The sequence below is a fragment of the Enterobacter sp. 296B2 genome (assembly GCF_034106185.1).
Lineage (GTDB): Bacteria > Pseudomonadota > Gammaproteobacteria > Enterobacterales > Enterobacteriaceae > Enterobacter > Enterobacter cloacae_N.
Map to the genome: position 1 here is coordinate 1 of NZ_JAWNCA010000009.1, position 113,658 is coordinate 113,658.

108 protein-coding genes, 2 tRNA genes, 1 other RNA gene and 1 pseudogene (1 of these 112 only partly in view) are annotated in these 113,658 nt (G+C 55.6%); 59 read left to right on the forward strand and 53 right to left on the reverse strand.

The window, feature by feature from the left end; translation table 11 throughout:
• Positions 1-130 precede the first annotated feature (130 nt).
• A complete protein-coding gene (gene fumA, locus URZ40_RS08785) occupies positions 131-1,777 on the reverse strand; it encodes a class I fumarate hydratase FumA (protein WP_061715401.1) in 1,647 nt (548 codons plus the stop codon).
• 199 nt (positions 1,778-1,976) lie between these two features.
• Between fumA and manA the strand changes: the two genes are divergently transcribed.
• The gene (manA, locus tag URZ40_RS08790; RefSeq protein ID WP_316378994.1) at positions 1,977-3,152 is read left to right on the forward strand and encodes a mannose-6-phosphate isomerase; all 1,176 of its coding nucleotides are present in this window, start codon (positions 1,977-1,979) and stop codon (positions 3,150-3,152) included.
• A 99-nt stretch (positions 3,153-3,251) separates the two neighbouring features.
• Positions 3,252-4,793 (forward strand): YdgA family protein, encoded by a 1,542-nt coding sequence (locus URZ40_RS08795; protein ID WP_320720361.1) that lies wholly within the window; start codon positions 3,252-3,254, stop codon positions 4,791-4,793.
• Positions 4,794-4,832: 39 nt separating this feature from the next.
• Here URZ40_RS08795 and URZ40_RS08800 read toward each other — a convergent pair whose 3' ends face one another.
• Positions 4,833-5,687 (reverse strand): alpha/beta fold hydrolase, encoded by an 855-nt coding sequence (locus tag URZ40_RS08800; protein WP_116340336.1) that lies wholly within the window; start codon positions 5,685-5,687, stop codon positions 4,833-4,835.
• 15 nt (positions 5,688-5,702) lie between these two features.
• Entirely contained in the window at positions 5,703-6,683 is a 981-nt protein-coding gene (locus tag URZ40_RS08805) for an MBL fold metallo-hydrolase (RefSeq protein ID WP_320720363.1), read from the reverse strand.
• Between the two features lie 106 nt (positions 6,684-6,789).
• Between URZ40_RS08805 and URZ40_RS08810 the strand changes: the two genes are divergently transcribed.
• Positions 6,790-7,686, forward strand: coding sequence for a LysR family transcriptional regulator (locus URZ40_RS08810; RefSeq protein ID WP_316378991.1), 897 nt, complete (start codon positions 6,790-6,792; stop codon positions 7,684-7,686).
• A gap of 1 nt (position 7,687) precedes the next feature.
• On the opposite strand, the gene URZ40_RS08815 is transcribed toward URZ40_RS08810, so the two are convergent.
• Positions 7,688-8,716 carry a Mal regulon transcriptional regulator MalI gene (locus URZ40_RS08815; RefSeq protein WP_116340342.1) on the reverse strand — a complete coding sequence of 343 codons (1,029 nt, stop codon included), beginning with the start codon at positions 8,714-8,716 and terminating at the stop codon, positions 7,688-7,690.
• Between the two features lie 177 nt (positions 8,717-8,893).
• On the opposite strand from URZ40_RS08815, the gene malX reads away from it, so the two are divergent.
• The 3 genes from malX (at position 8,894) to add (ending at position 12,805) form a co-directional block, all read left to right on the forward strand.
• Entirely contained in the window at positions 8,894-10,486 is a 1,593-nt protein-coding gene (gene malX, locus URZ40_RS08820) for a maltose/glucose-specific PTS transporter subunit IIBC (RefSeq protein ID WP_116340344.1), read from the forward strand.
• Between the two features lie 48 nt (positions 10,487-10,534).
• Complete coding sequence (locus tag URZ40_RS08825; protein ID WP_320720367.1) at positions 10,535-11,707, forward strand: MalY/PatB family protein; 1,173 nt, start codon at positions 10,535-10,537, stop codon at positions 11,705-11,707.
• 96 nt (positions 11,708-11,803) lie between these two features.
• Entirely contained in the window at positions 11,804-12,805 is a 1,002-nt protein-coding gene (add, locus tag URZ40_RS08830; protein WP_116340349.1) for an adenosine deaminase, read from the forward strand.
• A gap of 42 nt (positions 12,806-12,847) precedes the next feature.
• On the opposite strand, the gene URZ40_RS08835 is transcribed toward add, so the two are convergent.
• Positions 12,848-13,888 carry an oxidoreductase gene (locus URZ40_RS08835; RefSeq protein ID WP_316378988.1) on the reverse strand — a complete coding sequence of 347 codons (1,041 nt, stop codon included), beginning with the start codon at positions 13,886-13,888 and terminating at the stop codon, positions 12,848-12,850.
• A gap of 241 nt (positions 13,889-14,129) precedes the next feature.
• Between URZ40_RS08835 and blr the strand changes: the two genes are divergently transcribed.
• From blr to gstA, 12 genes are all read left to right on the forward strand, one after another.
• Positions 14,130-14,255, forward strand: coding sequence for a division septum protein Blr (gene blr, locus URZ40_RS08840; RefSeq protein ID WP_168733269.1), 126 nt, complete (start codon positions 14,130-14,132; stop codon positions 14,253-14,255).
• 233 nt (positions 14,256-14,488) lie between these two features.
• Positions 14,489-14,704 carry a transcription modulator YdgT gene (gene ydgT / locus URZ40_RS08845; protein ID WP_013096896.1) on the forward strand — a complete coding sequence of 72 codons (216 nt, stop codon included), beginning with the start codon at positions 14,489-14,491 and terminating at the stop codon, positions 14,702-14,704.
• Between the two features lie 86 nt (positions 14,705-14,790).
• Positions 14,791-15,231: a DUF2569 domain-containing protein gene (locus URZ40_RS08850; protein WP_320720369.1), complete on the forward strand. Its 441-nt coding sequence runs from the start codon at positions 14,791-14,793 to the stop codon at positions 15,229-15,231.
• Positions 15,232-15,307: 76 nt separating this feature from the next.
• On the forward strand, positions 15,308-15,889 hold the full coding sequence (gene rsxA, locus URZ40_RS08855; protein WP_014883581.1) for an electron transport complex subunit RsxA: 582 nt from the start codon (positions 15,308-15,310) through the stop codon (positions 15,887-15,889).
• On the forward strand, positions 15,889-16,467 hold the full coding sequence (gene rsxB, locus URZ40_RS08860; RefSeq protein ID WP_028012918.1) for an electron transport complex subunit RsxB: 579 nt from the start codon (positions 15,889-15,891) through the stop codon (positions 16,465-16,467). The genes rsxA and rsxB overlap by 1 nt, the downstream gene beginning before the upstream one ends.
• Positions 16,460-18,481 carry an electron transport complex subunit RsxC gene (gene rsxC / locus URZ40_RS08865; protein WP_320720370.1) on the forward strand — a complete coding sequence of 674 codons (2,022 nt, stop codon included), beginning with the start codon at positions 16,460-16,462 and terminating at the stop codon, positions 18,479-18,481. Before rsxB ends, rsxC begins: the two co-directional genes overlap by 8 nt.
• Positions 18,482-19,534, forward strand: a complete 1,053-nt coding sequence (gene rsxD, locus URZ40_RS08870) for an electron transport complex subunit RsxD (protein ID WP_320720372.1) — start codon at positions 18,482-18,484, stop codon at positions 19,532-19,534. It abuts the gene before it with no gap.
• A 10-nt stretch (positions 19,535-19,544) separates the two neighbouring features.
• Positions 19,545-20,171, forward strand: a complete 627-nt coding sequence (rsxG, locus tag URZ40_RS08875; RefSeq protein ID WP_116340359.1) for an electron transport complex subunit RsxG — start codon at positions 19,545-19,547, stop codon at positions 20,169-20,171.
• Entirely contained in the window at positions 20,168-20,854 is a 687-nt protein-coding gene (locus tag URZ40_RS08880) for an electron transport complex subunit E (protein ID WP_163329042.1), read from the forward strand. The genes rsxG and URZ40_RS08880 overlap by 4 nt, the downstream gene beginning before the upstream one ends.
• Complete coding sequence (gene nth, locus URZ40_RS08885) at positions 20,851-21,486, forward strand: endonuclease III (RefSeq protein WP_008500570.1); 636 nt, start codon at positions 20,851-20,853, stop codon at positions 21,484-21,486. Before URZ40_RS08880 ends, nth begins: the two co-directional genes overlap by 4 nt.
• Before the next feature lie 601 nt (positions 21,487-22,087).
• Positions 22,088-23,596 carry a dipeptide/tripeptide permease DtpA gene (gene dtpA / locus URZ40_RS08890; protein WP_320720373.1) on the forward strand — a complete coding sequence of 503 codons (1,509 nt, stop codon included), beginning with the start codon at positions 22,088-22,090 and terminating at the stop codon, positions 23,594-23,596.
• Positions 23,597-23,701: 105 nt separating this feature from the next.
• Positions 23,702-24,307 carry a glutathione transferase GstA gene (gene gstA / locus URZ40_RS08895; protein WP_320720374.1) on the forward strand — a complete coding sequence of 202 codons (606 nt, stop codon included), beginning with the start codon at positions 23,702-23,704 and terminating at the stop codon, positions 24,305-24,307.
• A 77-nt stretch (positions 24,308-24,384) separates the two neighbouring features.
• On the opposite strand, the gene pdxY is transcribed toward gstA, so the two are convergent.
• The 5 genes from pdxY to anmK form a co-directional block, all read right to left on the reverse strand.
• Positions 24,385-25,245 (reverse strand): pyridoxal kinase PdxY, encoded by an 861-nt coding sequence (gene pdxY, locus URZ40_RS08900; protein ID WP_116340367.1) that lies wholly within the window; start codon positions 25,243-25,245, stop codon positions 24,385-24,387.
• 66 nt (positions 25,246-25,311) lie between these two features.
• A complete protein-coding gene (gene tyrS / locus URZ40_RS08905) occupies positions 25,312-26,586 on the reverse strand; it encodes a tyrosine--tRNA ligase (protein ID WP_023311370.1) in 1,275 nt (424 codons plus the stop codon).
• A 125-nt stretch (positions 26,587-26,711) separates the two neighbouring features.
• The gene (gene pdxH, locus URZ40_RS08910) at positions 26,712-27,368 is read right to left on the reverse strand and encodes a pyridoxamine 5'-phosphate oxidase (protein WP_028012909.1); all 657 of its coding nucleotides are present in this window, start codon (positions 27,366-27,368) and stop codon (positions 26,712-26,714) included.
• A 57-nt stretch (positions 27,369-27,425) separates the two neighbouring features.
• A complete protein-coding gene (gene mliC / locus URZ40_RS08915) occupies positions 27,426-27,749 on the reverse strand; it encodes a C-type lysozyme inhibitor (RefSeq protein ID WP_116340370.1) in 324 nt (107 codons plus the stop codon).
• A gap of 93 nt (positions 27,750-27,842) precedes the next feature.
• Positions 27,843-28,967 (reverse strand): anhydro-N-acetylmuramic acid kinase, encoded by a 1,125-nt coding sequence (gene anmK, locus URZ40_RS08920; RefSeq protein WP_192981520.1) that lies wholly within the window; start codon positions 28,965-28,967, stop codon positions 27,843-27,845.
• A 255-nt stretch (positions 28,968-29,222) separates the two neighbouring features.
• On the opposite strand from anmK, the gene slyB reads away from it, so the two are divergent.
• Positions 29,223-29,690, forward strand: coding sequence for an outer membrane lipoprotein SlyB (slyB, locus tag URZ40_RS08925; RefSeq protein WP_028012906.1), 468 nt, complete (start codon positions 29,223-29,225; stop codon positions 29,688-29,690).
• A 199-nt stretch (positions 29,691-29,889) separates the two neighbouring features.
• On the forward strand, positions 29,890-31,251 hold the full coding sequence (locus tag URZ40_RS08930) for a GGDEF domain-containing protein (protein ID WP_316378984.1): 1,362 nt from the start codon (positions 29,890-29,892) through the stop codon (positions 31,249-31,251).
• 35 nt (positions 31,252-31,286) lie between these two features.
• On the opposite strand, the gene slyA is transcribed toward URZ40_RS08930, so the two are convergent.
• Positions 31,287-31,727 carry a transcriptional regulator SlyA gene (slyA, locus tag URZ40_RS08935; RefSeq protein WP_021241135.1) on the reverse strand — a complete coding sequence of 147 codons (441 nt, stop codon included), beginning with the start codon at positions 31,725-31,727 and terminating at the stop codon, positions 31,287-31,289.
• 186 nt (positions 31,728-31,913) lie between these two features.
• Between slyA and URZ40_RS08940 the strand changes: the two genes are divergently transcribed.
• The 3 genes from URZ40_RS08940 to URZ40_RS08950 are packed head-to-tail and all read left to right on the forward strand — an operon-like array spanning position 31,914 to position 35,046.
• Positions 31,914-32,150 carry a DUF1656 domain-containing protein gene (locus URZ40_RS08940; protein ID WP_039266199.1) on the forward strand — a complete coding sequence of 79 codons (237 nt, stop codon included), beginning with the start codon at positions 31,914-31,916 and terminating at the stop codon, positions 32,148-32,150.
• A gap of 2 nt (positions 32,151-32,152) precedes the next feature.
• Positions 32,153-33,013 carry an HlyD family secretion protein gene (locus URZ40_RS08945; RefSeq protein WP_316378983.1) on the forward strand — a complete coding sequence of 287 codons (861 nt, stop codon included), beginning with the start codon at positions 32,153-32,155 and terminating at the stop codon, positions 33,011-33,013.
• A complete protein-coding gene (locus URZ40_RS08950) occupies positions 33,013-35,046 on the forward strand; it encodes an FUSC family protein (protein WP_316378982.1) in 2,034 nt (677 codons plus the stop codon). Before URZ40_RS08945 ends, URZ40_RS08950 begins: the two co-directional genes overlap by 1 nt.
• On the opposite strand, the gene sodC is transcribed toward URZ40_RS08950, so the two are convergent.
• From sodC to URZ40_RS08965, 3 genes are all read right to left on the reverse strand, one after another.
• Entirely contained in the window at positions 35,025-35,543 is a 519-nt protein-coding gene (sodC, locus tag URZ40_RS08955) for a superoxide dismutase [Cu-Zn] SodC (protein ID WP_316378981.1), read from the reverse strand. The two genes, URZ40_RS08950 and sodC, sit on opposite strands and share 22 nt — an antisense overlap.
• 81 nt (positions 35,544-35,624) lie before the next feature.
• Positions 35,625-36,521, reverse strand: a complete 897-nt coding sequence (locus URZ40_RS08960) for an aldo/keto reductase family oxidoreductase (protein ID WP_116340382.1) — start codon at positions 36,519-36,521, stop codon at positions 35,625-35,627.
• 48 nt (positions 36,522-36,569) lie between these two features.
• Complete coding sequence (locus URZ40_RS08965; protein ID WP_116340384.1) at positions 36,570-36,809, reverse strand: DUF1289 domain-containing protein; 240 nt, start codon at positions 36,807-36,809, stop codon at positions 36,570-36,572.
• Between the two features lie 149 nt (positions 36,810-36,958).
• Between URZ40_RS08965 and eptA the strand changes: the two genes are divergently transcribed.
• From eptA to rnt, 5 genes are all read left to right on the forward strand, one after another.
• The gene (gene eptA, locus URZ40_RS08970; RefSeq protein WP_163329032.1) at positions 36,959-38,584 is read left to right on the forward strand and encodes a phosphoethanolamine transferase EptA; all 1,626 of its coding nucleotides are present in this window, start codon (positions 36,959-36,961) and stop codon (positions 38,582-38,584) included.
• A 41-nt stretch (positions 38,585-38,625) separates the two neighbouring features.
• The gene (locus URZ40_RS08975) at positions 38,626-39,225 is read left to right on the forward strand and encodes a TetR/AcrR family transcriptional regulator (RefSeq protein WP_163329030.1); all 600 of its coding nucleotides are present in this window, start codon (positions 38,626-38,628) and stop codon (positions 39,223-39,225) included.
• A 53-nt stretch (positions 39,226-39,278) separates the two neighbouring features.
• On the forward strand, positions 39,279-40,376 hold the full coding sequence (locus tag URZ40_RS08980) for an alkene reductase (RefSeq protein ID WP_116340390.1): 1,098 nt from the start codon (positions 39,279-39,281) through the stop codon (positions 40,374-40,376).
• Between the two features lie 100 nt (positions 40,377-40,476).
• Positions 40,477-40,884 (forward strand): lactoylglutathione lyase, encoded by a 408-nt coding sequence (gene gloA, locus URZ40_RS08985; protein WP_166710886.1) that lies wholly within the window; start codon positions 40,477-40,479, stop codon positions 40,882-40,884.
• A gap of 94 nt (positions 40,885-40,978) precedes the next feature.
• Complete coding sequence (rnt, locus tag URZ40_RS08990) at positions 40,979-41,629, forward strand: ribonuclease T (RefSeq protein ID WP_061098432.1); 651 nt, start codon at positions 40,979-40,981, stop codon at positions 41,627-41,629.
• A 44-nt stretch (positions 41,630-41,673) separates the two neighbouring features.
• Here the strand turns inward: rnt and grxD are convergent, their stop codons facing one another.
• Positions 41,674-42,021 carry a monothiol glutaredoxin 4 gene (gene grxD / locus URZ40_RS08995; RefSeq protein WP_003832760.1) on the reverse strand — a complete coding sequence of 116 codons (348 nt, stop codon included), beginning with the start codon at positions 42,019-42,021 and terminating at the stop codon, positions 41,674-41,676.
• Between the two features lie 338 nt (positions 42,022-42,359).
• Here grxD and URZ40_RS09000 point away from each other — a divergent pair, with 338 nt between their 5' ends.
• On the forward strand, positions 42,360-43,133 hold the full coding sequence (locus tag URZ40_RS09000) for a C40 family peptidase (RefSeq protein WP_116340392.1): 774 nt from the start codon (positions 42,360-42,362) through the stop codon (positions 43,131-43,133).
• A 122-nt stretch (positions 43,134-43,255) separates the two neighbouring features.
• Positions 43,256-43,837, forward strand: a complete 582-nt coding sequence (gene sodB, locus URZ40_RS09005) for a superoxide dismutase [Fe] (protein WP_116340394.1) — start codon at positions 43,256-43,258, stop codon at positions 43,835-43,837.
• A gap of 36 nt (positions 43,838-43,873) precedes the next feature.
• On the opposite strand, the gene URZ40_RS09010 is transcribed toward sodB, so the two are convergent.
• Complete coding sequence (locus tag URZ40_RS09010) at positions 43,874-45,040, reverse strand: MFS transporter (RefSeq protein WP_320720382.1); 1,167 nt, start codon at positions 45,038-45,040, stop codon at positions 43,874-43,876.
• Positions 45,041-45,203: 163 nt separating this feature from the next.
• On the reverse strand, positions 45,204-45,293 hold the full coding sequence (locus URZ40_RS09015; RefSeq protein WP_008500596.1) for a YnhF family membrane protein: 90 nt from the start codon (positions 45,291-45,293) through the stop codon (positions 45,204-45,206).
• A gap of 297 nt (positions 45,294-45,590) precedes the next feature.
• On the opposite strand from URZ40_RS09015, the gene purR reads away from it, so the two are divergent.
• On the forward strand, positions 45,591-46,616 hold the full coding sequence (gene purR, locus URZ40_RS09020; protein ID WP_008500597.1) for an HTH-type transcriptional repressor PurR: 1,026 nt from the start codon (positions 45,591-45,593) through the stop codon (positions 46,614-46,616).
• Positions 46,617-46,633: 17 nt separating this feature from the next.
• Here purR and punR read toward each other — a convergent pair whose 3' ends face one another.
• Positions 46,634-47,545 carry a DNA-binding transcriptional activator PunR gene (punR, locus tag URZ40_RS09025; RefSeq protein WP_192981534.1) on the reverse strand — a complete coding sequence of 304 codons (912 nt, stop codon included), beginning with the start codon at positions 47,543-47,545 and terminating at the stop codon, positions 46,634-46,636.
• Positions 47,546-47,659: 114 nt separating this feature from the next.
• On the opposite strand from punR, the gene punC reads away from it, so the two are divergent.
• Together punC and cfa are read left to right on the forward strand one after the other, a co-directional pair.
• On the forward strand, positions 47,660-48,850 hold the full coding sequence (punC, locus tag URZ40_RS09030) for a purine nucleoside transporter PunC (RefSeq protein WP_166710880.1): 1,191 nt from the start codon (positions 47,660-47,662) through the stop codon (positions 48,848-48,850).
• Between the two features lie 298 nt (positions 48,851-49,148).
• Positions 49,149-50,297, forward strand: a complete 1,149-nt coding sequence (cfa, locus tag URZ40_RS09035) for a cyclopropane fatty acyl phospholipid synthase (RefSeq protein ID WP_116340402.1) — start codon at positions 49,149-49,151, stop codon at positions 50,295-50,297.
• 31 nt (positions 50,298-50,328) lie between these two features.
• On the opposite strand, the gene URZ40_RS09040 is transcribed toward cfa, so the two are convergent.
• Positions 50,329-50,970, reverse strand: coding sequence for a riboflavin synthase (locus URZ40_RS09040; RefSeq protein WP_028012887.1), 642 nt, complete (start codon positions 50,968-50,970; stop codon positions 50,329-50,331).
• Between the two features lie 225 nt (positions 50,971-51,195).
• Here URZ40_RS09040 and mdtK point away from each other — a divergent pair, with 225 nt between their 5' ends.
• From mdtK to URZ40_RS09060, 4 genes are all read left to right on the forward strand, one after another.
• On the forward strand, positions 51,196-52,569 hold the full coding sequence (gene mdtK, locus URZ40_RS09045) for an MdtK family multidrug efflux MATE transporter (RefSeq protein WP_316378978.1): 1,374 nt from the start codon (positions 51,196-51,198) through the stop codon (positions 52,567-52,569).
• Between the two features lie 153 nt (positions 52,570-52,722).
• Positions 52,723-52,799, forward strand: a tRNA-Val gene (locus URZ40_RS09050).
• A gap of 4 nt (positions 52,800-52,803) precedes the next feature.
• A tRNA-Val gene (locus URZ40_RS09055) sits at positions 52,804-52,880 on the forward strand.
• A gap of 117 nt (positions 52,881-52,997) precedes the next feature.
• Entirely contained in the window at positions 52,998-54,593 is a 1,596-nt protein-coding gene (locus tag URZ40_RS09060) for an FAD-NAD(P)-binding protein (RefSeq protein WP_320720383.1), read from the forward strand.
• On the opposite strand, the pseudogene URZ40_RS09065 reads toward URZ40_RS09060, so the two are convergent.
• The 4 genes and pseudogenes from URZ40_RS09065 to URZ40_RS09080 all read right to left on the reverse strand — a co-directional run.
• Positions 54,573-54,704, reverse strand: a pseudogene (locus tag URZ40_RS09065) (hypothetical protein); the annotation flags it as partial. The gene URZ40_RS09060 and the pseudogene URZ40_RS09065 overlap by 21 nt on opposite strands.
• Before the next feature lie 178 nt (positions 54,705-54,882).
• Complete coding sequence (locus URZ40_RS09070) at positions 54,883-57,360, reverse strand: glycosyl hydrolase family 18 protein (RefSeq protein WP_320720384.1); 2,478 nt, start codon at positions 57,358-57,360, stop codon at positions 54,883-54,885.
• A 549-nt stretch (positions 57,361-57,909) separates the two neighbouring features.
• A complete protein-coding gene (locus URZ40_RS09075) occupies positions 57,910-58,545 on the reverse strand; it encodes a carbonic anhydrase (protein ID WP_316378975.1) in 636 nt (211 codons plus the stop codon).
• 72 nt (positions 58,546-58,617) lie between these two features.
• Positions 58,618-59,400: an MBL fold metallo-hydrolase gene (locus tag URZ40_RS09080; RefSeq protein ID WP_316378974.1), complete on the reverse strand. Its 783-nt coding sequence runs from the start codon at positions 59,398-59,400 to the stop codon at positions 58,618-58,620.
• A gap of 125 nt (positions 59,401-59,525) precedes the next feature.
• Here URZ40_RS09080 and URZ40_RS09085 point away from each other — a divergent pair, with 125 nt between their 5' ends.
• Positions 59,526-59,666 carry a hypothetical protein gene (locus URZ40_RS09085; protein ID WP_061098445.1) on the forward strand — a complete coding sequence of 47 codons (141 nt, stop codon included), beginning with the start codon at positions 59,526-59,528 and terminating at the stop codon, positions 59,664-59,666.
• Between the two features lie 35 nt (positions 59,667-59,701).
• Here the strand turns inward: URZ40_RS09085 and URZ40_RS09090 are convergent, their stop codons facing one another.
• From URZ40_RS09090 to URZ40_RS09110, 5 genes are all read right to left on the reverse strand, one after another.
• Complete coding sequence (locus URZ40_RS09090; RefSeq protein WP_320720387.1) at positions 59,702-60,181, reverse strand: heme-binding protein; 480 nt, start codon at positions 60,179-60,181, stop codon at positions 59,702-59,704.
• A 90-nt stretch (positions 60,182-60,271) separates the two neighbouring features.
• Positions 60,272-60,883 (reverse strand): response regulator transcription factor, encoded by a 612-nt coding sequence (locus URZ40_RS09095; RefSeq protein ID WP_163329016.1) that lies wholly within the window; start codon positions 60,881-60,883, stop codon positions 60,272-60,274.
• A complete protein-coding gene (locus URZ40_RS09100) occupies positions 60,876-62,186 on the reverse strand; it encodes an ATP-binding protein (RefSeq protein WP_320720390.1) in 1,311 nt (436 codons plus the stop codon). The genes URZ40_RS09095 and URZ40_RS09100 overlap by 8 nt, the downstream gene beginning before the upstream one ends.
• Positions 62,187-62,277: 91 nt before the next feature.
• On the reverse strand, positions 62,278-63,684 hold the full coding sequence (locus URZ40_RS09105; protein WP_320720391.1) for a DUF1996 domain-containing protein: 1,407 nt from the start codon (positions 63,682-63,684) through the stop codon (positions 62,278-62,280).
• Positions 63,685-63,828: 144 nt separating this feature from the next.
• Positions 63,829-63,996, reverse strand: a complete 168-nt coding sequence (locus URZ40_RS09110; RefSeq protein WP_013096943.1) for a hypothetical protein — start codon at positions 63,994-63,996, stop codon at positions 63,829-63,831.
• A 245-nt stretch (positions 63,997-64,241) separates the two neighbouring features.
• On the opposite strand from URZ40_RS09110, the gene URZ40_RS09115 reads away from it, so the two are divergent.
• Genes URZ40_RS09115 through URZ40_RS09130 form a run of 4 tightly spaced genes read left to right on the forward strand, consistent with a single transcriptional unit; the run spans position 64,242 to position 67,305 of the window.
• Entirely contained in the window at positions 64,242-65,072 is an 831-nt protein-coding gene (locus URZ40_RS09115) for an ABC transporter substrate-binding protein (protein WP_320720444.1), read from the forward strand.
• A gap of 1 nt (position 65,073) precedes the next feature.
• Positions 65,074-65,889, forward strand: a complete 816-nt coding sequence (locus tag URZ40_RS09120) for an amino acid ABC transporter ATP-binding protein (protein ID WP_320720392.1) — start codon at positions 65,074-65,076, stop codon at positions 65,887-65,889.
• Complete coding sequence (locus tag URZ40_RS09125; RefSeq protein WP_116340425.1) at positions 65,889-66,635, forward strand: amino acid ABC transporter permease; 747 nt, start codon at positions 65,889-65,891, stop codon at positions 66,633-66,635. Before URZ40_RS09120 ends, URZ40_RS09125 begins: the two co-directional genes overlap by 1 nt.
• Entirely contained in the window at positions 66,619-67,305 is a 687-nt protein-coding gene (locus URZ40_RS09130; RefSeq protein WP_320720395.1) for an amino acid ABC transporter permease, read from the forward strand. Before URZ40_RS09125 ends, URZ40_RS09130 begins: the two co-directional genes overlap by 17 nt.
• Here URZ40_RS09130 and fumD read toward each other — a convergent pair.
• The 4 genes from fumD to URZ40_RS09150 form a co-directional block, all read right to left on the reverse strand.
• Positions 67,286-67,495 carry a fumarate hydratase FumD gene (gene fumD / locus URZ40_RS09135; protein ID WP_008500615.1) on the reverse strand — a complete coding sequence of 70 codons (210 nt, stop codon included), beginning with the start codon at positions 67,493-67,495 and terminating at the stop codon, positions 67,286-67,288. The genes URZ40_RS09130 and fumD overlap by 20 nt on opposite strands.
• A 110-nt stretch (positions 67,496-67,605) precedes the next feature.
• Positions 67,606-68,418, reverse strand: coding sequence for a MetQ/NlpA family ABC transporter substrate-binding protein (locus tag URZ40_RS09140; protein WP_028012875.1), 813 nt, complete (start codon positions 68,416-68,418; stop codon positions 67,606-67,608).
• Positions 68,419-68,566: 148 nt separating this feature from the next.
• Entirely contained in the window at positions 68,567-69,235 is a 669-nt protein-coding gene (locus tag URZ40_RS09145; RefSeq protein ID WP_028017271.1) for a methionine ABC transporter permease, read from the reverse strand.
• Positions 69,228-70,250, reverse strand: a complete 1,023-nt coding sequence (locus URZ40_RS09150) for an ATP-binding cassette domain-containing protein (RefSeq protein WP_316378968.1) — start codon at positions 70,248-70,250, stop codon at positions 69,228-69,230. Before URZ40_RS09150 ends, URZ40_RS09145 begins: the two co-directional genes overlap by 8 nt.
• 400 nt (positions 70,251-70,650) lie before the next feature.
• On the opposite strand from URZ40_RS09150, the gene URZ40_RS09155 reads away from it, so the two are divergent.
• The 4 genes from URZ40_RS09155 (at position 70,651) to lpp (ending at position 75,514) form a co-directional block, all read left to right on the forward strand.
• Positions 70,651-72,021 (forward strand): cystathionine beta-synthase, encoded by a 1,371-nt coding sequence (locus URZ40_RS09155; protein ID WP_320720398.1) that lies wholly within the window; start codon positions 70,651-70,653, stop codon positions 72,019-72,021.
• Between the two features lie 11 nt (positions 72,022-72,032).
• Entirely contained in the window at positions 72,033-73,178 is a 1,146-nt protein-coding gene (locus tag URZ40_RS09160) for a PLP-dependent aspartate aminotransferase family protein (RefSeq protein ID WP_163329000.1), read from the forward strand.
• A gap of 377 nt (positions 73,179-73,555) precedes the next feature.
• Entirely contained in the window at positions 73,556-74,968 is a 1,413-nt protein-coding gene (gene pykF / locus URZ40_RS09165) for a pyruvate kinase PykF (RefSeq protein WP_045284943.1), read from the forward strand.
• A 309-nt stretch (positions 74,969-75,277) separates the two neighbouring features.
• The gene (lpp, locus tag URZ40_RS09170; protein ID WP_001082307.1) at positions 75,278-75,514 is read left to right on the forward strand and encodes a murein lipoprotein Lpp; all 237 of its coding nucleotides are present in this window, start codon (positions 75,278-75,280) and stop codon (positions 75,512-75,514) included.
• Between the two features lie 60 nt (positions 75,515-75,574).
• Here lpp and URZ40_RS09175 read toward each other — a convergent pair whose 3' ends face one another.
• From URZ40_RS09175 to URZ40_RS09215, 9 genes are all read right to left on the reverse strand, one after another.
• Entirely contained in the window at positions 75,575-76,588 is a 1,014-nt protein-coding gene (locus URZ40_RS09175; protein ID WP_320720402.1) for a L,D-transpeptidase family protein, read from the reverse strand.
• A 97-nt stretch (positions 76,589-76,685) separates the two neighbouring features.
• Entirely contained in the window at positions 76,686-77,102 is a 417-nt protein-coding gene (gene sufE, locus URZ40_RS09180) for a cysteine desulfuration protein SufE (protein WP_163328994.1), read from the reverse strand.
• A gap of 14 nt (positions 77,103-77,116) precedes the next feature.
• Positions 77,117-78,337 (reverse strand): cysteine desulfurase SufS, encoded by a 1,221-nt coding sequence (gene sufS / locus URZ40_RS09185; protein WP_163328992.1) that lies wholly within the window; start codon positions 78,335-78,337, stop codon positions 77,117-77,119.
• On the reverse strand, positions 78,334-79,605 hold the full coding sequence (sufD, locus tag URZ40_RS09190) for a Fe-S cluster assembly protein SufD (protein ID WP_320720404.1): 1,272 nt from the start codon (positions 79,603-79,605) through the stop codon (positions 78,334-78,336). The genes sufS and sufD overlap by 4 nt, the downstream gene beginning before the upstream one ends.
• The gene (gene sufC, locus URZ40_RS09195; RefSeq protein WP_116340441.1) at positions 79,580-80,326 is read right to left on the reverse strand and encodes a Fe-S cluster assembly ATPase SufC; all 747 of its coding nucleotides are present in this window, start codon (positions 80,324-80,326) and stop codon (positions 79,580-79,582) included. Before sufC ends, sufD begins: the two co-directional genes overlap by 26 nt.
• A gap of 9 nt (positions 80,327-80,335) precedes the next feature.
• A complete protein-coding gene (gene sufB / locus URZ40_RS09200) occupies positions 80,336-81,826 on the reverse strand; it encodes a Fe-S cluster assembly protein SufB (protein WP_032657798.1) in 1,491 nt (496 codons plus the stop codon).
• Between the two features lie 8 nt (positions 81,827-81,834).
• Positions 81,835-82,203, reverse strand: coding sequence for a Fe-S cluster assembly scaffold SufA (gene sufA / locus URZ40_RS09205; RefSeq protein WP_320720406.1), 369 nt, complete (start codon positions 82,201-82,203; stop codon positions 81,835-81,837).
• A gap of 310 nt (positions 82,204-82,513) precedes the next feature.
• Positions 82,514-83,245 (reverse strand): MerR family transcriptional regulator, encoded by a 732-nt coding sequence (locus URZ40_RS09210; protein ID WP_192981576.1) that lies wholly within the window; start codon positions 83,243-83,245, stop codon positions 82,514-82,516.
• A gap of 188 nt (positions 83,246-83,433) precedes the next feature.
• Positions 83,434-84,654: a diguanylate phosphodiesterase gene (locus tag URZ40_RS09215; RefSeq protein ID WP_320720408.1), complete on the reverse strand. Its 1,221-nt coding sequence runs from the start codon at positions 84,652-84,654 to the stop codon at positions 83,434-83,436.
• A gap of 338 nt (positions 84,655-84,992) precedes the next feature.
• Between URZ40_RS09215 and ycgZ the strand changes: the two genes are divergently transcribed.
• The 4 genes from ycgZ to fdhF all read left to right on the forward strand — a co-directional run bounded on the left by ycgZ (position 84,993) and on the right by fdhF (position 88,200).
• On the forward strand, positions 84,993-85,232 hold the full coding sequence (gene ycgZ, locus URZ40_RS09220; RefSeq protein ID WP_163328985.1) for a regulatory protein YcgZ: 240 nt from the start codon (positions 84,993-84,995) through the stop codon (positions 85,230-85,232).
• Positions 85,233-85,236: 4 nt separating this feature from the next.
• Complete coding sequence (locus URZ40_RS09225; protein WP_116340451.1) at positions 85,237-85,557, forward strand: hypothetical protein; 321 nt, start codon at positions 85,237-85,239, stop codon at positions 85,555-85,557.
• 29 nt (positions 85,558-85,586) lie between these two features.
• A complete protein-coding gene (locus URZ40_RS09230; protein ID WP_116340453.1) occupies positions 85,587-85,865 on the forward strand; it encodes a biofilm development regulator YmgB/AriR family protein in 279 nt (92 codons plus the stop codon).
• A 184-nt stretch (positions 85,866-86,049) separates the two neighbouring features.
• A complete protein-coding gene (gene fdhF, locus URZ40_RS09235) occupies positions 86,050-88,200 on the forward strand; it encodes a formate dehydrogenase subunit alpha (protein WP_320720412.1) in 2,151 nt (716 codons plus the stop codon).
• Positions 88,201-88,271: 71 nt separating this feature from the next.
• Here fdhF and URZ40_RS09240 read toward each other — a convergent pair whose 3' ends face one another.
• The 6 genes from URZ40_RS09240 to URZ40_RS09265 form a co-directional block, all read right to left on the reverse strand.
• On the reverse strand, positions 88,272-88,907 hold the full coding sequence (locus tag URZ40_RS09240; protein ID WP_316378963.1) for a LuxR C-terminal-related transcriptional regulator: 636 nt from the start codon (positions 88,905-88,907) through the stop codon (positions 88,272-88,274).
• Positions 88,908-88,955: 48 nt separating this feature from the next.
• Positions 88,956-89,468 carry a fimbrial protein gene (locus URZ40_RS09245; protein ID WP_320720413.1) on the reverse strand — a complete coding sequence of 171 codons (513 nt, stop codon included), beginning with the start codon at positions 89,466-89,468 and terminating at the stop codon, positions 88,956-88,958.
• An 11-nt stretch (positions 89,469-89,479) separates the two neighbouring features.
• The gene (locus URZ40_RS09250) at positions 89,480-90,442 is read right to left on the reverse strand and encodes a fimbrial protein (protein ID WP_320720414.1); all 963 of its coding nucleotides are present in this window, start codon (positions 90,440-90,442) and stop codon (positions 89,480-89,482) included.
• A gap of 9 nt (positions 90,443-90,451) precedes the next feature.
• The gene (locus tag URZ40_RS09255) at positions 90,452-92,977 is read right to left on the reverse strand and encodes a fimbria/pilus outer membrane usher protein (RefSeq protein WP_320720445.1); all 2,526 of its coding nucleotides are present in this window, start codon (positions 92,975-92,977) and stop codon (positions 90,452-90,454) included.
• A 51-nt stretch (positions 92,978-93,028) separates the two neighbouring features.
• Positions 93,029-93,706: a molecular chaperone gene (locus URZ40_RS09260; protein ID WP_316378960.1), complete on the reverse strand. Its 678-nt coding sequence runs from the start codon at positions 93,704-93,706 to the stop codon at positions 93,029-93,031.
• A gap of 61 nt (positions 93,707-93,767) precedes the next feature.
• Entirely contained in the window at positions 93,768-94,298 is a 531-nt protein-coding gene (locus URZ40_RS09265; protein WP_163328973.1) for a fimbrial protein, read from the reverse strand.
• A gap of 406 nt (positions 94,299-94,704) precedes the next feature.
• Between URZ40_RS09265 and URZ40_RS09270 the strand changes: the two genes are divergently transcribed.
• Positions 94,705-95,364, forward strand: a complete 660-nt coding sequence (locus tag URZ40_RS09270) for a helix-turn-helix domain-containing protein (RefSeq protein WP_116340465.1) — start codon at positions 94,705-94,707, stop codon at positions 95,362-95,364.
• A gap of 69 nt (positions 95,365-95,433) precedes the next feature.
• Complete coding sequence (locus URZ40_RS09275; protein ID WP_316378959.1) at positions 95,434-96,063, forward strand: helix-turn-helix domain-containing protein; 630 nt, start codon at positions 95,434-95,436, stop codon at positions 96,061-96,063.
• Between the two features lie 50 nt (positions 96,064-96,113).
• Here the strand turns inward: URZ40_RS09275 and URZ40_RS09280 are convergent, their stop codons facing one another.
• From URZ40_RS09280 to URZ40_RS09290, 3 genes are all read right to left on the reverse strand, one after another.
• Positions 96,114-96,308 (reverse strand): YdiH family protein, encoded by a 195-nt coding sequence (locus URZ40_RS09280; RefSeq protein ID WP_003857766.1) that lies wholly within the window; start codon positions 96,306-96,308, stop codon positions 96,114-96,116.
• 85 nt (positions 96,309-96,393) lie between these two features.
• Positions 96,394-96,804 (reverse strand): 1,4-dihydroxy-2-naphthoyl-CoA hydrolase, encoded by a 411-nt coding sequence (gene menI / locus URZ40_RS09285; RefSeq protein WP_028012841.1) that lies wholly within the window; start codon positions 96,802-96,804, stop codon positions 96,394-96,396.
• Complete coding sequence (locus URZ40_RS09290; RefSeq protein ID WP_166710851.1) at positions 96,801-99,857, reverse strand: FAD-binding and (Fe-S)-binding domain-containing protein; 3,057 nt, start codon at positions 99,855-99,857, stop codon at positions 96,801-96,803. The genes menI and URZ40_RS09290 overlap by 4 nt, the downstream gene beginning before the upstream one ends.
• Positions 99,858-100,055: 198 nt before the next feature.
• On the opposite strand from URZ40_RS09290, the gene ydiK reads away from it, so the two are divergent.
• Together ydiK and rprA are read left to right on the forward strand one after the other, a co-directional pair.
• Positions 100,056-101,171: an AI-2E family transporter YdiK gene (gene ydiK, locus URZ40_RS09295; RefSeq protein WP_116340471.1), complete on the forward strand. Its 1,116-nt coding sequence runs from the start codon at positions 100,056-100,058 to the stop codon at positions 101,169-101,171.
• 209 nt (positions 101,172-101,380) lie between these two features.
• An RNA gene (gene rprA, locus URZ40_RS09300) (antisense sRNA RprA) lies at positions 101,381-101,488 on the forward strand.
• 5 nt (positions 101,489-101,493) lie between these two features.
• On the opposite strand, the gene URZ40_RS09305 is transcribed toward rprA, so the two are convergent.
• The 3 genes from URZ40_RS09305 to ppsA form a co-directional block, all read right to left on the reverse strand.
• Positions 101,494-103,869, reverse strand: a complete 2,376-nt coding sequence (locus URZ40_RS09305) for a glycoside hydrolase family 3 N-terminal domain-containing protein (RefSeq protein ID WP_320720417.1) — start codon at positions 103,867-103,869, stop codon at positions 101,494-101,496.
• A gap of 3 nt (positions 103,870-103,872) precedes the next feature.
• A complete protein-coding gene (locus tag URZ40_RS09310; RefSeq protein ID WP_320720418.1) occupies positions 103,873-105,273 on the reverse strand; it encodes an MFS transporter in 1,401 nt (466 codons plus the stop codon).
• Positions 105,274-105,507: 234 nt separating this feature from the next.
• Positions 105,508-107,886, reverse strand: a complete 2,379-nt coding sequence (gene ppsA / locus URZ40_RS09315) for a phosphoenolpyruvate synthase (RefSeq protein ID WP_023311316.1) — start codon at positions 107,884-107,886, stop codon at positions 105,508-105,510.
• A gap of 335 nt (positions 107,887-108,221) precedes the next feature.
• On the opposite strand from ppsA, the gene ppsR reads away from it, so the two are divergent.
• From ppsR to chuS, 5 genes are all read left to right on the forward strand, one after another.
• Positions 108,222-109,055: a posphoenolpyruvate synthetase regulatory kinase/phosphorylase PpsR gene (gene ppsR, locus URZ40_RS09320; RefSeq protein WP_014883510.1), complete on the forward strand. Its 834-nt coding sequence runs from the start codon at positions 108,222-108,224 to the stop codon at positions 109,053-109,055.
• 152 nt (positions 109,056-109,207) lie between these two features.
• Positions 109,208-110,254, forward strand: coding sequence for a 3-deoxy-7-phosphoheptulonate synthase AroH (aroH, locus tag URZ40_RS09325; RefSeq protein ID WP_166710847.1), 1,047 nt, complete (start codon positions 109,208-109,210; stop codon positions 110,252-110,254).
• 184 nt (positions 110,255-110,438) lie between these two features.
• Positions 110,439-110,627 (forward strand): hemin uptake protein HemP, encoded by a 189-nt coding sequence (gene hemP / locus URZ40_RS09330; protein WP_166712687.1) that lies wholly within the window; start codon positions 110,439-110,441, stop codon positions 110,625-110,627.
• Between the two features lie 72 nt (positions 110,628-110,699).
• Positions 110,700-112,682, forward strand: a complete 1,983-nt coding sequence (locus URZ40_RS09335) for a TonB-dependent hemoglobin/transferrin/lactoferrin family receptor (protein ID WP_320720420.1) — start codon at positions 110,700-110,702, stop codon at positions 112,680-112,682.
• Between the two features lie 35 nt (positions 112,683-112,717).
• A protein-coding gene (gene chuS / locus URZ40_RS09340) for a hematinate-forming heme oxygenase ChuS (RefSeq protein WP_320720421.1) crosses the window boundary here: on the forward strand, positions 112,718-113,658 show its 5' portion. 88 nt of this gene lie beyond the right edge of the window; only the first 941 of its 1,029 coding nucleotides appear in the window; the start codon lies at positions 112,718-112,720; its stop codon lies off the right edge, out of view.

Sequence of the window (113,658 nt, forward strand, 5' to 3'; positions counted from 1 at the left end):
TAAAAAAAACATGTGTTCTGCCACCATTTTTTCTGTTTATTTTTTTTTTTATTTGTTCCACCTTTTTGGGGGTGTGGGGGGTTTTTTTGGGGGGGGGGGGGCGGGGGCCCCCCCCCGACAATTTACAGAATTACTTCACGCACGCCGAACACTGGGAGGACTGGATCTGCTTGAAGAAGTCGTTACCTTTGTCATCCACGAGGATAAACGCCGGGAAGTCTTCTACTTCGATTTTCCAGATCGCTTCCATACCCAGCTCAGGGTACTCCACACACTCCAGGCTCTTGATGCTGCCCTGGGCCAGTACCGCCGCCGGGCCGCCGATGCTGCCGAGGTAGAAGCCGCCGTGCTTGTGGCAGGCGTCCGTCACCTGCTGGCTGCGGTTGCCTTTCGCCAGCATGATCATGCTGCCGCCGTTGGCCTGCAGCTGGTCAACGTACGAGTCCATACGCCCTGCCGTGGTCGGGCCTAACGAGCCAGAGGCGTAGCCTTCAGGCGTTTTCGCCGGGCCCGCGTAGTAGATCGGGTGATCTTTAATGTACTGCGGCAGCCCTTCACCGTTGTCCAGACGCTCTTTGAGCTTCGCGTGCGCGATGTCGCGGCCCACGATAATCGTGCCGTTCAGGGAGAGGCGGGTCGAGACCGGGTACTGCGAAAGCTGCGCCAGAATCTCTTTCATCGGACGGTTCAGGTCAACGCGAACCGCTTCACCCTCACCCGCTTTACGCAGCTCTTCCGGGATGTATTTGCCCGGGTTGTTTTCCAGTTTTTCGATCCACACGCCTTCGCGGTTGATCTTGGCCTTGATGTTGCGATCTGCAGAACAGGAGACGCCCATCCCGACCGGACAGGATGCGCCGTGACGCGGCAAACGGATCACGCGTACGTCGTGGGCAAAGTATTTGCCGCCAAACTGCGCGCCGAGGCCCAGATTACGCGCCTCTTCCAGCAGCTCCTGCTCAAGCTGCACGTCGCGGAATGCCTGGCCGTGCTCGTTACCTTCGGTAGGCAGGCCGTCATAGTATTTGGTTGAGGCCAGCTTGACGGTTTTCAGCGTGCTTTCCGCCGAGGTACCGCCGATCACGAAGGCAATATGGTACGGCGGGCACGCCGCGGTGCCGAGGGTGCGCATCTTCTCAACCAGGTAGTTCTTCAGCTTGCCCGGGGTGAGCAGCGCTTTGGTTTCCTGGTAGAGATAGGTTTTGTTGGCTGAGCCGCCGCCTTTGGCGATACAGAGAAATTTGTACTCGTCACCGTCGACGCTGTAGAGATCGATCTGCGCGGGCAGGTTGGTGCCGGTGTTGACCTCTTTGTACATATCCAGCGCCGCGTTTTGCGAATAGCGCAGGTTGTCTTCGGTGTAGGTGTTGTAGACGCCATGCGCCAGCGCCGCTTCATCACCGCCGCCGGTCCAGACGCGCTGGCCTTTTTTACCGACGATGATCGCCGTGCCGGTGTCCTGGCAGGTTGGCAGAATGCCTTTCGCCGCGATGTCTGAGTTACGAAGGAACTGCAGGGCAACGTATTTATCGTTCTCGCTGGCCTGCGGGTCGCTCAGGATATCGGCAACCTGCTGCTGGTGCGCAGGACGGAGCATAAACGAGGCGTCGTGGAAAGCATGCTGCGCCAGCAGCGTCAGCGCCTGCGGATCCACCTTGAGGATCTCTTGTCCTTCAAACTCAGAGACGGAGACGTGATCGCGGGTTAACAGGTAATACTCGGTCTGATCCTTGCTGAGGGGGAAAGGATCCTGATAATGGAAGGGTTTATTCGACATTGTTCTCTCACTTACTGCTTCGGTCTGTTTATTCAGGGCAGATGTTCCGCTGCCCGGCTTAAAAGCGAGTCAGCTTATCCTACACAATTTTTTAACAAAAACTGAGACTAGTACGACTTTTTACATCCACAGGTTACTTCCACGTGGTTTATTGCTTTAATACCCGGAGTTAATTCCACATTTGAATCAGGGCTTGATAATGCAAAAACTCATTAACTCAGTGCAAAACTACGCCTGGGGAAGTAAAACTGCGTTAACGGATCTCTACGGTATCGCGAACCCGAACAACCTGCCGATGGCGGAACTGTGGATGGGGGCGCACCCGAAGAGCAGCTCAAAAATTGAAGACGCCAGCGGCCAGGTTCGCAGCCTGCGTGACGTGATTGATGCCGATAAAGCCGCGCTGCTGGGCGACAAGGTGGCTCAACGCTTCGGCGAATTGCCGTTCCTGTTTAAGGTGCTGTGCGCCGACCAGCCGCTCTCGATCCAGGTTCACCCGAACAAGAAAGCCTCTGAAATTGGCTTCGCGAAAGAGAACGCGGCGGGTATCCCGTTAGACGCCGCAGAGCGTAACTACAAAGATCCTAACCACAAGCCGGAGCTGGTGTTTGCGCTGACCCCGTTCCTGGCGATGAACGCGTTCCGCGAGTTTTCAGAGATTATCTCCCTGCTGCAGCCGGTCGCGGGTGCCAACAAGGCTATCGCCCACTTCCTCGAAAACCCGAACGCAGACGCGCTGAGCCAGCTGTTCGCCAGCCTGCTGAATATGCAGGGTGAAGAGAAATCTCACGCGCTGGCGGTGCTGAAAGCGGCCCTGGACAGCCAGCAGGGTGAGCCGTGGGAGACCATCCGCTTGATTTCCGAATTCTACCCGGACGACAGCGGCCTGTTCTCCCCTCTGCTGCTGAACGTGGTGAAGCTGAACCCGGGCGAAGCGATGTTCCTGTTCGCCGAAACCCCGCACGCCTATCTGCAGGGCGTGGCACTGGAGGTGATGGCCAACTCCGACAACGTGCTGCGCGCGGGTCTGACGCCGAAATACATCGACATCCCTGAGCTGGTTGCCAACGTGAAGTTTGTGGCGAAGCCTGCCGCGGAGCTGCTGACTCAGCCGGTGAAAAACGGCGCAGAGCTGGACTTCCCGATTCCGGTTGAGGATTTTGCGTTTTCTCTGCACGACCTGAGCCAGGCCGAAACCGCCATTGCGCAGGAGAGCGCGGCGATCCTGTTCTGCGTGGAGGGCGAAGCGACGCTGCATAAAGGCGAACAGCGTCTGGTGCTTAAGCCCGGTGAGTCAGCATTCGTTGCAGCCAATGAGTCTCCGGTTAGCGTAAGCGGCGCCGGTCGCCTGGCGCGCGTTTTTAATAAGCTTTAAGCACTTACTGAATTTTTTAACAACTCTTGCTAAGCTAGTTGCAGGCTTAATATCTCCGGGCGGTTTTTACCGCCTGGTTTCATTTTAGGGATAGTCGCAATGAAAAAATCGGTCGTAGCGGTTGGAGTGATTGTAGCGTTAGGCGTGGTCTGGACGGGTGCCTCCTGGTTTACCGGGAAACAGCTGGAAAGCCGTCTGGCTGAGATGGTGGCGCAGGCTAACGGAGAAATTAAGCGCAGCGCGCCGGAGGCGGGTCTGGAGCTGAGCTATCAGAACTATCAGCGCGGCGTGTTTACCAGCCGTATGCAGCTGATGGTGAAGCCGGTGGCCGGTGCGGCAAACGGCTGGCTGAAGCCGGGCCAGAGCGTGGTGCTGGATGAAGTGGTAAGCCACGGTCCGCTGCCGCTGGCGCAGCTGAAGTCGTTTAACCTGATCCCGTCCATGGCGTCCGTTCATACCGTGCTGGTGAATAACGACGTCACTAAACCGCTGTTTGACCTGGCAAAGAATGAGTCACCTTTCGACATTAATACCCGTATTAGCTACTCCGGTGATACCAGCTCTGATATCGCGCTGAAAGCGCTGAACTACGAGAAAGAGAACGAGAAAGTCGCCTTCAGCGGCGGTCATTTCAAACTTGATGCAGATCGGGATGGCAACGTCTTCTCCATGACGGGTGAAGCGGAAAGTGGCCTGGTCAACGCCGTGAACGAATATAATCAGAAGGTTCAGCTCACCTTCAACAACCTGAAAGCCGACGGCAACAGCCGTATGACCGACTTTAAAGAGCGTATCGGCGACCAGAAGCTCTCCGTTGATAAGATTGCTATCGCAATTGAAGGGAAAGAGATGGCCGTGCTGGAAGGCATGGACGTTAACGGTAAATCCGACGTATCTAAAGACGGTAAGAGCATCAACACCCAGCTGGATTACACCCTGAAGAGCCTGAAAGTGCAGAATCAGGATCTGGGCACCGGCAAGCTGTCGCTGAAGATCGGCAATATCGACGGTCAGGCGTGGCACGAGTTTAGCCAGAAATACAGCAAAGAGAGCCAGGCGCTGCTGACCGACGCCGCGCTGCAGCAGAACCCTGAGGTGTACCAGCAGCAGGCGATGGCGGTGCTGTTCAATAACCTGCCGATCCTGCTGAAAGGCGAGCCGGTGGTCACCGTTGCGCCGCTGAGCTGGAAAAACAGCAAAGGCGAAACCAGCTTTAACCTGTCGCTGTTCCTGAAAGATCCTGCAGCCGCAACGGGTGAACCGCAGACGCTGGCGCAGGAAGTGGATCGTAGCGTGAAGTCGCTCGACAGCAAGCTAACCATCCCGATGGATATGGCGACCGAGTTTATGACCCAGATTGCGAAGCTGGAAGGCTACGGCGATGAAGATGCCGGCAAGCTGGCGAACCAGCAGGTGAAAGGTCTGGCGGCTATGGGCCAGATGTTCCGCATCACGAAGGTGGATAACAACACGATTTCTACCAGCCTGCAGTACGCCAACGGCCAGGTCACGCTCAATGGCGACAAAATGCCACTGGAAGAGTTTGTCGGCATGTTTGGTATGCCGACGCTGGGGATGCCGGAACCGGCTGAACCGGCTGAACCGGCAGCGCCAGCCGACCCGGCGGCACCGCAGCAGTAAACAACAAAACCCCTCGCATGAGGGGTTTTTTTATTACCGTTATCCCTTCCATCCCTGCAGGAAATCCAACAGCAGTGCGTTAACTTTCTCAGGCTGTTCCTCCTGAGGCAGATGGCCGCACTCGTCGATACCGTACGCCCGGAGGTTATCCGCCATTTCAGCCCAGACGCTTTGCATATCGAAGAGCTTGCCGACCGCATGAAAATCATTGCCCCACAGCGACATTACCGGACACGCGATTTTCACGTCAGCGTCGGCAAGATCCTGCGCCACATCTTCTGCGTTGGCGCGATAGTCAGCCATCGCGCCTCGCACAGCTCCGGGCGCCTGATACGCCCGAACATAGGTGTCAAACGCCTCGCCGCTGATGGTTGACGGATCGTAGGTCCAGTCCGAGAAAAAGTGGCGCAGCCAGATATTTTCTCGACCCGCAATCAGCGCTTCCGGGAGATCGGGCACGAGATGGAACAGGAAGAACCAGTATGCGCGGGCGATGGACGCATTCAAATCGCGCGCCACAATGCGCGTTGGCACGTTATCCATCACCACCAGACGATCCACCAGCTCAGGGTAATCTTTTGCGAACCGCGTCGCGACGCGCGCGCCGCGATCGTGCCCCACCAGCACCACCTTCTGTAAATCCAGCGCACGCATCAGTTCCCGTATGTCCCGCGCCATGTTCCGTTTATCATAGCCAGAAGCCGGTTTATCCGTTTCGCCATATCCTCGTAAATCCGGCGCGATTACGCGGTAGTGCCGGGACAAGACCGGTATCTGGTAGCGCCAGGCATAGTTTGTTTCAGGAAAACCGTGCAGGAGAATAACCGGCGCGCCTTCACCCTCTTCAACCACAAACTGGCGGATGCCGTTTGCCGTTACGGTGTAACTTTTCATGGTCGTAACCTCACTTTATTTCAGCAGAGGCACGTTGGCCGCACGTTGATAAGGACCGTAATTTACAGGGTTCCAGCTATATCCCTGCTGCCAGGCGGTGATATGCCCAATACCGGGGAAAGGCAGATGCGCTGCAGCCATCCACTCACCGTCTTTCGCCAGCGCGTTAAACTCCTGCGCCCGGGACGAGATGGCTTTTTTCGAATCGACATCAAAGCGAATAGATACTTCAGGATGCGGGAACTGGACGGCAGGCGCATGGATCAGATCCCCAATGAAGTTAATAGCCGTTCCCTGGGACGCAAAGCGATAAACGGTACTGCCAGGCGTATGACCAACGGCATAGGCCGTCTGGGCTTCCGGGATAGGCGAAGCTGGCGGAACGAAGGTTTTAAGGTGTCCTGACGCTTTATACTCAGATAACGCTTTTCGGGCGATAGCGAAATACTCCTTCGCATTAGCCGGAGCGCTCGCTTCTTTTGCCGGATCGAGCCAGTAATCGGCCTCCCCCTGCGGTACGTAGACGGTCGCATTGGGGAACAACGCTTTACCGTCCGCGTCGCTCAGGCCACAAACATGATCAAGATGAAGATGCGTCAGGAAAATGGTATCAACCTGCTCAGGGCGATAGCCTGATGCTTTCATATTGTTGACCAGCTGGCCGGCCGTTTGCGGCACGCAGTGTCCCGCTCCGCTGTCAATCATGACCAGATGTTTCCCGGTATTAACCAGGAAAGCGTTAAACGCGGTCGGCATGCGTTCAGCATCAATTTTATTCTGATCCAGCAGCTTACGAACCTTGTCGCCTGAAAGCCCGTGTAGTAATGACGGCGAAAGGTCATTATAGCCGTCGAACAGCGCCGTGACCTCGTATTCCCCTACCGCCAGACGATAATAGCCGGGGACCTGCTGTTTCACCTGCGCAGGTGCATCAGCCCAGGCGGCACTTACCAGGAACAGGCTGCTGAATGCCAGAACCGTTTTCAACTTTTTCATCTTCACTCCAGATTCATGTTTTCAGGATGTGAAGAGACTATGGCAGCACAACGATAAATACTGTAGATATGTACTTTGATAAGGCAGCGTAACGAAAAACGATATAATGAAGCTTGAAGACGTTGAAGTGTTTGTAGAAGCCATTAAGGCAGGTAGCCTGGCGGGCGCCGCGCGTCGGCTCTCAATGAGCGCCATGGCGGCGTCACGGTCTCTTAATAATCTTGAGGCTGAGCTGGGCGTCAGGCTGGTGCATCGCACCACGCGCTCCCTCTCACCCACGAGCGATGGGGAGGTTTTTTTGCCTCATGCACAGGCGTTGCTGGAAGATAAAAATAACGCGCTTGCCGATCTGTTTCCCGATGGTACGCACCTGTCCGGACGCCTTCGCATTACCGCCTCAGCGGCGTTTGGGCGCAAGATCGTCGCGCCAATGCTGCCGCTGTTTATGCAGCAACATCCGGCCCTGCAGGTTGACCTGCTGGCAACCGATGATCAGATTGATATTGTCGGGAAAGGCATAGACGTGGCGTTACGCATTGCCCCGCTGCGCGATAACCGGTTGGTTGCACACCGCATCTGTGATAATCCCCGCGAGCTTTGCGCCAGCGCGGAGTATCTGGCTGCGTACGGTTCACCGAAATTACTTAACGATCTGGCTGGACATAGCTGCCTGACCACCTCAGATACGACACACTGGTCATTTGAAAAGGGTGAACAGCGCTACAAGCAAAAGGTGTCAGGCCGATTCTCGGCTAACTCGATTGAGGCAATTTTCGAGGCTTGCCAGGGGGGACTCGGCATCGCAAATTTATCTCGCTGGTACGTAGAGCCTGCAATTACAGAGGGTAAACTCGTGCGGATCGTCCTTGAAGATGCTCAGCCGGAATCGCTGGCCATTTGGGCTGTTTACCCGACTTCTCGCCTGATCCCAGCAAAAGTGCGAAAATTTATAGAGGCACTGGAGACACAGCTGACGCTCAACCCGCTTACGCGGCAGAGCTGATTTACTTCACCGTCACCAGCCGCGCCGCCACAATCTGGTGCCCGGCCTGGACATCCGTATTGTCGATGCGCTGCATGATCCTGTCCGCCAGGGTATAGCCCATCTCCCGCGCTGGGGTCGTGGCCCAGACGATCGGCAGATCGTCCAGCGCGTTTTCACCGACGTCGGCGAACGCCCCCAGCGCCACCTGGTGGCCAAAGAAGGTTTCAACGCCCCCTTCACCGCTCTGACGCCCGGCGCGGATCAGGCCAAACCACGCCCCCATGGCAATTACATCGTTGTAGCAAATCACGGCACTGATCGTCGGGCTGCTTCGCAGCAGTGCCCCAATCGCTTCCGCCGCTTTCTTCTGGCTGGATTCGCACTCCACGACCCATTCACTGTGGAACGGCAGGCCGTATTTAATCAGCGTCGCGCAGTAGCCGCCGACCCGTTCGGCGCGCGTCAGGGACGAGCTTTTGCCGCCCAGCCAAGCAATGCGCTGATGGCCGCGACGAATAAGATGCTCGGTCAGCATTTGCGCAGCCTGCATGTTATCCGGGCGCAGCGTATCGGCTTCATCAAGGTAGCTGGCGCGTGAAGCAAACACCAGCGGCACGCCTTTTTCAGCGGCACGCTCGCACAGCTCGCTGCCCACGCCCGACGCCCCGGCGACGATCACCCCGTCCACTCCCTGATTCAGCAGCATATCGAGCCGGGAGAGAAGCTGCCCGGCCTCGCGCCCGCCGTGCAGCAGAAAGACCATCCGCCCCTGCGCTTCAAGCGCTTCGGTTAAGCCGGCGGTCAGCTCCGCATAGAACGGTGACGTCAGGTCACGGACAATCAGGCCAATCACCCCGCTTTGCCCGCCGCGCAGCGCCGACGCCTGGCGGTTTCGCACAAAGCCCAACTGCTCAACCGCCTCGTTCACCCGCTGACCGGTCGCGGGAGAGATGCGCCCTTTTCCGCTCAGTACCAGAGAAACGGTGCTGACGGAAACCCCCGCCGCCAGCGCGACATCGTTGATGGTGACTTTTTTCGCTACAGCCATGTGTTGGCGTGACTCCCTGAAATGAGATCGGTAAAACGTTTTATCAATACGTTATCTTTATACTACCAGCCAAAGCCTGAGAATGTGATTCAGCGCGCACTAAACTTTGATAAAACGTTTTATCTTCTCGCAGCATTGAAGCAGATAAACTGATTTTAACAATAAAGGAGTCGTTTTATGACGGCGAAAGCGGCACAAAAAATATCGCTGTGGGAGTTTTTCCAGCAACTGGGTAAAACCTTTATGCTCCCCGTGGCACTCCTCTCATTCTGCGGGATCATGCTCGGGATCGGCAGTTCGCTAAGCAGTAAAGACGTCATCACGCTGATCCCGTTCCTCGGTACCCCTGTGCTGCAGGCGATCTTTATCTGGATGAGTAAGGTCGGCTCCTTCGCGTTTAGCTTCCTGCCCGTGATGTTCTGCATCGCCATCCCGCTGGGCCTGGCCCGCGAGAACAAAGGCGTCGCGGCGTTTGCCGGGTTTGTGGGTTACGCCGTGATGAACCTGGCGGTTAACTTCTGGCTGACCGCGAAAGGCATTCTGCCGACCACCGACGCTGCCGTGCTGAAGGCTAACAACATCCAGAGCGTGATTGGTATCCAGTCTATTGATACCGGGATCCTCGGGGCGGTAATCGCGGGGGTCATTATCTGGATGCTGCACGAGCGCTTCCACAATATCCGCCTGCCGGATGCCCTGGCCTTCTTCGGCGGTACCCGCTTCGTGCCGATTGTCACTCTGGTGGTCATGGGTCTGTTCGGCCTGATCATTCCACTGATCTGGCCGGTCTTTGCGATGGGCATCAACGGCATTGGCCGCATCATCAACGGCGCGGGCGATTTTGGTCCGATGATCTTTGGCACCGGCGAACGTCTGCTGCTGCCGTTTGGCCTGCAGCATATCCTGGTGGCCCTGATTCGCTTCACCGAAGCGGGCGGCACCATGGAAGTGTGCGGTCACGACGTGAGCGGTGCGCTGACCATCTTCCAGGCGCAGCTGAGCTGCCCGACCACCCACGGCTTCTCCGAAAGCGCCACCCGCTTCCTGTCTCAGGGCAAAATGCCGGCCTTCCTCGGCGGCCTGCCGGGTGCCGCGCTGGCGATGTACCACTGTGCGCGCCCGGAAAACCGTCATAAAATTAAAGGGCTGCTGATTTCCGGCGTGATTGCCTGCGTCGTCGGCGGCACCACCGAGCCTATCGAATTCCTGTTCCTGTTTGTTGCGCCGGTGCTGTATCTCATTCACGCGCTGCTGACCGGTCTGGGCTTCACCGTGATGGCGGTGCTGGGCGTGACCATTGGCAACACCGACGGCAACGTCATCGACTTCGTGGTGTTCGGGATCCTGCACGGTCTGTCCACCAAGTGGTATCTGGTGCCGGTCGTGGCGGCTATCTGGTTCGCGGTATACTACGGTATCTTCCGCTTCGCCATCACCCGCTTTAACCTGAAAACGCCGGGCCGCGATACCGATACGGCCACCAGCGTTGAACAGGCGGTTACCGGTACCGTGGGCAAATCCGGGTATAACACCCCAGCCATTCTGGCGGCGCTGGGCGGTGCGGATAACATCACCTCACTGGACAACTGCATTACCCGCCTGCGCCTGTCGGTGGCGGATATGGCAAAAGTGGATACCAACGCCCTGAAGGCCAACCGGGCCATCGGCGTGGTACAATTAAACCAGCACAATTTGCAGGTAGTTATCGGCCCGCAGGTTCAGTCAGTGAAGGATGAGCTGGCCACCCTGATGCGAACAGTAGAAGCCTGATGCCTCAACCCCCTCTCATGAGGGGGTTTTACTTTAAGGATTTACGTCATGTTTGATTTTTCTACCGTCGTGGATCGACACGGCACCTGGTGTACGCAGTGGGACTACGTCGCCGACCGCTTTGGCGCGGCAGATCTGCTGCCCTTCACCATCTCAGATATGGATTTCGCCACCGCCCCCTGCATAACCGACGCGCTGCATCAGCGCATTAACCACGGCGTGCTGGGCTACAGCCGCTGGAAGAACGACGAGTTTCTCGCCTCCGTCGCGCACTGGTTCCGACAGCGCTTCAACAGCCCGATTGATACGGAAACCGTCGTTTATGGACCTTCCGTCATCTACATGGTGTCAGAGCTGATTCGCCTCTGGTCAAAGCCCGGTGACGGCGTGGTGGTTCACACCCCGGCGTACGATGCGTTTTTTAAGGCCATTGAGGGCAATGCGCGCCTTGTGGTGCCCGTTGAGATGGAGAAACAGGCGGCAGGCTGGCAGGGCAATATGGCGGCGCTTGAAGCGGCGCTGGCGAAATCGGAAAACAAAATTTTGCTACTGTGCAGCCCGCAAAACCCAACCGGAAAAGTATGGACGCGTGAAGAATTGACCCATATGGCGGAGCTTTGCGCACGCTATGACGTGGCGGTTATCAGCGATGAAATTCATATGGACATGGTGTGGGGCGCGCATCGCCACACCCCGTGGAACGCGGTGGCGCGCGGCAAATGGGCGCTTCTCACCTCCGGCTCGAAAAGCTTTAATATTCCGGCGCTGACGGGGGCATACGGCCTGATTGGCGATGAAGAGAGCCGCGACGGCTATCTCAGCGCGCTAAAAGGCCGGGATGGACTCTCTTCTCCTTCCGTACTGGCGCTGACGGCCCATATTGCCGCCTACCAGCAGGGAGAGCCGTGGCTGGATGCCTTACGGCGTTATCTGGAGGAGAATCTGCTGTACGTCGCGCAGGAAGTAAACAGTGCTTTTCCGAAACTGAACTGGCAGCCGCCGGAAGCAACCTATCTGGCCTGGATCGACCTGCGCCCGCTGAACATTGACGACAGAGCGCTGCAAAAAGTACTGATCGAGCAGCAAAAAGTCGCCATCATGCCGGGATACACGTACGGAAACGAAGGTAACGGCTTCGTGCGGCTGAACGCCGGCTGTCCGCGCAGCAAGCTGGAACAAGGGGTTCAGCGCCTCATCGCCGGGATCAACACGCTGCTGTAATTTGTTTGCGCAACGGAATTTTCCCTTGCGCAAATAGCTTTTTACCCCGTTTTGTTTTTATAATATGGCGCACTTTAACCAGAAAAGAGTGCGACCATGATTGATACACGCCTGCCTTTAACTGATATTCATCGTCACCTTGACGGTAACATTCGTGCCCAAACCATCCTCGATCTTGGCCGCCAGTTCAATTTAACGCTTCCTGCGCAGACGCTTGAGTCGCTGATCCCTCACGTACAGGTGACCTCCAATGAACCGGATCTGGTCAGCTTCCTGAGCAAGCTCGACTGGGGCGTGAAGATGCTGGCCTCGCTGGATGCCTGTCGCCGCGTGGCGTTTGAGAACATTGAAGATGCGGCACGTAACGGCCTGCATTACGTCGAGCTGCGCTTCTCGCCGGGCTACATGGCGATGACCCACAGCCTGCCCGTTGCAGGCGTGGTGGAAGCCGTCATTGAAGGCGTCCGCGAAGGGTGTAAAACCTTCGACGTTCAGGCCCGTCTGATCGGTATTATGAGCCGTACGTTCGGTGAAGCCGCCTGCCTGCAGGAGCTGGAAGCGCTGCTGGCCCATCGCGATGCCATCACCGCCGTCGACCTCGCCGGTGACGAGCTGGGCTTCCCCGGCAGCCTGTTCCTCTCCCACTTCAACCGCGCGCGCGATGCCGGCTGGCACATTACCGTGCATGCGGGGGAAGCAGCGGGTCCGGAAAGCATCTGGCAGGCCATCCGCGAGCTGGGCGCCGAGCGTATCGGCCACGGCGTGAAGGCGGTAGAAGATCGCGCCCTGATGGATTTCCTGGCGGAGCAGCGTATCGGGATTGAATCATGCCTGACGTCCAACATTCAGACCAGCACCGTGGCAACGCTGGCGCAGCATCCGCTGAAAACGTTCCTTGAGCACGGCGTGCTGGCCTCGCTGAACACGGACGATCCGGCGGTCCAGGGCGTGGATATCATCCACGAGTACAACATTGCGGCACCGCAGGCAGGTCTGAGCCGCGAGCAGATCCGTCAGGCGCAGGTTAATGGGCTGGAAATAGCCTTCCTGACACCAGCAGAGAAGCAGGCGCTGCGAGATAAAGTGGCGCGCGGTTAACGCGCTGCCGGGTAGCGCTGGCGCTTACCCGGCTTACAAAAATTATGCCAGACAAAGCGTTGCGCGATGTTTGGCTGATTCAATCCCCAGCTCAATCAGTTCCATAATCTGAATCGCCTGGCTGGCCGGAACCGGGTTTTCCCCCGTTCCGTTCAGCGCATCGCGGATGGCTGCATAATAAGCCGGATAGTTACCCGGTATCGTCAGTAGCGTTTCTTCGACCCGTTCCTCACCTTCTGCCCGCGTCACGACGCCGTCACGCATATCATAGCCCCAGTCTTCCTGCGGCAGACGTTCACCGTTTTTAAGCCGGTCTTCCTGCGGATCGAGGCCGAACTTCACGTAGCTCCCGCGCGTGCCGTGAATGATATATCGGGCAGATTCCGCAGCCGCGACCATCGTGCCGTGCAGCACAACCCGGCGCTGCGGGTAACTGAGCACCGCGTGGAAGTAATCGGTTGTCTGTGCCCCGGGCCTGAGCTGGGCCAGATCGACCGTCATGCTCACCGGCAGACCAAACAGATTAACGGCCTGGTCCAGCAGATGCGGGGCTAAATCGTACCAGATGCCGCTGCCCGGACCGGCCTGCTCGCGCCAGCGGTTTCTTACCTGCGGTCGAAAGCGGTCAAAGTGCGATTCAAAAAAAACGATCTCCCCTAACGTACCCTCACCGAGAAGCGTTTTTACTGTCAGAAAATCGCTGTCCCAGCGGCGGTTATGGAAAACGGACAGCACCCTTCCCAGGCTTTTTGCCAGCGCCTCCAGCTCACGCGCCTGTGACAACGTCACGGTGAAGGGTTTATCAACAATGACGTGCTTTCCCGCTTCCAGCGCGGCTTTCGCCAGCGGGAAGTGCGTGTCGTTAGGCGTGGGGATAACAATTAAATCGATATTCGGATCGTTGAAGAGATGTTTTGGCTCAGAGACAACCGGCACAGAGGGCCAGTCAGCGTGGACTTTAGCAGCGTCGCTGCTGGATACCGCAGCCAGCGCCATCCCCGGCGTCCCGGCTATCAGAGGCGCATGAAACGTTTTGCTCGCGTACCCGTAGCCTATAAGCCCGACGCGGATGTTATCACTCATCGTGTTGTCCTCTTTTTGCGTTTCTTATTTCATACTGGCCTGTCTGGCATTGCCCTCATTAATAATGAGCCATGGCGCTTAAAATAGCAGGCTGTAGCGGTTATTTTTGTTACATAGTATTAACCTTCTGATTTTGTTTAAGGGAATCGTTCCCAAAGCGCTTGCCGTCAGAGAAACAGCGCTGTAACATTTGCGCCCTGTATTTATGGATAAATTACAACAGCAAATCATGGCATCAATTATTAATCGAATCATTGAATTAGCGGGATGGATTGTTCTTGGGGTTTCGGTCATTTTGCTCGGCGTAGCCAGCCATATTGATAACTACCAGCCGCCGGAGCCTGCTGCCGTCACCCATCCTAAGTAACCGGTTGCTGCGATAAAGAGTGACATAATATGTCAGTTTCATATTGCCAGCCCTGGTGAACGCGGTTAACCTTCTCTTCCAGGCATCGCCTTCGGTGCCTGAATTTCAGCAAAGAAAACTCCTAATTTCGTCGCGTTACCTGAGTGGGCTGTTTACGTCTTTATTAATCCGTTTATTATTCGACCGAATTACCTTAACTGGTATTACTCACTTTTATATGGAAACTTATTAATATGACAGTTCAGGACTATTTATTAAAATTTCGCAAGATCAATTCGCTTGAGAGCCTGGAAAAACTGTTTGACCATCTGAACTACACCCTGTCGGATAATCAGGACATTATCAATATGTATCGCGCCGCTGACCACCGCCGTGCGGAGCTGGTCTCCGGCGGACGCTTGTTCAACGTCGGCGAGGTGCCGAAGTCCGTATGGCGCTACGTTTTATAAGAAAGTAGCCATCCGCGCGAAATGTTATATACTCTCCGCCCTGCAAACTGGCTGTACAACATTTCGCGCAGATAATGGGAGAGTTCATGACCGCAACGCCTGGAGAACGCATCGGAGGCTGGTTAATCGCCCCACTGGCATGGCTGCTGGTTGCCTTATTAAGCGCATCGCTTGCGCTGCTGCTTTATACCACCGCATTGATTACCCCTCACGCCATCCAGACCCTGATGTCGCAAAGCGTGCTGAATATAGCTATGTGGTTTGTGTCGTTCGTTTTCGCGATTGGGATGTGGTACTACACCCTGTGGCTGACCATCGCCTTCTTTAAGCGCCGCAAGAGCGTGCCTAAGCACTATATTATCTGGCTGCTCATTTCGGTTCTGCTGGCGGTTAAAGCGTTTGCTTTCTCGCCCGTGCCTGACGCGCTTGCTGTCCGCCAGCTGCTTTTCCCGTTACTGGCTGCGGCGCTGCTGGTGCCCTATTTCAAGCGTTCAACGCGTGTGAAAAACACCTTCGTGAACCCGTAATAACCTTACAGATAACCTGTTGTCGCCTGACCCGGTTTGTCCGATAATAGGCGGCTTTTTTATTTCAGGCTAAATAATGACCGATTACTTACTGCTCTTTGTCGGCACCGTGCTGGTTAACAACTTCGTTCTGGTGAAGTTCCTTGGCCTGTGTCCGTTTATGGGCGTGTCCAAGAAGCTGGAAACGGCGATGGGCATGGGGCTGGCGACGACCTTTGTCATGACGATGGCGTCTATCTGCGCGTGGTTGATTGACACCTGGATCCTTATCCCGCTGGGGTTAATCTATCTCCGTACGCTGGCATTTATTCTGGTCATTGCGGTTGTGGTGCAATTTACTGAAATGGTGGTGCGTAAAACCAGCCCGGCGCTCTATCGCCTGCTGGGTATCTTCCTGCCGTTGATCACCACCAACTGCGCGGTACTCGGCGTGGCGCTGCTGAACATCAACCTTGGGCATAACTTTATGCAGTCGGCGCTGTACGGTTTTTCCGCCGCCGTCGGTTTCTCCTTTGTTATGGTTCTGTTCGCGTCGATTCGCGAACGTCTGGCGGCAGCGGACATCCCTGCGCCATTTCGCGGTAATGCCATTGCGCTGGTCACCGCGGGTTTAATGTCTCTGGCCTTTATGGGCTTTAGTGGTCTGGTGAAGTTGTAATGAATGCTATCTGGATTGCCATCGCCTCTATCAGCGTCCTGGGGTTGGTATTTGGCCTTATCCTGGGCTACGCCTCCCGCCGTTTCGCGGTAGAGGACGATCCTGTTGTTGAAAAAATTGATGAGCTTTTGCCGCAAAGTCAGTGCGGGCAGTGCGGCTACCCGGGCTGCCGCCCTTACGCTGAAGCGGTAGGGATTCAGGGTGAAAAAATTAACCGCTGTGCCCCCGGCGGCGAAGCGGTAATGCTGAAAATTGCCGCCCTGCTTAACGTAGATCCGCAGCCCGTAGATGGCGATGCGGAGGTGCAGGAGCCGGTTCGCGCCCTCGCCGTGATCGACGAAGCAAACTGCATCGGCTGCACCAAATGTATTCAGGCCTGTCCGGTTGACGCCATTGTCGGCGCGACCCGCGCCATGCACACCGTTGTGGCGGATCTGTGCACCGGCTGTAACCTCTGCGTGGCCCCCTGCCCGACGCAATGTATTGAGCTGCGCCCGGTTGAAACAACTACCGAAAGCTGGAAGTGGGATCTTCAAACCATTCCGGTTCGCAATATTCCTGTGGAACAACATGCTTAAGTTATTTTCTGCTTTCAGAAAAGAGAAGATTTGGGACTTTGACGGCGGGATCCATCCGCCGGAGATGAAAACCCAGTCCAACGGCACGCCGCTGCGTCAAATTCCGCTGGCGACCCGTTTCGTCATGCCGCTCAAGCAGCATATTGGCGCTGAAGGCGAGCTGTGCGTGAAAGAAGGCGATACGGTCCTGCGCGGTCAGCCGCTAACCTTTGGCCGTGGACGTATGCTGCCGATTCACGCCCCAACATCCGGTAAAGTGGTGGCGATTGCCCCTCATACGGTGGCGCACCCGTCCGCGCTGTCGGAGCTGAGCGTGATTATTGAAGCCGACGGCGAAGATCGCTGGATTGACCGTGACGGCTGGAGCGACTACCGCAGCCAGAGCCGCGAAGCGCTTATCGAGCGTATTCATCAGTACGGCGTCGCGGGGCTCGGCGGCGCGGGCTTCCCGACCGGCGTCAAGCTGCGCGGCGGCGGCGATAACATTCAGACGCTGATTATTAACGCCGCCGAGTGCGAGCCGTATATCACCGCTGACGATCGTCTGATGCAGGATTGCGCCGCCCAGGTGGTGGAAGGCATCCGCATCCTCGCGCACATCTTACAGCCGCGAGAAGTGTTGATTGGTATTGAAGACAATAAACCGCAGGCTATCTCGATGCTGCGCGCCGTGCTGGCCGGTAGCCATGATATCGCACTGCGCGTCATTCCGACCAAGTACCCTTCTGGCGGCGCAAAACAGCTGACGCAAATCCTCACCGGAAAGCAGGTGCCGCACGGCGGACGCTCGTCGGATATCGGCGTACTGATGCAAAACGTCGGAACCGCTTACGCCGTGAAGCGCGCGGTGATTGACGGCGAGCCGTTGACCGAACGCGTGGTGACGCTGACCGGAGAGTCGGTCTCTCGTCCGGGCAACGTCTGGGCACGTCTTGGTACGCCGGTGCGCCACCTGCTGGAACAGGCTGAATTTTGCCCGGCCAGCGACCAGATGGTGATCATGGGCGGCCCGCTGATGGGCTTTACCCTGCCGTGGCTCGATGTCCCGGTAGTGAAAATCACCAACTGTCTGCTCGCCCCTTCCCCGACTGAGATGGGCGAAGAACAGGAAGAGAAAGGCTGCATCCGCTGCAGCGCCTGTGCCGATGCCTGCCCGGCGGATCTGCTCCCGCAGCAGCTGTACTGGTACAGCAAAGGCCAGCTGCACGATGAAGCCAAAGCCCATAACCTGGCCGACTGTATCGAATGCGGCGCCTGCGCCTGGGTCTGTCCAAGCAACATTCCGCTGGTGCAGTACTTCCGCCAGGAGAAGGCCGAGATTTATGCCATCTCCATGGAAGAAAAACGCGCCGCGGAAGCCAGGGCTCGCTTCGAAGCGCGCCAGGCGCGTCTCGAACGTGAGAAGATGGCTCGTCAGGAGCGACATAAGCAGGCCGCCGTTCAGCCTGCCGAAAAAGATCAGTATGCGATTAACGCCGCCCTGGCGCGCGTTCGCGAGAAAAAAGCCAATGCCGCCCAGACGCTGGTGATCCAGGCCGGTGAAAAACCGGATAACAGCGAAGCGATTGCCGCCCGCGAAGCACGTAAGGCTGCGGCCCGCGCCCGCCAGGCGGAAAAAGCGCAAACGGCACAGCCGGAAGCTGAAGTCGATCCACGCAAAGCTGCCGTTGAAGCGGCCATTGCCCGCGCCAAAGCCCGCAAGGCCGGGGAGCAGCAGGTAGTGGTTGAACAGGAAGCGGTCGATCCGCGTAAAGCCGCCGTTGAAGCCGCAATTGCCCGCGCCAAAGCGCGCAAAGCGGCGCAGCAGGCGCCTGCCGCAGAACCCGAAGCACCGGTCGACCCGCGTAAAGCCGCCGTTGAAGCCGCGATTGCTCGCGCCAAAGCGCGTAAAGCGGCACAGCAGGAAGAGCAGCCGCAGGCCGCAAACGACGACCCGCGCAAGGCCGCCGTCGCGGCCGCGATCGCGCGCGTTCAGGCGAAGAAAGCCGCACAGCAAGCCGTAAACGAGGATTAAATGGTTTTCAGAATCGCAAGTTCCCCTTACACCCACAACCAGCGTCAGACCTCGCGCATCATGATGCTGGTCTGCCTGGCCGCGCTGCCGGGCATTGCCGTTCAGTGCTGGTTTTTCGGCTGGGGAACCCTGTTCCAGATAGCCCTGGGCTGTTCCAGCGCCATAGCAGCAGAGGCTCTCGTGCTGAAGCTGCGCAAGATGGCCGTTTCACGCATCCTGGCCGACAACTCCGCGCTGCTGACCGGCCTGCTGCTGGCCATCAGTATTCCGCCGTTTGCCCCGTGGTGGATGGTGATACTTGGTACCGTGTTTGCCGTAATTATTGCTAAACAGCTGTATGGCGGGCTGGGCCATAACCCGTTTAATCCGGCGATGATTGGCTACGTGGTGCTGCTGATCTCTTTCCCGGTGCAGATGACCAGCTGGCTTCCTCCGCACGAGATTGCGGCCACGGTTCCGGGCTTTATGGATGCCCTGCACGTGATCTTTACCGGCCATACGGCGCTGGGGGCTGATATGAACGCGCTGCGTATGGGCGTGGACGGCATCAGCCAGGCGACGCCTCTCGATACCTTCAAAACGTCCCTGCATGCCGGGCACAGCGTTGAGCAGACCATGAAATCCGCGATCTACAGCGGCATGCTGGCGGGCGCGGGCTGGCAGTGGGTCAACCTGGCGTATCTGCTGGGCGGCCTGTTCCTGCTGCAGCAAAAAGCCATTCGCTGGCATATTCCGGTGAGCTTCCTCGTGACGCTGGCGTTCTGCGCCACGCTGGGCTGGCTCTTCTCTCCTGAATTACTGGCCAGCCCGCAGATGCATTTGCTTTCCGGTGCGACCATGCTGGGTGCCTTCTTTATCCTGACGGATCCGGTTACGGCATCTACGACTAACCGCGGCCGTCTGATCTTCGGCGCGCTGGCCGGGCTGCTGGTGTGGCTTATTCGCAGCTTTGGCGGATACCCGGACGGCGTGGCGTTTGCCGTGCTGCTTGCCAACATTACCGTTCCGCTCATCGACTATTACACGCGCCCCCGCGTGTACGGCCATCGCTAAGGGTTTCGCCATGCTAAAAACGATGCAAAAACACGGCGTTACGCTGGCAGTCTTCGCCGCGGTCCTGACCGGGCTGACGGCACTGGTCAATGCGCTGACCAAAACGACCATTGAAGAACAGGCGCTGAAGCAGCAAAAGGCGCTGTTCGATCAGGTGATCCCATCCGATTTCTACGATAATGACCTGCAAAAAAGCTGCTTTGTGGTAGACGCGACGCAGCTTGGAAAAGGCACGCACCGTGTCTTTATCGCCCGCAAAGGAGATAAACCCGTAGGCGCAGTGATGGAAGCGACGGCGCCCGATGGCTATTCTGGCTCCATTCAACTGCTTGTCGGCAGCGATTTCACCGGAACCATACTGGGCACCCGCGTGACGGAACACCATGAAACGCCGGGCCTGGGCGATAAAATTGAAACCCGGCTGAGCGACTGGATTTTGCACTTTGCCGGTAAAGTAATCCATGGCGAAGGTGACACCGCGTTTGCGGTGAAGAAAGACGGCGGTGAGTTTGACCAGTTCACCGGCGCAACCATCACGCCGCGCGCCGTGGTGAACGCCGTAAAACGAGCCGGGCTATATGCTGAAACGCTGCCCGCGCAAATCAACAATCTTCCGGCCTGTGGGGAGTCATCATGAGCCAGGTTAAAGAGGTTATTGTCCAGGGGCTGTGGAAGAACAACTCCGCGCTGGTACAGCTTCTGGGACTCTGTCCGCTGCTGGCGGTGACATCTACCGCTACCAACGCGCTCGGGCTGGGCCTGGCGACCACGCTGGTGCTGACCCTGACCAACTTCTCTATTTCTGTTTTGCGCCGCTGGACGCCGTCGGAGATCCGTATTCCGATTTACGTGATGATCATTGCGTCGGTGGTGAGCGTCGTGCAGATGCTTATCAACGCTTACGCGTTTGGCCTGTACCAGTCGCTCGGGATTTTTATTCCGCTTATCGTGACCAACTGCATCGTCGTTGGCCGCGCTGAGGCTTTCGCGGTAAAAAACAACCCGGCCATTTCCGCTCTGGATGGGTTTTCCATCGGCATGGGCGCGACTGCCGCCATGTTCGTCCTCGGGTCCATGCGTGAAATTCTCGGCAACGGGACGCTCTTCGACGGTGCAGATGCCCTGCTGGGCGGCTGGGCCAAGGTGCTGCGCATAGAAGTGTTCCACACCGACACGCCATTCCTGCTGGCGATGCTACCGCCTGGCGCGTTCATTGGCCTTGGCATGATGCTGGCGGTAAAATACCTGATTGATGAAAAACGTAAGCGCCGCGCGGCAGAGCGCAGCGTTCTGGAAGGGACACCCGAGAAGGCTTCATGAATAAAGAAAAGCGCATTGCGATCCTGACTCGTCTGCGGGACGAGAACCCGCACCCGACGACGGAGCTGAATTTTACCTCCCCGTTTGAGCTGCTGATCGCGGTGCTGCTCTCTGCGCAGGCGACCGATGTGAGCGTCAACAAAGCCACTGCCCTGCTCTATCCGGTCGCCAATACGCCAAAAGCGATGCTGGAGCTGGGCGTGGAGGGCGTTAAGTCTTATATCAAAACCATCGGCCTGTTTAACAGCAAGGCGGAGAACGTTATTAAGACCTGCCGGATCCTGCTGGAACAGCACGGAGGCGAGGTGCCGGAAGACCGCGCGGCTTTGGAGGCATTACCGGGGGTGGGACGTAAAACCGCGAACGTTGTACTCAATACCGCGTTTGGCTGGCCGACGATAGCCGTTGATACCCATATATTCCGCGTCTCAAACCGGACCAACTTCGCCCCAGGGAAAAATGTCGAGCAGGTAGAAGAGAAGCTGTTAAAAGTGGTCCCTGCCGAATTCAAGGTTGACTGCCATCACTGGCTGATTTTGCACGGTCGTTATACCTGCATAGCCCGAAAGCCGCGCTGCGGCTCCTGTATTATTGAAGATCTCTGCGAATATAAAGAAAAAGTGTATCCCTGACTTTTATCCGCAATCACAATCCCATACCAGGAGAGGGCCTTTCAGAAATCCTTCTCCTGACCATAAATCATCCGCCTTCTTTATCCTCCAGCCTGTCACTTCTTCGGCGCTATAACGCTCAAACAGGTTAATAGTTTTTTCATAGCCAAAAATTTCTATACATCTGTGATCGCGATCACTCTGATAACGTCATGTTGATTTTTTGTAGTCAAAGTCATCGCAAACCCTTTGCCGGGCAAGATATAACTGTGCTTACCCGGAAGATAAGACCAGCTATTTTTCAGAATATGGGCTATATCACTGCAACAGACGGCAAATAGCAGAACATATCGCCAAAAGCCCATCACACAGGGTGTATACCAGTCGAAAAAACTACCTTTAGTTATCGTATAAAATTTAACGCTGAATAACATTTGCAGAAACCGACGATTATACCGCTCCAGATATATGTAACAGAGTATTACAAACGTATTGCCAGACGGGTCAGGATAGTGAACATTACCCGCCGTTTCTCCTCCCAATATAACTATAAGGCGGATGGGCTACGGCCATCACGCTATGAACACCCCCGTTAATATGGGATGTAAAAAAAGAGGTATATGTGTCGACTGCAAACAATAAACCAACAGATGAAAGCGTGAGTCTGAACGCTTTTAAACAACCGAAAGCGTTTTATCTCATCTTCTCTATCGAGTTATGGGAGCGTTTTGGTTACTACGGCCTGCAAGGGATCATGGCGGTTTACCTGGTTAAACAACTGGGTATGTCCGAAGCCGATTCCATCACGCTGTTCTCCTCCTTCAGTGCCCTCGTCTACGGTCTGGTTGCCATCGGCGGCTGGCTGGGTGATAAAGTTCTTGGTACTAAGCGCGTCATTATGCTGGGCGCTATTGTTCTGGCTATTGGCTATGGTCTGGTTGCATGGTCTGGACATGATGCGGCTGTGGTCTATATGGGCATGGCAACCATCGCCGTGGGTAACGGTCTGTTCAAAGCGAACCCGTCTTCCCTGCTCTCAACCTGCTACAGCAAAGATGACCCACGTCTGGACGGTGCATTTACCATGTACTACATGTCCATCAACATTGGTTCCTTCTTCTCCATGCTGGCAACCCCATGGCTGGCCGCGAAATTTGGCTGGAGCGTGGCGTTTGCGCTGAGCTTCGTGGGTATGCTGATCACCGTGGTGAACTTCCTGTTCTGCCGCAGCTGGGTAAAAGACTACGGTTCAAAACCTGACTTCGAGCCAGTACACATGGGTAAACTGCTGGCGACTATCGTGGGCGTTGTCGTCCTGGCGGCGATCGCCACCTGGCTGCTGCACAACCAGGGTATCGCTCGTGCCGTTCTGGGCGTGGTTGCGCTGGGTATCGTGGTCATCTTCGCGAAAGAAGCGTTCGCTATGCAGGGTGCTGCGCGCCGTAAGATGATTGTGGCGTTCATTCTGATGCTGGAAGCGATTATCTTCTTCGTGCTGTACAGCCAGATGCCAACCTCTCTGAACTTCTTCGCGATTCGTAACGTGGAGCACTCCATCCTGGGCATCGCGTTCGAGCCGGAGCAGTTCCAGGCGCTGAACCCGTTCTGGATCATGATTGGTTCCCCGATTCTGGCCGCAATCTATAACAAGATGGGCGACCGTCTGCCAATGCCGCACAAGTTCGCGGTGGGTATGGTGCTCTGTTCTGGCGCGTTCCTGGTGCTGCCGCTGGGGACTAAATTTGCGTCCGACGCAGGTATCGTGTCCGTGAACTGGCTGATCCTGAGCTACGCGCTGCAGTCTATTGGTGAACTGATGATCTCCGGTCTGGGTCTGGCGATGGTTGCGCAGCTGGTGCCTCAGCGTCTGATGGGCTTCATCATGGGTAGCTGGTTCCTGACCACTGCCGGTGCGGCGATCATCGCAGGTAAGATTGCGAACCTGATGGCTGTGCCAGAAAACGTGACCGATCCACTGCTCTCCCTGAACGTCTACGGTACCGTGTTCATGCAGATTGGTATCGCTACGGCGGTTATCGCGGCGCTGATGCTGCTGACCGCGCCGAAACTGAATCGAATGACTCAGGACGACGACAAGACGGCTGAAGCGGCCAAAACCGCTACCGCGTAATATCTGAGAGAAACGACTGAACAGAAGCCGCTAAGAGATTAGCGGCTTTTTTTTTGTCCCTTCGCGCACTAACATAGCTGAAACCTCAGCAAAAAGGAGTTACCGATGAAACTGTTCTACAAACCGGGCGCGTGCTCTCTTGCTTCCCATATCACCCTGCGCGAGAGCGGCAAAGATTTCACGCTGGATGGCGTTGATCTGATGAAAAAGCGCCTGGAAAACGGGGATGACTTTTTTGCGATTAATCCAAAAGGGCAGGTTCCGGCCCTGCTGCTGGATGACGGTACTCTGCTGACCGAAGGCGTGGCGATTATGCAATTCCTGGCGGACAACGTACCGGATCGCCAGCTCCTTGCCCCTACCGGCAGCGTCGCACGTTATAAGACGCTGGAGTGGTTAAACTATATCGCCACCGAGCTGCACAAAGGCTTTACCCCCCTGTTCCGCCCGGAAACGCCGGAAGAGTACAAGCCAACCGTGCGAGCCCTGCTGGAGAAAAAGCTGCAGTTTGTGAATGAAGCGCTGAAAGACGATCAGTGGATTTGTGGTTCACGTTTCACCATTGCCGACGCGTACCTGTTTACCGTACTGCGCTGGGCGCGTGCGGTTAAGCTGAACCTGGAGGGGTTGGACCACATCGCATCGTATATGGCGCGCGTGGCGGAGCGTCCAGCGGTGGCTGCGGCGCTAAAAGCGGAAGGTCTTAACTAATATCGCCCGGCGGCGCTGCGCTTGCACGGGCCTACGGGTTAAGTAGGCCAGGTAAGCGCAGCGCCAACCGGCATCGTTTAAAGCTGCGTTGCGCTGAAATAATGCTCCGGCTTAGCGATTCGATCCTGTGCCGCGACCACCTGCAGTTCATATTCCTGCATATCTTTCGTCGCAATCATAATTTCATACACCGCTGCCGTAACGTGCTCCAGCGCGTCTCTCACCGTTGCGCCCTGCAACAGTTTCACCAGCAGCAGCCCGCTGGTCACATCCCCCACTCCTACCGGCTGACGCGTGCCGAAATCCACCAGCGGGCGGCTGATATGCCATGCGTCATCTTTCGTCACCAGCAGCATCTCAAAACGCTCCTGGGTCAGTCCTGCGCGGGCGAGATGTTTTACCAGCACAATTTCAGGCCCCTGGGCTATCAGCTCGCGAGACGCGCGTACCGCCTCTTCTACGCTATTAACCGAATGCTCGCAGAGGATCTCCAGCTCAATCAGGTTGGGCGCAATGATATCGCTGGCGGGCAACGCATGACGAACGTGAAACTCCGCTACGCCAGGCGCCACGATGCAGCCTTTCTCCGGGTGTCCCATGACGGGGTCGCAGAAGTATTTTGCCGCCGGGTTTGCCGCTTTAACCTGACGCACGATACCGAGGATATGTTCCCCCTGCTCCGCTGAGCCGAGGTAGCCGCTCAGCACGGCGTCACAGCGTTTGAGCTGGTCGATATCGGCAATACCCTGCACAACCTCGGTGAGGTGTGAAGGCGGCATCACGCAGCCGGTCCATTTGCCGTATTGCGTATGGTTAGAGAACTGCACGGTATTAAGGGGCCAGACGTTGGCACCGAGGCGGCGCATCGGGAACTCCGCTGCGCTATTGCCAGCATGTCCAAATACAACGTGGGACTGAATGGCGAGGATGTTCTTCATCTTTTACTTACCAAACCCGAAAAAAACAAAAAGGGCGTGGTTTCCCACGCCCCTGAAGACTTTTAATTATTTCCAGCAGACCAGACAGTAGTTTTTCTTACCGCGGCGCAGCAGCGTGTAGCGGCCATACAGACGATCGCCGTCAACGAAGGTGTATTCCGGGTCAGCCTGCTTTTCACCGTTGATGGTGATAGCGTTGGACGCGATGGTTTTACGCGCCTGACCGCGGGAAGGCTGGAGCTCAGAGTCCACCAGCGCCTGCATCAGGTCAGCCCCTTTTTCCATTTCGACCATCGGCACACCGTCCTGCGCCAGCTGCTCGAAGTCCGCTTCGCTCAGATCGCTCAGGGTACCGTTGAACAGGCTTGCAGTAATGCGTTTTGCCGCGGCCAGACCTTCTTCACCGTGAACCAGTTTGGTCACTTCATCCGCCAGCACGTACTGGGCACGCGGTGCTTTACCGCTGTTCTTATCTTCCTCTTCCAGCGCGTTGATCTCTGCAATGTCCATGAAGGTGAAGAACTTCAGGAAGCGGTAAACATCGGCGTCCGCCGTGTTGATCCAGAACTGGTAGAATTTGTACGGACTGGTTTTCTTCGGATCCAGCCACACCGCGCCGCCTTCGGTTTTACCGAATTTGGTGCCGTCCGCTTTGGTAATCAATGGAACGGTCAGGCCAAACACCTGGTTCTGATGCAGACGACGGGTCAGGTCGATACCGGAGGTGATGTTCCCCCACTGGTCAGAACCGCCGATCTGCAGAGAAACGCCGTGCAGCTTGTTCAGGCAGGCAAAGTCATAGCCCTGCAGCAGGTTGTAGGAGAACTCGGTAAAGGAGATACCCTGATCGTCACGGTTCAGACGCTGCTTCACGGCTTCTTTATTAATCATCTGGTTAACAGAGAAGTGCTTGCCGATGTCTCGCAGGAAGGTCAGCACGTTCATGCTGCCAAACCAGTCGTAGTTGTTGGCGGCAATGGCAGAGTTATCACCACAGTTGAAGTCGAGGAACGGTGCAACCTGCTTGCGGATCTTATCCACCCACTCCTGCACGGTATCTTCGGTGTTCAGCTTACGCTCCGCGGCTTTAAAGCTTGGGTCACCAATCAGACCGGTCGCGCCGCCCACCAGGGCAACAGGCTTATGGCCCGCCATCTGGAAGCGTTTCAGGCATAACAATGGAACAAGATGCCCCAAATGCAAGCTGTCAGCGGTGGGATCGAAGCCGCAATAGAGCGCGATCGGGCCTTGCGCCAGTCGCTCTGCTAACGCTTCCTCGTCCGTCACCTGGGCCACGAGGCCCCGCTCTTGCAATTGTTTAATCAAGTTACTGCTTGCCATCAAATTCTCCATGTATAAACGACTGCACCTTTGCCGGTACACGACTTTTCGCCTGATGCGAAAGGACAATAGAATAAAGCGCAAGCGCGGTGTGCGCTAGCGCTTAAATCAACAAATTTCGGGGATTACGGTGCCAGTCTGTCGATTTTCCAGCCGCCATTCTCGCGCTGGTATAAAAAGCGGTCGTGCAGGCGATGCTCACCGCCCTGCCAGAACTCCATCTGCTCAATCGGAATGCGGAAGCCGCCCCAGAAGCTTGGCAGGGGAATTTCCCCCTGCTGGAACTTCTGTTTCAGCTCCAGGAACTTACTTTCCAGCACGCCGCGGGCAGAGATCCGGCTGGACTGTTTTGACACCCAGGCGCCAATCTGGCTGTCGCGTGGACGGCTGTGGAAATACTTCACCACCTCCAGCGTCGAAAGACGTTCCGCCTTGCCGGTGACCATCACCTGACGTTCCAGCATGTGCCAGGGGAACAGCAGGCTGATGCGGGGATTATTTTCCAGATGGTGCGCCTTGCGGCTACCCAGGTTGGTATAGAACACCAGCCCTTTCTCGTCGTAATGCTTGAGCAAGACGATGCGCTGATACGGTTGACCGTTTTCATCTACCGTCGCGACGACCATGGCCGTTGGGTCAGCCAGCTTCGCATCGCAGGCCTGTTTCAGCCAGCGTTCAAAGAGCACGAGGGGTTCAGCGGGAAGATCCTGGCGGCGCAGGCCGCCTTTGGTGTATTCACGGCGCAGATGCGCAATTTGCTGCAGTTCATCGTTATCTGACATGGCGTTAGCTGATCTTGAGATTGGGTGGCGCTATTGTGCGCCGCCCCTGTAAAAATCTCAACGCTTCGGATTTTCAAGCTGGCAGTTGTTCAGCACAATGCGGTCGCGTTTGTAGACCGTAGCGCTGTCGCCTTTTGACCAGAACACATAGATACCGTCAGAATAACGTGCCCCGGAGGCCGAGATCCCCTGTTTAAGGGTCAGCAGCTTATTGTCGTAAACGAAGCTGGCTTCCTGACGTGGGTTATTCAACTTCACGGTCAGCGGTTTTTCATCGCAGCGATACTCCAGCGTATCGGTCTGCATGCGCTCAAGGAACTGGTTATAGACGCTGCACCCTGACAGCAATAAAGGCGCGACAATAAGAAGAACTTTTTTCATGGGCGTATTCCGTAGACTTTCCTGGTCCTGGAGGGCATGACCGCCCTCCTGTTTTACTCCATTCTAACGACGAGACGACGCGCTGAATTTCAGTTAACTCTGATTATGACGCGGATTTGCCGGGAAAATCGCCCCGAGGACACTGGCCTCGCGCGCGCCGGTTACCGACGGCAAATTGCCCGGTAGCCCGGCGATGGTGCGCCAGGCAAGCCAGGCGAAAGCCAGCGCTTCCATATCATCACCGCTGATGCCGGCCTCGTCCGTCGTCGTCACTTCTGTACCCGGCAGCAGCCCGGCAAGGCGTGCCATCACCAACGGGTTTCGGCTTCCGCCGCCGCACACCAGCAGGCGTTCGCAGCCGCCGCTGAGCAGCACTTGCTCAGAGATAGACACGGCCGTTAATTCGGCAAGCGTCGCCTGAATATCCTGCGGGGCCAGTGCCGGGAACAGCGCCAGCTGGCGCTCAAGCCAGCCAAAGTTGAAGTATTCACGCCCCGTGCTTTTCGGCGCCGGCAAGGCAAAATATGGGTCGCTGAGCATAGACTGCAGCAGCGGGAGGATCACTTTACCCTCGCTCGCCCACTCGGCGTTTTTATCATACGGTTGACCGCACTGCCGCCAGATCCAGGCATCCATTAGCATATTCCCGGGGCCGGTATCGTAGCCGCGAACGGGCTGCCCCGGAATAAGCATCGAGAGGTTAGCAATCCCGCCAATGTTGAGCACCATGCGACGCTCTGAAGGATGCGCCAACAGCGCCTGATGGAAAGCAGGCACCAGCGGTGCGCCCTGCCCGCCAAGGGCAATATCGCGACGACGGAAATCCCCGACGACCGTCACGCCCGTCTTTGCCACTATCTGGTTGTTATCGCCGATTTGCAACGTATGCGGCGCCTCGCCAACCGGCTCATGCCAGACGGTTTGTCCATGGCACCCGATGGCGACCACATCCTGAGGTCGAAGATGTTCTTTTTGCATTAACGCCTGCACCGCATCCGCAAACAGCGCCCCCAGGCGAACATCAAGTTGACCAAGCTGGGAGAGAGTCAGCTGCTGCCCCTGACAGATACTCAGAATATCCTCTTTCAGCGAAATGGGGATTGGCCAGGTCAGGCTCGCCTGCTGTGCTACCATATGTTCGTCAATGGCGGCCAGAACGACATCTACCCCATCCAGACTGGTGCCCGACATCACACCAATGTAGCGACCCGATTTCATGCGCTTTCCTTACGTTGCGTGGGCTAAGGATATCCACTCAACCATAAACGACGCTGCTTTGCCATCCGACGATAATATTTTTTAACAATGTCATGCCGGTAACGCGAGCGGATCCTGTTTATGTCTCGTTAAGTCAAATTCAAGTACAATTTTCTTATTGTTAGTGCAAAGATATGAACTATGGCCCTTTATGCCATATAATTTAGCCATAACGGATGCCTCCAAATGGGCGTTTTTGGTGAACAGGAGATTCAAATGATTGTACGTGTACTGGGCGTTTCGCTGATTGGTTTAACCCTGGCTGGCTGTGTGAACGACAGCTCACTGTCTGGCGACGTTTACAGCGCTTCTGAAGCTAAACAGGTTCAGAGCGTGACTTACGGTACCGTTGTTAACGCCCGTCCTGTACAAATTCAGGGTGGTGATGAAAACAACGTCATGGGCGCAATCGGTGGTGCTGTTCTGGGTGGTTTCCTGGGTAACACCGTTGGCGGTGGCACAGGCCGCTCTTTGGCAACCGCAGCGGGCGCCGTTGCCGGTGGCGTGGCAGGCCAGGGCGTCCAGGGTGCGATGAACAAAACGCAGGGCGTAGAGCTGGAAATTCGTAAAGACGACGGCAGCACCATTATGGTTGTTCAGAAACAGGGCAATACCCGCTTCTCAGCAGGTCAGCGCGTTGTGCTGGCAAGCAACGGAAGCCAGGTTACCGTGTCCCCACGTTAATTAAAAATGGATGTGGCCGTCGGGCCACATCCATTTACAATATATATCACTTGAACGAATATATTTACAAAATCCATTCACCCCACCAATAATTAACCTCACCGTATATTGTTTCTGCGCAAAGTATTTATTGCATTAATTGATTAGACTCTTCGCAATTACCTCTTCATAAATTATTTTTCATTTTGTAAAAATTTATATGCTTGCGAATAGTCTTTGTCTAAAAGGTCGTTATATCTCGTTCTGTTTCGGGTGCCTTGTCGTTATCGGAATACTACAAGCCCTCTTTTCAAAACTGGTTGAATGGGTACCATCCTTCTCGCCTCTTGTGTTCCCTACGCTCACCATTTTTTTACTCGTGTTTCACCTGTTTATTGCCTGTTTTATGGCTATGAAATACTGGTGCGATAAGAGGCGGCTCTATCTGATTGCGATCGCCTTTGCCTTTGCCGGTTCGGCACTGCTGATGGTCGGAACGCTGTCCAGCTTTCCAGCGTGGCTTGACCTCTATCAGTTTAACGTCGTTAACTACAACGATGCGATGATCTACTATATGTTCCGCCATCTCTTAATGGCTGTGCTGATGATCGCTTCGGCATTACTCTATCCCACTCGGAATCAGTCCTTTTCCCGTGCGGCCCATATCGCCATCGTCAGCGGTATATTTCTGTTTACCGCCTGCGGCGTACTGTTAGCCTGGATATATTCCAGCCATTCTGCGTTTTTATCCATCGACCTGGTTGATAATGAAACGCGGCAGTTTATGGTTCTGTGGAGCCACTGCATCAATATTTCATTAATTGTTCTCTGGGTTGTAACATTAGCAAGCCTGATGTTTATTACGCGGGTGCGTAATCTGTTCTGGGTGGGCGGTAATTTTCTGTGCGTGTGCTATATCGTTACGCTCGTAATGCTGTTAGTGGGCGGACATGCTGAAGATATATCGTGGTATCGCGCCCGGCTATTTGAAACCGTCGCTACGCTGATGATTATTTTTGTTCTGCTTTACGACGTTTTCATGCTGTACCGTGATTCCCATTTAAAATATCAGCAGTCGTATCAGAATTCGATTCGCGATCCGCTCACGCGCCTTTATAACCGCAGCTATTTTTATGAATCGTTAAACCAGGCGCTGGAGATCGCCAAATCCAGCCGGCCCGTTTCGGTTATCGTCAGCGATCTCGATCGCTTCAAGCGCATCAACGATAACTATGGTCACCTTCAGGGAGACAAAGTCCTGCAGTTTGTCGCCAATCTGCTGATGGATTCCGTGCGCCCGCAGGACATCGCGGCGCGAATCGGTGGCGAAGAATTTGTCCTGATGCTGGCAAACACCTCCTCTGAGGCAGCATGTCAGGTGGCGGAACGTATACGGTTAAAGCTAAGCAGCTTTGATAAAGCCAGCAGCGGGGGACAGTTACCGGAGCCGATTACCATCAGCATGGGGGTATTCACGGCAACCTCATCATCGATAACCGCTGAAACGTGCGTGGAAAGTGCCGACAAGGCGATGTATGAAGCGAAAGAGACCGGCCGTAATCGGGTGGTCGTCTTTAAGTAATTAAAAGGCCTTGCTGCTGCAAGGCCTGGTGTTTGTCAGTCGCGAGACTGCAGCTCATGGATGTTTTGCTCAAGGCGTGCAATCAGGCTGATGAGCATTTCCAGCTCCGCCGGTGAAACCCCTGAAAGGATTTCACCGCGCGTTTTGGTAATTACGGCTTCCATTTCAGTGATGATAGGAGCCGCTTTCTCGGTCAGCTTAATCCGTTTGGCGCGACGATCGCTGGCGCAGGTTTGTCGGGAGATCAGTCCCTTCTCTTCCAGCTGGTCAAGCGTGCGCACCAGCGACGGTTGCTCAATGCCTATCGCTTTAGCCAGTTGAATTTGCGACTGGTCCGGCGGCAGCTGATGAATGTTGTGCAACGTGACCCAATGCGTCTGTGTCAGTTCCAGAGGTTTCAGGCGATGGTCAATCAGAGCACGCCAGACGCGTACCAACCTTGCCAGATCAGAACCTAATGGCGATTCCAATTTCATCTCCTTATAATTAGCTTGCTAAGTTATTATACTGATTTTAGAATAGTGTGCAGCATTTGTATTGGCAAAACAAATGCAATACTTCATTCATCTAACTCAAAAGTATGACTTACACTGAATCGTGATGCTTCTTCATACTCAGACAAGCCAACGCGGCATTCTGTTCACTGCAAAGGATCTCTGCTCGTGACCTTTTTTCATCGCTCAGAGGGTTTACCCCTCCAGGACCTGATCTTCGGTGCGTCAGTCTACTTTCCCCCTCTGTTTAAAGCCGTGCTGGTGGGCTTTATTCTTTGGCTCATCGCGCATCGCCTGCTTCGCGACTGGATGTACTCCGGCGAAATCTGGCATCCCATGCTGATGGATCTCTCCCTGTTTGCCCTCTCCGTGTGCCTGGGCCTTGCTGTTTTGATCGTGTGGTGAATATGCCTCTGAAAACGCTGAAGTACTTTTCCACCCTGTTTGTGCTGGTCCTCGCCCTGGTCGCTGGCTGGTGGTTGTGGAATTTCTATATGCAGTCCCCCTGGACCCGTGACGGTAAAATTCGCGCTGAGCAGGTCAGCATCACCCCGCAGGTGTCAGGAAGCATTACGTCGCTGCTGATTAAGGATAACCAGTACGTTAAAAAGGGAGATGTGTTATTCCGCATCGACGACACCCCGTACCATATTGCGATTTTGAACGCCCAGGCACAGCTGGCGAAAGCCCAGTCCGATCTGGCAAAGGCCAACAACGAGGCCAACCGCCGCCGTCATCTGTCGAAAAACTACATCTCTGCGGAAGATTTGGATACCGCCAACATCAACGTTAAGGCGATGCAGGCGAGCGTTAACGCGGCAGAGGCGACGCTGAAGCAAGCGCAGTGGGAGCTGACTCAAACCGTGATTACCGCCCCCGTCGACGGATGGGTGACCAACCTCTCCGCCCGCGTGGGGAATTATGCCACCACCGGCCAGCCGATTTTTGCCCTCGTCGACAGCCACTCCTTCTACGTAGTGGGCTATTTCGAAGAGACCAAGCTTCGGCACATCCGTGAAGGCGCACCCGCCGCCATAACGCTTTACAGCGGCTCGCAGAAGTTACGGGGTCACGTATCCAGCATTGGCCGCGCCATTTACGATCAAAGCGTTGAAACCGATTCCGGGCTGGTGCCGGACATCAAACCGAATGTACCGTGGGTGCGCCTGGCTCAACGCGTGCCTGTGCGCGTGGAGTTTGATCATTTACCCGGGGACATCACGCTGGTATCCGGCACCACCTGCACTGTCTCCATCGGAACCCGTTAATGAAGCTGCAGGCGCTCTCCTGGCAAAACACGCCGTGGATGAAAGCGACGCGTCCCCAGTGGCGCTACGCGCTGCGTAACGGCATAGCCATGTGCCTGGCGCTGACCGTCGCCTATTACCTGAACCTGGACGAACCCTACTGGGCGATGACCTCCGCGGCGGTGGTGAGTTTCCCGACCGTTGGCGGAGTGATCAGCAAAAGCCTTGGCCGTATCGCAGGCAGCCTGCTGGGTGCCACCGCGGCGTTAATTATCGCGGGCCACACGCTGAACGATCCGTGGTTGTTCCTGCTGAGCATGGCGGCATGGCTGGGATGCTGTACATGGGCCTGCGCCCATTTCACCAATAACGTCGCCTACGCTTTTCAGCTGGCGGGCTATACGGCCGCCATTATCGCCTTCCCGGTCGTCAACGTGCTCGACACTACCGAGCTGTGGGATATCGCTCAGGCGCGCGTCTGCGAAGTGATTGTCGGGATCCTCTGCGGCGGATTTATGATGATGGTCCTGCCCAGCACCTCCGACGGGACCGCGCTTATCACAGCGCTGAAAACCATGCATACCCGGCTGCTGGAACACGCGAGCCTGCTGTGGCAACCGGATACCAGCGATGACATCCGCCTCGCGCATGAAAAGGTTATCGGGCAGATCCTGACCATGAATCTGTTGCGGATTCAGGCTTTCTGGAGCCATTACCGTTTTCGCCGTCAGAACACCCTGCTTAACTATTTGCTGCACCAGCAGCTGCGCATGACCAGCGCCATCTCCAGCCTGCGCCGGATGCTGCTCAACTGGCCAACGCCGCCGGAAAACACGCGCGCCGTGATCGAAACGCTGCTCGCGGCGCTTGCCCGGCCGGATGCAGATATCTACACAGTTGCGAAGATCATTGCCCCGCTCGCCCCGGTGGATGAATATGATTACCGCCATCGCGCCTTCTGGCAGCGTCTGAATTATTTTTGCCGTCTATACCTGCGCAGCAGCCGCTGGATTAAGGCGGTAGAGAATGCCCCCCCGGTCACGGAGTTCACCGTTCCCGGCAGCCCGGCTCTCGCGCGGCACACCGATTATCTGGAAGCGCTGTGGAGCGGTTTTCGCACCTTCTGCGCGCTGATGCTGGTGGGGGCATGGAGCATCACCACGCAGTGGGAGTCCGGTTCGGCGGCCCTGACGCTGGCCGCCATCAGCTGCGTGCTATACTCCGTCGCGGCCTCGCCGTTTAACTCCCTTACGCTGCTGCTGCGAACGCTGGTGTTGCTGTCACTGTTCAGTTTTGTGGTGAAGTTTGGCCTGATGGTGCAGATAAGCGATCTCTGGCAGTTTCTGCTGTTCCTGTTTCCGCTGTTAACCACCATGCAGCTACTTAAGCTGCAAATGCCGAAACTGGCGGGCCTCTGGGGACAGCTGATTGTCTTTATGGGCTCGTTTATCTCCGTGACGAATCCGCCGGTTTACGATTACGCCGACTTTCTCAATGACAACCTGGCGAAAATACTGGGCGTGGGGCTGGCGTGGCTGGCCTTCGCGGTGTTGCGTCCCGGCTCTGACGCGCGCAAAAGCCGCAGGCATATTCGGGAGTTGCGCAGAGGGTTTGTCGACCAGCTCAGCCGCAAACCGCATCTGCGTGAAAGCGAGTATGAATCGCTGGTGTATCACCACGTCAGCCAGTTAAATAACAGCCAGGACGCGCTGTCCCGCCGCTGGCTGCTGCGCTGGGGCGTGGTGCTGTTGAACTGTTCACATGTAGTCTGGCAGCTTCGCGCGTGGGAAACGCGTTCCGATCCGCTGTCGCAGGTGCGTGACGTTTGCATTTCCCTGCTGCGCGATGTCATGAGCGAGCGCGGGGTTCAGCAGCGTCCGCTGGAGGCCACGCTTGCTGAACTGCAGCGCATCTGCGATACCCTTGCACGGCATCACCTGACCGCAGCCCGCGATTTGGCCTCGATTATCTGGCGCCTGCACTGCTCGCTGTCGCAGCTCGAGCAGGCGCCACCGCCGGGCACGATTGGAGATCAGATTACGCCGCAGGCATAGCGTGCCCCACCGCCGCCAAGCGGTTTAGGCTGATCGGACATGTTATCCCCGCCCACATGGATCATCAGCGCTTTGCCTTTGACCTCATCCAGCTTTTTAAGCCGCGGGGCCACGACCGGATCCGTGGCTTTACCGTCATTGTTTACCACCAGCACCGGCAAGTCGCCCAGGTGCCCCATTCCGTCAGGCCCTTCATGTTTACCTGAATTCTGCGGGTCGAGGTGGCCCCCTGCTGCTTCCGCCGCCGACGGTTTACCCTCTTTCATGGCTGGCTGACAGCTCCCTTTGGCATGAACGTGAAAGCCGTGTTCGCCCGGCGGGAGTGCTTTAAGATCGGGTGCGAATTCCAGCCCTTTATCGGTCTCAGTGATTTTCACCGTCCCGATTGACTGACCCACCCCCTGTGAGGTGACGAGATTCATTTCTACTTCGTCGCTGGCTGCCTGCGCCCCTGCGCAAACAACCAGCGCGACCATTGCCAGAGAAAAACGCTTCATAATGACCTCCGCGGGTTATTTTTTGCCCCTTAAGTGTATACCAGGGGCACAGATTTCACCGGAAAGTCACCTTCTGGCGGTTTATGGCACGTCGTAACCCAGCGCGGCCTTGCGGATGCGGAACCACTGCTGGCGGGTCATCTGCAGCTCTTCGGCGGCCAGAGCGGAACGGACGCGTTCAATTTTTCCGGAGCCAATAATCGGCAGCGGTTTTGACGGGAGACGCAGGATCCAGGCATAAACCACCTGTTCGATACTCTCCGCGTTCAGCTCGCGGGCGATGGTTTCCAGCTCATTGCGCAGCGGTTGGAACGCCTCGTCATTAAACAGGCGTCCACCGCCCAGGCAGGACCAGGCCATCGGGCGAATGCGCAGCTGCTGCAGCTGATCGAGCGTACCGTCCAGCAGCAGCGGCTGGTGTACCGGGGAGATCTCAACCTGGTTAGTGGCCAGGGTAAACGGCAGACGAGACTGAAGCAGCGCAAACTGGGCCGGGGTAAAGTTGGAGACGCCGAAGTGTCGCACTTTCCCGCTCTGATGCAGGCTCAGGAAGGCTTCCGCCACCTCATCGGCATCCATCAGCGGGTCAGGACGGTGAATCAGCAGCAGGTCGATACGATCGGTTGCCAGATTGACCAGAGACTGCTCGGCGCTCTTGATGATATGCGCGCTGTCGGTGATGTAATGACCGAGGGCATGTTCAGGTTTTGCCGTGGTGGCAATCCCACATTTTGTGACGATCTCCATGCGATCGCGCAGCGCCGGAACCAGCTTGAGCGCCTCGCCAAAGGCGGCCTCGCACTGATAGCCTCCGTAAATATCCGCATGATCGACCGTGGTGATGCCTAAATCGAGGTGCTCTTCAATAAAGCTTGCCAGCTGGAGGGGGGACATATTCCAGTCCATCAGGCGCCAGTAGCCCATCACAAAACGGGAGAATTCTGGCCCCTGGGGGGCAAGGGTAATTCGCTGAACCATAACATTTTCCTCAAGGACGTGATGTCATGAGTATACGCAATTACCGCATTAAAACAGTGAAGGTTGCTGGGGTTCTTCGGCCTCGCTGGCTTTGTTTGCGCGGATTTTGCGCAGAAGTCGCTGCCGGCAGAGGCGGAGCACCTCCTGCTTTTGCGTGTCGCTGAAGTTTTGCCAGTTAAAACGCTCGTCACGGGTACGCATGCATCCGCGGCAATAACCGCGCTCATCTACCTGACAAATCCCCCGGCACGGGCTCTGGATGGGGAAAAACTCCAGTTGCTCTGCCACACTCACCTCCGGTTAACCACTCTCACCTACAGTGAAGACGCTAACAGCGCCGCGTGCAAGGGCTTTACCACAGTTTTATGGCATTAAGGTTTCACTAATCTTCACTCTCTATACTCGCCGCATCAATACAATGACAGGTTTTGCGATCGATGTGGTTAAGTAAAAAGTTACAGTGTAACGACATTAAATTCACTCTGGGCTGTGCACTCTTCTTTACGCTGCTAAACGGGCTGTTTATTCAGCGCAGCTGGGCCATTATTGCCCCTGCTCATCTACACGACATTCTCTTTGCCGCGTCCGTACCGGTGGTGCTGTTTTGTGGCTGGGTGATTGTTTTTAGCCTGCTCAATATTCCGTATATCCGCAAGCCACTGCTGATCGTCTTAACCGTCGGATGCGCTGCGGCAACTTATTTTATGTTTACCTACGGCGCGGTCATCGATCAAAACATGATTGTGAACGTGTTCGAAACTAACTCCCAGGAAGCCACCGCCCTGGTGACCCCGCAGATGATTCTGTGGATTGTCATAGCCGGTCTTGTTCCATCCCTGGTGCTGGCGCTGACCCGTATTCGTACCGGAAAATGGTGGTACGCCCTGCTGACGCGCGTTGCTGCGATGCTCGGTGCCCTGCTGGTGATTATTCTAATCGCCGCTGTGTTTTATAAAGATTACGCATCGCTGTTCCGCAATAATAAAAGCATCGTCAAAATGGTCACCCCGGCGAACTACGTCAGCGCCGTGGTGAAATACAGCAAAATGCGCTGGTTTGCCGGCGATCAAACGCTGGTGCGGATTGGCGAAGATGCGCACAAAGGCGCGCTGATTTCGGGTCAGCATAAGAAAACCGTTCTGGTGCTGGTCATCGGCGAAGCGTCGCGCGCGGCGAACTACTCCCTGAATGGCTACGGGCGTGAAACCAACCCCGAACTGAAAAAGCAGGATGTGATCAACTTCCCCCAGGCCTCGTCGTGCGGCACTGAAACCGCCGTATCCGTTCCCTGCATGTTCTCCGGTATGACGCGCAGCAAATACGATGCCGACCTGGCGCACCATCAGGAAGGGCTGCTCGACGTGCTCAAGCATGCGGGTTTCAACCTCCTGTGGCGCGACAACGACGGTGGCTGTAAAGGCGCGTGCGATCGTATTCCCCATACCGACATGACGCAGTGGAAGCTGGATCAGTTCTGCAAAGACCAATCCTGTATTGATGACGTGAACTTCTACCGCCTGGACAACGTGCTGGACGGTCTGAAGCAGGACACGGTGCTGGTTATCCACCTGATGGGCAGCCATGGCCCGGCGTACTATCGCCGTTACCCGGATAACTTCCGTAAATTCACCCCCACCTGCGATACCAATGAGATTCAGGATTGCGATCATCAGGCGCTGATGAACACCTATGACAATACCATTCTGTATACCGACAGCATGGTCAGCAAAACCATTGACGCGCTGAAAGCCCGTCAGGCGAACATGAACACCGCGCTGATTTACCTCTCGGATCACGGGGAATCGCTCGGTGAGAGCGGTATTTATCTGCACGGCACGCCGTACATGCTGGCGCCGGAGCAGCAGACGCACATTCCGTTTATGTTCTGGCTGTCCCCGGACTATGCGAAAAACTTTGGCATCAACGAGCAGTGTTTACGCGACCACGCAGCAAAAAATGCGGTTTCGCAGGACAATTTATTCTCGACGGTGCTGGGCATGATGGACGTTAAATCAAGCGTTTATCAGCAACAGCTGGACATTCTGAACGCGTGTCGCCAGTAACAGAGCTTGCATTAGACCGAACGGTCTATTAGAGTGAATCCATGAGCAGAAATACTGAACACGATACCCGAGAACATCTCCTGGCGACCGGTGAGCGGCTGTGCATGCACCGCGGCTTTACCGGTATGGGGCTGAGCGAGCTATTAAAAACCGCTGAGGTACCGAAAGGGTCGTTCTATCACTACTTCCGGTCCAAAGAGGCCTTTGGCGTGGCGATGCTGGAGCGGCACTATGCTGCCTACCACCAGCGCCTCGCGACCCACTTCGCGACGGGGAAAGGTAACTATCGGGATCGTGTTCTGAACTACTATCAGGAAACGCTGAACCAGTTCTGTCAGCAGGGCATTATCAGCGGATGCCTGACGGTTAAACTCTCTGCCGAAGTGTGCGATCTCTCAGAAGATATGCGCACGGCAATGGATAAAGGCGCCAGCGGCGTTATCGCCCTGCTGGCACAGGCGCTGGCGAAGGGGCGCGAAGAAAATACGCTAGCCTTCCCCGGCGATCCCTTAACGCAGGCTCAGGTGCTCTACTCTCTCTGGTTAGGGGCCAACCTGCAGGCTAAAATTTCTCGCAGTGCCGTGCCGCTCGAAAGCGCGCTGGCGCATGTGAAAAGTACGATTACTGCGCCTGGCGCTTAGCAGGCGTTTTTATTTCCATTATTACTAGTCGACTGGTCTACTCAGGAGTCTTTATGTCAGCTGAAAAATTATTTACCCCTTTAAAAGTGGGTGCCGTCACTGCGCCAAACCGCGTGTTTATGGCTCCGCTTACCCGTCTGCGCAGCATTGAGCCGGGTGACATCCCAACCCCACTGATGGGTGAATACTATCGTCAGCGCGCCAGCTCTGGCCTGATAATCACCGAAGCCACGCAGATTTCTGCTCAGGCCAAGGGATATGCGGGTGCTCCGGGGCTGCACAGCCCGGAGCAGATCGCCGCATGGCAGAAAATCACCGCGGGTGTTCACGCTGAAGAGGGTCGCATTGCGGTCCAGCTGTGGCATACCGGTCGTATCTCCCACAGCAGCATTCAGCCTGGCGGTCAGGCACCGGTTTCAGCCTCTGCCCTGAATGCGAATACCCGTACCTCGCTGCGCGATGAAAACGGCAACGCGATCCGCGTCGATACCTCTACGCCACGCGCGCTTGAGCTGGACGAGATCCCGGGTATCGTGAACGATTTCCGCCAGGCCGTAGCCAACGCCCGTGAAGCCGGTTTTGACCTGATTGAGCTGCACTCCGCGCACGGTTACCTGCTGCACCAGTTCCTGTCACCGTCGTCTAACCATCGCACCGACCAGTACGGCGGTAGTGTCGAAAACCGCGCTCGCCTGGTGCTGGAAGTGGTTGACGCCGTCTGCCAGGAGTGGAGCCCGGACCGTATCGGGATCCGCGTCTCCCCAATCGGTTCTTTCCAGAATGTCGACAACGGTCCGAACGAAGAAGCCGATGCCCTGTACCTGATCGAAGAACTGGCTAAACGTGGCATCGCTTATCTGCACATGTCCGAGCCGGACTGGGCCGGCGGTAAGCCTTACACGGAAGCCTTCCGTCAGAAAGTGCGCGAGCGCTTCCACGGGGTGATCATCGGTGCGGGTGCTTATACCCCAGAGAAAGCCGAAGACCTGATTAATAAAGGGCTGATCGACGCCGTGGCATTTGGCCGCGACTATATTGCCAACCCGGATCTGGTAGCCCGTCTGCAGCAGAAAGCGGCCCTGAACCCGCAGCGTCCTGAGAGCTTCTACGGCGGCGGCGCGGAAGGCTACACCGACTATCCTTCTCTGTAATCTCGCCATTGTTCATTGATAGCGGCGACACTTCGCCGCTATACTAAAACATCGTTTCTGTTCAAAAAAATAGTCTATTCCATTGGTTAATGAGGAAATTATGCGCCTACTTCACACCATGCTGCGCGTTGGCGACCTGCAACGTTCGATCGATTTCTACACTAACGTCCTGGGCATGAAGCTGCTGCGCACCAGCGAAAACCCGGAATACAAATACTCGCTGGCGTTCGTGGGTTACGGCCCGGAAACGGATGAATCGGTCATTGAGCTGACCTACAACTGGGGCGTGGACAGCTATGAGCTGGGTACCGCCTATGGCCATATCGCGCTGGAAGTGGACAACGCGGCCGAAGCGTGCGAACGCATTCGCAAAAATGGCGGTAACGTCACGCGCGAAGCGGGCCCGGTAAAAGGTGGCACCACCGTGATTGCGTTTGTCGAAGATCCGGACGGTTACAAGATCGAGCTGATTGAAGCCAAAGACGCGGGCCGCGGTCTGGGCAACTGATCCCTCAGGGCGCAACATGCGCCCGTAGTTTTACTGCATCCCCCCGCAAAATTTGCCATAATGCGCTCTGCTTTTTCCCTGGTAAGAGACCCTGATGTCCGATAACGCTCAATTTAGCGGTCTGTGCGACCGTTTTCGTGGTTTTTATCCCGTTGTCATTGATGTAGAAACAGCCGGATTTAACGCTAAAACCGATGCGCTGCTTGAAATTGCCGCCATCACGCTGAAGATGGATGAACAGGGCTGGCTTACACCGGACACCACGCTGCATTTCCACGTTGAACCTTTCGAAGGGGCAAACTTACAGCCGGAGGCGCTGGCGTTTAACGGTATCGATCCGCATAACCCGCTGCGCGGTGCAGTCAGCGAATATGATGCGCTGCACGCCATTTTTAAAATGGTGCGTAAAGGCATGAAAGAGAGCAACTGCAGCCGCGCCATCATGGTGGCCCATAACGCCACCTTCGATCACAGCTTTACCATGGCTGCAGCCGAGCGCGCGTCGCTCAAGCGCAACCCTTTCCACCCGTTTGTGACCTTCGACACCGCCGCGCTGAGCGGCCTGGCGCTGGGACAAACGGTGTTATCAAAGGCCTGCATTACGGCGGGTATACCGTTTGACGGCACCCAGGCACACTCCGCCTTATACGACACGGAGCGCACCGCAGAGCTGTTCTGTGAGATCGTCAACCGCTGGAAGCGTCTGGGCGGTTGGCCGCTGCCGATGGGCGACAGTGAAGAATAAAAAAAAGCGACCTTATCAGGTCGCTTTTTTATTAACGCAGAAAATTACTCAGCGTCTGGCTCTTCGGTTTTGTACTTCGCCGCCGTCTCTTTGATCAGCTGCTGCAGTTCGCCGCGCTGGTACATCTCAATCAGGATATCGCAGCCGCCAACCAGTTCGCCGTCAACCCACAGCTGCGGGAAAGTCGGCCAGTTAGCGTATTTTGGCAGCTCTGCGCGGATGTCCGGGTTCTGCAGGATATCAACGTAAGCAAAACGCTCACCACAGGCTGACAGCGCCTGAACCGCTTGCGCGGAAAAGCCGCAGCTTGGCAGCTTCGGAGAACCTTTCATATACAGCAGAATCGGGTTTTCAGCGATCTGGCGCTGGATTTTTTCAATAGTGGTGCTCATGTCTTGCTTCCTTTAACTTCTGTTACGGCAATAGTCTGACATTGTAGCGGGTCAGGCTGGCATCGGAAAATAACATTTTCGTCACGTTTATATATTTTACCGCGACTCTACAAAAGTTGCATTGCAAATGGTGTTTACCCCTGCGACCGTCAGGGTTTTGCTCAGGGAGTGAACAATTGTGCGGCAGAACGATGATTTTTTTTGCACTTGCTAACGAAACAGGTTTTTAGATTGAAAAATGCTATTAACTTCTCGGGTTTTTATGGATTAGAATCGACGGGCTTTGTAAATCACACGCGGGTATTATTGATGACCTGCATATATCAGGGGACTGCCCAGTGGCGCGGATAACTAAAATCTCGATCACGCTCTGTGCTTTACTGTTTACTTCACTCACTTTCACGCCAGCGGCAAACGCCTCTCAGCAGGCGCGGCAATCTGCTGTACAAAAAAGCCATCTGGTAAAAGCCACAGAACGTAAGAAAAAAACCACCACGAAGAACGTCAAGAAAAAAACCACCGCTCAGACTAAACAGACCGCTTCCAGCAAGACGAAAACAAAATCTTCCCGCACTACCCGCACCGCCAAAAATAAAGCTTCGCTGACCGCCGCTAACCTCGTTACAGAAAAATGCATTACCCGTAAAGGGCATAAAGCAAAATGCACGAAGGTGACGAAACTGGCGGATGTGCATAAAGTCCGTGTGCAAAAAGCGCAAAAAACCGCGATGAATAAGCTGATGGGACAGATTGGCAAACCTTATCGTTGGGGCGGCAGCTCGCCGCGCACCGGTTTCGACTGCAGCGGCCTCGTCTATTACGCCTATAAAGATCTGGTTAAATTCCGCATTCCGCGTACCGCCAACGAGATGTATCACCTGCGCGATGCGTCACCGGTTAACCGCGGGGAGCTGGAAAACGGCGATTTGGTCTTCTTCCGTACCCAGGGTCGCGGCACGGCTGACCACGTCGGCGTCTACGTCGGCAACGGGAAATTCATCCAGTCACCGCGCAGCGGCCAGGATATTCAGATCACCTCGCTCAGTGAAGACTACTGGATGCGCCACTACGTCGGCGCGCGTCGCGTGATGACGCCAAAAACCATTCGCTAATCCCTGCCCTGCCACATCCGTGGCAGGGTAAGTTCCTCTTTTGCATACCCTTTCAATTTGCTATCATTTCCCTGTTGTCTGTGTGGTTATTGGCAACGCAAAATACAATAAGGAGAGAAGCAATGTCGTTCGAATTACCTGCACTACCGTATGCAAAAGACGCCCTGGCACCGCATATTTCAGCGGAAACCCTGGAATATCATTACGGCAAACATCACCAGACTTACGTCACCAACCTGAACAACCTGATCAAGGGCACCGATTTCGAAGGCAAAACGCTGGAAGAGATCGTTCGCAGCTCAGAGGGTGGCGTTTTTAACAACGCGGCTCAGGTGTGGAACCACACCTTCTACTGGCACTGCCTGGCACCCAATGCCGGTGGCGAACCTGCCGGTGAGCTGGCGGCCGCCATTAACGCCGCTTTTGGCAGCTTCGCCGAGTTTAAGACGAAGTTTACCGATGCAGCCATCAAGAACTTCGGTTCTGGCTGGACGTGGCTGGTAAAAGAGGCGGATGGCAAACTGGCTATCGTGTCCACGTCTAACGCGGGCACCCCGCTGACCACCAGCGCTACGCCGCTGATGACCGTGGACGTGTGGGAACACGCTTACTACATTGATTACCGCAACGCGCGCCCGAACTACCTGGAACACTTCTGGGCGCTGGTTAACTGGGAATTTGTCGCGAAGAATTTCGCCGCGTAAAAGACACGCAGAAGGGTTCGCCCTTCTGCGTTTTTCTTATTCCGCCGTGCAAACGGCTTCAGGCTGTTTACGGCCGGACATCATTACCAGCAGCAGGCCGAGCGCGGCAATAATGGCCCCCATCACCGGCACAAAACTGTACCCCAGACCACCTGAAATCACGGCGCCTCCGGCGGCTGCGCCCAGCGCATTGCCGAGATTGAACGCCCCGATATTCACGGAAGACGAGAGGCCCGGCGCCTCATGGGCAACACGCATCACGCGCATCTGCAGCGGCGGCACCACGGCAAAGGTTGCGGCCCCCCAGACGACCATCGCAATCGCCGCTCCGAGCTCATTACGCGCCAGCCACGGGATAGCAACCATAATGACAATCAGCAGGGTTAAGAAGCCTTTCAGCGTCCCGCTCACGGAACGGTCAGCAAATTTCCCGCCGAGATAGTTGCCGATCGAGAAGCCGACGCCAATCAGCACCAGCATCGCGGTAACGAAAAGAGGCGTTGCGTGGGTGATATCGTGCAGCACCGGTGAAATATAGGTGTAGAGGGTAAACATCGCCCCTGCCCCCAGCACCGTGGTGAGCAGCGCGGAGAGCACCTGCGGGCGCATCAGCACCGCCAGCTCTTTACGCACTTCCGGACGTTCTCCTGCACTGCCTTTCGGCAGAGAGAAGAACAACGCCACCATCGCGACCACGCCCAGCCCGGCCGTCGCCAGGAAGGACATACGCCAGCCGATCGCTTCCCCCAGCCAGGTTGCCGCCGGCACCCCGCCAATGTTGGCAATCGTCAGCCCCATAAACATGGTCGCTACAGCGCTTGCCTGCTTGTGTTTTGGCACTACGCTTGCGGCCACGACCGAGCCCAGCCCAAAGAACGCGCCGTGGTTCAGGCTGGTCAGAATGCGCGACAGCATCAGGGTAGTGTAGTCCGGCGAAATGGCCGAAAGCACGTTGCCCAGAGTGAAAATCGCCATCAGGAAAATCAGCGCATTGCGGCGCGCCCGGTGAGAAAGCAGAAGCGTCATCAGCGGCGCCCCCACCATCACGCCGATGGCGTAGGCGCTGATTAACATGCCTGCCGCAGGGATCGAGACGTCTACGCCCCGGGCAATAACAGGCAGTAACCCCATCGGGGAGAATTCAGTGGTGCCAATCCCAAAAGCGCCAATCGCCAGGGCCAGCAGGGGAAAATTGATTTTCATGCGTCAACTCCGGATGCCGTGTCATGTGGTGACACAGAACAAAGAAGCGGAAAGCATGACATCAATCACAAAAAATGAGAAGTTAACAAAATGGCAAAAGATTTTTGCCAGAGAAGTAACAATCGCGGCGATGGGGAGGGAGAAGGCTCTCCCTCCGCGTAAATCAGTGCAGTGCAGCCGTCAGACCGGCCGCGACAATCAGAGCCAGCACAACAACGGTGGTGAACAGCGAAAACTTCAGATCGGAACTCATCAATTTTTCTCCTTTTAATCCCCCCACGAAAAGTGAGCTTGCTCATTTTTGCACAGATTCCGTCAAAAATCTTCCTGGATTTATACTGATAACCACTTTACCTCTTCCCCTTTTCATCAAGATAGGCCAAAATTCCACGCTAAATTTATTAGCGTACCGGCCATTGACCCCCTCCTGACGTCCCGTGTCGTTTTCCTGGCGTGCCGCAATCCAAAATTGCGTGATAAGGGTGAGAGAAGGCAAACGTTTACCTTCAAGTTTTTCAGGAGCTTAGGATATGGTCTGGAGTGACATTTAATGGCAACAATTAAAGACGTAGCAAAACGCGCAAACGTTTCCACTACAACCGTATCACATGTAATTAACAAAACCCGCTTCGTGGCGGAAGAGACGCGCAACGCGGTCTGGGCAGCGATCAAAGAGCTGCACTATTCGCCAAGCGCGGTTGCGCGCAGCCTCAAGGTCAATCACACCAAGTCCATTGGATTGCTGGCGACCAGCAGTGAAGCGGCCTATTTTGCCGAGATCATTGAAGCGGTGGAGAAAAACTGCTTCCAGAAAGGCTATACCCTGATTCTCGGCAACGCATGGAACAGCATTGAAAAACAGCGCGCCTACCTGTCGATGATGGCGCAAAAGCGCGTGGATGGCCTGCTGGTAATGTGTTCCGAGTACCCGGAATCCGTGCTGTCGATGCTGGAAGAGTATCGCCATATTCCGATGGTGGTGATGGACTGGGGCGAAGCGCGCGCGGATTTCACCGATTCGGTTATCGATAACGCCTTTGAGGGCGGCTATATGGCCGGCCGTTATCTGATTGAGCGCGGCCATCGCGAGATTGGCGTGATCCCGGGTCCGCTGGAGCGCAACACCGGCGCGGGCCGTCTGGCCGGCTTTATGAAAGCGATGGAAGAAGCGCTGATTACCGTGCCGGAAAACTGGATCGTGCAGGGCGACTTTGAGCCGGAATCAGGCTACCGCGCGATGCAGCAGATCGTCTCCCAGCCGCACCGCCCGACCGCCGTCTTCTGCGGGGGTGATATCATGGCGATGGGCGCCCTCTGTGCGGCCGATGAGCTGGGTCTGCGCGTCCCGCAGGACATCTCCGTGATCGGGTATGACAACGTGCGCAACGCGCGCTTCTTCACGCCAGCGTTGACCACCATTCACCAGCCGAAAGATTCGCTGGGTGAAACCGCCTTCAATATGCTGCTGGACAGGATCGTCAACAAACGTGAAGAGTCGCAGTCCATTGAAGTTCACCCTCGCCTTATTGAACGCCGTTCCGTTGCGGATGGCCCGTTCCGCGACTACCGTCGTTAATCTCATTGCGGAGCCAGTCAGGCTGGCTCCCTCAGCCACTCCCGGTTAAGCGTTTCGCTGTCCCCCAGATAATCCAGAAGCCAGGCCATCGCCGGCGAAACATCATTTTGTTGCCAGGTGAGGCAGCAGGCCGCATCCGGGAACGGATTCTCCAGGGCCAGCTCAACCCACTCACCGGTGTCGATTCGCGGTCTCGCAAAATGAACGGGTACCATCGCGACGCAGAGCCCGGCGCTGAGGCACGTCGCCGACGATTCCCAGTCAGGGGCCACCACCCGCCGCTGGTTGTCCAAAAGCCAGGTGATACGCTTGGGCAGCGAGCGGGAGGTATCCTCCAGCACCAGCGACGGCCAGCCGCGCAGCGTATCATCGCTCAGCGGCCCTTCCATCTTCGCCAGCGGATGATCGCTTGCCACCACGCATTTCCAGCTCAGCATCCCCATATCACGAAAGGCGTAACGCCCCCCGACCGGGATCGCCTGCGTGGCCCCAATGGCCATCTCTGCCCTGCCGTCCGCCAGCGCATCCCAGACGCCGTTGAACACCTCCTGCGAAACCCGCAGTTCGACGTCGGAAAAATGACGGTAGAAATCGACAATCATCTGCCGGGTGCGCTCGGGCTTAACGATGTTATCCACCGCAATGGAAAGGTGTCCCCGCCAGCCGTTCGCGATCTGCTGGCACTGTTCGCGGGTGATCTGCATTTTTTTGATAACAGAACGCCCTTCCTTCAAAAACCACGCGCCTGCAGGCGTTAATTCCACATCACGATGCCGCCGTTCAAACAGCGGTACCGCCAGCCACTCCTCAAGCTGACGTACTGTATAGCTGATAGCCGAAGGGACGCGGTGTAGCTCCTGCGCCGCCCCGCTAAAGCTGCCGTTACGCGCGACAGCATCGACCACTTCAAGAGAATAATCTGACCACATTTTCTGCCTGCAAAAAATTTGAATGCACCCGCCAAATATTAGCGTTTCACAAGCGGCTTTGCACTCCCTACACTCAGCGCCAACGTATACCTGCCTCCTCAGGAGAATAAAACAGTGCAACCCAGGAAAGGTTTTTTAGTCTGGCTCGGCGGCTTAAGCGTGCTGGGCTTTTTGGCCACCGATATGTACCTGCCGGCTTTCGCCGCCATGCAGGAAGATTTGCAAACCCCTGCTGCCGCCATCAGCGCCAGCCTGAGCCTGTTCCTTGCCGGTTTTGCCTTCGCGCAGCTGCTCTGGGGACCGCTTTCGGATCGCTTCGGCCGTAAACCGGTACTGCTGCTGGGTCTGGCCATTTTTGCCGTGGGCTGCCTGGGAATGCTATGGGTGCGCGATGCCACCTGGCTGCTGGTACTGCGGTTTGTTCAGGCGGTCGGCGTCTGTGCCGCTGCCGTGACCTGGCAGGCGCTGGTCACCGACTACTACCCGGCAAACCGCACCAACCGCATTTTCGCCACCATTATGCCGCTGGTAGGGCTTTCACCTGCCCTTGCTCCGCTGCTGGGTAGTTGGATCCTCGCGCACTTTGACTGGCAGGCCATCTTTGCCACGCTGTTTGCCATCACGCTGGTGCTGATGCTGCCGGCATTCGCCCTCAAGCCCGCGCATAAAAAAGAGGTGCACGCAGACGCGAAGCCGATCACCTTCACCTCCCTGCTCAGCACCAAAGCGTATCGCGGCAACGTTCTGATCTATGCCGCCTGCTCGGCAAGCTTCTTCGCGTGGCTCACCGGTTCGCCGTTCATTCTGCATGATATGGGCTACAGCCCGGCAGCCATCGGCCTGAGCTATGTTCCACAGACTATCGCGTTCCTGGTGGGCGGGTATGGCTGCCGCGCGGCGCTGCAAAAGTGGGAAGGTCAGCAGATGCTGCCATGGCTGCTGGTGCTGTATGCGCTGAGCGTCATCGGGACCTGGGCCGTTGGCTTTATTCCGGGTGCCGGTCTGGCCGAAATTTTGATTCCATTCTGCGTGATGGCCGTCGCGAACGGGGCGATCTACCCTATCGTGGTGGCGCAGGCGCTGCGTCCGTTCCCGCAGGCGACAGGCCGCGCGGCCGCGCTGCAGAACACCCTGCAACTGGGGCTGTGCTTCCTGGCAAGTCTGGTAGTCTCAGCGCTGATTGCCACGCCGCTACTGACGACAACCAGCGTAATGCTGGCTACCGTTGCGCTGGCCGTCATAGGCTATCGCATGCAGGCTGCCGCGCAGGATGAGAGTACGCAGGTTGAAACCTCGCACGCCTGATCGCACCAGGAACTATGTTAATTTTCAGTGATTAGGTTGCTAAGAATTTTCTATTGAATCACCAAATTTTGAGGCCTATACTAAATTTGGTTCGATTAAATACGATAAATATTAAGTGTTAACGGGAGCCGGAGTGCTCCCGTTTTACCATGGAAGGCATTTCGGCAAGGGTTATCTCCCTTCCTCTGTTCTACGTCGGATACTAGCCTCGCGGTATTTACCGTGAGATTTCTCACAAACCAAAAAAAGCGTCTACGCTGTTTTAAGGTTCTGATCACAGTAGGGTGATGGAGAAGCTATGAGTTCATCGTGTATAGAAGAAGTCAGCGTTCCGGACGATAACTGGTCCCGGATCGTCAGTGAACTGTTAGGTCGGGCAGGCATCACTATCAATGGATCATCGCCATCCGATCCTCAGGTTAAACATCCCGATTTTTATAAACGCGTGTTGCGGGAGGGATCGTTAGGTCTGGGAGAAAGCTATATGGACGGCTGGTGGGAGTGCGAACGGCTGGATACCTTTTTCGCCAGCGTGCTGCGTGCCGGCCTTGAAAAACAGCTCCCTCGCAATCTGAAAGACACCCTGCGTGTCGCCTCTGCCCGCCTGTTTAATCTGCAAAGTAAAAAACGTGCGTGGATCGTCGGCAAAGAGCATTACGATCTCGGCAACGATCTGTTCAGCCGCATGCTGGACCCCTTCATGCAATACTCCTGCGCCTACTGGAAAGAGGCGTCGACGCTTGAAGAGGCTCAACAGGCCAAACTGCGCCTGATTAGCGAGAAATTGCAGCTACAGCCCGGCATGCGCGTGCTGGATATCGGCTGCGGCTGGGGCGGGCTGGCGTATTTTATGGCGAAGCACTACGGCGTCAGCGTGGTCGGCGTGACGATCTCAGCAGAACAGCAAAAAATGGCGCGAGAGCGCTGTCAGGATCTTGATGTGGATATTCGGCTGCAGGACTACCGTGACCTGAATGAGCAGTTTGACCGGATCGTTTCCGTCGGCATGTTCGAGCACGTGGGGCCAAAAAACTACGACACCTACTTTGAGGTGGTGGACCGTAATCTGAAACCGGACGGCATCTTCCTGCTGCATACCATCGGCTCGAAGCGGACCGACAATAACGTCGACCCGTGGATCAACAAATACATCTTTCCGAATGGCTGTTTACCGTCCGTTCGCCAGATTGCCAACGCCAGCGAATCCCATTTCGTCATGGAAGACTGGCATAACTTCGGCGCGGATTACGACACCACGTTAATGGCCTGGCATGCGCGTTTTCAGGAAGCCTGGCCTGAAATTGCGGACAACTATTCTGAACGATTCAAGCGGATGTTTAGCTATTATCTGAATGCCTGCGCGGGGGCGTTTCGCGCGCGCGATATTCAGCTCTGGCAGGTTGTTTTCAGCCGAGGGATTGAACACGGCTTGCGGGTCGCACGCTAGAAAAATACCCCCGGCAAGCCGGGGGTATTTTTTATTCTTCTTCTACAGCTTTAATTATTGCGGCTTCTTTTGCGGCCAGCACGCGCTCAACGGTATCTACAACCGCCTGGGTTTGCGGATCGATTTCGATATTCACGCGATGCCCCAGTTTTTTCGAACCCAGCGTGGTGCGCTGCAGCGTCTCGGGAATTAAATGCACGCAAAAACGCGTCGGAGTAACTTCTCCTACCGTCAGACTAATCCCATCAATGCCTATAAACCCTTTATAGAGGATGTATTTCATTAATGACGGGTCCTGCACTTTAAACCAGATTTGACGGTTATTTTCTGATGTAACGATTTTCGCCACTTCGGCGGTGGTCATGATGTGCCCGGACATCAGGTGGCCGCCAATCTCGTCGCTGAACTTCGCCGCGCGCTCAACGTTGACGGTGTCCCCCACCACCAGCTCGCCCAGGTTGGTAATACGCAGCGTCTCTTTCATTAAATCAAAGCTAATCTGGTTGCCATTAATTTCGGTGACGGTCAGGCAGCAGCCGTTATGGGCAACCGAGGCGCCGGTTTCGATGCCGTCGAGCATATATTCCGGCAGCTCTACAACATGAGTACGAAAATTAGGTTTTTCATCAATGGACACCACTTTGGCGGTGCCCTGCACAATACCAGTAAACATGCTTACAACTCCTGTTCTTTCCGGACGGTGGTGACACCGTTTAATCCCACCACAATAACAGTTGGAAAAAGAGGTTGCCAGCGGAGCGCATTTTCTGGCGATTTTTTCACTAGATAAATAGCTAAAGCCCGCTACAATAACTGGCACCCCCCTGCATTTTCTTCTTGCTGCCCGTTTCGGCGGCTTTTTTAGTCTCTCATATAACTACAAAATAAAGGTGTTCACGTGCAGAAGTACATGAATGAAGCGCGCCAGCTATTGGCACTGGCTATACCAGTGATCGTCGCGCAGGTGGCCCAGACCGCAATGGGATTTGTGGATACGGTAATGGCGGGCGGCTACAGCGCCACCGATATGGCGGCCGTTGCCATCGGTACGTCAATCTGGCTTCCGGCCATCCTGTTCGGCCACGGTCTGCTGCTCGCGCTCACGCCGGTTATCGCTCAGCTCAATGGCTCGGGTCGTCGCGAGCGTATTGCCCATCAGGTCCGCCAAGGTTTCTGGCTGGCAGGGTTTGTCTCCGTGCTGATTATGGTCGTGCTCTGGAACGCGGGCCATATCATTCGTGCCATGCACAATATTGACCCGGCGCTGGCAGACAAAGCCGTGGGCTATCTGCGCGCCCTGCTCTGGGGAGCGCCTGGTTACCTCTTTTTCCAGGTAGCACGTAACCAGTGTGAAGGGCTGGCGAAAACCAAGCCCGGCATGGTGATGGGCTTTATCGGCCTGCTGGTGAATATTCCGGTGAACTATGTCTTTATTTACGGTCATTTCGGCATGCCGGAGCTGGGCGGCGTCGGCTGCGGCGTGGCGACGGCGGCCGTTTACTGGGTTATGTTCTTCAGTATGATCGCCTATGTGAAACACGCCCGTTCAATGCGCGATATTCGTAACGCAAAGAGCTTCAGCACGCCGGACTGGAGCATCATGACGCGTCTGGTACAGCTAGGCTTGCCGATTGCGCTGGCCCTGTTCTTTGAGGTGACGCTCTTTGCCGTGGTCGCCCTGCTGGTCTCCCCGCTGGGGATTGTTAACGTGGCCGGGCACCAGATTGCCCTCAACTTCAGCTCTCTGATGTTCGTCCTGCCGATGTCGCTGGCGGCGGCGGTGACGATTCGCGTTGGCTTCCGCCTGGGCCAGGGCTCGACGCTGGATGCGCAAACGGCCGCGCGTACCGGGCTGGGCGTCGGCGTCTGTATGGCCATCTGTACGGCGCTGTTCACGGTGGCACTGCGTGAGCAGATCGCCCTGCTCTACAATGACAACCCGGACGTGGTGACGCTGGCCTCACACCTGATGCTGCTGGCTGCGGTGTATCAGATTTCTGACTCCATCCAGGTGATTGGCAGCGGCGTATTGCGCGGATATAAAGACACGCGTTCGATCTTCTTTATTACCTTTATCGCCTACTGGGTGCTGGGTCTGCCGGCTGGCTACGTGTTGGCGCTGACCGATCTGGTCGTTGATCGCATGGGGCCAGCCGGATTCTGGATGGGCTTTATCATCGGACTCACATCGGCGGCGATCATGATGATGCTGCGCATGCGCTTCCTGCAGCGCCAGCCGTCAACGATGATTTTGCAGCGCGCTGCACGTTAACTACGCAGTAGCCGCCGCCCGGCGGCTACTTTCTCTTCACTTTGCGCGGTAATGAAGCAATCGCGTGAAATCAGAGAGAAAAATGCGTTTTCCCTCTTGCCTCCTTGGTGCTGTGCCGCTAATATTCGTCCCCGTTGTCACCGACAACACGTTGCGTTCATAGCTCAGTTGGTTAGAGCACCACCTTGACATGGTGGGGGTCGTTGGTTCGAGTCCAATTGAACGCACCATTCTGCGTCCGTAGCTCAGTTGGTTAGAGCACCACCTTGACATGGTGGGGGTCGGTGGTTCGAGTCCACTCGGACGCACCATTTCAGTCCTGAAATGGTGCAAATCCTCTCCTGTTACCCTGAATTTTCTTAATCCCTTATTTCTATCATTATTCTCCTGCTACGCTTTTCTTATGAAAAAATACAGGAAGCGCGTCAATGAAGAATATCGCGATTATCGGCTCCGGCCCCACAGGGATTTACACCTTTTATCATTTGCTGAATAACAGCACCCCGCTCTCCGTGTCAGTCTTTGAACAGGCCGATGAAGCCGGCGTGGGCATGCCCTATAATGACGACGATAATTCCCGGCTGATGCTGGCGAACATTGCGAGCATTGAAATTCCCCCCATTTTTATGACCTACCTCGACTGGCTCAAGGAACAGAGCGACACCCATCTGGCGCGCTTTAAGGTTGATAAAGCCAGCCTGCATGATCGGCAGTTCCTGCCCAGACTCCTGTTGGGAGAGTATTTTCGCGACAGCTTTCGTTCAATTGTAAAAGAGGCTCAAAAGCTGGGGTTCCAGGTTACGGTCCATGAATCCGCGAAGGTAACGGACATCATCCCCTCGACATCCGGCGTAACGCTTTCAGTCAATGACGGCACCTTGCCCGATCAATTCGACCTGGCGGTTATCGCCACCGGCCATGTCTGGCCAGAAGAGGATGAAGCCACGCGCACGTTCTTCCCAAGCCCGTGGTCCGGTTTGATGGACGCCAGCATTCCCCCTTGCCGCGTGGGCATTATGGGAACCTCGTTGAGCGGTCTGGACGCGGCTATGGCGGTGGTGATGCAGCACGGTGAGTTTCGTGATGGTGAATTCATCCTCGACAAAGGCAGCGAGGGGTTAAACATTACGCTAATGTCCCGAACGGGCATTCTGCCGGAAGCCGATTTTTACTGCCCTATCCCTTATGAACCGCTGTCGGTATTGACCGAATTCGTGGTTGAAAGCGAGATAGCCAAAGGATCGGATGGCCTGCTTGACCGCATCTTTGCCCTGATGGTGAAAGAGCTTGAACTCGCCGACCCGGCGTGGTGCGAGAAAATTTCTCTGCGTAACCAGGATGCCGACAGCCTTCGTGAGGCGTGGTTTGAGGATCGTAAACGGCACGGGCCCTTCACCTGGGCGGAAGAGAACCTCAGCGAGGTTGAGCGGAACAAACGTGAACGCCGTACCGTGGCCTGGCGCTACACCGTACTTCGGCTGCATGAGGTTGTTCAGGAGATCGTTCCGCATCTCAGCGAGCAGGACAGAAAACGCTTTAAGCAGGGCCTGGCGCGCGTGTTTATCGACAACTATGCCGCCATCCCGCCGCAGTCTATTCGCAGGCTTCTCGCGCTTCGCGAGGCAGGGATCATTAGCGTGGCAGCGCTCGGCGATGATTACACGCTTGATGCAGGCAGCGATCGGACAGTCATCACCACACGAGAGACCGTTTATCGTTTCGACGTTTTTATTGACGCTCGCGGGCAAAAGCCGCTCAAAACGAAAGATCTGCCCTTCCCGACGATACGCAAACGACTGGAAGCAACGGGGGAAGAAATACCCGATATCGGCGAGGATTACACGCTACAAGCGCCTGAATCGGTTCGCGGGCGCATCGCTTTCGGCGCGATACCCTGGCTGATGCACGATCGCCCCTTCGTTCAGGGGCTGGCGGAGTGCGCGGAGATTGCAGAAGCGATGGCGAAGGCGGCTGAAAAACCTGCCTCAAGGGTACGGCGTCGATTACCGTATGTGGAGAACTGACAGGGCTCCATGCCCTGCAAAGCAAGATGACTCGAAGAACACATCCGGGTTTTCAGACAGCGAGACGAAGGTTTTCGTTGCTTTATCCAGCACACGAATTTTGCCGAGTTCACTGCCGTCTCCCCAGACGTATTCTTTGTTTTCCGGGATTCGTTAACATATCGATAAACCTACCAGTAATGAAAATCTCCCAGCCCTACTCCGCTGAGCGTGTAGAAAGATAAATTTGTCATGCTATTAAAAAGCCGCAATATTACTATTGCGGCTTTTTTCAGATATTATGGTTCCTTTATTTTGTTGACTGAAGCATTCCTTCCGATACCGTCAGGCTGTTTAGAACATTGAAGATTTTGGCATCTTTTGTATTTCCGTCAGCTGTAGCGATAAAGAATTTGTCGCCCACCTTAGGAAGCGTAGAGGCTGTCTCACCCAAAACATAACCCACGTAATCCATGTTGGATGTGCCCCATCCCGAACACTTATTCGAGCTGCCTCCTTTAAATTTCCCCTGGAACCAGGAACCGCAGAAAGTCGTGCTCACTTTTCCAGTGGCATCCTGGGAATCTATGTAGAGGTTGAAATATTGATACGAGGCATAATATTGGGTGGGGATACCAACAGAATATTTAAACTGCGAGCCTACCCTTTCTGTTTTTGCCCAGTCGATGTTTGCAGGCGTTGCAGTGGCAAAGTCCTCAACAGTAAATTGATAGGTTAAAACAACATTGTTACTTTCATCCATCACTTTAAGGAGATGTCCTTCACGGAGATCTTTACCTTTAAAGCTGATTTTTGTATAGCCATTCCCAAGATCGGTCTGAACAATTGGAGTTTGGTCAACGCCTGCCCCGTAGCTTCCCCCTGAATAGGGTTGACCATCATGGAAATTGTCTCGCTGCAACACAACGTTATATTTTTTCCCCTGCACACTGGCAGTGTTTTGAGACCATTCAAGTGAAGGAGCATAACTTTCCTTATTCACTGCGACGTCTTTGATCTCCGTATCAACGGGTACCGTATCGTTATGCGTAAACGGTGCAAACACCTCGCTGAAAGCATACTGCGGTGCCTGTGACTCTGTCAGACCACTGTGTTCCGGAGAGACCTGCCCCGGTACACCCGGCTGATCGCGCATCATCGACCACATACCGATCATACCTATATCGCGATCCTTAGCATCGTCCTCCACCAACTTCGCATCGGAGATATAGAACACTTCACCCTGAACGTCGTTATAGCCGTTCATTGGCGTGACGCCCATCATCGCGTTAATTTCTTTGTCTGATTTATCGGTGAAGATCTGCTTCAACTGACTGAAGAGGTTTTCAATGGCTGACGTTGCGCATGCGCCATGGATATTTTGCCCTTCCGTTCCGTCGGACTGGCAGATACTACTGCCATAATCCATCGCCATTACGTTCACCCCGGCCAGGTTTACCCCCTTTGCTTTTGCATCGTTCAGCACATAAAGACCGTCTGACGTCAGCCCTGTAGGCAGGACAGGCAGAGTGTACCAGATACCTACGCTGCGGCCTTCGGACTTCCACTGATCCTGCAACGCTTTAACAGCTTCGTTGCGACGATTGATGGAGTCATGATCGGCAACCCACGTCCCTTCAATATCGAAATCCAGAACGTTCAGGTTCAGATTTTCAACAATGTCATAATAATGCTGTTGTAGGTCGGATACATTTTTGCAAGAGGCTGCCAAAGGTGAGTTGTTGGCGCCACCGATCGATACCATTACATCGCCGCCCGCCTCACGCAGTGCCTTGATTTTGCTGTACTGGGCATAATCGTTAATATTATACGCAGTGCCCCAGGTTGGCAGACAGGTGTCAGCATCTTTACTCACCACAAATGCCATGGTGAAGTGAGTGACATTCTCTTGTTTCGCCAGAGTTGCCAGATCCGGGATGCTGTTCAGCGTAAAATCGACATATGGTGCATAAACATGGGCTGGCCACGGCGCTGAAGGTGTACCCACCATCGCTTTGGTTCCAGACCAGTCGATATATACTTTCCATGGGTTTGTATCAGAAGGACTTACTTTCTGAACTTTCGCCTGGGAAACGTAATTCTCCCCGTTATAGCGAATTAACGTACCACTCGCGTAAAGTGTGCTATCACTAAACACAGGTGCATTATTTAACTGATCCTCTGTATACACAACAACTGCACCCAACGGTTTCCATGGGCGTCCGTTGGTGCCTGTCGGGTTCTGGTTGGCAGGTAGAGAAGGATCCTCTCCGACTGTATAGAACAGAGCTTCATATTCCTGACCGTCTTTCTGAACCTTATCCCCTTTATTGTAAGTGGTAGTTGAAATCCACTGCGGGACCTCCGAATAAAGAGCCCAGGGGTTACCTTCACCTGGAGCAAAACCATACGGGCTTTGAGCTGTGGAGGTTTTCCAGGTTGTACCGTTATAAGTGACGACATCATCGGCATTATAACTGTTAGCGCTGTTGTAGTCCGGGTAGGTCACATCGCCGCCGCTGGTCTCACAAGTCGTAGGATTACCGTACTGGCTCATTTCTGCACTTGTCGCAACACGTTCATACTTCCAGGGATTGCTGTCAGACTCGGTCCCCGGGCAGTCGGTTTTAGCGACCCACCATGCATTGGTGTAAACGTTGCTGTCATAAATGACTTCATAGGGCCCCGAACCTTCCTGCCCGTTCCATGCTTCAAGCGCAAATACCGGCACGGCAGAACATAATAATCCAACAGCAAGCATCGCTTTACTCATTGCACTGAGTTTCATTTACTTTTTCCTTGTCGCAAAAAATTAAGCTAATAGAAGAATGATTAGCAACACAACTCTATAAGCATCTCACGCAATGAGGAATATAAAAGCACAGCAGGCAATAAAACCAAGAATTCGGCCTGCAAGACAGACCAGATATTAATAGATATCAGTTATATCCGCCTCAGAAAAATATTCACACCTAATATAGCAACCCGCCCCCAATAAACAATAAAGCACCTTACCACCTGACACTGCTATTATTTAGGTGAGTTATATTTAAGGGCCATTAATTTACCCTGATTAATGTTTCGTAAAACACCTCAATTTTTATTTTAACACAGGCAATGTGCGGACGATGATTTCACAACACTGTAAATTCCCGTTTCACGGTTTTTTAATCCGTGCGGAGAAATGCCGCGCAAAACAAACGTTCTGCCTTTTAACGACGAGATGTAAATAGCTGGATGTTACGGATGAAGGCAGCGGAAATACCCGCTTCTGGTTTACGGCGGAGAATACTTTATGTTGAAAACTGACAGGGCTTCCATGCCCTGCAAAGCGAGATTACTCGAAGAACACGTCCGGGTTCTCAGACAGTGAAACGAAGGTTTTCGTCGCTTTATCCAGCGCGCGGATATCGCCGCTTTCAATGTCATACACCCAGCCGTGAAGGCGAAGCGAGTTATTGCGCAGGCCCACCGCGACGGACGGGTGGGTTTTGATGTTGCTGAGCTGCGCAAACACGTTCTCCTGCACCATCGCATTCACTTTATCGATCGGCTTATCCCAGCTTTTTTTCTCAACCACGGCTTTTGCCGCGTCGGAATAGCGCAACCAGTGCGATACAGCAGGCATTGGCTCCAGGTTCGCGTTATCGGCAATCGCCTTCATCGCGCCGCAGTTGGAGTGGCCGCAGATCACGATGTCGGTCACGCCCAGCGCCACTACCGCATACTCGATGGTTGCAGAGACGCCGCCTGGCTCCGGCCCGAACGGAGGGACAATGTTGCCAGCATTACGAATGACAAAGAGCTGTCCCGGCTCTTGCTGGGTGACCAGTTCAGGAACCAGACGGCTGTCGGAGCAGGAGATAAACAGCGCTTTGGGATTCTGGCTGGACGCTAAACTGCGAAAGAGCTCTTTACGTTGCGGGAAAATCTCTTTTTGAAAGCTGAGAAAACCTTCAATGATATGTTGCATAGCAATTTCTCTTTTATCTGTTTTCGTTTAGGTATGATCGCGATCACACTCGTAAAGTTTACCCACCGTACTTTACCTGAGACAAGCAATATATTTCTGGCCCGACCGCTGCACAATGTCGTCGGCACCGGCCTGGATGTTCTGCCCTTCGAACGCGCCGTAAAGACGAGCGAACGGTTTTCCTGCCAGGCGCCGGGTAACGTCCTCAACCGTACGGGCAGGCAGCGGAAGCATATTCGGGTAGCTCCACATAAACGACACGGCATCTTTCCCCGGGGTGACCTGCAAAATATCCCCTGCCAGCAAAACGCCCTCGCCTTCCTGCCAGTGCAGCACCGTCCCGCCCGCAAAATGCCCGCCGAGGCGCAGCAGCGTGACCGAGGGCATAATCTCCAGCGCGTCGCCATCCCAGAAATGAATCGCCGGGCTGTCGCGCATCACCCACTCCTTATCGCTGGCGTGGAGATAGACCGGCGCATCGAAAGCCGCGGCCCACGCCTGCATCGTGGTGTAATAGTGCGGGTGCGAAATCGCAATGGCGTGAAGGCCACCGAGCGCGGTGATGAGCGTTTGGGTTGCGGGATCGAGGTTGGCGATGCAGTCCCACAGAATATTGCCGTGTGGAGTGCGCAGGAGCAGCGCTCGCTGGTTAATAGCAAAGGACGGTACCGTTTTGATACTGAACAGCGCGGGCTCCAGCTGCTGCCACTTGTTCGCGTGTGTGGCCGTCACCGTCGCGTAATCAATCCACGCCTGACCGCTGGCCGGGACATACTGGCGTTCATCCTCGCAAATCGGACATCTCTCCGGCTTTCCATCATAGGAAGTACCGCAGGTTCTACAGAGTGTAATCATGAGCGCTCCTCGGTGATAAAGCACTGAGTATGGCAGGGATTATCCTTATGTGCTGCGAGGTACATTGCCGGCTTTTTTTACCCTATACTGTGCCAGTATCAAAACCCGAACAGAGCAGGTGCAACATGGAAATTGATCTCGATAACTTAGTTTTTAACGGACTGGATGAAGCGGAAGAGCGTAACGCGGAACGTCTGGACGACGCGGATAAAAAAGCGCAGGCGGTTGTTGCTGACGACGACTGCGGTGATGCTTGCAAGATTTGATAAGAAAAGCACCGGAAAACCGGTGCTTTTTTTTACTACTTTTTCAGCCCGTCAATGGCCGCCTGAGCGCAGGCTTCATCAAGATGACCGCCCGGTGCACCGCCGATGCCGATAGCCCCAATCACCTCATCACCTTCTTTTACCGGCAGCCCGCCGGCCAGCAGCAGGAAGCCTGGAATATCACGCATATTCTGTGCGCCCGCATTGCTCTGCGCCGCTTCCATTACTTTGCCTGACGCATTCTTTGCGCTAAGCGCCGTAAACGCTTTCATTTCGCTGGCTTTTACCGTGTGAGGACCGGCGTTATCCATACGCTGCACCGCTTTTACCACGCCCGCACGGTCAACCACGGTAACAGCAACCTGGTAATTTTTCGCTGCGCACGCCTGAATGGCGGATGTTGCCAGCGCGTTAGCCCGGGTCAGAGAGAGATTTTTTTGGGTCAACGTCTCGGCCTGCGCGGCCAGACTTACGCTAACCGCGACCAGTGCCGCAACCATCATGACTTTTTTCATCGCACTTCCTCGCGTGTTGTTAGACATCCCGGAGGTTACTTAACGGCGCGATGAAACGTAATTCGGTTGATTACGCACTCCACCTGGTAGTTATACGGATTGCAATTTGTCGTACGCCCGGCTCGCCTGCACCAGGCTAGTAACGCCGAGCTTGGCAAACGCCGCTGCGCGGTGCGCTTCCACGGTCCTCGGGGAAAGATTCAGACGTGCAGCCACCTCTTTATTACTGCACCCTTCCATCAGTACAGTCAGCACCTCGTGCTCCCGCGCGGTTAGCTGTTCAAAGCGTGCTTTGATCTGTGAAAGATCCTGCCAGGCGGCAGATCGTCGCTGACTCTCCTCAAAGGCCAGCCCAACCGTTTCGATGAGTTTATCGGCGTCTAACGGTTTGGTGAAAAACTCAAACACGCCGTTGCGAAACGCGCGACGGCAGGCGTCAATCGTTCCGTGCCCGGTCATGATAATAATCGGCAGCAGCGGCCACGGCCATTCGCCCTCCTCCAGCCACGTCAGCCCGCCTTTGCCCGGCATGCGCATATCCAGAAGCAGACAGCCGACGAGCGTCGATTCATCGCGCTGCGCCTTAGTAAAGGCCTCGACGCTCTCAAAGGCCTTAACCTGCCAGCCCATCCCTGACAGTAAAAACGCCAGGGATTCTCTGATGGACTCGTCGTCATCAATGAGCCAGACCACCTTATCCATGCTTTATCTCCTTTCCTGCTGCCAGCTGCAAGCGGATCTGCGCCCCACCCTGCGGGGCATTGCCCAGGGCTATCGAGCCGTTCATGCGCGTTATCAGCGTCTCCGTTAAGGTCATCCCCAGCCCAATTCCGCCGGGACGTCCGCTAAAGAATGGCATAAATGCGTTCTGCAGGGCATCAGGGCTAAACCCGGGCCCGCCGTCGGTCAGAGTCACCAGAATGCCCTTCTCATTTTTCTGACTGTCGATTCGCACCCAGCCGTGCGTGCTCTCCTGCTGCGCCTGAATCGCATTGCTGAGCAGATTGTGCAGGATCTGTTCCAGCCAGAGTCGGTCCGCCATCACGATCGTGGCATCCGCAGCAAACGCATGAATGACCACGACACGCCGGGATTTACGCTCGTGCTCCAGTAAATTCTCCACCTGCTGCCAGCACTGCACCAGATCGGTTTCGCGCAGGGTCACCTTCTCCTGTACCACATGCTCGCGAAACCGCGTCAGCAAAGCGCTGATACGCTGCGTTTGCAGCAGCGCGGCCGCGAGCGCCTGCGAGACGGCCTGCGGATTATCCTGCTGCTGTCGCTGCGCCCCCTGGATCCAGGTTTGCACGGCGGTAAGCGGCTGGTTGATTTCATGGACGATGCCCGCGGTGATCTCTCCCAGCGTGTTAAGCCTGGCATGCTGATAATAAAGTGCACGCTGCTCGGCCTGCTGGCGCTGTTTGCGCTGCCAGATCACGGTTCCCGCGCCCGCAATCACCATTCCCCACGTCAGAAAGAGCAGCGGATACGCCAGCCAGGAGACCCTGAACCAGTCCGGATCTGCCGCGGCAGTAAGAATAAAGGGTTGTGTATGCTGCGGGAAGGCGCGCTGCCAGTGCCAGAACGCGCCTGTAGACCCCGGTTGATCATCATTCGAGAGGTTCAGATGCAGCTCTGCAAAGCGATGGCCCGGCGCAAGCAGCGCGGTTAAGTCGATCAGGACGCGGATCTGCCGCCACGGGTTGTAAAGCCAGTACTGAACCCCGCGAAACGGCTCCACGCGCGCGGCGTCCAGCGCACGACCGGTGGTTTTTTCCAGGGCCTTAATGTGGGGGAATTTTTTGCGCAACGCGGCGAGGTCTTCATCGCCATTCAGAAGCGGAAGCACCGACTCGTTTTGCGTCAGCACGGCGCCGATCGCCGAATACAGCGCCGTAAACTCGCGATCGCGCTCCCAGAACTGGCGGCGTATCTGTTCCGCATACAGCAGCACGCCGCTTATCAGGCAGACCAGCACCCATACCGCGATGCTGCGCTTTATCATTTTTTTTATGCTCATAGCGTTAACTGGCACCGTCATTCAGGCTATCGACATTACCAGTTAACGTTGATGAGAACAAAAAAACGCGGCGCGATCAGATCTCCGGCGTTTTGCTAAAGCCGGTCAGCATGAGGATCAGGCTTTGTGGGGATGCTGCCGTCTCAAACTGGTAGTGATTGCCCTGACGATCGCCGCCGATGTACCACGAAATCTCGGTTTTCCCTTCTGCCAGCGCCTTGCGCACCGCTTTATCCACGTCCACCATCCGGTATTCGCGGGAGTGGTTAAGGTAAAGCACCGCATCCGAACGGTAGTTACAGGCTGGCCGCGACTGCCAGCTCACGCTGGCCGGATCCCAGTCGTTGCTTGCCGGATAGAAGAAGATTTGATCCGCGCCGTTGGTTTCCACTTTCCTGCCATAAATCCGCACGCGGTATTTAAACTGCGCAGGATCCTGTCCGGCAGGCAGCGGCGGAATATGGAACTTCACCAGCGACAGCGTTTCGCTGTTTCTTGTGCGTCCGCCGTTCTGCCAGTTATCCTGCACCAGCAGGGCCTGGGGATCGGGCTGGGAAAGCGCTGGCTCCAGGCTGCTGAGCCAGACGTTGGCCTTCGCTTTTGAATAACCATACGGAACGGTAGTACCACAATCCAGCCCGCGATTCATGCACAGGTCGGTCATAAAGCGCGCGGCGTCTTCCGTCCAGCCGTTCATAAAGTCAGCATGCGCCGTATACAGGCTTCCCCATCGCTCTTCACGCTCGTCGCCGTGCATGATGGGGTCGAGGGAAAGCTGCGCTTTGCTGGTATCGAGCGAGCTAATTGTCGGGAGCACGTACGCAATGTTCATGTTCACGGTGGGAATTTTCACCGGGAAATCGGACGGGCACTGCCCTTTGGTGTCGTAGGTGGCGTTGATCAGACCGTGGGCGGGCTTCAGGTTCACCCCGTCCCAACAGTTCGGAAACTGAATGCCGATATTAAACTGCACGGCATCGTTCGCCTTGCGTAAGCCGCAGACCTCACCCGTTTTGGTGGTGTAGCCATTGCCGTTAGCGCACAGGAAGGTGATATGTGGATTCGGCGCGGTGCCGTGATGATCGCCCGCCAGCAGCGACAACCCCGCCGGGAATGGGTGCAGCGGCCAGGCGTCCACGTTCGATGCCTGATAATAGGTTTTTTGATAGGCAGGTTTAACCACCGTTCCGTCAGGCAATCTCAGAGAGGGTGCCCAGTAGGCCGAGCTGTCTGCTTTGTTATCGCAGGTGGTCTTTTCATCTTTACGCAGCGATTCACGGCTGGAGAAGGCATCCGTTTGCGCGTTGCCAAAAAAATCGTGCAGCATGGCCTCGTTGGGCATGCCGTACATCATAATGGCATCGTCGCCGAGCGTGTGGGAGTAACCGCAGACGACATGCGCCTGTGGCGCAGCGTGTGCCGCCTGCATGGCAATCAGTAGTGCGGTGGCAGAAAGTGCCGGGGTTAATACTGTCCGTTTCATTATCATCTCCTTCTGAGAAAGGAGATATTGGTAACAAAACGGCTATGGTTTACCGAGGATTTGCCCGCGTATTTTTCCGTTCATCCCTGCTTTACATGCAGCATGCACAGCTCATTCCAGTACATTTCTCGCGTGCGGCGCAGTTCAGCGTGACGTTTTATCATGGAACCACTCCGGGTCGATGTTGGCAACGTCCACGCCATACAGGCTGGCAACAGGCAGTATCGACTCAAGAACACGCTGCGCGCTGTTCTCCGCATTCGCGGGTCGGGTCGCAAAAAACCGCCGTAACGTGCTGATCCATTTTTTCATCGTCTTTACTCCTCTTGCTTCGCCTGATCTAAGTTAAACACTCAAATTTGGCGCGGGGGAAATACCAATATCGACTGTTCATGTGCAGTATCTGCAAATAGCCTTCCCTTTTATTTACCTGTTCATAACGCCCTGTTCACTAATGCTTTTTTTCTCATAGCAAAGAACGATTTCTTATTTGGCGATAGCTTTCGCTTATGGGAGCGTAGCGGGGTAAAACAAAAACAACGGGATGGCGAATGACTATGGCAGCAAACATGAAAGGGTTTACCAAACGGACACTGGTTCTGGGATTACTGGCAGCCGGGAGCCTGCTTTCAGCGCAGGTACAGGCCGATCGGCTGGCGGACATTAAGGCCGCTGGGGTGGTGAAAGTGGCCACGTTTGACGCCAATCCGCCGTTTGGCTCTATTGATGCCAAAACGCACGAGATCGTGGGTTATGACGTGGACTTCGCTAAAGCGCTGGCAAAATCGCTCGGCGTGAAGCTTGAGCTGGTTGCCACCAATCCGGCTAACCGTATTCCGCTGCTGCAGTCCGGTAAAGCGGATCTGATTGTGGCGGATATCACCATCACCCCTGAACGCGCGCAGGTGATTGATTTCTCCACCCCCTATTTCGTGACCGGACAACAGTTCCTGGTTCCGGCTAAATCATCGGACAAGCTTGATGACTATAGCCGGGCGCGCATTGGTGCAGTGAAAGGGACAACGGGTGAGCAGGCGCTGCACCAGCGTTTCCCGCAGTCTCGCGTGCTTTCTTATGATGATATTCCTCTGGCGCTGACGGCACTGCGCAACGGCAACGTGCAGGCCATCACCCAGGATAGCACTATTCTTGCAGGCCTGCTGGCACAGGCCCCGGATAAAGCGAACTTTAAAATCCTCCCCGATCTGCTCAGCAAGGAAGAGATTGGCGTTGGGGTGAAAAAAGGCGAAGCTGAGCTGCTGAAGGCCGTCAACGACGAGCTGGTTAATCTTGAGAAGAACGGTCAGGCGGCAAAAATCTACGATGTCTGGTTTGGCCCAAACACGCCCGCTCCACAGCCTCGCGCCTTTAAAATAGAAGCTCAGTAATATGCTCTCAGGTTTATTTTCACACTCCGCGGCCGGCGCCGCGGATTTTTCACATCTGGAACACGCCAGCGTCGAGTTTCGTGACGTCGTTAAACGTTACGGCGACCACGAGGTATTAAAAGGCATTAACCTCAGCATCTCTCCGGGTGAAGTGGTGGCAATCCTCGGTCCATCCGGCTCAGGGAAATCGACGTTGATCCGTCTTATCAACCAGCTTGAGACCCTCAGTGAAGGTGACATTCTGATTGATAACAAACCCACCGCCCGACTTGCCGCAGCGGCCCTGCGCCAGTTACGCAGCCGCGTCGGTTTTGTTTTCCAGCAGTTCAATCTTTACGCCCACCTCACCGCCAGCCAGAACATTACCCTGGCACTGGAGCACGTGCACGGCTGGAAGCCGCAGCCTGCCCAGGCGCGCGCCCTGACACTGCTGGAAAAAGTCGGCATGCTTGAAAAAGCCCACCACTTTCCCGCGCAGCTCTCCGGCGGCCAGCAGCAGCGCGTGGCGATTGCTCGCGCGTTGGCCTCGTCGCCGCAAATCATTTTGTTCGATGAGCCCACCTCCGCGCTGGATCCGGAGATGATTGGCGAAGTGCTGTACGTGATGAAGGCCCTCGCCCACAGCGGGATCACCATGATTGTGGTGACGCACGAGATGCAGTTTGCCCGGGAGATTGCTGACCGGATCGTCTTTATCGACGGCGGGCAAATTCTGGAAACCGCTCCGCCGGCACAGTTTTTCAGCCAGCCGTCACATCCGCGCGCGCGGCGGTTCCTGCAAAAAGTGCTCGACCCACTTCACCTGGAGCCGCTGTAATGCACGCGTTCGACTGGCAGGGCGTGCTGACCGGGCAGCCCCTGCAGTGGATTTTATCCGGTTTTCTCACCACGCTTTGGGTCACGCTTGCGGGACTGGCGCTTGCCACCCTGCTAGCGCTGTTGTTTCTGCTTCTTCGCCTCTCCGCAGGACGGTTTGGTCATGCCGTCGTCAGCGGCTGGGTCTCGCTGTTTCGCAACACGCCGCTGCTGGTGCAGCTCCTGTTCTGGTACTTCGCCGCCTGGAACGGCCTGCCGCTCGGGCTTAGGGACGTCGTGAATGCCGATCACGCCTGGTCGATTCTGCCCGGTGACGTCTGGTGGTTCACCCCTGAATTTTTATGTTCTGCCTGGGGGCTGGGCGTGTTCACCTCAGCATTTTTAATTGAGGAGATTGAGTCCGGGCTGCGTTCCGTCCCCGGCGGACAGCGGGAAGCGGCGCTGGCGCAGGGGTTTTCTGCCTGGCGGTTATTTCGCTACATTCTGCTGCCGCAAGGACTGGCGAACGCCTGGCAGCCTGTCGTCGGTCAGTATCTCAACCTGATGAAGCTCTCCTCCCTCGCCAGCGGAATTGGCTTTGCCGAACTCACCTGTCAGGTCCGACAGATCGAAAGCTACAACGCGCACGCGCTGGAGGCCTTTACCGTGGGAACCGCACTGTATCTGCTTACCGGCGTTGTGATGGGTATGCTACTGACGCGACTCGGCCCCCGCGCAGGGAGGGCTCAGCATGATTGCCGGATTTAACGTGATTGCTGATAACCTGGATTATCTGCTGTGGGGACGTGCCGCTGCAGGTGAGCCCGGAGGCGTGTTGCTCTCGCTGCTGATGGCCGCGGGTGCCGCCATACTTGCTTTGCCCTGCGGTATTGCGCTGGCGTGCGCCGCGTGGCGCTATCCCGGACCTGGGCGTAAGGCGCTGTTTTTATGGGCAGAGTTGATACGCGGTATTCCGCTCATCTTTGTGATTTTCTGGATGTGGTATCTGCTGCCGCTGATGACCGGCGGCGATCTGCCAGGGGCGCTTACCGTCACGCTGGCGCTGGCCTGGTTCACGGCGGCATCGGTCATGCATTCGGTTCTCGCCGGGCTAAACGCGTTGCCCGCCGGGCAATATGAAGCGGCACTGACCCAGGGGTTCAGCACGCGGCAAACCCTGTGGCGCGTGCTGCTCCCGCAGGTGATGCGCAATATTCTGCCGTCTCTGGTGGGGATATTTATCAGCCTGCTGAAGGATACGTCGCTGGCGTTTATCGTGAACGTCCCGGAACTGACCACCGTAGCGGGCCAGGTCAACAACCGGGTGCAAATCTACCCGGCGGCCATTTTTATCTTTACGGGCGTGGTCTACTACCTGCTCTGCTGCGCGCTCGAGCAGCTTGCGAAACGCTGGCGCCTTACCCGGCCAGCGCTTTAACCACCGTTTCCATCGCTTCGGTCGTCAACTCACTGCGTTTAACGCGCTGGTTCGCCAGCGCGGTTCGCAGGACTCCGGCAATGACAATATGCTTTGGCTCCTGCCCTAAATCACGCATCTCAAGCACCACCTTCCCGACCACCCGGCACATCTCCTGGTACAGCGCTTCATCTTTGGTCACGTTACCCATCGTCATCACTCCATTGCCTGTTAAACGTTGAGCTTAAATGATTCTCCTGCCGGATACAAAAAAGAAGCCCGGCGAGATACTCGCCGGGCTTCATCTTGAAAATCAGGTAATTAGTTGTTTACGGGAATGACCGCGCCTTTGTATTTGGTGCGGATCCAGTCCTGAATCTCTTTGGAGTGCAGCACGTTCACCAGCGCGACAATGTCTTTCTTCTTCTCGTCGCCGCGATGCACGGTAATGATGTTGGCGTACGGGTTGTTTTCACCACTCTCGACCGCAATCGGGTCATGAACCGGGTCCAGACCGGCGTCAATCGCGTAGTTGGCGTTAATCACCACCGCGTCGCCTTCGTCGTTGTTGTACATCTGCGGCAGCAGAGAGGCTTCAACGTTTGGCGTGAACTTCAGCTTTTTCGGGTTCTCGACGATATCGCTGATGCGCGCGGTCACTTTATCGATGCCCGGCTTCAGCTTGATCACGCCCTCTTTTTCGAAGATGGAGAGAATACGGCCTTCTTCGGAAACCGCATCACGCATGATGATCTTGCCGCCTTCCGGCAGGTCCTTCAGCGATTTGTATTTTTTGGAGTAGATGCCGATGGGCTCAATGTGGATCGCGCCCGCACTGACAAAGTCATAGTCTTTATCGCCCGCGTGATCTTTCAGCACGCTGTTCAGGTAAGGAATATGCTGGAAATAGTTGGCGTCAATGTCATGTCCCGCCAGCGCGGTATTGGGCAGAATGTAGTCCTGGAACGGTTTGATCTCCAGGTCGATACCCTGCTTCGCCAGAATTGGCTTGGCCTGCTCCAGAATTTCGGCGTGCGGCGTGTTGGACGCGCCCACGGTCAGAGTGTCGGCCCAGGAGGCGAAGCTCAGGGCGCTCAGGGTTGCGGCGGCAATCAGCGTCAGTGTCTTTTTCATGATGTGGTTCCTGTGTGTTGTTGTTACCCTAAATAGTTCGAGTCACAGGAAGGCGGCAAGTGAGCGAATCCCCAGGAGCTTACATACAGTAAGTGACTGGGGTGAACGAATGCAGCCAACGCGCCTGAGGCTCGAAATATGACGGGTATTAGCGTTTATCTAACAGTGATGTAATGACATCGCCGCAGAACTGGATAATGAAAACGATGATTAAAATGGTCACCGTTGCCACCAGCGTGACGTCACCATGGTTGCGCTGGAATCCTTCCAGATAAGCCAGATTTCCCAAACCGCCGGCGCCAATCACCCCCGCCATCGCGCTGTAGCTCACCAGCGCAATCAGCGTCACCGTAATACCTGAAACCAGTGCAGGTGATGATTCCGGCAGTAAAACCCGAAACACTAACGTGCTCAGTCGTGCGCCCATCGAGCGCGTTGCTTCTATAACGCCTTTATCCACTTCACGCAGGGCGATCTCCACCAGGCGTGCGTAGAACGGTGCGGCGCCCACAATCAGCGCTGGCAGCGCCGCGTTGGCGCCAAGAATGGTGCCGACGATGGTCTTGGTGAAAGGGATCAGCAGGACAATCAAAATGATGAACGGAATAGAGCGGAACACGTTCACCACAATCGAAATCACGCTGTAAACCGTGCGGTTGTGGAACAGCCCGCCGCGCGCGGTTAAAAACAGCGCCAGGCCCAGCACGATGCCCAGCACAAAAGTCGCTACGCCGGAAAGCGCGGTCATGTAAAGCGTCTCCAGCGTTGCCGCCCAGAGTTGATCCCACTTGAGATGCGGAAAGAGATTCTCAGCCATGTTTAATCACCTCGCCTTCAATATCGCTGTGCTGCAGGTCGGCGAGGATATTGTTCAGTTGTTCGTCGGATGCCACCACGTGCACCCAGAGCTGGCCAAACACGCCGTGGGCGGTTTGGGTCATTTTCCCGTGCAGGATGTTAAACGGCAGGCCGTAGCGCAGGGTCAGTTCACCCACGATCGGCTTATGGGTGCTGTGCCCGGTAAAGGTCAGCCTGATGACCGTGCCTTCCAGATCGTTTGCCAGTTCGGTATTGAAGGTTTCTTCCTCAGCGTACTGGCTCACCTGGCGGACAAACTGCTGCGTAATCGGCTGCTGCGGATGGGTAAAGACGCTCAGCACGTCGCCCTCCTCCACGACTTTACCGTTCTCCATCACCGCCACGCGGTCGCAGATTTTGCGCACCACGTGCATCTCGTGCGTAATCAGCACGATGGTGAGTTTGAAGCGACGGTTAATGTCCAGCAGCAGATCGAGGATCTGATCGGTGGTCTGCGGGTCGAGCGCGGACGTGGCTTCATCGCAGAGCAGCACGTCAGGGTTGTTAGCCAAAGCACGCGCAATACCCACGCGCTGCTTTTGCCCGCCGCTCAGCTGCGACGGATACGCATGCTCACGCCCCTTCAGGCCAACCAGATCCACCAGCTCGGCCACGCGCGCCTTAATCCGGGCTTTTGGCACACCGGCGATTTGCATCGAGAAAGCGATGTTCTCGCTCACCGTGCGCGACCACAGCAGGTTGAAGTGCTGGAACACCATGCTGATTTTCAGACGCGCCTGACGCAGCGCTTCACCTTTTGCCGCAGAGATATCCTGCCCGTTAATTGTGACGCTTCCGGCGCTGGGTTTTTCCAGACCGTTCAGCAGACGAATCAGCGTGCTTTTCCCGGCGCCGCTGTAGCCGATAATGCCGTAAATCTGTCCCTGCTCTATCGTCAAATTGACGTTATCAACGGCAGTCAGCGCGACCTTTCCGTTGTCGAAAACCTTCGAAATATTCCTGAGTACGATCATTCTTATTCGTTATCCGACCCGCCCTTGGCGGTTTAGCAGTATGGATGTCCAAAAGATAGTAAACAGGCGTTATCAGCTTTTAAATGAACAAAAAAGCATGTGTTATAACCTGAGGTAATAAACAGCGGATTTAGGGGGTCGAAAGCATTTAGACCAATTTCAGCAATGATTATCTGCCAGACGCATATCCGCTGGCTGACTGGCTAAAAAAACGGTCATTTTCGCAGCATTTTATGCGGATATAGCCATCCTCACTTCCGGACAACTTTACGTCTTGCTGTCCTGCCATCCAAAAACGGCATTTATATTCCATTCCGTTCTAAACGGCAGTGAATGGTTCTTTATTGCGAAAATTTCACCGCCCTATCATCCCGTCATGACATCCAGAAAGGAAAACATCATGACGATTTATCACTCCGTCACTGAACTGATTGGTCGTACCCCGCTTATCCAATTGCATAAGCTTGATACCGGTCCCTGCTCGCTGTTCCTGAAGCTGGAAAACCAGAACCCGGGCGGCTCTATCAAGGATCGCGTTGCGCTGTCGATGATTAACGAAGCGGAGCGCACCGGTCAGCTGCAGCCGGGCGGCACGATTATTGAAGCAACGGCGGGGAATACCGGTCTGGGCCTGGCCCTGATCGCCGCCCAGAAAGGCTACTCGCTGATCCTGGTGGTGCCGGACAAAATGAGCCGCGAGAAGATTTTCCACCTGCGCGCGCTGGGTGCCCAGGTGGTGCTGACCCGCTCCGACGTCAACAAGGGCCACCCCGCCTATTACCAGGATTACGCCCGGCGTCTGGCTAACGAGCTGCCCGGCGCGTTTTACATCGACCAGTTTAATAACGAAGCCAACCCGCTGGCGCACCGCACCACCACGGCACCGGAGCTGTTTGAGCAGCTTGACGGCAGGATCGACGCCATCGTGGTGGGCGTCGGCTCAGGCGGGACGCTCGGCGGCCTGCAGGCGTGGTTTGCCGAGCACTCTCCTCACACGGAGTTTGTCCTGGCAGACCCCGCCGGATCGATTCTCGCCGACCAGGTGGAAACCGGACGCTACCACGACGCGGGCTCCTGGCTGGTTGAGGGCATTGGCGAGGACTTTATTCCGCCGCTGGCTCACATCGAAGGGGTGAATCGCGCCTGGCGCATCACCGACCGCGAAGCCTTCACCACTGCGCGCGATCTGCTGAAAACGGAAGGCATTCTGGCGGGCTCCTCCAGCGGCACGCTGCTGGCGGCCGCGCTGAAATACTGCCAGGCACAAACCGCGCCGAAACGCGTGGTGACCTTCGCCTGTGACAGCGGCAATAAGTACCTCTCGAAGATGTTCAACGATGACTGGATGCGTCAGCAAGGGCTCATCACGCGCCCTCAGGCCGGCGATCTCTCCGACTACATCGCCCTGCGACACGATGAAGGCGCCACCGTCACCGCCACTCCGGACGACACGCTTTCCACCGTACTGGCACGCATGCGCCTGTATGACATCTCCCAGCTGCCGGTCCTTGAGGACGGCAAGGTGGTGGGCATTATCGACGAGTGGGATCTGCTGCGGCATATCGGCGGTGACGGCGACCGCTTTGCCCTTCCGGTGACGGCAGCCATGACGCGTCAGGTGGAATTCCTCGACAAACGCGCCCCGGAGAGCGCCCTGCACGCCATCTTCGACCGCGGTCTGGTGGCCGTGATTAACGACAATGACCGTTTTCTCGGCCTGATTACGCGCAGCGACGTTCTGACCGCGTGGCGCAATCGTCTACAGCAATAAAGGAATAAACGATGAAAAACCTGGCAACCCTGAGCGTCCACAGCGGCGCGTTCAACGACCAGCACGGCGCCGTCATGCCGCCGATTTACGCCACCTCGACGTTTGCGCAACCGTCACCCGGCGAGCATACCGGCTATGAGTATTCCCGCAGCGGCAACCCTACCCGCCACGCGCTGGAAACCGCTATCGCTGAACTGGAAGGCGGCACGCGCGGTTACGCCTTTGCTTCCGGTCTCGCAGCCATCTCCACGGTGCTCGAACTGCTGGACAAAGACAGCCATATCGTCGCCATTGACGACGTTTACGGCGGGACGTACCGCCTGATTGAAAACGTGCGCAAGCGCAGCACCGGCCTGCAGGTCAGCTGGGTTAAGCCTGACGATTTAGCGGGGCTTGAGGCCGCCATTCGCCCGGACACGCGCATGGTGTGGGTGGAAACGCCGACCAACCCGCTGCTGAAGCTGGCGGACCTGGCGGCCATTGCCGCTATCGCGCGGCGCCATAACGTCATCAGCGTGGCGGATAACACCTTCGCGTCGCCGGCGATCCACCGCCCTCTGGCGTCGGGTTTCGATATCGTGGTGCACTCCGCCACCAAGTACCTTAACGGCCATTCGGACGTGGTGGCCGGGCTGGCGGTGGTGGGTGATAACCCGGCGCTGGCGGACCGGCTTGGCTACCTGCAAAATGCGGTCGGTGGCGTCCTGGATCCCTTTAGCAGCTTCCTGACCCTGCGCGGAATTCGCACGCTTGCGCTGAGGGTAGAAAAGCACAGCAGCAACGCGCTGGCGATTGCGCAATGGCTGGCGCAGCATCCTCTGGTTGAAAAGGTGTTCTATCCCGGGCTGGAATCGCATCCACAATATCAGCTTGCGCGCACGCAGATGGCCCTGCCAGGCGGGATGATTTCCGTCGTGGTAAAAGGCGATGCGCAACGCGCCACAGAGGTGATTCGCAACCTGAAGTTGTTCACCCTCGCGGAAAGCCTGGGCGGCGTAGAGAGCCTGGTGAGCCAGCCCTACAGCATGACGCACGCCTCGATTCCGCTGGAACAACGCCTGGCAAACGGCATTGTGCCGCAGCTGATTCGACTGTCGGTGGGCATTGAAGATCCGAAAGACCTGATTGCCGACCTCAGTCAGGCGCTGCAAAAATAAGCAAAATGCGGCAGGTCAAACGCCTGCCGCCAAAAGTTGTCATCATGGCTTAACGCCTTGATAACAATATTATGTGAAACGGCATTGATTAATTCTGAAACGCCGTATCCATTTTCCTTTTATCTTAAAATCAGCGTATAATGCGCGCCAAATCCCTGGTGAATGGTTTCAGCGCTTGGAATACAAAAAACAACGTACAACTTCTCCTCTCCTTCGTTGGGCTGACACTCAGGCACACTTTCTTCTGCACGCTCATTTGATGTCTCCTATCCTTAGTGCGTGTCATATACTCTTTTGCAACACAGGTTTGACTCCGCGGCGGTGCGCCCCCGGAGCGAGATTTCCATATCCTTCCCAACTTAAAGACTAAGACTGTCATGAAAAAGACGAAAATTGTTTGTACTATCGGCCCGAAAACCGAATCCGAAGAGATGCTGAGCAAAATGCTGGACGCCGGCATGAACGTGATGCGTCTGAACTTCTCCCACGGTGACTATGCTGAGCACGGTCAGCGTATCCAGAACTTGCGCAACGTGATGAGCAAGACTGGCAAAAAAGCCGCTATTCTGCTGGATACTAAAGGTCCGGAAATCCGTACCATCAAACTGGAAGGCGGTAACGACGTTTCTCTGAAAGCGGGCCAGACCTTCACCTTCACTACCGATAAATCCGTTGTCGGTAACAGCGAAATCGTTGCGGTAACCTATGAAGGCTTCACCAGCGATCTCTCCGTGGGTAACACCGTGCTGGTCGACGATGGTTTGATCGGTATGGAAGTGACCGCTATCGAAGGCAACAAGGTTATCTGTAAAGTGCTGAACAACGGCGACCTGGGCGAAAACAAAGGCGTTAACCTGCCGGGCGTTTCCATCGCACTGCCGGCACTGGCTGAGAAAGACAAACAGGACCTGATCTTCGGCTGCGAACAAGGCGTTGACTTCGTTGCGGCGTCCTTCATCCGTAAGCGTTCCGACGTGGTTGAAATTCGTGAGCACCTGAAAGCGCACGGCGGCGAGAAGATCCAGATCATCTCCAAGATCGAAAACCAGGAAGGCCTGAACAACTTCGACGAAATCCTTGAAGCATCTGACGGCATCATGGTTGCACGTGGCGACCTGGGCGTTGAAATCCCGGTTGAAGAAGTGATCTTCGCGCAGAAGATGATGATCGAGAAGTGTGTTCGCGCGCGTAAAGTGGTTATCACCGCAACGCAGATGCTGGACTCCATGATCAAAAACCCACGCCCTACCCGCGCTGAAGCTGGTGACGTGGCGAACGCCATCCTCGACGGTACCGATGCAGTGATGCTGTCCGGTGAATCCGCGAAAGGGAAATACCCTCTGGAAGCGGTCGGCATCATGGCAACCATCTGCGAACGTACTGACCGCGTGATGACAAGCCGTCTGGACTTCAACAACGACAGCCGCAAGCTGCGCATCACCGAAGCAGTATGCCGCGGTGCAGTAGAAACCGCTGAGAAACTGGAAGCGCCACTGATTGTGGTAGCGACCCAGGGCGGTAAATCTGCGCGCGCAGTACGTAAATACTTCCCGGATGCCACCATCCTGGCCCTGACCACCAACGAAACCACCGCACGTCAGCTGGTGCTGAGCAAAGGCGTGGTTGCGCACCTGGTCAAAGAGATCGCCTCTACTGATGATTTCTACATTCAGGGTAAAGCACTGGCTCTGGAAAGCGGTCTGGCGCAGAAAGGCGACGTTGTTGTGATGGTTTCTGGTGCGCTGGTACCAAGCGGAACGACCAATACGGCCTCCGTTCACGTGCTGTAATAATTCAGGAACGAATTAGTTTTGATAAAAAGCGCCCAATGGGCGCTTTTTTTATTACCGTCATTAGCCAAATTCATTCAAAAAGCAAATCGGGTTTTTCTATTTAATTGCGAATTATCTAAGATGAATCCGATGAAAAATGCCTTTTTTTACATAGCTTTTTACTCAAAAAGGGCTGATTCGATGCTTCTTTGAGCGAACGATCAAAAATAGGCGTATTCCCATCAAAAAAATATTCTCAACCCAAAAAAGTTTGTGTAATACTTGTAACGCTACATGGAGATTAACTCAATCTAGAGGGTATTAATAATGAATCGTACTAAACTGGTACTGGGCGCGGTAATCCTGGGTTCTACTCTGCTGGCTGGTTGCTCCAGCAACGCTAAAATCGATCAGCTGTCTTCTGACGTTCAGACTCTGAACGCTAAAGTTGACCAGCTGAGCAACGACGTGAACGCAATGCGTTCCGACGTTCAGGCTGCTAAAGACGACGCAGCTCGCGCTAACCAGCGTCTGGACAACCAGGCTACTAAATACCGTAAGTAATAGTACCTGTTAATAAAATGGCGCACATTGTGCGCCATTTTTTTTGCCTGCGTCAAACGACTACTGCGTTACCTTCTCCCCTTCCTCTTCAGCTACCGCAGCCGACACCCGACTGTTCTGTACCGACAGCACGCTATTGCTGGCCGACGGGCCGCTACCCGCGGATACGACAACCGGGATCCCCGCGCGGCGTGCCAGCGCTTTATCAACAAGCGCTTTGTCGCTTCCGGCTTGAGACACAAAGGTCGCAAACTCTGCGGAGTGGTTAATGGGCGAAATCTGCGGGTTCTCGCCCTCCACCTGCGCCAGCGGACGGTGAACCTCAATATAACGCTTCCCGTCCGGCTCAACCGAGAACTTCACCGGCTCATTGATAATTTGTACCCGCGTGCCAACCCGTACCTGTTCGAACAGGGCTTTAATATCCGGGGCGTTCATACGCATGCAGCCGGAACTGACGCGCAGGCCTACGCTGTCCGGCGCGCTGGTGCCGTGAATAAGATATTCCCCATTACCAATACCCAAACGCAGCGCGTAGCGCCCCAGCGGGTTATTTGGCCCGGCCGGGACGACCGGAGGCAATTTAATACCCTGTGCCAGCGAACGGGCTCTGATGCCCGCCGTAGGCGTCCAGGTTGGATTAGGGATTTTTTGACTTACGCGGGTGGTGCTCACCGGCGTTTCCAGCCCCAATTGTCCGATGCCGAGCGGGTAGACCTGGACAATATTTTCTCCCGGCGGGAAGTAGTAGAGCCGGAGCTCAGCGAGATTCACCACAATGCCCTCGCGCGGGGTATCCGGCAGCAGCATCTGCGACGGAATCGTGATAACGGTACCCGGTGCCGGGTTTACCGGCGCAATGTTATTGTTCGTTTCAAGGATCACCTGCGCCGCCGTATTAAACCGACGGGCGATGGTCTGAAGCTTATTATCCCCTTCCTGTATCGTGTAGGTTTGATTTTGCCCAATCAGGCGACTGCCTGCGGGCGGCAACGGATAGTCCATCGCGCGGGCCGAATTAAACGTACCGAGCGAACTGACGAGTAATAGAGTTATTAGAGACGCGCGCTTCATGCTGAGATTCCTTATTCACTGGCAGGACGCCAGAAAGCTGAAAAACCAGCGAGGCGGGAACCACCTCGCGAAACAGAATGAATGCTGTTCTGTAAGTCTAGCTAAGGTTTGCAGCTTTGGCGCGAATGGCGCGAATCATCGCTTCTAGCCCCTGGGAACGGGACGGGGTGAGGTGTTGGGTCAGGGCCATTTTTTCAAACCACGGTCGGACATCGAACGCGACGATATCCTGCGCCGACATCCGGTGGTAAAGAATAAAGACCACCGCAATCAGCCCTTTTACAATGGCCGCATCGCTGTCGCCGTGCAGTGCAATAGTCCCGTCGTCAGACTGCTCCATCACAATCCACACCTGGCTCTGGCAGCCCTGAATAATGTTTTCCGGGTTATGCGCCTCTTCGCCGAGCGGCGGCAGACGCTGCCCCAGCTCGATGATATAAAGGTACTTCTCTTCCCAGTTTGCGCAGCGCCCAAAGTTGCGCAGCAATTTATCTCTGTCCGGCAGTTCTGCCATCTTTTGCCTCTTCGTTAGCCCAGCAGCTGGTGAATGCGCTTAAGCCCCGCCACCAGCCTGTCGACCTCTTCCATTGTGTTATACATCACCAGCGACGCGCGGCACATTGCCGGTACCTGGTAAAAGGCCATCAGCGGCATGGCGCAGTGGTGCCCGGTACGGACGGCCACGCCGTAATTATCAAGGAAGCTGCCCACGTCATAGGCGTGGTGTTTCCCAAGGTTAAACGCAATCACGCCCTGGCGGTCGGCCGGGCCATACAGGGTAAGATCCGGCACGCTGGCAAGCTCCTGCAGCGCGTAGTGCATCAGCAGCTGTTCGTACTCCTGGATGGCGTCCAGGCCGATTGCGGAAACGTAAGACACCGCCGCCCCCAGGCCGATAATCCCGCCGGTGTTGGGGGTACCCGCCTCAAAACGCCACGGCGCACGGGCATAGGTTGTCCCTTCCGAAAGGCTTACGGTGGCAATCATCGATCCGCCGCCTTCCCACGGCGGCATCGCCTGCAGAATGTCCTCTTTCACATACAGCACGCCGATGCCGGTTGGACCATAGAGCTTATGCCCGGAGAATACGTAGAAATCGCAGTCCAGCGCCTGCACATCCACCGCGTGGTGCATTACCGCCTGCGCGCCGTCAATCAACACCTTCGCACCGGCCTGATGGGCTTTTGCGATAATCTCTGCCACCGGGTTTTCGGTGCCCAGCACGTTAGAGACCTGTGTGACCGCCACCAGCCGCGTTTTATCGTCCAGCAAGGCGTCAAGCTGCTCAAGCTGCAGCGTGCCGTCCTCATTCAGCGGAATGACCCGCAGCTGTGCGCCGACACGCTCGCAGAGCATCTGCCACGGCACAATATTGGCGTGGTGCTCCATCTGGGTGATGAGGATGTTATCCCCCGCGTGGACCTGCGCGTTGCCCCAGCTGTTGGCGACAAGGTTGATCCCTTCAGTGGTTCCGCGCACGAAGACCAGCTCTTCAGGCGAACGTGCATTGAGGAAAGCGGCCACCTGCGTGCGCACATTTTCCATGCGCTGGGTCGCTTCGGCGCTCAGGGTATGGATACCCCGGTGCACCGCAGCATAACCATGGCGGTAGAACTCGGCTTCCGCATCCACCACCTGATTCGGTTTCTGCGCGCTGGCCGCGCTGTCGAGATAGGCCAGCGGCAGGCCGTTCACTTCACGGGTCAGAACCGGGAAGTCGGCCCGCACTTTCTCTACGGGAAAACTCATGCTTCGCCTCCGGGCAGACGCTGACCAATGCGGGCCAGCACCTGCTGCTTCAATACGCCATCGTGTAGCGCTTCCGTAAGCTCCGCCGCAAAGGCGTAGATAATCATTTTCTGCGCCGCCTGCCGGTCGATGCCGCGAGAACGCAGGTAGAACATCTGTTCGTCGTCAATCCGCCCGACCGTCGCGCCGTGGCTGCATTTCACGTCATCGGCGTAGATCTCCAGCTGCGGTTTGGTGTCCACCTCCGCCAGGCGCCCCAACAGCAGATTGTTGTTGGTCATCTGCCCGTCAGTTTTAATGGCGTGCTGGGCCACGTTAATCAGGCCGTTAAACACCGCCCGCCCTTTATCGCTGACGATGGTTTTATGCAGTTGGCGGCTGTTGCAGTAGCCCTTGTTGTGCTCAAGCCAGGTGCGCGTGTCACACACTTCTGATTTGACCGGCATCGCCAGACTGTTGATGCGCAGCGTGGTGTTTTCACCGTTAAGCTGCGTGCTGGTGTTGTGGCGCAGCACCGCGCCGCCGAGCAGAAAGCTGTGGCTGTACGCCGCGGCATCCTGACCCAGCGCTATATCGTTATGGGCAAAATGGTGGCTCTGCGGATTCTCAAACGCCAGCTTAATGTGGTGAAGCTGCGCATTTGCGGCGACGTTCATCGTCAGCCGCGACCCGGTAAAGTGGCGGGTCTCGTTGAGGCTGACGTAATGTTCGATTACCGTAGCCTCCGCTCCCTCCACCAGATCAAGGTGATGGCGATAGTGCGCGGTGTTGATCTCATCGCCCTCCACGCCCTGCGTGATGTGCATCAGAAGCAGCGGTTTGGCCGGGCGCTGGTTACGCTTAACCTGAATATGCGTCACGCTGCGGGCCAGGCTCTCGGTCAGGTGGAGAAACACTTCCGGCTGAACCGGGGCGCTCAGGCTCTGGCGGTCGTCGCTAATCACGATATCGAACCCGCTCCCCTGAACGTCGTCACTCAGTTCAGGGCGCCAGACGCCGTCGACAAAGACCAGACGCACCGCATCCACCGTCAGCGCCAGAGCGTCACGCCGGGCCGGGTCGATCTCCGCCAGGCGCGTCACAAACTCGCCGTTCAGCAGGCCGTCGAGCGGGGTGTATTTCCAGTTCTCATGCTTGCGCGTCGGCAGGCCGAGACGCAGCATCTGCTGGAGATGCTGCTGCGCCTGCTCGGAGCGCGTATTACCCTGCGCCTCAAACAGCCTGTGCCACTGCTGGAGTGCATTACTGCTGTTCGGTAAGCCAGCCATAACCCTGCTCCTCCAGTTGTTTAACCAGCGTAAAATCACCGGATTTCACAATGCGTCCCTGGTAAAGCACGTGCACGTAGTCCGGCTTGATATAGTCCAGAATGCGCTGGTAGTGGGTGACGATTATGAATGAACGCTTGCCGTCGCGCAGGGCGTTCACCCCGTCGGCGACAATCTTCAGGGCGTCGATATCCAGACCGGAGTCGGTCTCATCCAGAATGCACAGCTCGGGCTCCAGCACCGCCATCTGCAGGATGTCGTTACGCTTTTTCTCGCCGCCGGAAAAGCCAACGTTGACCGAGCGGGTCAGCAGGTCTTCCGGCATTTTCAGCAGCTTGATCTTCTCTTCCATCAGATCCTGGAAGTCGAAGCGATCCAGTGCCTCCTGGCCGCGATACTTGCGCACCGCATTCAGCGCCGTCTGGAGGAAAAACTGGTTGCTGACGCCCGGAATTTCCACCGGGTACTGGAAGGCCATAAAGATGCCCTCACCCGCGCGGTCTTCCGGTGACATCTCCAGCAGATCTTTGCCGTTAAATTCGACCGAACCGCCAGTCACTTCGTAATCTTCGCGTCCCGCCAGCGTTGCAGAAAGCGTACTTTTCCCGGAGCCGTTCGGCCCCATAATGGCGTGAACTTCACCCGGCTTGACGTCAAAATTGAGACCGCGCAGGATGTCTTTCTCTTCCACGCTAACCTGTAAATCTTTAATGCTTAACATGTGCTTTCCTTAACCGACGCTGTGTTCAAGACTAATGGCGAGGAGTTTTTGTGCTTCAACGGCAAATTCCAGCGGCAGTTCAGAGAACACGTCCTTACAGAAGCCGTTCACAATCATCGAAATGGCATCTTCTTCACTGATCCCACGCTGCAGACAGTAGAAGAGCTGATCTTCCCCAATGCGCGACGTGGTCGCCTCGTGCTCCAGCTGGGCCGTGTTGTTACGACACTCAACGTAAGGGAAGGTATGCGCCCCGCAGTCTGCGCCAATCAGCATTGAGTCACACTGGGTGAAGTTACGCGCGTTGGTGGCCGTCGGCATGATTTTCACCAGCCCGCGATAGCTGTTCTGGGAATGCCCGGCAGAGATCCCTTTCGAAATGATGGTAGATTTCGTGTTTTTACCGATGTGGATCATCTTGGTGCCGGTATCGGCCTGCTGATGCCCGCTGGTGAGCGCCACCGAGTAAAACTCACCGATGGAGTTATCCCCACGCAGGATGCAGCTCGGGTACTTCCAGGTAATAGCAGAGCCGGTTTCCGACTGCGTCCAGGACATTTTGCTGTTTTCACCTTCGCACAGCGCGCGCTTGGTGACGAAGTTCAGGATACCGCCGGTGTTGCCGTCGCCGGGGAACCAGTTCTGCACCGTGGAGTATTTCACCTCCGCGTCTTTATGAATGATGACCTCGACCACCGCCGCGTGCAGCTGATAGCTGTCGCGCACCGGTGCAGAACACCCTTCGATATAGCTGACGTAGCTGCCTTCGTCCGCAACCAGAATGGTGCGTTCGAACTGGCCGGTTTTTTCGGCGTTAATGCGGAAATAGGTGGAGAGCTCCATCGGACAGCGCACGCCTTTCGGTACGTAGATAAAGGTGCCGTCAGAGGCTACCGCGGCATTTAGCGCGGCGAAGAAGTTATCGTTACTCGGTACCACGGTGCCGATGTACTTCTTCACCAGCTCGGGATGGTCATGAATCGCTTCGCCAAAGGAGCAGAAAATAATCCCCTGCTCGGCCAGCTTTTCGCGATAGGTGGTCGCCACCGAGACGGAGTCGAAAATGGCGTCCACCGCCACCTCTTTGCCCTCGCGAACCGGGACGCCAAGCTGATTAAAGGCCTCTTCCACCTCTTTACTCAGGAAGCTGTTCTCGGCACCGGTCTGCTGTACCGCGCCGGGCTGCGAAGCGCAGGTATCGTCACAGCTGCCGCAGGAGGGCGCGGAGTAGTAGCTGTAATCCTGATAGTTCAGTTTGTCGTAATGGGCTTTCAGCCAGTGCGGCTCTTCCATCTCCAGCCAGGCGCGGAAAGCGCTCAGGCGAAATTCGAGCATCCACTCGGGCTCGTTACGTTTGGCCGAGATGGCGCGCACGACATCTTCATTAATCCCTTTCGCCAGCTCGTCGGTCTGCAGCTGCGTGAAAAAACCCTCTTTATAGTTGAGGTGTCCGCCGCTCCAGGTGTTTACATCACTCGTTGCTTCAGTATTACGAGACATAGTACCGCCTATACCCCAAAGCTTTCGCCGCAGCCGCATTCGTTCTGGGCTTTCGGGTTATAAAATTTGAATAACTGGTTTAAACCTTCCCGTACGTAGTCCACCTCTGTACCGTCGATAAACGGCATAGCCTGAAGCGCGACGTACAGCTTTGCGCCATCGGTTTCAAACACCAGGTCATCTTTTTCCGGTGCGGTGACAGTATCCAGCACGTAGCCAAAGCCCGCGCAGCCGGTCTGCTTAACGCCTAAGCGTACGCCGAGGATCTCGGGCTTTTTCGCCACCAGCTCGTGGATATGCGCTGCCGCCGCAGGCGTGAGCGTTAAACCACGCCAGGCAAAATCGGCAGGATTGAAGGTTTCTGAATGCAGTTCCATAGGTCCACCTCATCTGATTAGCCATCAGGGCATAACACCATGTTAGTGATAACGATTATCACTTCAACCCTCTGTCAGCAGGGGCATTCGGCTAAACCGCCCTTTTTGTCTACTTTTATTAAGCATAGACCCTGTCAGGAGATGCGGGCGGGATGGATTTAATTGTTCAATACTTTGAAAATTAATGGATTATTGAACGGAGGAAACAGCGACGAAAGGAAAAGTAAAATATGCATCGGAAATGCCTATTTTTGAGATAGCTTTTGTTCAGGAAGGGACCAAAACAAAAAAAGGCCCTCAAGGCCTCTGATTATGAGTGATGAAATGAAACGGTAAAACCCTGTTCACGCCAGTGATCGAGCTGTTCCTGCTGACGCAGTGTTGGCGCTTTTCCCGTCCAGACGAAGATTTTTTGCCCCGGGAAGAGCTCAGGACGCGGGGAATCAATCGGCTCGGCCAGAACATCAATGTGCCAGCCCTTGTGCGATAAGCGCGCGGCTTCCAGCCACAGGTGGGTCCGGTCATCGCATTCCCAGCCGATAAGCAACGCATCGTTACCCGCTTTCTTGCGCGACTCCGCCAGGCTTGCAATCGCGAATTCAATCAGAACACCGTCAAGCATGCTCGCCATGTGGCGTACGGTATTTTGATCCTGATTCATTCGCTGGCGGACGGGGGAAATGATGTTATCGATCAGCGCATCCATCGCGTGGTCGCGGCGAAATTCGCCGATTTTGGCACGCAGCTTTGCCGGGCTGGCGTAGCGCAGAACGGTCATCATCTCTTCCTGGAACGAGGCCCAGTTACCCTGGGTCAGAACTTCTTTGTTTTCCAGCAGGGCTTTGACTTTTCCGACCGAAACGCCGCTTTTCATCAGGCGCTTGATCTCTTCGATACGCAGGATATCTTCATCGTCGAACTGACGATGACCCCCTTCGCTGCGCTGCGGCTTCAACAATCCATAACGGCGCTGCCAGGCACGCAGCGTAACGGGGTTGATACCGCATCGTTCGGCTACTTCGCCGATACTGTAATAGGCCATTAACTCCCTCACGCTCAGAACTTCCATACCTAACTGCACCAACCTTATCAGATTGTACAAACCATTTGTATAACTAAGACCGTATTTTGCCCAGGTGAATGGGGCATTCCACCATCCACCTGTTAATACATTGTTGTACAAAATTTGCCATTCGTACAGCCAGACCGACTCAATTGCGCCCGGCTTTATCAAAAGTCGAATTTTTTCTCTGGCCATGCAATGGCCGGAATACCGCCGTGCCGGGGGCTGGCAAAAAGATGTCCCTGGAACTGCGAAATCCCCGCAGACTCCAGCCACATCCACTCTTCCGCCTTCTCCACGCCGACCGCGCAGAACTGAATTTCCAGCGAAGAACAGCATTTGATAATCGCCTGAATAATAGCCTGACGCGGGCCACTTTTGTGCACGTTCGCTACCAGATCGCGATTAATCTTAATTCTGTCCGGCTGGAACTGGGCCAGCAGCTGTAGCCCGGCAAAACCGGCACCAAAGTGATCGATCGTTACGCTGATCCCCGCACTTTTTAACTGCCTGACCGAGTCTGTGAACTCATCGAAACGGGAAATGGCTTCGTTCTCGGTGAACTCGACCATAATTTGCTCGGGCACAAAACCATTTGCTTCGATGGCGGTAAGCAGAAAGTCCACGGCGTTGGGGAGATTGACCAGCGTCATAGGCAGCAGGTTAAGAGACAACGTCTGGTCCTGTAACCCCAGCGCGCTGGCCATTGAGAGCGCTACCTGCTTGCTTTGCAAATCAGAGGTATACACGTCCTCGCGCGAGCGGTTGGCGAAGTAGACCCCCGGCGAGTCGCCGGACGGGGTGCGGAGAAGCGCCTCCCAGGAGACGACCCGCTGCATAAACGGATCGACTATCGGTTGAAAGGCAAAGCTACAATCCGCCCCTTTCGCGACCACCTCAGGTTGTGCAGATAAGTGCGTGTCTTCAGGAACAAAATCCCATGAATCTGCAGGAGGCAGTTCAAAATAGTTAGCTTTTTCTGTGGCCTCAACAAAGGTCCGAAAAAACTGCAGCGGGCGGTCATTATACGTCAGCTGGTAGCGCGTCGTGCCTCTGTTGAGCACCTGCTGCAGCACCTCATCCCTGTCGAACTGGCGTAAATCAAAAAGCTCCATGCCCACCTTGCCAAAACGCCGGACAGGCCCGTGATCCCGCATCAGCTCTACCACGTTATGGTGGCGGGTGTCGTTGCAGATCTGCTCATAAATAGCAGAAACATGATCCGCTGGCCCCTCAAGCAACTGGAAAAAATGTGTGCCGTTAAACAGCAAGATCCCCGTGACATTGGATTGCCGGTTTTTACTATTTGCAGCAGCGACCATTGTTTCCAGCGCTTTCACTGGAACGTCTTCGCAGATATGACTGCGGTAAATGATGGTTGTAAGCATGCTATTCCTGGGGGTTAAGGTTTTGGCCACAATAAAGGTGGGTAAGGATCATTTATAGCACATTAATTGGCTGACAAATAATTTACATCTCAACCATTTACGGCTTTTAATGAGACCTTTTTCCGTGCTGTACAACTTAACTGCAACGCACAGCTTTGTACAATATATCCTGTGATTTCACCGATGCGCCACACCATCTTAAACACATGAATAAAAAGCACTTTATAAAATATATCATACTAAATTTAAAAAATTGTACATTTTTAATGTACAGATTTATAAATTGTGTATACCTTAAATGTAACGTTACTGATTACAAAATTTTACAGGAGCGAAACATGCAGCAGAAAGGTCACGTCGCAGATTCCGCAGCAGCAATCGCACAGTACTTCGAAAAAGCCTCTCTTCCTACCCAGCAAGAAACGCTCGGTCAGGTGGTTGTTGAGATCCTTAGCGACGGGCGGAACCTCAATCGTAAATCGCTCTGTACCAAACTATTAAGCCGCCTCGAAAGAGCCGATGGCCCGGAAGAGGAGCAGCATTACCACATGCTGCTTGGTCTTCTCTTCGAACGATAATGTTATGAAAAGCAGTGACGCAGACACGCTGACTGACCAGCTGATTGGACAAGCCGTTCTTTCACTTTTGAAGGAGCACGGTCCCGTTACAACGGAAGCGCTGGTTCTGCGTCTGCGGGATATGAAAGCACATGAAAAGGATCCCCGGCGGCGGGAGACACTTGCGAGGGTGATTGCCGATATCGGATCAAAAAGCCTCGGATTAAAACGTCGCAGAGCCGCACAAGGACGAATGAACAGAGAGGGACCTCTCAGTTATCAAAGAGACAATGTAGTGCCGTTATTTGGAAAGGGAAAACCGTCCGATCCCAAAAAAATACATTGACTGCAATTTAACAGCTACGGTGAGAACAAATGAGACAAAATATTCAGCTGCAACCCGAATACCATTCTGCTTTTTTAGAAAGCGCGCTGTCGGAGTATTTCCGTCATGCAGGCGATCGTTTTGCTGAAGAGTCTGCTGTTTTTTCTACTGCAGTACGCTGTGTTCTGGCTTCTGAAGGACATCTGTCCAATAAAGCCATCATTCTCTGGCTCATTCAGACGCTGGAAGCGACCAACGACGTTGTTCAGGCGGATGTTATTCGTAAGACGCTTGAAATCGTGGTGGGCTACACCATGGATGACGTTTAAGCACCCTGCCATTCCGCAATCGTGTCATCGTCAAAACTGACGAACGTTCTGACGATGACACGCTTTCTCTTCATAATCCCCTGTTAAATAAGCGCTATAAAGATGGCATGGTTTCTGCTTACTCCCTTTTACGGGACTGGGCTTACCAGTCATTTTGCTTCATTTCTTAACAGGTCTGTTATTGATGAAAAAAATCGCCAGCGTCTGCCCTTACTGTGGTGCAGGCTGCAAATTAAACCTTGTCGTTGAGAATAACCGTATCATCCGTGCCGAAGCGGCAGAAGGGGTTACAAACCAGGGCACCTTATGCCTGAAAGGATTTTACGGCTGGGACTTCCTCAACGATACCCGCCTCCTCACCCCACGCCTGACCCAGCCAATGATCCGCTACCGTAAAGGCGAGGCATTCACCCCCGTGACCTGGGAGGAGGCTATCCGATACACCGCCCAGAAGCTCAGCAGCATTAAAGCGCAACACGGGCCGCGGTCAATCATGACTACCGGTTCATCACGCGGAACCGGCAATGAAACCAACTACGTCATGCAAAAATTTGCCCGTGCGGTGCTGTACACCAACAACGTCGACTGCTGCGCGCGCGTCTGTCACGGTCCGTCCGTGGCTGGTTTACAGGAGACCCTCGGCAACGGTGCGATGAGTAATTCCATCAACGATATTGAGCACTCTAAATGTCTGCTGGTATTCGGCTATAACTGCGCAGACTCTCACCCTATCGTCGCCCGCCGCGTACTCAAAGCCCGAGAAAACGGCGCGAAAATCATCGTCTGCGATCCGCGCCGCATCGAAACGGCGCGCATTGCCGATCAGCACCTGCAGCTGAAAAACGGCAGCAACATGGCGCTGGTGAACGCCTTTGGCTATGTGCTGCTGGAAGAGGAGCTGTACGACAAAAACTATGTCGCGCGGTTTACGGAAGGGCTTGAGGCCTATCGTCAGACGGTGAAAGACTATGCGCCGGAGAAGGTCGAGCATCTTACCGGCATCCCCGCCCGAGACGTACGTCAGGCAATGCGCACCTTCGCGGCGGCCCCTTCCGCCACCGTAATGTGGGGAATGGGCGTGACCCAGTTTGGTCAGGCCGTCGATGTCGTCAAAGGGCTTTCCAGCCTGGCACTGCTGACCGGCAACCTGGGCCGTCCCGCCGTCGGCGTCGGCCCAGTACGCGGACAAAACAATGTTCAGGGTGCCTGTGATATGGGCGTTCTGCCGAATATGTTCCCCGGCTATCAGGATGTGACCGACCCGGCGGTCAGGCAGAAGTTCGCCGATGCCTGGGGGATTGACGTCAATAAAATGGACGATCGGGTCGGGACGCGCATTACCGAGGTGCCTCATCTGGCGCTGGAAGGCAAGGTCAAGGCCTACTACATCATGGGGGAAGATCCGCTTCAGACGGAAGCCGATCTCGGTCTCGTCCGCAGCGGTTTTGACGCCCTCGATTTTGTGGTGGTTCAGGACATCTTTATGACCAAAACGGCGGAAGTGGCGGATGTCCTGCTCCCTGCCACCTCCTGGGGCGAACACGGCGGCGTTTTTACCTGTGCCGATCGCGGCTTCCAGCGTTTTGGCAAAGCCATTGAGGCCAGCGGCAACGTGAAGCGCGACTGGGAGATCATCAGCCTGCTCGCCACCGAGATGGGCTACCCGATGCACTACGACGATAACCAGCAGATCTGGGACGAGATGCGCGAGCTGTGCCCGCTCTTCTACGGCGTGACGTATGAAAAAATGGGCGAGATGGGGCACGTGCAGTGGCCCTGCCCGACGCTGGATCATCCGGGAACGCCGTACCTGTACAAAAACAATCAGTTCGACACGCCAACAGGCAAGGGTCAACTGTTTGCCGCGCCGTGGCGCGCGCCGGCAGAGACGCCCGATGATGATTATCCGCTGGTACTCTGCACGGTGCGCGAGGTAGGCCACTACTCCTGCCGCTCGATGACCGGGAACTGCGCCGCGCTGCAAAGCCTGGCCGATGAGCCGGGTCGGGTGCAAATGAATCCTGCCGATGCGGACAAACTGGGCATTACCGACGGACAGCTGGTCTGGGTACGTTCACGTCGCGGCAAGGTGATTACCCGCGCCAGCATCAGCGAGCGTATCAACGCCGGAGCCGTCTATATGACCTATCAGTGGTGGATTGGCGCCTGCAACGAGCTAACCCAGGATAACCTCGATCCCATCTCCAAAACCCCGGAAACGAAGTACTGCGCAGTGCAGCTGGAGGCGATTGAGGACCAGCGCTGGGCGGAGGATTTTGCGGCGTCGTCTTACCAGACGATGAAAACGCGGTTGATTAATGCAGTGAATGTCTGATGCATCTGCCGGGTGGCGTCAGCACCACACCACCCGGCAACAACTCCACGCGTTAGCTTTGCTGCTGTTTATCAATCGTTAGTCAGATAGTCACGCAACCGGTTCGGACAGGTATTCTTCTCTACCATCCGGTGGATCAAGGCCATGAGTTCAAAATCACTACGCAGGTCAAATTTCTGCATCAGCAGATATTTATGGGTAAAAATGGTTTTATCACTGGTGTTAAGCTTATCCGCAATCTGCCCTACCGATAATCCTCTGTAAAAATGCACCATAACGCGAATTTGCTGCAGCGATAATATTTTGTGCTGGCATTCATCGCAGCTTTTATTTTTCCAGCGAAAGCTGGGTAATTGGGTGCGATACCATGCGATAAACAGCGTCTCGGTCATTCTGTCAAGCGAGGTGCGCCGAGAGAGAAATATCATGTCCTGATAACAAGACGGACATGCCGAGAAACGGTGCTCATCCTCGACCAGACCAACCACAATTCCTTTTTTGCGCGCCAGTAATTCAGGATAGCAGGTCAGGGTTTCCCCCTGACATAACGCGAGAAAAATAATATCGGCGGCACTAACATGTTCATGAGAAAGTTCAACGTCAAAATGGAGCGAATGCCTGAAATTATGGGTGAAGAAATCCACAAGAAAACGCTGCAATCCGTCTCTAAAAAATAAATCAGTCTCTTTAATGAGAATATTCAACATAGCAGTTACCGCCAGCAGTCAATCATCACCATTATCTCCACGTAGCGATCAGTTGTACTGCATCGTCATGACAACAACGGCGCTGATGTTCCCCGGCGTCGCCCCGCCGGTAAAGGATGTCACCGCGGCCTGCATGGCCATCGTTGCGGTTCTGTCTGCTGCGATCGTCTGCGTAATGCTTGTCCCCGTCCCCTTTAACGCACCGGTTGCCGCCTCACTCATCGCTATCGCGACATTAGTGGCAGAACCGCTGTTCATGTAGTAATCCGCCCCCGCGACGGGATCGGGGTTACCGGTAAATGAGACCGTTACGCTGCTAGTGCCAGCCGGACACTGGGTAAACATCAGGTTAAACGGCACAGGATCGGAAGATGACCCCGGCGTAGACATGTTTGATGCCTGAATATTACCGAGGTTAATATCCATATTGTCATTCCCTCCGTTAAATATGCAGGGCGAGGCAATAATATTTCCGGTAACGCTGACGTTAACAGCGTCCCCTGCAAAGGTATTGCAGCTTATTAACGTGGCGGCAAGCGCTGCCGCGCGCAAAATATTCATCGCGTTATCCATTACTGATACGTTAAGTCAAGGGTGGCTGATGCGTTGGCCTTGCCTGTTGAAACACTCGCCTGAGTCTGATAATAACGGGCGGTTATCGGGAACGTTTCCTGGCCACCTGCGGATTGTTTCAAAACAATTCGGTTATTTAACGCTAAAGGCGCCCCATTATATAGCAATTGCACGCCGACACCTTTCGCCACGTCCGCGTTCCCTTGCCCAGTCAAGGCTAATACACTGTCAGTGCTGACGTCCGGGTTTTGCATCCCCTGCAGCATGACGTTAATATTCGCATCGGCATCGCAATCAAGGCCCAGATTCTGTGTGCTTTGAGCACCAGAAGGAATGGTGCCGACAGTATTGCCAAAAGCCGATGCCGATATATCACCGATAGGAAAACTTAAATTAGGCGTTGTTATTGCGCATGCTAACTGTGTCACTTTATTGCCAATATAGTTAACCGTTAACGACTGAATGTTATCGTCACCATGAGCCGTTGCCAGTAATCCAGAGCCGATCACGCCTGACGTAATATCCCCCGTCTTTATTAACGTCACCTCCAGAGGATACACAACCGTTTTTGTCGGTGTTGAGTCTACATACTGCCTGACGTTGGAAAAATACCAGCTTGCAGAAGCAAATCTTAACGCAATACCGACGCCCGGCACGTTTGTATTATAATAATGAGTGATGGATGACGGCGTACTGAACATACTCATTTCATACGTAATAGTTCCCGAACCGACACAGAGATCAATATCACCGCTGCCATTGGTAATGAAGCTACTTATCACTGTGCCAACGGGAGCATCACGCTGAACCGTTACGGCGGGCTGCTGTATGTTAAACGGTTGTGCCGGGTTAAATCCACTTCCCCCATACGTACAGTCGGCTTCAGCATGTAGTGAGCATAACCATAACAGCGCCAGAAAAATGAATTGCGCATACGGCCGATATTTATTTACTAAATACATAACGCTTCCTCAACGACAATCATAAACAACGGCAGGGATACTGTTTGACCTGTCTTTTTCAGTAATCGCATAGTTGACCTGACATTGTTCTGAATTATCACTACCCCATTTAACCCATAACGTTCCGTTCGGACTCAAGCCGGTCAAATAAACCTGGCCTTTATCCCCAACAATAAAACTGTTCCCGCTCTGCCCTTTGACAGTGGCGATAGCGCCAAACGGGACCGGCTGGCCATTACGATATTGAAGCGTCATCAATACCCGCATGCCGACATTTGCCACATAATCCGCCCTGACCACCGCACCGCGGGTTGGTATCACCGTCTTATTGGTTAACTCCAGCTCCACATCATCCGGTAGCGTATCGGTCATCAGCGCCACGTCGTTCTTGCGATACGGCATTAAATTGCTCACCGCGGTGTAGCCACGCCAGTCGGTTTTTGCGCCGCTCTGATTCTGGATACTCACCCCTTTCGCGCCGGGTGCTTTTATCAGCACGTTGGTTTCACCCAGTGGCTGCGAGAAAGTCACCCCGTCGGCGTGGGCAAGGATCCCCCCCTGCAATCCATAGTTCAGACGATCGCTGCCCTTGTCGTAACCGTACCCCGCATAGACTTCACCATACGTGCCTTTAAAATCAGCGCTGGCATTGCCGGTATATCCCACGGAATCCGTTCCGTAACCTTGCTGTACGTTCCAACTGAGCGCGTTGTTTTCCAGCGCGGTGCCGTTAAGGCCGACGCTGTGCGTCGTGCCGTTGTTCTTGCTGGCGTTCATGCTGTAATTAGCCCAGGTACGCGGCAAGAAGGCCTCTAATGGCACGCTAACGTTCAGTGCAATCTGCTGATCCTTACCGTTGCGGGATGAACCACTGTTGCCGTCAGTACTGCCGTTTTCACTGTAGGTATAGGTGATCCCATAGCTCACGCTTTTCCAGGCGTTGTTGTACCCGGCGCTGTAAGACGCTGTGGTCCTGCCTGAATTCCAGTAATCTTCACGAACGGCGCTGAGCATGAGCGATCCCTGGTTCTGACCGATGTTCTGGCTCATCGTCAGCTCGGCCCGGTTACGACGGCGGTTCTGCAGCGCGCTGCTGTCGCCATAGGAATCCAGCACTTCCTGCATTCCGTAGTAGCCGCTGGTTGAATAGCGGTAGCCCGCGATGGCGAAGTTGGTTCCCGTCTCAACAAAGTTCTTGCTGTAGCGAATGCGCCAGGACTGACCGCTACTTCCCGGCAGATTTTGTGGGGTTGACCACGCCTGAGTAACATCCGTCGAGAAGGCGCCAAAGTCGCCCATGTTTTTACCGATCCCTGCTGCCAGAGACTGATACTTGCTCGATTCCTGGAAACCGCCGTAGAGCGTCAGGCCATGCGGCAGGCCGTAGATCCCGGTCAACTGTGCGAACGGGGTTTTATCAACTTCGCTGCTATACGATCGGTACTGGCCTGCGGTTACCGCATACTTAAAACGCCCTTCACGCTGTAATACCGGCAGTGAAGCAAAGGCCACGGTGAAGTGCTGCTCGCTGCCGTCGCTCTCTTTCACGGTAACGTCGAGGTCACCCGCGCCGCCAGTGGGGTATATATCCGTAATTTCAAACGCCCCCGGCGCCACATCGCTCTGAGCAATCTGGTAGCCATTTTGACGAATGATGACCTGTGCATTGGTGCGGGCAATACCGCGCACCACCGGAGCATAGCCTTTCAACGAGTCCGGCATCATGTCATCGTCAGAGGCCAGCTGCGCCCCCCGGAATGGAATACTGTCAAATACGTCAGCCGGAGAGGCACTGTCGCCGGTCGTGAGCTGAGCCTTCAGCGGAACGATCGCCCGCTGTACGTAGGTGTAGACCGTGTCCCATTTGTCTTTACCGCTGCCGTCGCGGCTCCAGGTGGAATAGTTGCGGATCCGCCATGGACCGACGTTAATGCCCGGACGCAGGTTGGCGTACTGGCTGTTCGTGTTACTGCTGTTGCCGTCACGTCCCCAGCTGTTTGAGCCGCTCAGACTGTAGTTGAGCAGCGCGGCGGTGATCCCCTCGTCCCACATTTCTGGCGGCACATATCCGCGAGCCTGCGGTGACAGCGCCGCCTGTGGAATCGTAATCTCAAGGTGCTGGGCACTGAAAATAAACGCGGTTGACGCCTGCGGGATCGCCGAGAGCTTCGCACATTCGCCGCCTGAATTCAGGTCAGGGAATAGCTCGGTTTTTACCCCCCAGCTTTTCAGCTGCGCCACGCTCAGGCAGGGCTGCAAGGACGTCTCACCTTCCGCGTTTTTTACCGCGTCAAATCTGATCTCGCGCGTGTCAACAACCTGCCCGCCGATGAGCACATCAACGCGATAGGTGCCGGGCAGCTGCGAACCGGATTCAAACGCCGAAAGATCGGCGCCTTTCATGCCAGGGTTGTCCAGTTCAATCAGCTCAGGGTTAAAATACTCACCTGCATAAGCGGTCTCGGTAACCGAACCGAGTACGACAGCGATTAACAGTGCCGGATTAAATAAAACAGCCTGCTTATTATGGCTAATCACGACGTTACTCCATACCGAGAATAAAGGGAGCCTCTGGCACAATACGAATTACAGAGTGGCGTTATGCACATTTCCGGTACCACCGTAATCATTAATTAACTTGAACGTTACCGAACCGCCGGTAATACCTTTCGGCAAATCAAACCGTGCGCTAGCCCCGGGAAGTACATAAGTTACATCCTCGAGCTTTTTACCATTCACGCGGATTTCATTGAAATTCATTACCACGTTAGTTGGGTTAGTGACCTGAATCTGATTCCCGCTACGCTGCCAGGTTAATTTATCTGCCAGCTCTTCAGGAATGACCCCTTTCAGGGCTGCTGGACGATAGATCAATTTAATGCGGGTTTTTACCGCAATTTGCAGCGTATTGTCTTTTCGCGATGCCGCAGGAATAGACTTAATATTTAGCCAGTAGAGCGACTCTTTATCCTGGGCAACCGAACCTGCTAATACAATACGTTCCACGTTCTGCTGGCCTTTATCCAGGCGGTAGAGTGGTGGCGTGATAATAAAAGGTGTTTTCTCAGCACTTCCGTTTTGCGACTCTACCCACGACTGAATTAAATACGGTGCCGTGTCGGGGTTAGTGACGCTAATAGAAGACTCTTTTTTATTGCCATCATAAATAACGCGCGTCCCGCCAATGACCACACCCGCAGTGGCTTGAGAAATACCGACTGAAAGAAACACGCAGGCAAGTAAAGTTTTACTCAGAAAATACATTTTATACCTCAATAACAAAGGGGCCAACAGACGGCCCCCCAATGGTTTCCGTCAAGAAAAATCAGTTATAGACAACGGAGAAATTAGCCACGGAATTTGCAGGACCGGCGGTTACCGTTGCTTCAGTGGAAATATACTGCGCGTAAAAATTCAGCGTATTATCCGTTGTACTACTGAGCACATAGGAATAATTATTGCTGCTGTGTAACGGCAGATCGGCCTTATCCGCTGACATCAGGTTAATCGCCACCCCTGTTGCCGCCCCTGCCACCGACGAATCAATTGCCAGCAGGTTGGCATTGGTTGGATCCGGCGTGCCGTCGAAACGGACTTTTGCGCTGGTAACCGTAACCGGACAGTTTTTCAGTACAATATCAAATCGTGTTGCAGCCGTTCTGGAACCCGTAACCGGGAATTCCGTTTTATTATAATCGCCCAGCACCACCACCTGGTTCTGCGAAGCCACATCAACATCGCAGGCAGAATCAAGAATATTACCGTTAAAATTAACGGTACCTGCCGCTGCGAATGCATTTGTCATGGTCAGTACAGAACTGGCTGCAAACATTGCCATCATTAATTGCTTTTTCATAATGCTCTACCCTGTATCACTTTATTTATTACTGAGATTCATGCAGTAGAGGGCCGATAAAAATCCTGGGGATTTTTATTCTCCAATAAATGGCTTAAGCCTTTTCTTACTGCTTGGTTAAAATTTATATAATTCTTTTCACAAGGACAACGGTTATATGGTCTAGCTGTAGACTCAGATTTAACAAAAAAGAAACATTCATTTTTTGAAAATTCTTATCACGTGTTGCTTCAGGTCTATTAATAGACTTAAATAAATTCCTCTTGTTTTTCAAGGGGTTAGATAGAAAAAACTCCCCAGTCTACTTTTAGACCTCTGCAGAATGTTCCCTGAGTTATTAATTTTTAAGATAATTCTCTTCGCAGATCAAAAAATGATCACACAAGCAGTCGATGTGAGGTATCTTATGAATACACGTTTAACCACCCCGCTGAATAATCAGCCGTCATCCGCTCTGGATTTAAAACCGTTATTCCATATAGACACGCTGATTAACCATGTGGTCCCGGCAGCGAAGAGAATGATCATCGCCCGGGGTGAAACGGTTCATTATTATAAAGATGATGTTCGGCAGTGCTTTTTGCTTATCCAGGGCAGCGTGGCGCTTCATCGCCGCGGTGACGGTATTGTATTAAACTCTGAGTCAGCGCCTTTTATTCTGGGCGTGAGCAGTCAATTCTCTTCTGAGCATCTTTACGTCAGGGCGCTGGAAACCGCGGAAATCGCCCGCGTGCCCCTGGAAAGCTTTAACCAGATTGTGTCGCAGCATGATTTATGGGAGCACTTTTCAAAGCTGCTTATTTATACCGCCTCGCGGGTATACGAACATTGCGCGCAAATATCGCAAATGTCTGCCTACGATATCATCCGGTTCCAGCTTGTTGAGCTGATGCAGGAGCCGGACGCCATACGGCACAATACGACGGCGGCAGCCTACATCAAAAGCCGGACGTATCTTTCACGTAGCGGAATTATGCGTATCCTGTCGGAACTTCGGACCGGCAAGTACATCACCATGGAGCGCGGTGTGCTGCGTGAAATTCACCATCTGCCACGCAAATATTGATTGCCACCGTGCCTGTATCAGCGAGAGACGCTATAATTAGCCAGGTTATTCTTAAGGTTACCGGCTACCATGTCCCTTCCAGAAACGTCTCACCGCGGCTCACCTTACGCACAAGAGCTTATTTCACACTTACTGCCTGATTGCACAACGCGACGCACCGCTCGCGGCGAGCGGCTTGACCTCCAGATCAACGGTCAGGGAATCTGCTATTTAATTCTTGAGGGAACGGTCGCCATCTACAGAAGAAGCGATGACATGATGCTGTCTACGGCCCGCAGCCCCGCCGTGTTCGGCCTCGCTAACCTCACCGATATCTATTTTAATGATTATATCAAGACGGTTAGCCCGTGCCTGATTGGCACGCTCACCACCGCGCGGGTGAATGAGATTATTAAAGATAAGGCGCTGTGGGGACTACTCTCGAAGCAACTCATGTTTGTGTATAGCCGTCTTTATAACAATGTAATGCCGCAGGGCGCCCCGACGGCGTATGAGATGATTCGCCAGCAGCTGATAAAGCTGATGGAGGAAGATGAGAGCTATCGCAGCAGCGTGACGGCGGAAAGGTATATTCGGGAGAAAACCCAGCTCTCCCGCAGCGGCGTAATGCGTATTCTGGCGGATTTAAAAACCGGCGGATTTATCGAAATCGAAGAAGGCCGACTCATCAGGATCAACAAGCTTCCTGCCCGATACTGAATTCGGGGCACAAAAAAGGCCGCAGTCGCGGCCTTTTCAACAACACTCGCTCAATGGACGTGAACGCCCAACCGCCAGGCAAAGTAGATCTCTTCTTTCAGCTCATTCGAAGAGAGCGCCAGCAAGTCCGTGAACTCCAGCTCAAGCTGTTTCAGCTTTTTCAGGTACTGCGCCGGAGACAGGTTGCTCTTATCGCGACGTAAATATTCAATTGCCAGCTGTGTTGGGGTTATTTCAGTATCCATGATGTCCTCGCTTATGTACAAATCCTGACCAGTATATCACAACATCCTGGCTAGTTTTTGACCAAAGCCAATTCATCTGAAAACTTTACACGACCGCCGTCGTCAGCCGCGACGAGCAGCACAGGCGATCCTGCTCATCGAGAATATCAATCTGCCACACCTGGTGGCGGCTACCGGCGTGCAGCGCGCGGCAAATACCGCGCACGCGTCCGCTACGCACCGAGCGAATATGGTTAGCATTCACCTCAAGCCCGACCACCTTCTGCTCGCCTTCGGTGCAGAGATACCCCGCGACAGAGCCCAGGGTTTCCGCCAGCACGACGGAGGCCCCGCCGTGCAACAGACCAAACGGCTGGTGGGTGCGACTATCGACAGGCATCGTCGCCTCCAGATCGTCTTCCCCGATGCGGGTGAACTGGATATCCAGCAGCCCCACCATATTCCCTTCGCCCATGGCGTTCAGCGCCTGCAGCGTCACGGCACGTTTCCAGATCATCCAATTATCTCCAGTAAAGCCTGCAATGGGTGGCGTACGCCGTTACCCTCTACCCGTTTGACCTGGCTGCGGCAGGAGTAGCCCGTCGCCAGGCAGCGGTTGCGCGGTAAACGCTGCATCGCCTGATGCCAGGACAACTCATAGATGCCGAGCGAGTTGGCGTGATTTTTCACTTCGTGGCCGTAGGTGCCGGCCATCCCGCAGCAGCCCACGCTGACGCTCTCCAGCTTCGCGCCGAAACGCGCAAAAATAGCGGCCCACTGCGCCGGGGCCCCCGGCAGCGCCGTCACTTCGGTACAGTGGCCGAACAGATACCACGGTTCACCGCCAGCCTCCTGAACGGTCTTCTCTTCCAGGGCCGACGGCAGCCACTCGTGCACCAGCATGACGTGGAAATCGCCCCGCTTCTCACCCAGCGTCTGTTTGTATTCATCGCGATAGCAAAGCACCAGCGCCGGATCGACGCCGACCATCGGTATTCCGAGTTGCGCCACGCGATTCAGGAAGTCAGACGTTTTCTGCGCTGTCTTCGCAAATCGGTTCAGGAAACCCTTGATGTGCTGCGCCTTGCCGTTAGGCGAGAACGGCAGCACAACCGGCTGGTAACCCACTTTCTCCGCCAGACGGACGAAATCGGCCACGACCTGGGCATCGTAGTAACTGGTAAACGGATCCTGGACCACCAGCACCACGTTCGCTTTTTGCTCAGGGGTAAGCGCTTCGAGCTGCTCCAGGGTCATGTTTGCCGAGCGATGGCCGACGAGCTGGCGCTGCAGAGACGGCACCGACAGCGGCGGCAGATCGACCATGCCGATGTGTTTTTCGGAAAGCTTGCGCACCAGCGGCTGGTTGATAAAGAAGTTGAAGGTCTTCGGCGCGCGCGCCATCAGCGGCGCGTAGCTTTCCACCGTCGCCACCAGATGGTCGCGCACCGGGCGCAGGTAGCGGGTGTGGTAAAGCTGCAGGAAGCGCGAGCGGAATTCCGGCACGTCGATTTTAATCGGGCACTGGGTAGAGCAGGCTTTACAGGCCAGGCAGCCGGACATCGCCTCTTTCACCTCATGGGAGAAATCATATTCGCCCTTGTTGGCATGCCAGCTGTTGCGGGTGCGCTCAATCAGCGAGCGCAGGCTGGCCCGTTTTTCCGGCAGCTCCTGCTCCAGCTTCAGGGGATCGACGCCGCGATCCGCAAGCAGACGCAGCCACTCGCGTACCAGCGTCGCCCGCCCTTTCGGCGAGTGAATACGGTTGCTGGTGATTTTCATTGACGGGCACATCGGGCTTTTCGCGTCGAAGTTAAAGCACAGGCCGTTGCCGTTACACTCCATCGCGCCGCGCCAGGACGAGCGCACCGCAATCGGAATCTGTCTGTCGTAGGTGCCGCGCTTGACGGCATCCACCTGGAGCATTGGCGCGTCCACGCCTTCTGGCGGGCAGATTTTCCCCGGGTTAAGGCGGTTATCCGGGTCAAATGCCGCTTTCACCTTACGCAGCTCCGCGTAGAGCTGCTCCCCGAAGAAGGCCGGGCTGTATTCCGCGCGGAACCCTTTCCCGTGCTCTCCCCACAGCAGACCGCCGTATTTGGCGGTCAAGGCCACCACGTCGTCGGAGATCTGCTTCATCAGGATCTCCTGCTGCGGGTCGCACATGTCCAGCGCCGGACGCACGTGCAGCACCCCGGCATCCACGTGGCCGAACATGCCGTAGCTCAGGCCGTGGCTGTCCAGCAGGGCGCGAAACTCAACGATATAATCCGCCAGATGTTCAGGCGGCACGCAGGTATCTTCGGCAAAAGGAATGGGCTTCGCCGCCCCTTTCGCATTGCCGAGCAGGCCCACGGCTTTTTTACGCATGGCGTAAATACGCTCGATACCGGCCAGATCGTTACAGAGCTGCCAGCCGATCACACCGCCTTCTCCCTGCGCAATCAGCTCATCCAGACGCTGGCAGAGCGTGGTGACCTGGCGTTCAATCAGCTCCGCATCATCGCCGGCAAATTCCACAATATTGAGACCGAGCATCTCTTTATCCGGCACGTCGGTAATGAGGTCACTAACGGAGTGCCAGACGATATCTTCCCGGGCCAGATTGAGCACCTTCGAGTCGACGGTTTCCACCGACAGCGCCTGCGCTTTCACCATAAACGGCGCATTGCGCAGCGCGGAGTCGAAGGAGTCATATTTGACGTTCACCAGACGACGCACCTTCGGCAGGCGGGTGATATCAAGCCGCGCCTCGGTAATAAACGCCAGCGTCCCTTCGGAGCCGGTCAGCACGCGGGTTAAATCAAACTGCGTCAGGTCGTCATTAAACACGTGGCGCAGGTCGTAGCCCGTTAAAAAGCGGTTCAGTTTGGGGAATTTGTCGAGAATAAGCTGGCGGTTGTCGCGGCAGCGCTCCAGCACGGTGCGGTAGATGCGCCCGCTGGCGGTGTTATCTTTGCCCAGCGTTTCCGCCAGTTCAACCGGCATCGGCTGGGTATCAAGGATGTCGCCGCCCAGCAGCACCGCACGCACGCCCAGCACGTGGTCGGAGGTTTTACCGTAGACCAGCGAGCCCTGGCCGGAAGCATCAGTATTGATCATTCCACCAATGGTCGCGCGGTTGCTGGTGGAGAGCTCAGGGGCAAAAAAGTAGCCGTAAGGCTTGAGATACTGATTAAGCTGATCTTTGATGACGCCCGCTTCGACCCGCACCCACCCCTCTTCAGGGTTGATCTCAATGATGCGGTTCATATAGCGCGACATATCAATAATGATGCCCTGGTTCAGCGCCTGACCGTTGGTCCCGGTGCCACCGCCGCGCGGCGTGAAGACCAGAGAGGCAAAGCGCTCCTGCGTTGCCAGCCGGGCGATAAGTGCCACGTCGGCCGTAGATCGAGGGAAAACGACGGCATCGGGAAGAAGCTGGTAGATACTGTTATCGGTTGCCATCGTCAGCCTGTCGGCATAGTTCGTGGCGGTATCACCCGTAAAACCCTGTTGCTCCAGTGCCTGCAAAAAATTAAGCACCAGCTGAACGACGCCAGGTGCCTGAGAAATCTGTGGGATCATTACTGTCGACCCTAATTAGAGTTGTGGGAATCGTTTGCGTGTATCTTAAAAGTTTTATCACATTTTTTTCTTATAATCTCTGCTGAATTACAGGCAGAATTCGCCTGTCAAAAATCGCTGATATCACTAATGATTAGAGAGATGCGGTTTACGTTCCCGCCAGCCCGGCTGGCGTTCATTTAAGGAAATGTTTCGTTTATGGTCAATCTTCGTCAGCCCAGGGATGTTGCGCAAATTCTGCTGTCGGTGCTGTTCTTAGCCCTCATGATTATTGCGTGTCTGTGGATTGTTCAACCCTTTATTCTCGGCTTTGCGTGGGCCGCGACCGTTGTCGTCGCAACCTGGCCTCTTTTATTACGCCTGCAGAAGCTGCTGTTTGGCCGCCGCGGCTTAGCCGTGCTGGTCATGACGCTGCTGCTGTTCCTGCTGTTTATTATTCCGATTGCCCTGCTGGTTAACAGCCTTGTCGACTCCAGCGGCCCAGTGATCCGCGCCGTGACCAGCGGCGACCTGACGCTGCCGGATCTTGCCTGGCTGAACAGCATTCCGGTCGTGGGCGCTAAACTCTACAGCGGCTGGCATAGCCTGCTGGAGATGGGCGGCAGCGCGCTGATGGCGAAAGTGCGTCCGTATATTGGCACCACCACCACCTGGTTTGTCGGTCAGGCCGCGCATATCGGCCGCTTTATGATGCACTGTACCCTGATGCTGGTCTTTAGCGCCCTTCTATACTGGCGCGGTGAGCAGGTGGCTTTAGGCGTTCGTCACTTTGCCACCCGCCTGGCGGGAAAACGGGGCGATGCCGCGGTACTGCTGGCCGCGCAGGCCGTGCGCGCGGTCGCCCTGGGCGTCGTGGTGACGGCGCTGGTGCAGGCGGTGCTGGGCGGTATCGGCCTGGCGATTTCCGGCGTACCGTACGCCACCGTCTTTACCGTGGTCATGTTGATGACCTGCCTTGCGCAACTGGGGCCGCTGCTGGTGCTGGTTCCGAGTATTATCTGGCTTTACTGGACGGGTGATACCACGTGGGGGACGGTTCTGCTGGTCTGGAGCTGCGTGGTCGGCACCATGGATAACGTGATTCGCCCCATCCTCATCCGCATGGGCGCAGACCTGCCGCTGATCCTGATACTCTCCGGCGTTATCGGCGGGCTGATTGCCTTCGGGATGATCGGTCTGTTCATTGGCCCGGTGCTTCTCGCCGTCACCTGGCGCCTGTTCTCCGCCTGGGTTCATGAAGTGCCGCCGCCGGGAACCGACCCGGACGTGATTCTGAGCGAGCTGGAAGAGCTGGAAGAGAAGAACACGCAGTAAGCCTTTTGGCCGGGTGGCGCTAACGCGCACCCGGTCTACATTACCCTCACCAATACTTAAGCATTACTAAACTAATTATTCATCACTCACTGGTCAGACCCGCTATTTCAACAGTAAGTCCGCTATTATCCTCAAGAAATCTTTACGTCTCTTTAACTATTGAGACGAATCTGATCGACGCTAAATAACACAATGCCTACTATTAGCTCACGGTTATAAATCAACACCTTGGTTTATAAGCATGGAAATCCCCTGAGTGAAACAACGAATTGCTGTGTGTAGTCTTTGCCCATCTCCCACGATGGGCTTTTTTTTATCCTGACTACGCGCGCTTCACGTCACAGCGACTGAGCATTCGCCATTCAGCAGGCAGAACCCGCGTCTCTCCGGTTACGTTGACCGTCACGACCTCGCGGATATCCGCCGACGATGCGCCAATCTGCAGTTCAAACTCGCCAGGCTCAACAATGCGTTTCCCGTCACGACGGGTGAAGTTGAACATCTCAACCGGCAGCGTGAAGGTGAGCGTGGCGGTTTCGCCCGGCGAGAGCGTGACGCGCTGGAAGGCCTTCAGCTCCTGAAGCGGGCGCACCTGGGTAGCGACCCTGTCCCGCACGTAGACCTGCACGACTTCACTGCCGCTGCGCTCGCCGGTATTGGTGATATCCACACTCAGCGTCACCTCACCGTCGACCGGCACGCGGCTTTCAGCGACGCGGGCAGCGCCCCAGCTAAACTGCGTCCAGCCAAGGCCAAAACCAAACGGATAACGCGCACCGAAATGGAACGCAAACGGCGTGCCGCCGCTTTTCAGCTTGTGATTGTAGTAATACGGCATTGCCCCGGCGCTTTTCGGCACGCTGACAACCAGCCGCCCCTGCGGCTCCGCGCGACCGGTCAGCACATCGGCAATCGCCCAGCCCCCTTCCTGCCCCGGCGCCCAGGCCATCATCAGCGCGGCAACCTTCTCCTCCAGCCCCTGAAGGTTGTACGGGCGCCCGCCGGTCATCACGACAATCACCGGTTTGCCGGTGGCGACCAGGGCGTCCAGCAGCTGTTGCTGCACGCCGGGCAGATTCAGAGAATCGGTATCAGATCCTTCCCCGACCGTGCCACTCTGGAACAGTCCGGCGAGATCGCCCACGCAGGCCACCACCACGTCACTCTCCTGCGCGGCGTTGACCGCCTCGGGGATAAGTGCCGTGCTTTGCGACACGGGAGACTGCTGCATCGGCTTGCCGCCGCTGTCGCCGGGGAAGACCGGCGCGCCCGCCATCCGTTTTTCGATAATGTGGCACCCTTTTGCATAGCGCACGTTCGATGCCCCCAGGTACTGCTCCAGCGCCGCGCGCGGGGTCGTCACCTGCGAGGTTTCCTCAACCATATCGCTGATGATCAAATGCACCGGGAAGCTGTAGCCGCTGAGTAACGCCAGCGGATCGTCTGCCGTCGGCCCCACCACCGCCACGCGGGGCTTACCGTTCAGCGGCAGAATGCCGTCGTTTTCCAGAAGCGTGATCGATTTGGTCGCTACCTCCCGCGCGACCTCTCGGGTCATCTCATTTTGCAGATCGATACCGTTTTCATCGGCATACGGGTTCTCAAACAGGCCGAGACGGAATTTTTCGGTCAGCGTACGCGCTACGATCTCATCCACCTTCGTCATGGAAATCAATCCACGCTCAACGGCATCTGCCAGATGGCTCGCGCAGTCGTCTTTCGGCAGCTCAACGTCCAGCCCGGCGTTAAAGGCCAGCGCGGCGGACTCCGCTGCGTCGTGGGAAATCCCGTGATGCTGGTGCAGCAGGCTGACGCCGCCGTAGTCCGCGACAATAATGCCGTCGAAGCCCCACTGTTCGCGCAGGACGGTGGTCAGCAGGAAGCTGTCGCTGTGCCCTGGTTGGTTATCGATATCGTGGTAGGCGGGCATGACCGAACCGGCGTTTGCCAGCTTGACCGCCATTTCAAACGGCAGCAGGAAGGTGTCGTTCAGCTCGCTGAAGCCAAGATGAACCGGGGCGTGGTTACGCGCCCCTTCGCTGAACGAGTGGCCCACGTAATGCTTGAGCGTCGCCAGCAGATCGCGCTTATCGCCCTGTAAGCCTTTCACATAGGCGGTGGCCATCACCCCCACCAGCCAGGGATCTTCCCCGAAGGTCTCTTCGGTTCGCCCCCAGCGCACGTCGCGGGAAACGTCCAGCACCGGGGCCAGCCCCTGCTGGCAGCCGACGGAACGCGCCTCTTTACCAATCTGCTCTGCCGCGCGCTGCACCAGTTCAGGGTCCCAGGTAGAACCGTAGTTCAGCGACGACGGGAACAGCGTGGCGTCTTTGCACAGCAGCCCCACCAGGCACTCTTCATGGAACAATGCCGGAATGCCAAGACGCGTCTCCTCCATCATCATGCGCTGCAGGCGGTTAGCGGCGCGCACGCCGGTTTTCGCATCAACGATGTGGGTGCCCAGCGGGCGCGTAATTTGCCCGACGCCCAGCTTCAGCCGTTCGCTGAGTGCAGCCTGCTGGCTCACGCCGGCGAACTCATCACTGAGGTCGCTGCGCTCGCGGTGGTTACCGTTTTCATCGAGGATCAGCCAGTACGCATGCATCTGGGCGAACTTCTCTTCCGGGGTCATGCGCGCCAGTAAATCGGCGACGCGCTCGTGTACGGGACGTCCCGCGTCCTTATAGATAGCAGTCATATTTTACTCCTGTAGTGCGGAAGGGGTTGCCGGGCTGAGCTGCCCCGCGTCGGATCTTACCTCACGCTTGCTCGCCAGCTCCCGGGCGATGGAATCCACCAGCCGGCTGTTGAGCTTGTAGATGGAAAGCAGCGCCACCATGCAAAGGAACAGCGCGCACGGAATAAGGGTGAACAGCGCGTTGATGGTGGAGAGCACGTGCGGCGCCTGGGCTGCCTGGCCCGGGGCGTAATCCACCATGCCGAGCACCCAGCCGACCACCGCCCCGCCCAGCGCCAGCCCAAACTTGATGGCAAACAGCGCGGTGGAGAAGACCAGCCCGTCCAGACGGCGGCCGCTGCGGTGCTCTTCGTAGTCGACCACATCTGAGAACATGGTCCACTGCAGCGGCGTGGTGAGGTTTTGTACAAAGCTAAAGACAATGTTGAGGCCAAAAATCAGCCACACCTGAGAAGGCGGCAGGAAGAAAATCAGCGCGCCGAAGATGACGAAGGAAATAATCGTCCACTGATAGGCGCGGACGCGGTCAAATTTCCCCAGCAGCCGTTCAGATAATAATGCGCCGCTTAAGGAGGCCACCATGCCGGAAACAATAAAGGCAAAAACCAGCTCCGGGCGCAACAGCACATAGTTGACGTAATACATGGTGGCAGAGCCGCGCGTCACCACCGCCGTTAACAGCAAAATATTAAACAGGAAGACAATACGCCACTGGCTGTTCCCGGCCAGCAGTTTTAAATCGGTTAGCATGGAGCCGGAGGTATCATTGCGTGGGGAATAACGCTCGCGGGTCATCAGGAAACAGCAGAAAAACAGCACAATCCCCAGCAGCCCCATCAGGCTCATGGCGTAGAAATAGCCCTTCTGCACGTTGCCCTGTCCTAACAATGAGACCAGCGGCAAGGCGATAACCGTTACGATCAGCCCGCCGATAAACGACAGGCCAAAACGCCAGGACTGCAGGGAGTGGCGCTCGCGCGGATCCAGCGTCAGCGCCCCCGGCATGGCGCAGTAAGGCACGTTAATGGCGGAGTAAATCAGGCTTAAAATCGAGTAGGTCGCGCAGGCATAAACAATTTTTGCCGTCGGCCCGACGTCCGGTACGTAGAAGGTGATAAGGCAGCTTACGCCAAAGGGAATAGCAAACCACAGCAACCAGGGACGGAAACGGCCGTGACGCGTCTGCGTGCGGTCAACCAGCGCGCCAATGCACGGGTCGACAAACGCATCGACCACGCGCACCACTAAAAACATGGTGCCCATAATGGCAGCGGGTAAACCGAAAACGTCGGTATAGAAATAAGCAAGAAATAACGTGGCCGTTTGCCAGACCAGTGCGCTGGCCATATCGCCTAAGCCATAACCTATTTTATCTTTGGTACGCAATACAGAGGAAAGTGTCATTGTTATTTGCCTTTTTATCAGGTTAAAACGTATTTCAACCAGTTGCGCATCTTCCGAAGGGAAATGCGCAGTAAGGCTCAAGTATTAGCAACGCTTTGCGCACTAACAATTGTCTTAATTAACAGACAAATTATGATATTTGGTTTTTTAGTTTATTTGTGATGGGGAGCAAATTAGCGGTGAAATAAAAAAGGCGAGGAATAATATCCTCGCCTTTTTCCGATAGTGATGTCGTTACTTGTTCAGTTCTGCCAGGCTCAGCCAGGTTTGCACCACGGTGTCCGGGTTCAGGGACAGGCTATCGATCCCCTCCTCCATCAGCCAGGCGGCAAAGTCTTCATGGTCAGATGGACCCTGACCACAAATGCCGACGTATTTACCCTGCTTCTTCGCCGCACGGATGGACATGGAAAGCAGCGCTTTCACCGCCTCGTTGCGTTCGTCGAACAGTTCGGAAACCACGCCGGAGTCGCGGTCCAGACCCAGCGTCAGCTGCGTCATGTCGTTCGAGCCGATAGAGAAGCCGTCGAAGTGCTCCAGGAACTGCTCGGCCAGCAGGGCGTTGGACGGGATCTCGCACATCATGATGATCTTCAGCCCGTTTTCGCCGCGCTTCAGCCCCTGACGCGCCAGCTCGTCCACCACCGCTTTCGCCTGATCCACGGTACGCACGAACGGGATCATGATTTCGACGTTGGTCAGCCCCATGTCGTTGCGCACGCGTTTCACCGCCTCACACTCCAGCGCGAAGCAGTCACGGAAGCTGTCGGACACATAGCGTCCGGCGCCGCGGAAGCCCAGCATCGGGTTCTCTTCTTCCGGCTCGTAGCGCTCGCCGCCCACCAGGTTGGCGTATTCGTTTGACTTGAAGTCAGACAGACGCACAATCACGCGTTTCGGGTAGAACGCTGCGCCCAGCGTGGCGATCCCTTCGGTCAGACGGCCGACGTAGAACTCTTTCGGCGAGTCGTAGCCTTTCATCATCTCGCGGATTTCGTTCTGCAGCTTCGGATCCTGATCGTCAAACTCCAGCAGCGCGCGCGGGTGAACGCCGATCATACGGTTGATGATGAACTCCAGACGCGCCAGGCCAACGCCTTCGTTCGGCAGGCAGGCGAAGTCAAACGCACGGTCCGGGTTGCCGACATTCATCATGATCTTCAGCGGCAGGTCCGGCATGGTATCCACGCTGGAGCTCTTCACGCTGAAGTCGAGAATATCGGCATACACGTAGCCGGTATCGCCTTCGGCACAGGAGACGGTCACGTTCTGCCCGTCCTTCATGCGCTCGGTGGCATCACCGCAGCCGACAACCGCAGGAATACCCAGCTCGCGGGCAATGATCGCCGCGTGACAGGTACGACCGCCGCGGTTGGTGACGATGGCCGCGGCTTTCTTCATGATCGGTTCCCAGTCCGGGTCGGTCATATCGGTCACCAGCACGTCGCCTGGCTCAATGCGGTTCATCTCGCTGATGTCGTGGATCACTTTGACCGGGCCGGCACCGATGCGGTGACCGATGGCACGGCCTTCCGCCACGATTTTACCCTGCGCGTGCAGCGTATAACGCTCCATCACCTGGCCGCGTGAGCGGACGGTTTCCGGGCGCGCCTGCACGATGAAGAGCTTGCCGGTGTTCCCGTCTTTCGCCCATTCGATATCCATCGGACGGCCGTAGTGTTTTTCTATCTGCACCGCCTGCTTCGCCAGTTCCTGCACTTCGGCGTCGGTCAGGGAGAAGCGGTCGCGCTGCTCCTGCGGCACATCTTCAATCTTAACCTGCTTACCGTGCTCCTGGGTCGGGGCATAGATCATGCGGATTTTTTTCGAGCCCATGGTGCGGCGCACCACCGCCGGACGGCCAGCGGCCAGCGTAGGCTTGTGGACGTAGAACTCGTCAGGGTTAACCGCGCCCTGCACCACCATCTCACCCAGACCCCACGCGGAGGTGATGAACACCACCTGGTCGAAGCCGGATTCGGTATCAATGGAGAACATCACGCCGGAGGAGCCAACGTCGGAGCGCACCATACGCTGCACGCCCGCGGAGAGCGCCACGCCGCGATGGTCGTAGCCCTGGTGCACGCGATAGGAGATGGCACGGTCGTTGAACAGGGAGGCAAACACGTGCTTCACCGCCACCAGCACGGCATCGTAGCCCTGAACGTTCAGGAAAGTTTCCTGCTGTCCGGCAAACGAGGCGTCCGGCATGTCTTCTGCGGTTGCGGAAGAACGCACGGCAAAGGAAGCCTGCGCATCGTCAGCGGAGAGCTGGTTGTAGGCGTCGTGGATGGCTTTTTCCAGTTCCGGCTGGAAAGGTGTGTCGATGATCCACTGGCGGATCTGCGCCCCGGCTTTTGCAAGCTCGGTGACGTCATCAATATCCGTTTTATCCAGCAGGTCGTAAATGCGCTGGTTTACACCGCTCTGGTCTAAAAACAGGTTAAACGCGTCGGCGGTCGTGGCAAACCCGTTTGGTACGGAGACACCCATACCGGACAGATTTGTAATCATTTCACCCAGGGAGGCATTTTTGCCCCCAACTCTGTCTACATCATTCATGCCGAGTTGGTTATACCAAAGCACCAGCGGTGACGAGCCATTGTTGGACATCGAAACAATCCTTTTGTGATATTTGATCGGAGTAAGTAACACCTGACTACGTATTTATACTGGCATAATTATTTGCGCTAAAAAAACGGTGAATCGTGTAAGCAATTTAAATTTTCAACTTTTCGGATAGTTTCCCACCAGCCAATAACCCGATGATTCCTCTATATTCAGCCAGAAACCCCAAAAATAAAGTCGCTATTTGAAAAATGAAATCCGCTTTTCAGGAAAATCAAAAACAGTGTTTCATTTATAATTAGGATAAGTTCTTTGCTGTGTAATTACCTTTTTTAATTTATGCTTTCAGACAATTACGTATGATATTCAGGGTGGGTAAAATGGATAATGCTGTCGATCGTCACGTTTTTTATATTTCTGATGGTACGGCGATCACCGCCGAGGTGCTGGGCCACGCGGTGATGTCGCAATTCCCCGTTTCGATCAACAGCATCACGCTGCCTTTTGTGGAAAATGAGAGTCGCGCCAAAGCGGTGAAGGATCAGATCGATGCCATCTACCAGCAGACCGGCGTGCGCCCGCTGGTGTTCTACTCCATCGTGATTCCCGAAATTCGCCACATCATTCTGCAAAGTGAGGGCTTCTGCCAGGATATCGTGCAGGCGCTGGTGGCTCCGCTCCAGAGCGAACTGAAGCTTGACCCGACGCCTATCGCGCACCGCACCCACGGGCTGAACCCCGGCAACCTGACCAAATACGATGCGCGTATCGCCGCCATCGACTACACCCTGGCGCACGACGACGGGATTTCGCTGCGCAATCTCGACCAGGCCCAGGTGATTTTGCTCGGGGTGTCGCGCTGCGGTAAAACGCCAACCAGCCTCTATCTGGCGATGCAGTTCGGCATCCGCGCCGCAAACTACCCGTTTATCGCTGATGACATGGATAACCTGGTGCTGCCCGCTGCTCTTAAGCCGCTGCAGCACAAGCTGTTCGGCCTGACGATTAACCCGGAACGCCTGGCGGCGATCCGCGAAGAGCGCCGCGAGAACAGCCGCTACGCCTCGATGCGCCAGTGCCGCATGGAGGTTTCCGAAGTAGAGGCGCTGTACCGCAAAAACCAGATCCCGTGGCTGAACAGCACCAACTATTCGGTTGAAGAAATCGCCACCAAAATTCTCGACATCATGGGACTTAACCGCCGAATGTACTAACAAGCTAGTACATTAGCTCGGATTCATGTATCATCCATTTCAACAGCGGGGCGGTGTCGCCCCGAACTTGAAATCAGCAGGGATTGGTTTAATGTGATGCCCATCACTTCCCGGTAGTCTGCCGATGAAGCAAAAATTTTCTGAGACAAGTCATGAATAAAACCGATGAACTCCGCACGGCGCGCATAGACAGCCTGGTCACCCCGGCTGAACTGGCCGAGCGGCACCCCGTTTCGGCCACGGTCGCGGAACATGTGACGGCCTCCCGCCGCCGCATTGAAAAAATCCTCAATGGTGAAGACAGGCGTCTTCTGGTGGTGATTGGCCCCTGCTCCATCCACGATTTGGATGCGGCAATGGACTATGCAAAACGCCTTCAGGGGCTGCGGGATAAATACCAGCATCGCCTTGAGATTGTGATGCGCACCTACTTTGAAAAACCGCGTACCGTGGTGGGCTGGAAAGGGCTGATTTCCGACCCTGACCTTAACGGCAGCTATCGCGTGAACCACGGCATCGAACTGGCGCGCAAGCTGCTGTTGCAGGTCAACGAGCTGGGCGTGCCGACGGCCACCGAATTTCTCGATATGGTGACCGGGCAGTTTATCGCCGATCTGATCAGCTGGGGCGCGATTGGCGCGCGGACCACCGAAAGCCAGATCCACCGCGAGATGGCCTCTGCCCTCTCCTGTCCGGTCGGCTTTAAAAACGGGACCGACGGCAACACCCGTATCGCGGTAGATGCGATCCGCGCCTCGCGTGCCAGCCACATGTTCCTGTCGCCGGACAAAAGCGGTCATATGACCATCTACCAGACCAGCGGTAACCCGTACGGGCATATCATTATGCGCGGCGGGAAGAAGCCCAATTACCATGCAGAAGATATTGCGGCGGCCTGTGAAACGCTGGCCGAGTTCGACCTGCCGGAACACCTGGTGGTGGATTTCAGCCACGGCAACTGCCAGAAGCAGCATCGCCGCCAGCTGGACGTCTGCGATGAGATCTGTCAGCAGATCCGCAGCGGCTCGACCGCCGTTGCCGGGATTATGGCCGAAAGCTTCATCAAGGAAGGCACGCAGAAAATCATTGCCGGCCAGCAGATGGTGTACGGCCAGTCGATCACCGATCCGTGCCTGAGCTGGGAAGACAGCGAGCTGCTGCTGGAGAAGCTGGCAGCTGCGGTTGATTCTCGCTTCTGATGTTATTGTCGGGTGGCGCCCTTCTCCCTCTCCCTTAGGGAGAGGGTTGGGGTGAGGGAATCAGGCCGCACCTCGCCCCCTGAATTTGATCCCGTCACACAATTTTCACAAAAACGCTTGCCGTGAATTTGCAGTTTATTGATAATGATTATCATTGTTACATTGATTGTTATTTATAAACATGATGTCACCTACGGATAACAGCGCGGCAACGCCAGCAAAAACACACACAGCACCGTCCCCTGCCCCTGGCGATCGCCGCATCGACAGCAAAACTCTGCTGGGTGATGAGGGCCGGGTGATTATCGAGCATGACGGCCAGCACTACCTGCTGCGCCAGACGAATGCCGGAAAATTGATCCTCACAAAATAAACTAAAACCTTCGCCAGCCACCCAGGTCATCCCCAGGCAGCCAGCGCTTTCGATACTTTATGGAGAGTTGCTATGCCACACCTGCACACCGCACGTTTACGCCCGTCCCTTCTGGCGCTGGCGATTGTCAGCACCCTGCCGGGCGTCGCGTTTGCTGCCGCAGATGAGATAACCGTCACCGCCACAGGCAACGCCCGTAGCGCCTTCGAAGCCCCGATGATGGTGAGCGTGATTGACGCCACCGCCCCGGAAAAACAGACCGCCAGCTCTGCCGCCGATCTGCTGCGCAACGTCCCCGGCCTGACGCTTGACGGCACCGGCCGCACCAACGGTCAGGACGTTAACCTGCGCGGCTACGACCGTCGCGGCGTGTTGGTACTGGTTGACGGCGTGCGCCAGGGAACCGATACCGGCCACCTGAACAGCACCTTCCTCGATCCCGCGCTCATCAAACGTATTGAAGTGGTGCGCGGCCCGTCGGCCCTGCTCTACGGCAGCGGCGCGCTGGGCGGCGTGATTTCCTATGACACCGTCGACGCCAAAGATCTGCTGGAGCCGGGTAAAAACAGCGGTTATCGCGTGTTTGGTACCGGTGCAACGGGTGACCACAGCCTCGGTCTGGGGGCCAGCGCCTATGGCCGCACCGATACCCTGGACGGCCTGGTGTCGTGGTCCAGCCGCGACCGCGGCGATATCCGCCAGAGCGACGGTGCAACGGCGCCGAACGACGAATCCATTAATAACATGCTGGCGAAAGGCAGCTGGAAAATCGACCCGGCTCAGACGTTGAGTGGCGCCCTGCGCTACTACAACAACGCCGCGCAGGAGCCGAAAAACCCGCAAACATCAGATGCCAACAGCAGCAACCCGATGACCGACCGCTCCACTATCCAGCGAGATGCGCAGGTTGGCTACCGCATTGCGCCGGAAGGGTACGACTGGCTGAACGCCGATGCGAAGGTTTACTGGTCTGAAGCGCGCATTAACGCCCAGAACATCGACAGCACCGGCGAGTTCCGCAAGCAGACCACCAAAGGCGGCAAGGTGGAAAACCGTACCCGCCTGTTCAGCGACTCCTTTGCGTCTCACCTTCTGACCTACGGCGGAGAATACTATCGTCAGGAGCAGCGTCCGGGCGGTGCCACGACCGGCTTCCCGGAGGCGAAAATCGACTTTAGCTCCGGCTGGCTGCAGGATGAGATCACCCTGCGCGATCTGCCCGTTACCCTTCTGGGCGGCACGCGCTATGACAACTATCGCGGCAGCAGCGATGGCTACGATGACGTCAATGCCGATAAGTGGTCTTCCCGGGCAGGGTTAACCGTCAGCCCCACCGACTGGCTGATGCTGTTCGGCTCTTACGCGCAGGCCTTCCGCGCGCCGACCATGGGTGAAATGTATAACGACGCTAAACACTTCTCCATCGGCCGGTTCTACACCAACTACTGGGTACCTAACCCGAACCTGCGCCCGGAAACCAACGAAACGCAGGAGTTTGGTTTTGGCCTGCGCTTTGACGATCTGATGCTCGCCAACGATGCGCTGGAGTTCAAGGCCAGCTATTTCGATACCAAAGCGAAAGACTACATCTCCACCACCGTCAACTTCGCCGCGGCGACCACCATGTCGTACAACGTTCCTGACGCCAAAATCTGGGGCTGGGACGTAATGGCAAAATATTCGGCCGATCTGTTTAACCTTGACGTGGCCTATAACCGCACGCGCGGGAAAGATACCAATACCGGGGAGTACATCTCCAGCATCAACCCGGACACCGTCACCAGCAGGCTGGACGTTCCGGTGGCGCAAAGCGGTTTCTCCGTCGGCTGGATCGGCACCTTTGCCGATCGCTCAACTCACGTCAGCAGCAGCTACAGCAAGCAGCCGGGCTATGCGGTCAACGATTTTTACGTCAGCTATAAGGGCCAGGAGCAGCTCAAGGGCGTCACCACCACGCTGGTGCTGGGCAACGCCTTTGACAAAGAGTACTGGTCACCTCAGGGCATTCCGCAGGACGGGCGTAACGGCAAGATTTTCGTAAGCTATCAGTGGTAATTCCCTTCGGGGCCACTCTTCAGAAGGATAAGACAATGAATCACTACACACGCTGGCTTGAGCTAAAAGAAGAACATCCGGGTAAGTACGCGCGAGACATCGCAGGGTTAATGAATATCAGCGAAGCGGAGCTGACCTTTGCCCGCGTGGGTCACGACGCCTGGCGACTGCGCGGTGAAATCCGCGATATCCTGGGCGCGCTGGAAGCAGTGGGTGAAACCAAGTGCATCTGCCGCAACGAGTATGCCGTGCACGAGCAGGTTGGCAGCTTCACCAACCAGCACCTGAAGGGCCACGCCGGGCTGGTGCTGAACCCGCGCGCGCTGGATCTTCGCCTGTTCCTCAACCAATGGGCGAGCGCGTTTCACCTCAGCGAAGCCACCCCACGCGGCGAGCGGCAGAGCATTCAGTTCTTCGATCGCCAGGGCGATGCGGTGCTCAAGGTCTATACCACGGACAACACCGACCTCGCCGCCTGGGGCGATGTGCTGACCCGCTTTATCTTTGCCGATAATCCGCCGCTTGAGCTGGGCGCTGCGGATGCCCCGGCTCACGCCGAAAACGCGGATGCCGCTCTCGTGGATAAGGAGTGGCGCGCCATGACTGACGTGCATCAGTTCTTCAGCCTGCTCAAACGCCACAATCTCAGCCGTCAGCAGGCGTTTCGCCTGGTGGGCGACGACCTTGCCTGTAAGGTGGAGAACAGCGCGCTGGCACAGCTGCTGGAAACGGCACGTCAGGACGGCAACGAAATCATGGTATTCGTCGGTAACCGCGGCTGCGTGCAGATCTTCACCGGTGCAGTACAGAAAGTCGTGCCGATGAAAGGCTGGCTGAACATCTTTAATCCCGCCTTTACGCTGCATCTGCTGGAAGAAACCATCGCGGAGAGCTGGGTGACGCGCAAACCAACCGCAGACGGCCACGTCACCAGCCTGGAGCTGTTTGCCGCCGACGGCACGCAAATCGCGCAGCT

Excerpts from the sequence above, each read along its gene's own strand:
- hemP (WP_166712687.1), top strand. The coding sequence starts at position 110,439 with ATGTCACCTACGGATAACAGCGCGGCAACGCCAGCAAAAACACACACA.
- URZ40_RS09040 (WP_028012887.1), bottom strand. The coding sequence starts at position 50,970 with ATGTTTACTGGTATTGTGCAGGGCACCGCCAAAGTGGTGTCCATTGAT.
- pykF (WP_045284943.1), top strand. The coding sequence starts at position 73,556 with ATGAAAAAGACGAAAATTGTTTGTACTATCGGCCCGAAAACCGAATCC.
- URZ40_RS09070 (WP_320720384.1), bottom strand. The coding sequence starts at position 57,360 with ATGAAACTCAGTGCAATGAGTAAAGCGATGCTTGCTGTTGGATTATTA.
- rsxC (WP_320720370.1), top strand. The coding sequence starts at position 16,460 with ATGCTTAAGTTATTTTCTGCTTTCAGAAAAGAGAAGATTTGGGACTTT.
- URZ40_RS08850 (WP_320720369.1), top strand. The coding sequence starts at position 14,791 with ATGACCGCAACGCCTGGAGAACGCATCGGAGGCTGGTTAATCGCCCCA.
- URZ40_RS09310 (WP_320720418.1), bottom strand. The coding sequence starts at position 105,273 with ATGACACTTTCCTCTGTATTGCGTACCAAAGATAAAATAGGTTATGGC.
- malX (WP_116340344.1), top strand. The coding sequence starts at position 8,894 with ATGACGGCGAAAGCGGCACAAAAAATATCGCTGTGGGAGTTTTTCCAG.
- URZ40_RS09250 (WP_320720414.1), bottom strand. The coding sequence starts at position 90,442 with ATGTATTTAGTAAATAAATATCGGCCGTATGCGCAATTCATTTTTCTG.
- sodB (WP_116340394.1), top strand. The coding sequence starts at position 43,256 with ATGTCGTTCGAATTACCTGCACTACCGTATGCAAAAGACGCCCTGGCA.
- URZ40_RS09260 (WP_316378960.1), bottom strand. The coding sequence starts at position 93,706 with ATGTATTTTCTGAGTAAAACTTTACTTGCCTGCGTGTTTCTTTCAGTC.
- URZ40_RS08975 (WP_163329030.1), top strand. The coding sequence starts at position 38,626 with ATGAGCAGAAATACTGAACACGATACCCGAGAACATCTCCTGGCGACC.
- URZ40_RS09145 (WP_028017271.1), bottom strand. The coding sequence starts at position 69,235 with ATGGCTGAGAATCTCTTTCCGCATCTCAAGTGGGATCAACTCTGGGCG.
- URZ40_RS09080 (WP_316378974.1), bottom strand. The coding sequence starts at position 59,400 with ATGATTACACTCTGTAGAACCTGCGGTACTTCCTATGATGGAAAGCCG.
- URZ40_RS09240 (WP_316378963.1), bottom strand. The coding sequence starts at position 88,907 with ATGTTGAATATTCTCATTAAAGAGACTGATTTATTTTTTAGAGACGGA.
- ydgT (WP_013096896.1), top strand. The coding sequence starts at position 14,489 with ATGACAGTTCAGGACTATTTATTAAAATTTCGCAAGATCAATTCGCTT.
- pdxH (WP_028012909.1), bottom strand. The coding sequence starts at position 27,368 with ATGTCAGATAACGATGAACTGCAGCAAATTGCGCATCTGCGCCGTGAA.
- URZ40_RS09210 (WP_192981576.1), bottom strand. The coding sequence starts at position 83,245 with ATGGCCTATTACAGTATCGGCGAAGTAGCCGAACGATGCGGTATCAAC.
- URZ40_RS08815 (WP_116340342.1), bottom strand. The coding sequence starts at position 8,716 with ATGGCTGTAGCGAAAAAAGTCACCATCAACGATGTCGCGCTGGCGGCG.
- rnt (WP_061098432.1), top strand. The coding sequence starts at position 40,979 with ATGTCCGATAACGCTCAATTTAGCGGTCTGTGCGACCGTTTTCGTGGT.
- URZ40_RS09150 (WP_316378968.1), bottom strand. The coding sequence starts at position 70,250 with ATGATCGTACTCAGGAATATTTCGAAGGTTTTCGACAACGGAAAGGTC.
- URZ40_RS08950 (WP_316378982.1), top strand. The coding sequence starts at position 33,013 with ATGAAGCTGCAGGCGCTCTCCTGGCAAAACACGCCGTGGATGAAAGCG.
- URZ40_RS09090 (WP_320720387.1), bottom strand. The coding sequence starts at position 60,181 with ATGAAAAAAGTCATGATGGTTGCGGCACTGGTCGCGGTTAGCGTAAGT.
- ppsA (WP_023311316.1), bottom strand. The coding sequence starts at position 107,886 with ATGTCCAACAATGGCTCGTCACCGCTGGTGCTTTGGTATAACCAACTC.
- URZ40_RS08960 (WP_116340382.1), bottom strand. The coding sequence starts at position 36,521 with ATGGTTCAGCGAATTACCCTTGCCCCCCAGGGGCCAGAATTCTCCCGT.
- URZ40_RS08805 (WP_320720363.1), bottom strand. The coding sequence starts at position 6,683 with ATGAAAAAGTTGAAAACGGTTCTGGCATTCAGCAGCCTGTTCCTGGTA.
- URZ40_RS09280 (WP_003857766.1), bottom strand. The coding sequence starts at position 96,308 with ATGGATACTGAAATAACCCCAACACAGCTGGCAATTGAATATTTACGT.
- URZ40_RS08810 (WP_316378991.1), top strand. The coding sequence starts at position 6,790 with ATGAAGCTTGAAGACGTTGAAGTGTTTGTAGAAGCCATTAAGGCAGGT.
- lpp (WP_001082307.1), top strand. The coding sequence starts at position 75,278 with ATGAATCGTACTAAACTGGTACTGGGCGCGGTAATCCTGGGTTCTACT.
- URZ40_RS09270 (WP_116340465.1), top strand. The coding sequence starts at position 94,705 with ATGAATACACGTTTAACCACCCCGCTGAATAATCAGCCGTCATCCGCT.
- URZ40_RS09175 (WP_320720402.1), bottom strand. The coding sequence starts at position 76,588 with ATGAAGCGCGCGTCTCTAATAACTCTATTACTCGTCAGTTCGCTCGGT.
- gloA (WP_166710886.1), top strand. The coding sequence starts at position 40,477 with ATGCGCCTACTTCACACCATGCTGCGCGTTGGCGACCTGCAACGTTCG.
- rsxD (WP_320720372.1), top strand. The coding sequence starts at position 18,482 with ATGGTTTTCAGAATCGCAAGTTCCCCTTACACCCACAACCAGCGTCAG.
- purR (WP_008500597.1), top strand. The coding sequence starts at position 45,591 with ATGGCAACAATTAAAGACGTAGCAAAACGCGCAAACGTTTCCACTACA.
- URZ40_RS09245 (WP_320720413.1), bottom strand. The coding sequence starts at position 89,468 with ATGAATATTTTGCGCGCGGCAGCGCTTGCCGCCACGTTAATAAGCTGC.
- sufE (WP_163328994.1), bottom strand. The coding sequence starts at position 77,102 with ATGGCAGAACTGCCGGACAGAGATAAATTGCTGCGCAACTTTGGGCGC.
- sufC (WP_116340441.1), bottom strand. The coding sequence starts at position 80,326 with ATGTTAAGCATTAAAGATTTACAGGTTAGCGTGGAAGAGAAAGACATC.
- fumD (WP_008500615.1), bottom strand. The coding sequence starts at position 67,495 with ATGGGTAACGTGACCAAAGATGAAGCGCTGTACCAGGAGATGTGCCGG.
- sodC (WP_316378981.1), bottom strand. The coding sequence starts at position 35,543 with ATGAAGCGTTTTTCTCTGGCAATGGTCGCGCTGGTTGTTTGCGCAGGG.
- rsxG (WP_116340359.1), top strand. The coding sequence starts at position 19,545 with ATGCTAAAAACGATGCAAAAACACGGCGTTACGCTGGCAGTCTTCGCC.
- URZ40_RS09105 (WP_320720391.1), bottom strand. The coding sequence starts at position 63,684 with ATGAAACGGACAGTATTAACCCCGGCACTTTCTGCCACCGCACTACTG.
- URZ40_RS09095 (WP_163329016.1), bottom strand. The coding sequence starts at position 60,883 with ATGGATAAGGTGGTCTGGCTCATTGATGACGACGAGTCCATCAGAGAA.
- sufD (WP_320720404.1), bottom strand. The coding sequence starts at position 79,605 with ATGGCTGGCTTACCGAACAGCAGTAATGCACTCCAGCAGTGGCACAGG.
- rsxB (WP_028012918.1), top strand. The coding sequence starts at position 15,889 with ATGAATGCTATCTGGATTGCCATCGCCTCTATCAGCGTCCTGGGGTTG.
- URZ40_RS09275 (WP_316378959.1), top strand. The coding sequence starts at position 95,434 with ATGTCCCTTCCAGAAACGTCTCACCGCGGCTCACCTTACGCACAAGAG.
- nth (WP_008500570.1), top strand. The coding sequence starts at position 20,851 with ATGAATAAAGAAAAGCGCATTGCGATCCTGACTCGTCTGCGGGACGAG.
- URZ40_RS09060 (WP_320720383.1), top strand. The coding sequence starts at position 52,998 with ATGAAGAATATCGCGATTATCGGCTCCGGCCCCACAGGGATTTACACC.
- URZ40_RS09160 (WP_163329000.1), top strand. The coding sequence starts at position 72,033 with ATGAAAAACCTGGCAACCCTGAGCGTCCACAGCGGCGCGTTCAACGAC.
- pdxY (WP_116340367.1), bottom strand. The coding sequence starts at position 25,245 with ATGAAGAACATCCTCGCCATTCAGTCCCACGTTGTATTTGGACATGCT.
- URZ40_RS09085 (WP_061098445.1), top strand. The coding sequence starts at position 59,526 with ATGGAAATTGATCTCGATAACTTAGTTTTTAACGGACTGGATGAAGCG.
- URZ40_RS09225 (WP_116340451.1), top strand. The coding sequence starts at position 85,237 with ATGAAAAGCAGTGACGCAGACACGCTGACTGACCAGCTGATTGGACAA.
- sufS (WP_163328992.1), bottom strand. The coding sequence starts at position 78,337 with ATGAGTTTTCCCGTAGAGAAAGTGCGGGCCGACTTCCCGGTTCTGACC.
- URZ40_RS08800 (WP_116340336.1), bottom strand. The coding sequence starts at position 5,687 with ATGAAAAGTTACACCGTAACGGCAAACGGCATCCGCCAGTTTGTGGTT.
- URZ40_RS09230 (WP_116340453.1), top strand. The coding sequence starts at position 85,587 with ATGAGACAAAATATTCAGCTGCAACCCGAATACCATTCTGCTTTTTTA.
- gstA (WP_320720374.1), top strand. The coding sequence starts at position 23,702 with ATGAAACTGTTCTACAAACCGGGCGCGTGCTCTCTTGCTTCCCATATC.
- aroH (WP_166710847.1), top strand. The coding sequence starts at position 109,208 with ATGAATAAAACCGATGAACTCCGCACGGCGCGCATAGACAGCCTGGTC.
- URZ40_RS09010 (WP_320720382.1), bottom strand. The coding sequence starts at position 45,040 with ATGAAAATCAATTTTCCCCTGCTGGCCCTGGCGATTGGCGCTTTTGGG.
- URZ40_RS08980 (WP_116340390.1), top strand. The coding sequence starts at position 39,279 with ATGTCAGCTGAAAAATTATTTACCCCTTTAAAAGTGGGTGCCGTCACT.
- rsxA (WP_014883581.1), top strand. The coding sequence starts at position 15,308 with ATGACCGATTACTTACTGCTCTTTGTCGGCACCGTGCTGGTTAACAAC.
- fdhF (WP_320720412.1), top strand. The coding sequence starts at position 86,050 with ATGAAAAAAATCGCCAGCGTCTGCCCTTACTGTGGTGCAGGCTGCAAA.
- URZ40_RS09115 (WP_320720444.1), top strand. The coding sequence starts at position 64,242 with ATGGCAGCAAACATGAAAGGGTTTACCAAACGGACACTGGTTCTGGGA.
- tyrS (WP_023311370.1), bottom strand. The coding sequence starts at position 26,586 with ATGGCAAGCAGTAACTTGATTAAACAATTGCAAGAGCGGGGCCTCGTG.
- fumA (WP_061715401.1), bottom strand. The coding sequence starts at position 1,777 with ATGTCGAATAAACCCTTCCATTATCAGGATCCTTTCCCCCTCAGCAAG.
- menI (WP_028012841.1), bottom strand. The coding sequence starts at position 96,804 with ATGATCTGGAAACGTGCCGTGACGCTGCAGGCGCTGAACGCCATGGGC.
- cfa (WP_116340402.1), top strand. The coding sequence starts at position 49,149 with ATGAGTTCATCGTGTATAGAAGAAGTCAGCGTTCCGGACGATAACTGG.
- URZ40_RS08835 (WP_316378988.1), bottom strand. The coding sequence starts at position 13,888 with ATGAGTGATAACATCCGCGTCGGGCTTATAGGCTACGGGTACGCGAGC.
- URZ40_RS09335 (WP_320720420.1), top strand. The coding sequence starts at position 110,700 with ATGCCACACCTGCACACCGCACGTTTACGCCCGTCCCTTCTGGCGCTG.
- URZ40_RS09120 (WP_320720392.1), top strand. The coding sequence starts at position 65,074 with ATGCTCTCAGGTTTATTTTCACACTCCGCGGCCGGCGCCGCGGATTTT.
- ydiK (WP_116340471.1), top strand. The coding sequence starts at position 100,056 with ATGGTCAATCTTCGTCAGCCCAGGGATGTTGCGCAAATTCTGCTGTCG.
- URZ40_RS09130 (WP_320720395.1), top strand. The coding sequence starts at position 66,619 with ATGATTGCCGGATTTAACGTGATTGCTGATAACCTGGATTATCTGCTG.
- eptA (WP_163329032.1), top strand. The coding sequence starts at position 36,959 with ATGTGGTTAAGTAAAAAGTTACAGTGTAACGACATTAAATTCACTCTG.
- URZ40_RS08880 (WP_163329042.1), top strand. The coding sequence starts at position 20,168 with ATGAGCCAGGTTAAAGAGGTTATTGTCCAGGGGCTGTGGAAGAACAAC.
- manA (WP_316378994.1), top strand. The coding sequence starts at position 1,977 with ATGCAAAAACTCATTAACTCAGTGCAAAACTACGCCTGGGGAAGTAAA.
- URZ40_RS09075 (WP_316378975.1), bottom strand. The coding sequence starts at position 58,545 with ATGCAACATATCATTGAAGGTTTTCTCAGCTTTCAAAAAGAGATTTTC.
- ycgZ (WP_163328985.1), top strand. The coding sequence starts at position 84,993 with ATGCAGCAGAAAGGTCACGTCGCAGATTCCGCAGCAGCAATCGCACAG.
- URZ40_RS09155 (WP_320720398.1), top strand. The coding sequence starts at position 70,651 with ATGACGATTTATCACTCCGTCACTGAACTGATTGGTCGTACCCCGCTT.
- URZ40_RS09140 (WP_028012875.1), bottom strand. The coding sequence starts at position 68,418 with ATGAAAAAGACACTGACGCTGATTGCCGCCGCAACCCTGAGCGCCCTG.
- mliC (WP_116340370.1), bottom strand. The coding sequence starts at position 27,749 with ATGAAAAAAGTTCTTCTTATTGTCGCGCCTTTATTGCTGTCAGGGTGC.
- URZ40_RS09305 (WP_320720417.1), bottom strand. The coding sequence starts at position 103,869 with ATGACTGCTATCTATAAGGACGCGGGACGTCCCGTACACGAGCGCGTC.
- URZ40_RS08945 (WP_316378983.1), top strand. The coding sequence starts at position 32,153 with ATGCCTCTGAAAACGCTGAAGTACTTTTCCACCCTGTTTGTGCTGGTC.
- sufA (WP_320720406.1), bottom strand. The coding sequence starts at position 82,203 with ATGGAACTGCATTCAGAAACCTTCAATCCTGCCGATTTTGCCTGGCGT.
- add (WP_116340349.1), top strand. The coding sequence starts at position 11,804 with ATGATTGATACACGCCTGCCTTTAACTGATATTCATCGTCACCTTGAC.
- slyB (WP_028012906.1), top strand. The coding sequence starts at position 29,223 with ATGATTGTACGTGTACTGGGCGTTTCGCTGATTGGTTTAACCCTGGCT.
- URZ40_RS09215 (WP_320720408.1), bottom strand. The coding sequence starts at position 84,654 with ATGCTTACAACCATCATTTACCGCAGTCATATCTGCGAAGACGTTCCA.
- URZ40_RS08930 (WP_316378984.1), top strand. The coding sequence starts at position 29,890 with ATGCTTGCGAATAGTCTTTGTCTAAAAGGTCGTTATATCTCGTTCTGT.
- sufB (WP_032657798.1), bottom strand. The coding sequence starts at position 81,826 with ATGTCTCGTAATACTGAAGCAACGAGTGATGTAAACACCTGGAGCGGC.
- punR (WP_192981534.1), bottom strand. The coding sequence starts at position 47,545 with ATGTGGTCAGATTATTCTCTTGAAGTGGTCGATGCTGTCGCGCGTAAC.
- URZ40_RS08795 (WP_320720361.1), top strand. The coding sequence starts at position 3,252 with ATGAAAAAATCGGTCGTAGCGGTTGGAGTGATTGTAGCGTTAGGCGTG.
- URZ40_RS09265 (WP_163328973.1), bottom strand. The coding sequence starts at position 94,298 with ATGAAAAAGCAATTAATGATGGCAATGTTTGCAGCCAGTTCTGTACTG.
- URZ40_RS09290 (WP_166710851.1), bottom strand. The coding sequence starts at position 99,857 with ATGATCCCACAGATTTCTCAGGCACCTGGCGTCGTTCAGCTGGTGCTT.
- URZ40_RS09125 (WP_116340425.1), top strand. The coding sequence starts at position 65,889 with ATGCACGCGTTCGACTGGCAGGGCGTGCTGACCGGGCAGCCCCTGCAG.
- URZ40_RS09100 (WP_320720390.1), bottom strand. The coding sequence starts at position 62,186 with ATGATAAAGCGCAGCATCGCGGTATGGGTGCTGGTCTGCCTGATAAGC.
- URZ40_RS09110 (WP_013096943.1), bottom strand. The coding sequence starts at position 63,996 with ATGAAAAAATGGATCAGCACGTTACGGCGGTTTTTTGCGACCCGACCC.
- ppsR (WP_014883510.1), top strand. The coding sequence starts at position 108,222 with ATGGATAATGCTGTCGATCGTCACGTTTTTTATATTTCTGATGGTACG.
- slyA (WP_021241135.1), bottom strand. The coding sequence starts at position 31,727 with ATGAAATTGGAATCGCCATTAGGTTCTGATCTGGCAAGGTTGGTACGC.
- anmK (WP_192981520.1), bottom strand. The coding sequence starts at position 28,967 with ATGAAATCGGGTCGCTACATTGGTGTGATGTCGGGCACCAGTCTGGAT.
- URZ40_RS08825 (WP_320720367.1), top strand. The coding sequence starts at position 10,535 with ATGTTTGATTTTTCTACCGTCGTGGATCGACACGGCACCTGGTGTACG.
- grxD (WP_003832760.1), bottom strand. The coding sequence starts at position 42,021 with ATGAGCACCACTATTGAAAAAATCCAGCGCCAGATCGCTGAAAACCCG.
- URZ40_RS09015 (WP_008500596.1), bottom strand. The coding sequence starts at position 45,293 with ATGAGTTCCGATCTGAAGTTTTCGCTGTTCACCACCGTTGTTGTGCTG.